111 protein-coding genes, 1 tRNA gene and 4 pseudogenes (1 of these 116 running past the window's edge) are annotated in these 112,811 nt (G+C 61.7%); 63 read left to right on the top strand and 53 right to left on the bottom strand.

All coding sequences use genetic code 11. The features are described 5' to 3' along the window. Positions 1–342 carry the 3' portion of a YbaK/EbsC family protein gene (locus tag NKJ88_RS19655; RefSeq protein ID WP_023823260.1) on the top strand. It extends 120 nt beyond the left edge of the window, so only the last 342 of its 462 coding nucleotides appear in the window; its start codon lies off the left edge, out of view; the stop codon is at positions 340–342. Between the two features lie 51 nt (positions 343–393). Here NKJ88_RS19655 and NKJ88_RS19650 read toward each other — a convergent pair. Beyond that, positions 394–470 (bottom strand) — tRNA-Pro (locus NKJ88_RS19650). Positions 471–613: 143 nt separating this feature from the next. Here NKJ88_RS19650 and NKJ88_RS19645 point away from each other — a divergent pair. Together NKJ88_RS19645 and NKJ88_RS19640 are read left to right on the top strand one after the other, a co-directional pair. Continuing rightward, complete coding sequence (locus NKJ88_RS19645) at positions 614–1,582, top strand: glycosyltransferase family 8 protein (RefSeq protein ID WP_023682335.1); 969 nt, start codon at positions 614–616, stop codon at positions 1,580–1,582. A 23-nt stretch (positions 1,583–1,605) separates the two neighbouring features. After that, positions 1,606–2,613 (top strand): glycosyltransferase family 8 protein, encoded by a 1,008-nt coding sequence (locus tag NKJ88_RS19640; protein WP_084629681.1) that lies wholly within the window; start codon positions 1,606–1,608, stop codon positions 2,611–2,613. Between the two features lie 108 nt (positions 2,614–2,721). Here NKJ88_RS19640 and NKJ88_RS19635 read toward each other — a convergent pair whose 3' ends face one another. The 5 genes from NKJ88_RS19635 to NKJ88_RS19615 form a co-directional block, all read right to left on the bottom strand. Continuing rightward, the gene (locus NKJ88_RS19635; RefSeq protein ID WP_245260854.1) at positions 2,722–3,411 is read right to left on the bottom strand and encodes an FkbM family methyltransferase; all 690 of its coding nucleotides are present in this window, start codon (positions 3,409–3,411) and stop codon (positions 2,722–2,724) included. Between the two features lie 218 nt (positions 3,412–3,629). Further along, complete coding sequence (locus tag NKJ88_RS19630) at positions 3,630–4,874, bottom strand: O-antigen ligase family protein (RefSeq protein ID WP_352445107.1); 1,245 nt, start codon at positions 4,872–4,874, stop codon at positions 3,630–3,632. After that, positions 4,871–6,406 (bottom strand): undecaprenyl-phosphate glucose phosphotransferase, encoded by a 1,536-nt coding sequence (locus NKJ88_RS19625; protein WP_023708658.1) that lies wholly within the window; start codon positions 6,404–6,406, stop codon positions 4,871–4,873. Before NKJ88_RS19625 ends, NKJ88_RS19630 begins: the two co-directional genes overlap by 4 nt. 86 nt (positions 6,407–6,492) lie before the next feature. Then, positions 6,493–7,623, bottom strand: a complete 1,131-nt coding sequence (locus NKJ88_RS19620; RefSeq protein WP_352445105.1) for a glycosyltransferase — start codon at positions 7,621–7,623, stop codon at positions 6,493–6,495. Between the two features lie 7 nt (positions 7,624–7,630). Next, complete coding sequence (locus NKJ88_RS19615) at positions 7,631–8,194, bottom strand: polysaccharide biosynthesis/export family protein (protein WP_023669390.1); 564 nt, start codon at positions 8,192–8,194, stop codon at positions 7,631–7,633. 264 nt (positions 8,195–8,458) lie between these two features. Between NKJ88_RS19615 and NKJ88_RS19610 the strand changes: the two genes are divergently transcribed. After that, on the top strand, positions 8,459–10,678 hold the full coding sequence (locus NKJ88_RS19610) for a GumC family protein (RefSeq protein WP_352445103.1): 2,220 nt from the start codon (positions 8,459–8,461) through the stop codon (positions 10,676–10,678). Between the two features lie 98 nt (positions 10,679–10,776). On the opposite strand, the gene NKJ88_RS19605 is transcribed toward NKJ88_RS19610, so the two are convergent. The 6 genes from NKJ88_RS19605 to NKJ88_RS19580 form a co-directional block, all read right to left on the bottom strand. Beyond that, the gene (locus NKJ88_RS19605) at positions 10,777–11,613 is read right to left on the bottom strand and encodes a GNAT family N-acetyltransferase (protein WP_023700527.1); all 837 of its coding nucleotides are present in this window, start codon (positions 11,611–11,613) and stop codon (positions 10,777–10,779) included. Positions 11,614–11,618: 5 nt separating this feature from the next. Next, complete coding sequence (locus NKJ88_RS19600) at positions 11,619–12,365, bottom strand: aspartate/glutamate racemase family protein (RefSeq protein WP_352445101.1); 747 nt, start codon at positions 12,363–12,365, stop codon at positions 11,619–11,621. 2 nt (positions 12,366–12,367) lie between these two features. Then, entirely contained in the window at positions 12,368–13,186 is an 819-nt protein-coding gene (locus NKJ88_RS19595; RefSeq protein WP_023682326.1) for an ABC transporter permease, read from the bottom strand. A 1-nt stretch (position 13,187) separates the two neighbouring features. Then, a complete protein-coding gene (locus NKJ88_RS19590) occupies positions 13,188–14,099 on the bottom strand; it encodes an ABC transporter permease (RefSeq protein ID WP_023700525.1) in 912 nt (303 codons plus the stop codon). 237 nt (positions 14,100–14,336) lie between these two features. Continuing rightward, entirely contained in the window at positions 14,337–15,626 is a 1,290-nt protein-coding gene (locus NKJ88_RS19585; RefSeq protein WP_352445098.1) for an ABC transporter substrate-binding protein, read from the bottom strand. A 34-nt stretch (positions 15,627–15,660) separates the two neighbouring features. Beyond that, positions 15,661–16,761 carry an ABC transporter ATP-binding protein gene (locus NKJ88_RS19580; RefSeq protein WP_023689478.1) on the bottom strand — a complete coding sequence of 367 codons (1,101 nt, stop codon included), beginning with the start codon at positions 16,759–16,761 and terminating at the stop codon, positions 15,661–15,663. Positions 16,762–17,024: 263 nt separating this feature from the next. Between NKJ88_RS19580 and NKJ88_RS19575 the strand changes: the two genes are divergently transcribed. Next, the gene (locus tag NKJ88_RS19575) at positions 17,025–17,735 is read left to right on the top strand and encodes a GntR family transcriptional regulator (protein WP_023669398.1); all 711 of its coding nucleotides are present in this window, start codon (positions 17,025–17,027) and stop codon (positions 17,733–17,735) included. A gap of 3 nt (positions 17,736–17,738) precedes the next feature. Here the strand turns inward: NKJ88_RS19575 and NKJ88_RS19570 are convergent, their stop codons facing one another. Next, positions 17,739–18,968, bottom strand: a complete 1,230-nt coding sequence (locus NKJ88_RS19570) for a GNAT family N-acetyltransferase (protein ID WP_023669399.1) — start codon at positions 18,966–18,968, stop codon at positions 17,739–17,741. 91 nt (positions 18,969–19,059) lie between these two features. On the opposite strand from NKJ88_RS19570, the gene NKJ88_RS19565 reads away from it, so the two are divergent. Beyond that, a complete protein-coding gene (locus NKJ88_RS19565; protein WP_352445096.1) occupies positions 19,060–20,118 on the top strand; it encodes a polysaccharide deacetylase family protein in 1,059 nt (352 codons plus the stop codon). Between the two features lie 15 nt (positions 20,119–20,133). Here NKJ88_RS19565 and NKJ88_RS19560 read toward each other — a convergent pair whose 3' ends face one another. Next, on the bottom strand, positions 20,134–20,349 hold the full coding sequence (locus tag NKJ88_RS19560) for a DUF2842 domain-containing protein (RefSeq protein ID WP_023669401.1): 216 nt from the start codon (positions 20,347–20,349) through the stop codon (positions 20,134–20,136). Between the two features lie 151 nt (positions 20,350–20,500). On the opposite strand from NKJ88_RS19560, the gene NKJ88_RS19555 reads away from it, so the two are divergent. Further along, entirely contained in the window at positions 20,501–21,625 is a 1,125-nt protein-coding gene (locus NKJ88_RS19555; RefSeq protein ID WP_023823249.1) for a COX15/CtaA family protein, read from the top strand. A gap of 53 nt (positions 21,626–21,678) precedes the next feature. Here the strand turns inward: NKJ88_RS19555 and NKJ88_RS19550 are convergent, their stop codons facing one another. The 3 genes from NKJ88_RS19550 to speB all read right to left on the bottom strand — a co-directional run bounded on the left by NKJ88_RS19550 (position 21,679) and on the right by speB (position 24,537). Further along, a complete protein-coding gene (locus NKJ88_RS19550) occupies positions 21,679–22,518 on the bottom strand; it encodes an aminoglycoside phosphotransferase family protein (protein WP_352445093.1) in 840 nt (279 codons plus the stop codon). Positions 22,519–22,579: 61 nt separating this feature from the next. After that, complete coding sequence (gene argC, locus NKJ88_RS19545) at positions 22,580–23,506, bottom strand: N-acetyl-gamma-glutamyl-phosphate reductase (RefSeq protein ID WP_023823247.1); 927 nt, start codon at positions 23,504–23,506, stop codon at positions 22,580–22,582. A gap of 29 nt (positions 23,507–23,535) precedes the next feature. Then, complete coding sequence (gene speB, locus NKJ88_RS19540; RefSeq protein WP_023669405.1) at positions 23,536–24,537, bottom strand: agmatinase; 1,002 nt, start codon at positions 24,535–24,537, stop codon at positions 23,536–23,538. Between the two features lie 98 nt (positions 24,538–24,635). Here speB and NKJ88_RS19535 point away from each other — a divergent pair. After that, positions 24,636–24,854 (top strand): annotated as a pseudogene (locus NKJ88_RS19535) (glycerophosphodiester phosphodiesterase family protein); the annotation flags it as partial. 200 nt (positions 24,855–25,054) lie between these two features. On the opposite strand, the gene NKJ88_RS19530 reads toward NKJ88_RS19535, so the two are convergent. Next, positions 25,055–25,927: an aldo/keto reductase family oxidoreductase gene (locus NKJ88_RS19530; protein WP_023823246.1), complete on the bottom strand. Its 873-nt coding sequence runs from the start codon at positions 25,925–25,927 to the stop codon at positions 25,055–25,057. 91 nt (positions 25,928–26,018) lie between these two features. Between NKJ88_RS19530 and NKJ88_RS19525 the strand changes: the two genes are divergently transcribed. Beyond that, positions 26,019–26,918, top strand: a complete 900-nt coding sequence (locus NKJ88_RS19525; protein WP_023693291.1) for a LysR family transcriptional regulator — start codon at positions 26,019–26,021, stop codon at positions 26,916–26,918. Between the two features lie 262 nt (positions 26,919–27,180). Here NKJ88_RS19525 and rpsI read toward each other — a convergent pair whose 3' ends face one another. The 3 genes from rpsI to NKJ88_RS19510 all read right to left on the bottom strand — a co-directional run bounded on the left by rpsI (position 27,181) and on the right by NKJ88_RS19510 (position 28,809). After that, positions 27,181–27,663 carry a 30S ribosomal protein S9 gene (rpsI, locus tag NKJ88_RS19520; RefSeq protein ID WP_023669408.1) on the bottom strand — a complete coding sequence of 161 codons (483 nt, stop codon included), beginning with the start codon at positions 27,661–27,663 and terminating at the stop codon, positions 27,181–27,183. Position 27,664: 1 nt separating this feature from the next. Continuing rightward, positions 27,665–28,129: a 50S ribosomal protein L13 gene (gene rplM / locus NKJ88_RS19515; RefSeq protein WP_023669409.1), complete on the bottom strand. Its 465-nt coding sequence runs from the start codon at positions 28,127–28,129 to the stop codon at positions 27,665–27,667. Between the two features lie 215 nt (positions 28,130–28,344). Next, entirely contained in the window at positions 28,345–28,809 is a 465-nt protein-coding gene (locus tag NKJ88_RS19510; RefSeq protein WP_023743589.1) for a PaaI family thioesterase, read from the bottom strand. Positions 28,810–28,955: 146 nt separating this feature from the next. Between NKJ88_RS19510 and NKJ88_RS19505 the strand changes: the two genes are divergently transcribed. From NKJ88_RS19505 to NKJ88_RS19480, 6 genes are all read left to right on the top strand, one after another. Further along, positions 28,956–29,777: an enoyl-CoA hydratase gene (locus NKJ88_RS19505; RefSeq protein WP_023669411.1), complete on the top strand. Its 822-nt coding sequence runs from the start codon at positions 28,956–28,958 to the stop codon at positions 29,775–29,777. A gap of 12 nt (positions 29,778–29,789) precedes the next feature. Next, complete coding sequence (locus NKJ88_RS19500; RefSeq protein ID WP_023682313.1) at positions 29,790–30,212, top strand: VOC family protein; 423 nt, start codon at positions 29,790–29,792, stop codon at positions 30,210–30,212. 8 nt (positions 30,213–30,220) lie between these two features. Further along, positions 30,221–30,997, top strand: a complete 777-nt coding sequence (locus tag NKJ88_RS19495) for an AAA family ATPase (RefSeq protein WP_023682312.1) — start codon at positions 30,221–30,223, stop codon at positions 30,995–30,997. Further along, positions 30,994–31,515 (top strand): CoA-binding protein, encoded by a 522-nt coding sequence (locus NKJ88_RS19490; protein WP_023669414.1) that lies wholly within the window; start codon positions 30,994–30,996, stop codon positions 31,513–31,515. The genes NKJ88_RS19495 and NKJ88_RS19490 overlap by 4 nt, the downstream gene beginning before the upstream one ends. Before the next feature lie 167 nt (positions 31,516–31,682). Continuing rightward, the gene (locus NKJ88_RS19485; RefSeq protein ID WP_023693295.1) at positions 31,683–32,963 is read left to right on the top strand and encodes an O-acetylhomoserine aminocarboxypropyltransferase; all 1,281 of its coding nucleotides are present in this window, start codon (positions 31,683–31,685) and stop codon (positions 32,961–32,963) included. Positions 32,964–33,171: 208 nt separating this feature from the next. Beyond that, on the top strand, positions 33,172–33,504 hold the full coding sequence (locus NKJ88_RS19480; RefSeq protein ID WP_373420123.1) for a cupin domain-containing protein: 333 nt from the start codon (positions 33,172–33,174) through the stop codon (positions 33,502–33,504). A gap of 20 nt (positions 33,505–33,524) precedes the next feature. On the opposite strand, the gene NKJ88_RS19475 is transcribed toward NKJ88_RS19480, so the two are convergent. From NKJ88_RS19475 to NKJ88_RS19460, 4 genes are all read right to left on the bottom strand, one after another. Then, complete coding sequence (locus NKJ88_RS19475; protein ID WP_280790547.1) at positions 33,525–34,052, bottom strand: type 2 periplasmic-binding domain-containing protein; 528 nt, start codon at positions 34,050–34,052, stop codon at positions 33,525–33,527. Beyond that, a complete protein-coding gene (locus NKJ88_RS19470) occupies positions 33,937–34,227 on the bottom strand; it encodes a transporter substrate-binding domain-containing protein (protein WP_280791137.1) in 291 nt (96 codons plus the stop codon). The genes NKJ88_RS19475 and NKJ88_RS19470 overlap by 116 nt, the downstream gene beginning before the upstream one ends. A 30-nt stretch (positions 34,228–34,257) precedes the next feature. Further along, positions 34,258–35,505: a cytochrome P450 gene (locus tag NKJ88_RS19465; protein WP_023693297.1), complete on the bottom strand. Its 1,248-nt coding sequence runs from the start codon at positions 35,503–35,505 to the stop codon at positions 34,258–34,260. A 107-nt stretch (positions 35,506–35,612) separates the two neighbouring features. Further along, positions 35,613–36,203, bottom strand: coding sequence for a hypothetical protein (locus tag NKJ88_RS19460; protein WP_023831022.1), 591 nt, complete (start codon positions 36,201–36,203; stop codon positions 35,613–35,615). Positions 36,204–36,512: 309 nt separating this feature from the next. Here NKJ88_RS19460 and clpP point away from each other — a divergent pair, with 309 nt between their 5' ends. From clpP to NKJ88_RS19440, 4 genes are all read left to right on the top strand, one after another. Then, positions 36,513–37,142: an ATP-dependent Clp endopeptidase proteolytic subunit ClpP gene (clpP, locus tag NKJ88_RS19455; RefSeq protein WP_023682306.1), complete on the top strand. Its 630-nt coding sequence runs from the start codon at positions 36,513–36,515 to the stop codon at positions 37,140–37,142. Between the two features lie 295 nt (positions 37,143–37,437). Further along, positions 37,438–38,712 carry an ATP-dependent Clp protease ATP-binding subunit ClpX gene (gene clpX / locus NKJ88_RS19450; protein WP_023682305.1) on the top strand — a complete coding sequence of 425 codons (1,275 nt, stop codon included), beginning with the start codon at positions 37,438–37,440 and terminating at the stop codon, positions 38,710–38,712. 273 nt (positions 38,713–38,985) lie between these two features. Further along, positions 38,986–41,397 (top strand): endopeptidase La, encoded by a 2,412-nt coding sequence (gene lon, locus NKJ88_RS19445; RefSeq protein ID WP_023682304.1) that lies wholly within the window; start codon positions 38,986–38,988, stop codon positions 41,395–41,397. 196 nt (positions 41,398–41,593) lie between these two features. Further along, the gene (locus NKJ88_RS19440; protein WP_023669423.1) at positions 41,594–41,866 is read left to right on the top strand and encodes an HU family DNA-binding protein; all 273 of its coding nucleotides are present in this window, start codon (positions 41,594–41,596) and stop codon (positions 41,864–41,866) included. 90 nt (positions 41,867–41,956) lie between these two features. Here the strand turns inward: NKJ88_RS19440 and NKJ88_RS19435 are convergent, their stop codons facing one another. Next, complete coding sequence (locus NKJ88_RS19435) at positions 41,957–42,979, bottom strand: aldo/keto reductase (protein WP_023682303.1); 1,023 nt, start codon at positions 42,977–42,979, stop codon at positions 41,957–41,959. Between the two features lie 184 nt (positions 42,980–43,163). Between NKJ88_RS19435 and NKJ88_RS19430 the strand changes: the two genes are divergently transcribed. Together NKJ88_RS19430 and NKJ88_RS19425 are read left to right on the top strand one after the other, a co-directional pair. Then, on the top strand, positions 43,164–43,730 hold the full coding sequence (locus NKJ88_RS19430; protein WP_023682302.1) for an SIS domain-containing protein: 567 nt from the start codon (positions 43,164–43,166) through the stop codon (positions 43,728–43,730). Positions 43,731–43,733: 3 nt separating this feature from the next. Beyond that, on the top strand, positions 43,734–44,477 hold the full coding sequence (locus NKJ88_RS19425; RefSeq protein WP_023730887.1) for a creatininase family protein: 744 nt from the start codon (positions 43,734–43,736) through the stop codon (positions 44,475–44,477). Positions 44,478–44,710: 233 nt separating this feature from the next. Here the strand turns inward: NKJ88_RS19425 and NKJ88_RS19420 are convergent, their stop codons facing one another. The 3 genes from NKJ88_RS19420 to NKJ88_RS19410 form a co-directional block, all read right to left on the bottom strand. Continuing rightward, the gene (locus NKJ88_RS19420) at positions 44,711–45,628 is read right to left on the bottom strand and encodes a carbohydrate ABC transporter permease (RefSeq protein WP_023669427.1); all 918 of its coding nucleotides are present in this window, start codon (positions 45,626–45,628) and stop codon (positions 44,711–44,713) included. A gap of 9 nt (positions 45,629–45,637) precedes the next feature. Continuing rightward, positions 45,638–46,753 (bottom strand): carbohydrate ABC transporter permease, encoded by a 1,116-nt coding sequence (locus NKJ88_RS19415; RefSeq protein WP_023711518.1) that lies wholly within the window; start codon positions 46,751–46,753, stop codon positions 45,638–45,640. A gap of 98 nt (positions 46,754–46,851) precedes the next feature. Then, entirely contained in the window at positions 46,852–48,516 is a 1,665-nt protein-coding gene (locus NKJ88_RS19410) for an ABC transporter substrate-binding protein (RefSeq protein ID WP_023669429.1), read from the bottom strand. A gap of 273 nt (positions 48,517–48,789) precedes the next feature. Between NKJ88_RS19410 and NKJ88_RS19405 the strand changes: the two genes are divergently transcribed. From NKJ88_RS19405 to NKJ88_RS19385, 5 genes are all read left to right on the top strand, one after another. Then, the gene (locus tag NKJ88_RS19405) at positions 48,790–49,845 is read left to right on the top strand and encodes an ABC transporter ATP-binding protein (protein ID WP_352445086.1); all 1,056 of its coding nucleotides are present in this window, start codon (positions 48,790–48,792) and stop codon (positions 49,843–49,845) included. Between the two features lie 41 nt (positions 49,846–49,886). After that, a complete protein-coding gene (locus tag NKJ88_RS19400; RefSeq protein ID WP_023693301.1) occupies positions 49,887–50,339 on the top strand; it encodes an RbsD/FucU family protein in 453 nt (150 codons plus the stop codon). Positions 50,340–50,343: 4 nt separating this feature from the next. Next, complete coding sequence (rbsK, locus tag NKJ88_RS19395; RefSeq protein ID WP_352445085.1) at positions 50,344–51,273, top strand: ribokinase; 930 nt, start codon at positions 50,344–50,346, stop codon at positions 51,271–51,273. Positions 51,274–51,545: 272 nt separating this feature from the next. Continuing rightward, the gene (locus NKJ88_RS19390; RefSeq protein ID WP_352445083.1) at positions 51,546–52,349 is read left to right on the top strand and encodes an alpha/beta fold hydrolase; all 804 of its coding nucleotides are present in this window, start codon (positions 51,546–51,548) and stop codon (positions 52,347–52,349) included. A gap of 1 nt (position 52,350) precedes the next feature. Next, a complete protein-coding gene (locus NKJ88_RS19385) occupies positions 52,351–53,115 on the top strand; it encodes an SGNH/GDSL hydrolase family protein (protein ID WP_245271371.1) in 765 nt (254 codons plus the stop codon). A 61-nt stretch (positions 53,116–53,176) separates the two neighbouring features. Here NKJ88_RS19385 and NKJ88_RS19380 read toward each other — a convergent pair whose 3' ends face one another. After that, entirely contained in the window at positions 53,177–54,190 is a 1,014-nt protein-coding gene (locus tag NKJ88_RS19380) for an NADP-dependent oxidoreductase (RefSeq protein WP_023700514.1), read from the bottom strand. 92 nt (positions 54,191–54,282) lie between these two features. Between NKJ88_RS19380 and NKJ88_RS19375 the strand changes: the two genes are divergently transcribed. The 5 genes from NKJ88_RS19375 (at position 54,283) to NKJ88_RS19355 (ending at position 59,291) form a co-directional block, all read left to right on the top strand. Beyond that, entirely contained in the window at positions 54,283–55,215 is a 933-nt protein-coding gene (locus NKJ88_RS19375) for a LysR family transcriptional regulator (protein ID WP_352445081.1), read from the top strand. Between the two features lie 282 nt (positions 55,216–55,497). After that, the gene (locus NKJ88_RS19370) at positions 55,498–55,815 is read left to right on the top strand and encodes an MAPEG family protein (RefSeq protein ID WP_198037306.1); all 318 of its coding nucleotides are present in this window, start codon (positions 55,498–55,500) and stop codon (positions 55,813–55,815) included. Between the two features lie 647 nt (positions 55,816–56,462). After that, positions 56,463–57,368 carry an SMP-30/gluconolactonase/LRE family protein gene (locus tag NKJ88_RS19365; RefSeq protein ID WP_352445079.1) on the top strand — a complete coding sequence of 302 codons (906 nt, stop codon included), beginning with the start codon at positions 56,463–56,465 and terminating at the stop codon, positions 57,366–57,368. Between the two features lie 68 nt (positions 57,369–57,436). Next, positions 57,437–58,609 carry an alpha-hydroxy acid oxidase gene (locus tag NKJ88_RS19360; protein WP_050588526.1) on the top strand — a complete coding sequence of 391 codons (1,173 nt, stop codon included), beginning with the start codon at positions 57,437–57,439 and terminating at the stop codon, positions 58,607–58,609. Beyond that, complete coding sequence (locus NKJ88_RS19355) at positions 58,602–59,291, top strand: RraA family protein (protein WP_023669439.1); 690 nt, start codon at positions 58,602–58,604, stop codon at positions 59,289–59,291. Before NKJ88_RS19360 ends, NKJ88_RS19355 begins: the two co-directional genes overlap by 8 nt. 13 nt (positions 59,292–59,304) lie before the next feature. Here the strand turns inward: NKJ88_RS19355 and NKJ88_RS19350 are convergent, their stop codons facing one another. The 7 genes from NKJ88_RS19350 to NKJ88_RS19320 form a co-directional block, all read right to left on the bottom strand. Then, positions 59,305–60,258: a response regulator gene (locus NKJ88_RS19350; protein ID WP_023669440.1), complete on the bottom strand. Its 954-nt coding sequence runs from the start codon at positions 60,256–60,258 to the stop codon at positions 59,305–59,307. 64 nt (positions 60,259–60,322) lie between these two features. Continuing rightward, positions 60,323–61,342 carry a chemotaxis response regulator protein-glutamate methylesterase gene (locus NKJ88_RS19345; protein WP_023669441.1) on the bottom strand — a complete coding sequence of 340 codons (1,020 nt, stop codon included), beginning with the start codon at positions 61,340–61,342 and terminating at the stop codon, positions 60,323–60,325. A 22-nt stretch (positions 61,343–61,364) separates the two neighbouring features. Further along, positions 61,365–63,638 carry a hybrid sensor histidine kinase/response regulator gene (locus NKJ88_RS19340; RefSeq protein ID WP_023669442.1) on the bottom strand — a complete coding sequence of 758 codons (2,274 nt, stop codon included), beginning with the start codon at positions 63,636–63,638 and terminating at the stop codon, positions 61,365–61,367. After that, positions 63,635–64,339, bottom strand: a complete 705-nt coding sequence (locus NKJ88_RS19335) for a chemotaxis protein CheW (RefSeq protein WP_081725531.1) — start codon at positions 64,337–64,339, stop codon at positions 63,635–63,637. The genes NKJ88_RS19340 and NKJ88_RS19335 overlap by 4 nt, the downstream gene beginning before the upstream one ends. Next, the gene (locus tag NKJ88_RS19330) at positions 64,339–65,580 is read right to left on the bottom strand and encodes a CheR family methyltransferase (protein WP_023669445.1); all 1,242 of its coding nucleotides are present in this window, start codon (positions 65,578–65,580) and stop codon (positions 64,339–64,341) included. The genes NKJ88_RS19335 and NKJ88_RS19330 overlap by 1 nt, the downstream gene beginning before the upstream one ends. Then, positions 65,577–66,044 (bottom strand): chemotaxis protein CheW, encoded by a 468-nt coding sequence (locus tag NKJ88_RS19325; protein ID WP_023669446.1) that lies wholly within the window; start codon positions 66,042–66,044, stop codon positions 65,577–65,579. The genes NKJ88_RS19330 and NKJ88_RS19325 overlap by 4 nt, the downstream gene beginning before the upstream one ends. Positions 66,045–66,067: 23 nt before the next feature. Then, complete coding sequence (locus NKJ88_RS19320) at positions 66,068–67,705, bottom strand: methyl-accepting chemotaxis protein (protein WP_352445075.1); 1,638 nt, start codon at positions 67,703–67,705, stop codon at positions 66,068–66,070. A 1,112-nt stretch (positions 67,706–68,817) separates the two neighbouring features. Between NKJ88_RS19320 and nanR the strand changes: the two genes are divergently transcribed. The 12 genes from nanR to ligD all read left to right on the top strand — a co-directional run bounded on the left by nanR (position 68,818) and on the right by ligD (position 81,648). Next, positions 68,818–69,525 (top strand): transcriptional regulator NanR, encoded by a 708-nt coding sequence (gene nanR / locus NKJ88_RS19315; protein ID WP_023682279.1) that lies wholly within the window; start codon positions 68,818–68,820, stop codon positions 69,523–69,525. Then, entirely contained in the window at positions 69,525–69,830 is a 306-nt protein-coding gene (locus NKJ88_RS19310) for a putative quinol monooxygenase (protein ID WP_023669450.1), read from the top strand. Before nanR ends, NKJ88_RS19310 begins: the two co-directional genes overlap by 1 nt. Positions 69,831–69,877: 47 nt before the next feature. Next, the gene (locus NKJ88_RS19305; RefSeq protein ID WP_023807875.1) at positions 69,878–70,654 is read left to right on the top strand and encodes an HpcH/HpaI aldolase family protein; all 777 of its coding nucleotides are present in this window, start codon (positions 69,878–69,880) and stop codon (positions 70,652–70,654) included. A 14-nt stretch (positions 70,655–70,668) separates the two neighbouring features. After that, positions 70,669–71,721 carry an NAD(P)-dependent oxidoreductase gene (locus NKJ88_RS19300; protein WP_023669453.1) on the top strand — a complete coding sequence of 351 codons (1,053 nt, stop codon included), beginning with the start codon at positions 70,669–70,671 and terminating at the stop codon, positions 71,719–71,721. Positions 71,722–71,842: 121 nt separating this feature from the next. Next, positions 71,843–73,498 carry an extracellular solute-binding protein gene (locus NKJ88_RS19295; RefSeq protein WP_023689443.1) on the top strand — a complete coding sequence of 552 codons (1,656 nt, stop codon included), beginning with the start codon at positions 71,843–71,845 and terminating at the stop codon, positions 73,496–73,498. A gap of 30 nt (positions 73,499–73,528) precedes the next feature. Further along, positions 73,529–74,524, top strand: a complete 996-nt coding sequence (locus tag NKJ88_RS19290; RefSeq protein ID WP_245264565.1) for a carbohydrate ABC transporter permease — start codon at positions 73,529–73,531, stop codon at positions 74,522–74,524. After that, positions 74,524–75,372 carry a carbohydrate ABC transporter permease gene (locus NKJ88_RS19285; RefSeq protein ID WP_031214852.1) on the top strand — a complete coding sequence of 283 codons (849 nt, stop codon included), beginning with the start codon at positions 74,524–74,526 and terminating at the stop codon, positions 75,370–75,372. Before NKJ88_RS19290 ends, NKJ88_RS19285 begins: the two co-directional genes overlap by 1 nt. A 12-nt stretch (positions 75,373–75,384) precedes the next feature. After that, the gene (locus tag NKJ88_RS19280; protein WP_023669457.1) at positions 75,385–76,479 is read left to right on the top strand and encodes an ABC transporter ATP-binding protein; all 1,095 of its coding nucleotides are present in this window, start codon (positions 75,385–75,387) and stop codon (positions 76,477–76,479) included. Beyond that, positions 76,476–78,449, top strand: coding sequence for a D-apionate lactonase family protein (locus tag NKJ88_RS19275; protein WP_023669458.1), 1,974 nt, complete (start codon positions 76,476–76,478; stop codon positions 78,447–78,449). Before NKJ88_RS19280 ends, NKJ88_RS19275 begins: the two co-directional genes overlap by 4 nt. A 423-nt stretch (positions 78,450–78,872) precedes the next feature. Then, positions 78,873–79,367, top strand: a complete 495-nt coding sequence (locus tag NKJ88_RS19270; RefSeq protein WP_023669459.1) for a YidB family protein — start codon at positions 78,873–78,875, stop codon at positions 79,365–79,367. Positions 79,368–79,422: 55 nt separating this feature from the next. After that, positions 79,423–79,782: a DUF4112 domain-containing protein gene (locus NKJ88_RS19265; RefSeq protein ID WP_023669460.1), complete on the top strand. Its 360-nt coding sequence runs from the start codon at positions 79,423–79,425 to the stop codon at positions 79,780–79,782. 96 nt (positions 79,783–79,878) lie between these two features. Then, positions 79,879–81,648: a DNA ligase D gene (gene ligD / locus NKJ88_RS19260; protein WP_352445071.1), complete on the top strand. Its 1,770-nt coding sequence runs from the start codon at positions 79,879–79,881 to the stop codon at positions 81,646–81,648. A gap of 80 nt (positions 81,649–81,728) precedes the next feature. On the opposite strand, the gene NKJ88_RS19255 is transcribed toward ligD, so the two are convergent. The 5 genes from NKJ88_RS19255 to NKJ88_RS19235 form a co-directional block, all read right to left on the bottom strand. Beyond that, positions 81,729–81,848: a DUF3606 domain-containing protein gene (locus tag NKJ88_RS19255; RefSeq protein ID WP_306413631.1), complete on the bottom strand. Its 120-nt coding sequence runs from the start codon at positions 81,846–81,848 to the stop codon at positions 81,729–81,731. Positions 81,849–82,428: 580 nt separating this feature from the next. After that, positions 82,429–83,466, bottom strand: coding sequence for a sensor histidine kinase (locus tag NKJ88_RS19250; protein WP_502904755.1), 1,038 nt, complete (start codon positions 83,464–83,466; stop codon positions 82,429–82,431). Continuing rightward, positions 83,466–84,953 (bottom strand): ATPase domain-containing protein, encoded by a 1,488-nt coding sequence (locus NKJ88_RS19245; protein ID WP_023669465.1) that lies wholly within the window; start codon positions 84,951–84,953, stop codon positions 83,466–83,468. The genes NKJ88_RS19250 and NKJ88_RS19245 overlap by 1 nt, the downstream gene beginning before the upstream one ends. A gap of 174 nt (positions 84,954–85,127) precedes the next feature. Beyond that, positions 85,128–85,331, bottom strand: a complete 204-nt coding sequence (locus NKJ88_RS19240; RefSeq protein WP_023669466.1) for a CsbD family protein — start codon at positions 85,329–85,331, stop codon at positions 85,128–85,130. Positions 85,332–85,604: 273 nt separating this feature from the next. Then, positions 85,605–86,192, bottom strand: a complete 588-nt coding sequence (locus NKJ88_RS19235; RefSeq protein ID WP_050588529.1) for a CGNR zinc finger domain-containing protein — start codon at positions 86,190–86,192, stop codon at positions 85,605–85,607. A 163-nt stretch (positions 86,193–86,355) separates the two neighbouring features. Here NKJ88_RS19235 and NKJ88_RS19230 point away from each other — a divergent pair, with 163 nt between their 5' ends. Beyond that, positions 86,356–87,363 carry a DMT family transporter gene (locus NKJ88_RS19230; RefSeq protein ID WP_352445067.1) on the top strand — a complete coding sequence of 336 codons (1,008 nt, stop codon included), beginning with the start codon at positions 86,356–86,358 and terminating at the stop codon, positions 87,361–87,363. A 238-nt stretch (positions 87,364–87,601) separates the two neighbouring features. Here the strand turns inward: NKJ88_RS19230 and NKJ88_RS19225 are convergent, their stop codons facing one another. From NKJ88_RS19225 to NKJ88_RS19215, 3 genes are all read right to left on the bottom strand, one after another. After that, a complete protein-coding gene (locus tag NKJ88_RS19225; RefSeq protein WP_023697403.1) occupies positions 87,602–87,862 on the bottom strand; it encodes a hypothetical protein in 261 nt (86 codons plus the stop codon). A 1,030-nt stretch (positions 87,863–88,892) separates the two neighbouring features. Next, positions 88,893–89,783: an adenylate/guanylate cyclase domain-containing protein gene (locus tag NKJ88_RS19220; protein WP_023697400.1), complete on the bottom strand. Its 891-nt coding sequence runs from the start codon at positions 89,781–89,783 to the stop codon at positions 88,893–88,895. A gap of 417 nt (positions 89,784–90,200) precedes the next feature. Next, entirely contained in the window at positions 90,201–91,229 is a 1,029-nt protein-coding gene (locus NKJ88_RS19215) for a LacI family DNA-binding transcriptional regulator (protein ID WP_023697399.1), read from the bottom strand. A gap of 355 nt (positions 91,230–91,584) precedes the next feature. On the opposite strand from NKJ88_RS19215, the gene NKJ88_RS19210 reads away from it, so the two are divergent. From NKJ88_RS19210 to NKJ88_RS19145, 14 genes and pseudogenes are all read left to right on the top strand, one after another. Beyond that, positions 91,585–93,198 carry an extracellular solute-binding protein gene (locus NKJ88_RS19210; protein WP_023682259.1) on the top strand — a complete coding sequence of 538 codons (1,614 nt, stop codon included), beginning with the start codon at positions 91,585–91,587 and terminating at the stop codon, positions 93,196–93,198. A gap of 81 nt (positions 93,199–93,279) precedes the next feature. After that, positions 93,280–94,140, top strand: a complete 861-nt coding sequence (locus NKJ88_RS19205; protein ID WP_352445063.1) for a carbohydrate ABC transporter permease — start codon at positions 93,280–93,282, stop codon at positions 94,138–94,140. Further along, entirely contained in the window at positions 94,137–95,093 is a 957-nt protein-coding gene (locus NKJ88_RS19200) for a carbohydrate ABC transporter permease (protein WP_023713725.1), read from the top strand. The genes NKJ88_RS19205 and NKJ88_RS19200 overlap by 4 nt, the downstream gene beginning before the upstream one ends. Next, positions 95,090–96,181, top strand: coding sequence for an ABC transporter ATP-binding protein (locus NKJ88_RS19195; RefSeq protein ID WP_023697396.1), 1,092 nt, complete (start codon positions 95,090–95,092; stop codon positions 96,179–96,181). Before NKJ88_RS19200 ends, NKJ88_RS19195 begins: the two co-directional genes overlap by 4 nt. 1 nt (position 96,182) lies before the next feature. Next, positions 96,183–97,244 carry an ABC transporter ATP-binding protein gene (locus NKJ88_RS19190; protein WP_023697395.1) on the top strand — a complete coding sequence of 354 codons (1,062 nt, stop codon included), beginning with the start codon at positions 96,183–96,185 and terminating at the stop codon, positions 97,242–97,244. Between the two features lie 35 nt (positions 97,245–97,279). Then, positions 97,280–98,377, top strand: a pseudogene (locus NKJ88_RS19185) (Gfo/Idh/MocA family protein). Between the two features lie 24 nt (positions 98,378–98,401). Beyond that, positions 98,402–99,316: a sugar phosphate isomerase/epimerase family protein gene (locus tag NKJ88_RS19180; RefSeq protein ID WP_352445061.1), complete on the top strand. Its 915-nt coding sequence runs from the start codon at positions 98,402–98,404 to the stop codon at positions 99,314–99,316. A gap of 55 nt (positions 99,317–99,371) precedes the next feature. Beyond that, positions 99,372–100,313, top strand: coding sequence for a sugar ABC transporter substrate-binding protein (locus NKJ88_RS19175; protein ID WP_023697393.1), 942 nt, complete (start codon positions 99,372–99,374; stop codon positions 100,311–100,313). A gap of 56 nt (positions 100,314–100,369) precedes the next feature. Continuing rightward, positions 100,370–101,374 (top strand): ABC transporter permease, encoded by a 1,005-nt coding sequence (locus tag NKJ88_RS19170; protein WP_050590338.1) that lies wholly within the window; start codon positions 100,370–100,372, stop codon positions 101,372–101,374. Then, complete coding sequence (locus NKJ88_RS19165) at positions 101,371–102,153, top strand: ATP-binding cassette domain-containing protein (protein ID WP_023693351.1); 783 nt, start codon at positions 101,371–101,373, stop codon at positions 102,151–102,153. Before NKJ88_RS19170 ends, NKJ88_RS19165 begins: the two co-directional genes overlap by 4 nt. 10 nt (positions 102,154–102,163) lie before the next feature. Further along, positions 102,164–103,339: an aldose 1-epimerase family protein gene (locus tag NKJ88_RS19160; protein ID WP_023823209.1), complete on the top strand. Its 1,176-nt coding sequence runs from the start codon at positions 102,164–102,166 to the stop codon at positions 103,337–103,339. 123 nt (positions 103,340–103,462) lie between these two features. Beyond that, positions 103,463–104,548, top strand: coding sequence for a fatty acid desaturase family protein (locus NKJ88_RS19155; protein ID WP_023713731.1), 1,086 nt, complete (start codon positions 103,463–103,465; stop codon positions 104,546–104,548). Between the two features lie 27 nt (positions 104,549–104,575). Beyond that, positions 104,576–104,867 (top strand): annotated as a pseudogene (locus NKJ88_RS19150) (Rieske 2Fe-2S domain-containing protein). Between the two features lie 572 nt (positions 104,868–105,439). Continuing rightward, positions 105,440–105,607: a hypothetical protein gene (locus NKJ88_RS19145; RefSeq protein WP_156935602.1), complete on the top strand. Its 168-nt coding sequence runs from the start codon at positions 105,440–105,442 to the stop codon at positions 105,605–105,607. Between the two features lie 253 nt (positions 105,608–105,860). Here the strand turns inward: NKJ88_RS19145 and NKJ88_RS19140 are convergent, their stop codons facing one another. From NKJ88_RS19140 to NKJ88_RS19105, 8 genes are all read right to left on the bottom strand, one after another. After that, positions 105,861–106,034, bottom strand: coding sequence for a DUF3606 domain-containing protein (locus NKJ88_RS19140; protein WP_023731698.1), 174 nt, complete (start codon positions 106,032–106,034; stop codon positions 105,861–105,863). Positions 106,035–106,351: 317 nt separating this feature from the next. After that, positions 106,352–106,558 (bottom strand): hypothetical protein, encoded by a 207-nt coding sequence (locus tag NKJ88_RS19135; RefSeq protein WP_023673164.1) that lies wholly within the window; start codon positions 106,556–106,558, stop codon positions 106,352–106,354. A gap of 203 nt (positions 106,559–106,761) precedes the next feature. Beyond that, complete coding sequence (locus tag NKJ88_RS19130) at positions 106,762–107,154, bottom strand: hypothetical protein (RefSeq protein WP_023713734.1); 393 nt, start codon at positions 107,152–107,154, stop codon at positions 106,762–106,764. Between the two features lie 87 nt (positions 107,155–107,241). Further along, positions 107,242–107,598 carry a hypothetical protein gene (locus NKJ88_RS19125; protein ID WP_023685250.1) on the bottom strand — a complete coding sequence of 119 codons (357 nt, stop codon included), beginning with the start codon at positions 107,596–107,598 and terminating at the stop codon, positions 107,242–107,244. Between the two features lie 195 nt (positions 107,599–107,793). After that, entirely contained in the window at positions 107,794–108,306 is a 513-nt protein-coding gene (locus NKJ88_RS19120; RefSeq protein WP_023713735.1) for a DUF4142 domain-containing protein, read from the bottom strand. A 479-nt stretch (positions 108,307–108,785) separates the two neighbouring features. Further along, a complete protein-coding gene (locus tag NKJ88_RS19115; protein ID WP_023713736.1) occupies positions 108,786–109,013 on the bottom strand; it encodes a KTSC domain-containing protein in 228 nt (75 codons plus the stop codon). Positions 109,014–109,050: 37 nt separating this feature from the next. Beyond that, on the bottom strand, positions 109,051–109,245 hold the full coding sequence (locus NKJ88_RS19110) for a hypothetical protein (protein ID WP_023713737.1): 195 nt from the start codon (positions 109,243–109,245) through the stop codon (positions 109,051–109,053). A 144-nt stretch (positions 109,246–109,389) separates the two neighbouring features. Next, complete coding sequence (locus tag NKJ88_RS19105) at positions 109,390–109,623, bottom strand: DUF3606 domain-containing protein (RefSeq protein WP_352445057.1); 234 nt, start codon at positions 109,621–109,623, stop codon at positions 109,390–109,392. 126 nt (positions 109,624–109,749) lie between these two features. Between NKJ88_RS19105 and NKJ88_RS19100 the strand changes: the two are divergent. From NKJ88_RS19100 to NKJ88_RS19080, 5 genes and pseudogenes are all read left to right on the top strand, one after another. Further along, a pseudogene (locus tag NKJ88_RS19100) lies at positions 109,750–110,627 on the top strand (ATP-dependent DNA ligase). A gap of 71 nt (positions 110,628–110,698) precedes the next feature. Beyond that, positions 110,699–110,848, top strand: coding sequence for a hypothetical protein (locus NKJ88_RS19095; protein ID WP_352445055.1), 150 nt, complete (start codon positions 110,699–110,701; stop codon positions 110,846–110,848). 23 nt (positions 110,849–110,871) lie between these two features. Further along, on the top strand, positions 110,872–111,093 hold the full coding sequence (locus NKJ88_RS19090) for a DUF768 domain-containing protein (protein ID WP_352445054.1): 222 nt from the start codon (positions 110,872–110,874) through the stop codon (positions 111,091–111,093). After that, positions 111,090–111,335: a DUF768 domain-containing protein gene (locus tag NKJ88_RS19085; RefSeq protein ID WP_352445053.1), complete on the top strand. Its 246-nt coding sequence runs from the start codon at positions 111,090–111,092 to the stop codon at positions 111,333–111,335. Before NKJ88_RS19090 ends, NKJ88_RS19085 begins: the two co-directional genes overlap by 4 nt. A gap of 194 nt (positions 111,336–111,529) precedes the next feature. After that, on the top strand, positions 111,530–112,192 hold the full coding sequence (locus NKJ88_RS19080) for an outer membrane protein (RefSeq protein ID WP_023673148.1): 663 nt from the start codon (positions 111,530–111,532) through the stop codon (positions 112,190–112,192). Positions 112,193–112,811: the final 619 nt, after the last annotated feature.

Genomic DNA, 112,811 nt, shown 5'->3' with positions numbered 1-112,811 from the left:
GCGCAGATCGCCAAGACCATCTGCCTGCGCGTCGGCGGTGAGACCATGCTGATCGTGGCCGGCGGCATGTCGAGGCTCGACAACCGCAAATTCAAGGACCGTTTCGGCGGCAAGCCGCGCATGCTTGACGCCGACGAGGTTGTCGCGATTACCAGCCATCCCGTCGGCGGCGTCTGCCCATTCGGCCTGCCGGCGCCGCTGCCGGTCTATTGCGACGTCTCGCTGCGCGCCTTCGATGAAGTCGTGCCCGCGGCCGGCGCCACCAACGCCGCTGTAAGGCTCAGCCCGCTGCGCATGGCACAGATTGTCGGCGCCGAATGGGTTGATGTGTGCCAAGGATGAATGTTGGTGATTTGAGAAGCAGGACCTTTGGGGGCAAGTCCTGTCTAAAAATGGTCGGAGTGGCCGGATTCGAACCGACGACCCCTTGACCCCCAGTCAAGTGCGCTACCGGGCTGCGCTACACTCCGGACCGCGCAAAGCCATATATTTTCAAGGGGTATGGTGCAAGCGCTAAAACGGCGCGCCGGGCCTGAAAGTCGCCAGCATTCGGCCTTGTCGCCGCAACGCCAAGGCGATATGGCTCGCGCAGTATCGATACGAAGGATTGCGCGTGGCAAATTCCTGTTTTTTTCTGGCGGCCGACGCCAATTATTTTCCGTATGCATGCTTGGCGGCGCGCAGAATTCTGGATGTTTCGGGAGACGCAACGCCAGGCTTCATCCTGCATGTCGGCGCACGTGATGCCGATATGCGTGTTGCTGAACGCCTGCTGAAGAACCGTCTTCGCATAATGGACGTTTCGGGGCTGTTTGCGGAGGCTGGCCATACTTTCCGGCCAAGCAATGTCGGCACTTTTGTTCGGCTTTTCGCCGACCAACTGCCTCAGTTCGCGGACTATGACCGCATCGCTCATGTCGATTGTGATGTTCTGTTCAATCGAGATATCGCCGACCTGGTGGGCCAGACACTTCATGCTCCGTTGTTGGCCGCTCACGACGATTACATGTATTTCCGCCCGGGCTATCGGAACAAACTGTCGATGCAGCCGGGGGCGCCTTATTTCAACGCCGGCATCATCGTCTTCAACATGCCGCCCGTGCGTCAACAGGGACTTTTGCACCGCGCCAGAGATGTTGCCGTTGCCGGGCAAATGAACGATCAGAACGCGCTGAACATCGTCTTCGAGGGCAAGTGGCAGACGATGCACCCGAACTGGAATTTGATGTCCAACGATACGAAGGAGTTTCGGTTCGCCCAAGCCTATGCGCGGCATTTCGCCGGCGGCAAGCCCTGGGGAAGCCAGGTCGACGTGGAGCCCGAGGCGCTTGCCGTCTGGCGCGATCTGGCAAGGGATACGCCGTGGCTTGAGCCCTTCCGGCAGCGTATTCCCTTCGAGCGGGGCGTCATGAGGCGGTTCGCCCGAAGGTTCGACGGTATCATGGGGATGTTGCCGAACAAGGACCGGTATCGGCGGCGCGCACGGTACGACGGCAGCAAGGTGCATAAGATATATGCCGAGCATGCTGACGCCGGGGCGATGGCTGTGCAGTTTCCGGAAGTACTCGGTGGTTTCGCCTGAGACCCGCAACGGAGCTCTCGCGAATGGGTCAGGCAACAGGTTGTAGCATGCCGCAAAAATCGTGTTTCTTTTTCGCCACCGACCAGAGGTATTTCCCGTATGCCAGCCTGGCGGCGCGCCGCGTGCTGAATGTGTCGGACCACCTCGACGGCTTTATTTTGCACACCGGTGTCATCTCCAACGAAGACCGAGCTATCGGAGAGCGTCTGCTCGGTGGGAAGATCCGCATCCTGGATGTCACGAAATTCATGGAAGCGACAAACTTCAACCGCGGAACGCACCCAACCCTTGCGACCTACATCAGGCTGTTTGCCGATCAATTGCCGGAGTTCGAACCATATGACCGCATCGCCTATTCCGACGCCGATGTGCTTTTCAACAGATCGATAGAAGACCTCTGCAACGTCCCGCTCAACGCTCCGCTGCTGGCCGCACACGATGAGCAGACCTATTTCGACGTAAAGTATCGACAGCATTTACCGATGCAGCCAGGCGCGCCGAAGTTCAATGCCGGCGTGCTGGTGTTCAACATGCCACTGGTCAGGCAGGAGGGGCTTCTGGAGCGTACCCGGCAGTTGGCCTCCGAGCAGGTTTACGGGATGGATCAAGGTGCATTGAACGTGGCTTTCGAGGGCAGGTGGCAGACGATGCACCCGTTCTGGAACGTGATGACCAACTACACCAGCCAGATTTCTTTCAGCCGCTGCTACGCCCGCCACTTCGCCTGGGGCAAGCCCTGGGACCGTCCGCCGATCGGTGTCGAGGTCGGCGCCATGGCGATCTATCGTGATCTGGCGAAAGGCACGCCCTGGGCCGGCCGTTTCAACAGCAACTGGCCGATCAAGAGAGGCATATTGAAAAACCTCGGCCGCAAGTTCGACGCCATCAGCGGGATTTTGCTGAACGACGAGAAGCGCAAGCGACGGGCGCGGTTCGACGCCGAAGAGGTCAGCGCCATCTTTGCCAGCCATGCGGACAATTCGATGTTGGCCGTGCAATACCCCGAACGGGTAGCTGGCATAGCCAGATAGAACTTGACGCTCCGCCGGACGCGGTTCCTCCCGCCAATCTTCCTCGATAAGTCTATTGCCTCGCTGGTTGATGCCCTCCGGCTAGCACGCTCAAGGCCGAGCCGATACTTAGCTCCAATCCAGATTGATGTTGCGGATGCCTTCCTGCGCGATCCGGCCCCGCAGCTTGCCGATCCGGTCGGCCAGGTCTGGCGAGAACCGTTCATGTGTCTCGACCAGGATTTGTCCAATCGAACGGTGAATGCTGGCGTCCAGCATGGCTTCGATGCATTCCGCTTCGGCCCCTTCTATGTCCATCTTGACGATGGCGATCGGCTCATGGAGACCTTGCAGGAACTGCACCAGGTCAACCACCTCAACTTCAAAGCTTTTCCCGTTCGTGTGTTCGTGTGTCTGGATCAGGGACGACGATTCGGTCCTGCGGAGATCGCTGACGTCCGGCCTCTGATGGAATGTGGCCGCTCGCGCTGATCCACCAACAGCCTTCGGAATGATCGTCACCCGGTCGTTGTTGCCAAACCTTTTCGTCAAAATCTGGCGAGCAACAGGGTCAGGCTCGAAAGCAATCACCCGCATCCCATAGGCTAGTACATGTCCCGTGACGTCGCCAATATTGGCGCCGAGATCGATGAACAGACTATCGGCGGGAAGCTTTTTCATAAGCTGATGGAAGTCGTATTCGGCCTGCCGCACACGCCGCGGGGGCCTGTGCCATCGGCGATACGCGTACCAGCGCAGCATGAATTCGAAATAGCTTTCCCTCAGCATAACCACGCCCGTCAGATTAGTGGCGCCCACCAACCCGGAATATTATCCAGCCCGGCAAGCACGCCAACTCAATTGGAATTTTGTCAGTCGCGTTTAGCGACGTTTTCCCACCATCACAACATAAATGCGCCGCCGGCAACCGTGCTCAATTCGACCAGGGGTTGGAGCAAGCAGATCAAAGCCTGCGAGGGCCTGCACAACCCCGGTATTGGCGTGCGCGGCTGTTCCTGTCCTTTAGGATTACTCGGCTACCTCGGTTGCGCCACCGCCCGCAACCCGCGCTGATGCCTGTATTCCAGCGCGATCGCGCCCCAGATTAGGCCGAGCAGCAGGTAGACATGGCGCCAGTGGTCGATATCGATGAATGTGCCGAGCCCGATATTGCCGATGAAAGCGACGTAGGCGCAGAGCAGATAGGGCTGCCACGGCCGGTCGCGCAAAAGAATGCGGAAGCCGGCGGCGATCGTCCACAGCGTCAGCGACAGGAACGAGACGAAGCCGAGCCAGCCATAATCCATCAGCGTCTTCAACCAGATGTCGTGCGTGTCTTCGCCGAAAATGGTGCCGAATACCAGCGGGCCGATGCCGAGCGGACGTTCGAGCGCCATCTCGAAGCCGATCGTGTAGCGGGCAAAGCGGCCAAGGCGCGCCGTGTCGTAGCTCTGTTCCAGCTGGGCGCGGCTGGAAAACATCTCGCCGACGCCGGGCAGCTGCAGGATGACGATCATGGCGACCACCAGCAGGGTGACGGCGGCAATGGTCATGATGATGACGCGCAGCCGGAACTTGCCGCTGTTGCTTTGCAGGAACAGGGCGCCGGTGAGCAGGATGGCCGAGACGGCGAACATGCCCCAGGCGCCGCGCGAGAACGAAAAGAAGATGCCGGCGGTGATGATCAGCAGCGGCACCGCCAGAAGCGGCATGCGCGCGATCGAGCCGGTCAACAGGAGATAGAGCAGATAGATGCCGGGCAGCACCAGGAATGGTCCGAACACGTTCGGATCCTGGAAGGCGCCCTGGGCGCGGTCGTATCTGGTGAAGATTTCAGCGCCCGGGAAAGCGTGGAAATAGCCGGCAATGCCGAGCAGCGAGGTCACCACCGCGGAGACGACATAGGCGATGAAGATCAGCCGGTAGAGGCCGGGCTGCACCGCCGTCACCGACGAGAAGAACACCGCGGTGAACGCGAGAAACAGCGAGACGGCGAGATAGAGCGGTGTGTTGGCGAGATCGGCCATCTGCGTCATGGCAATCATTCCGCCGATGTTCATCGTGATCAGCAGCACGAGCAGCGGCACGGCGGCGCGCGATATGCGCAGGCCAAACAGCACCCACACCCCGATCAGCCCGAGCATGAAAAGATCGTAGGGCGCCGGTTCGTCGATGACGAAGCCTGACAGGAAGACGCCGAGAAACACCGCGCCCGAGGATATCAGCGCGATCAGCTTGGCATTGACCGCAGCCTGCGGCACATCATGGGAAATCGCGCTCAATAGGCGTTTTCCGTGTTGAGCAGCCGCAGCGGCGTCATGAGCAGGATGCGCAGATCGAACAGCATCGACCAGTTCTCGATGTAGTAGAGGTCGTATTCCGTGCGCATGCGGATCTTCTCATTGGTGTCCATCTCGCCGCGCCAGCCATTGATCTGCGCCCAGCCGGTAACGCCGGGCTTGACCTTGTGGCGGGCGAAATAGCCGTCGACCACCTCATTGTAGAGAAGGTTGTGCGACTGCGCGGCAATCGCATGCGGGCGCGGACCGACCAGTGACAGCGTGCCGAACAGCGAGTTGAAGAACTGCGGCAGCTCGTCGATCGAGCTCTTGCGGATGAAGCGGCCGACGCGGGTGACGCGCGGATCGTTCTTGGTCACCGTCTGCTTGGCGGTCGGGTCGGAGCGGTCGGTATACATGGAGCGGAATTTGTAGACTTCGACGATCTCGTTGTTGAAGCCGTGCCGCTTCTGCTTGAACAGCACCGGACCCTTGCTGTCGAGCTTGATGGCGATGGCAGTCGCCAGCATCACCGGTGAAAACAGGATGATGCCGATCAGCGAGAAGACGATGTCGAAGGCGCGCTTGGCGACCGAATCCCAGTCGTTGATCGGCCTGTCGAAGATGTCGAGCATCGGCACCGAGCCGATGTAGGAATAGGCGCGCGGGCGAAACTGCAAAGCGTTCGAATGCGCCGAGAGCCGGATGTCGACCGGCAGCACCCAGAGCTTCTTCAGCAGTTGCAGCACGCGCGTTTCGGCAGTCAGCGGCAGCGACACGATCAGCATGTCGATGCGCGCGATGCGGGCGAATTCCATCAGCTCCGAAATGGTGCCGAGCTTGGGATAGCCGGCCACGATCGGCGGCGAGCGCTTGTCGCCGCGGTCATCGAAGATGCCGCAGATGCGGATGTCGTTGTCTGGCTGCTTCTCGACCGAGCGGATCAGCATCTCGGCCGCCTTGCCGCCGCCGACGATGACGGCGCGGCGTTCCATGCGGCCGTTGCGCGCCCAGCGCCGGATCAGCTTCGACATCACCAGCCTGAGGCCGAACAGCAGAAGCAGCCCGACGACAAACCAGGTGCCGAACAGCAGACGCGAATAATCCTCCGACATTTTCATGATGAAGGCCGTCAGCGCCATCAGCGCGAAGGTGCCGGCCCAGACCATCAGCACGCGACCGAGATTGGAGATCGGTCGCATCAAGGCGGAGATCTGGTAGCAATCGCTGACGTCGAGCAGCACCACGGCCACGAATGACGCCGCGGCAATGGTCAGCGGATATTGCCAGGCGAGATAGTTGAAGAAGCCGACAAAATGGAAGTAGAGCGCGAGCCCCGACAGGAACAGCAAGCCGAATTCGACGATGCGCAGTACGCCGCTGACCATGACCGGCGACATCGTATCGCGCCGGTATTGCGAGGCGACCTGGCGGGCAACACTGTTCATGCCGCCGGGCGTGGGGCTCTCGGCAGGACTGCCGAATTTGCGCACCGCATCGGCCGAAAAGCGGCGCGTGGGGTCGGTCTCGTTCATCGGGTTTCCCACAAGGTTCCGCCATGACGATAGCAGAAAGAGAGCTAAAAAAACCTTGAGAACAACTTGTGGTTTTGGACGGTCGTCTATCTGTTGAGCGCGGCGAAATAGGCCTTTTCGATTTCGGCGGCCATCACATCGGCGCCGAATCGCGCCCTGAGCCTGGCGGTGTCAGGCATGACGCGCCGGTATGCGTCGAGATCGCGCAGCGCTTCACCCATCTTGTCGCCGAGTTGGCGCGGATCGGGACGGATCAGGGCAGGGGATCCCTCCCCGAAGATTTCGGGAATGCCGCCGACGGCCGTGGCGATCATCGGCCGGCCGGCCGCCAGCGTCTCCAGCACGATATAGGGCATGGCTTCCGCGCGGGAGGGGACGACGACCAGATCGGCCAGCGAAAATGCCTCCCTGGCCGGCATCGGCGGCAAGAAGCGGACCTGTTTTCCGAGGCCCAGCCGTTTCACCTGCGCATGGTAGCGCGGCAGGTCGTCGCCATCGCCGACCATGACCGCGGTCAAGCGGCGCTCAAGCTGGGACCCGGCCAGCACCAGCGCGTCGATGAAAATGTCAGGCCCTTTGAGGTCGCGCATCATGCCGATGTAGAGCAGGTCGGCCGCGTCGGGCTGTGCGACCACCGGTTCGAACTCGGCGGCGCGCAGGCCGTTATAGACCAGCGTGTTCGGGATAGGCGGTTCGCCGACCTTCCTGCGATAGGTGCGCCGCTCATAGTCGGAGACGAACAGCAGGCAGTCGGTGAAGCGCGCCATGAAGCGCTCGAGCGCGAAGAACAGCTTCCCGGTCGTCGTCGTTTCATCATAGTGGAGGGAGCCGCCATGCGGCGAATAGAGGCGGGCTACGCGAGACCTAGATACCCGCAACAATGAGCCGAACAGACGGGCATAGGCGCCACCTTTGGCGCCGTGCCCGTGCAACACGTCCGGCCGCAATTCCTTGATGATTCGATAGGTACGCCAGGCCGAGGCGAAGTCGCCCGGCCCGACATGGCGCTGCATCGGCGTGCGATGGATGCCGAGCGCCAGGCTGTCCTTCATCTGGTCGAACAGGCGTTCCTCGTATTCGCCGCCGGTGGTCGAATCGCAGACGATGCCGACAACATGTCCGGCGGCGAGCTGGGCCTCCGTCAGGTCGCGCACATGCCGGAAGATCCCGCCGACGGGTGAGCGAAAGCAGTGGACGATCCTGAGCTGGTCCGCCACGTTGATGTCAGAACAGGCGTTCGCGAACGTAGACCGTGTCGCCCGGCAGCAGCGGATCGGAGGTAACCACCCGGCCTGTCATCACCTTGCCGTTGATGTCGCGGGTGATGTCGACGCTTTCCTGGTTGGCGCGCGGCGAGAAACCTCCGGCAATCGCGATGGCCTTCTGCACGGTGAGGCCCGGCACGTAGGAATACTGGCCGGCGGCGCCCACTTCGCCCATGACGAAGATCGGCCGGTAGCGATCGATCTCGACCGACACGTCGGGGTCGCGCAGATAGCCTTGGCGCAGTTTGTCGGCGAGCGCTTTTTCCAGCTGCTGGGCCGTGTGGCCGCGCGCCGGCACCGCGCCGACCAGCGGGAAGGACATGTAGCCGGACTGATCGACACTGTAGGTGTTGGTCAGACCGTCCTGTTCGAACACGGTGACGCGGACACGGTCGCCGGCGCCGAGCCGATAGGGCTGGTCGAGTACCTCGTGGAAGGCCGCCGGCGTCGGCCGGTAGCTGGAGCAGCCGGCGAGCATCGACACGGCCAGCAGAGCGCGAAACAGACCAGCAGCGCTTTTCATGATCGGACACACACCTTCGTCGCTATGGCCGCCAGGACACGGCGGCAAACCTTAAGGATCTGGGTTCGTTATCATCCTGTTAGGGTTAATGGCCGGTAAAGGGACGCGGCCGATTTGGCGGCAATCGACAAAAAGCCGTATAGTTTTGCTGGCTTTGTTTACCGGATGTCAGCAAACCCTAACAGCTGCTTACCGCGATCTTAACGGCTGAGTTACCATAGTTGTTTACGCTACCATCTAGCCTCATGTCCGGAGCAGGAATGCATGTCCGACCAGTCCGCGGCCGCAGATGTCGATGTCGACCTGAGACAGCTCTTCGCCAGCCTGGCGCGGAACTGGCTGCGCGTTCTTGTGATCACGCTTCTCGTCACTGGTCTCGCCTTCGCGTTCGCGTGGCTTGCCACGCCACATTATAAGGCCACGACGCAGCTGAAAATCCAGTTGAGCGAATCGGCCTATACGCGGCCTGCCGGCACCAATGAAGACGACAAACCTGTGCTCGATGCGGAAGGTGTAGCAACCGAGGTTCAGGTCATTTCCTCGTCCGACATTCTCAAGCAGGTGGCTGCCGACCTTAAGCTGGGCGACAAGCCCGAGTTCAACTATGCGCTCGGCATGTCGCCGGTCACCCGGCTCCTGGTCATTGCCGGGCTGAAGAGCGATCCGGAAGAAATTCCGCTCGAAGAGCGCGTGCTGACGAAGATGCGCGACAAGCTCAATGTTTATGGCGTGGAAAAGACCCGCGTCATCGCCGTCGAATTTTCCTCTGAAGATCCCCAGCTTGCCGCTGACATTCCGAACGCCATCGCCAAGGCCTACCTGGCCTATCAGGCGGACGCCAAGACCAAGTCGAACGCCGCCGCGACCGCCTTCCTCGGGCCGGAAATCGACGATCTGCAGAAGCAGGTCAGGGATGCAGAGGCCAAGGTCGCGGCCTTCCGTTCCGCCCAGTCGGACCTGTTGATGGGCGGCAACAATTCGGTGCTGGCGACACAGCAATTGTCCGAGCTATCGACCGAACTGTCGCGTGTGCGCGCCAGCCGCGCTTCGGCCGAGGCGACGGCCGAAAGGGTGCGCCAGGCTTTGCAGAATGGCGGTTCGCTGGACGCTGTACCCGAAGTGCTGTCTTCCGATCTGATCCAGCGGCTGCGTGAGCGTCAGATCGAGCTCAGAACCAACATCGCCGATCTTTCCACCACCTTGCTCGACAACCATCCCCGCCTGCGGGCGATGAGGTCGCAGCTTGCCGATCTCGACGGCCAGATCCGCAACGAAGCGCAAAAAATCATGCGCGGGTTGCTGACGCAGGCGCAGACCGCCCAGGCGCGCGAAAACCAGCTGATATCGGACGTCAACAAGCTGAAAGCGGCGTCGTCGCGGGCCGGCGAGGAGCAGGTCCAGCTGGATGCGCTGCAGCGCGAGGCGAACGTCCGGCGCCAGCAGCTTGAATCCTATATGGCGAGCTTCCGCGAAGTGTCCTCGCGCAAGAATTACCTGCCGGTCGATGCCAGCGTGTTTTCCGAGGCGCGCGTGCCGTCGGAACCCTATTTCCCCAAGCTCGTGCCGATCGTCGGCGCCGCCTTAGTCGGCTCGCTGCTGCTGATGTCGGTCATCACGCTGCTGCAGGAGCTGTTTTCCGGCCGCGCCATGCGTCCGGCCCCAGGGGCCCGCTTGGACCGCATCGAACAGGTTGCGATGCCGGCAATGTCGGCGCCGGTCGTCGACCCGGAAGCGGCCGCAGTCGTGGCCGAGGAGGTGGTCGATCAGCGGACGGCCATGGAGTCTGAACTGGCGCCCGAGCCGGAGCAGGAGCCGGCTCCTTCAGTGCTGGAAGGAGCAGCGGCTGCCGATCCAGAACCGCAATCCGAGCGGGTACGCTCCAGCCTTGGCGAGATCGATGTCGAGAAGGCGGCGGAAAAGCTGATCGCCAGCGGTGCTGCGCGCGCCATCTTCGTGTCGCCCGAAGGCGATGAGGCGGCTGCATCGGCAGTGCTGGTAGCGCGCGAAGTCTCCGACGCTGGCCTGCGTGTGCTGCTGCTCGATCTCACGGCGTCAGGTGCCGCCTCGCGGCCGATGCTGGACAGCGGACTTTTCCCCGGCATCACCAATCTGCTGGCTTCGGAAGCGCAGTTCAGCGACGTCATTCACGCTGACCTCTATTCCGACTGCCATGTCGTTCCCGTCGGCACCGCCGATCCGGTTCGCGCCATGCGCGCCGCCGACCGGCTGCCGATCATCATGCAGTCGCTGACCACTGCCTATGATCTGGTCATTGTCGAATGCGGACCGGCCGATGCGCAAGGCATCAGCCGACTGGTCGGCGACAGCACTGAGGTCTTCATGTCCATGCTGCAGGCGGACGATGAGGTGGCGCAGGCCGCCGTCGAGCTGATCGAAAGCGGCTATCCCGACCTCACTCTGGTGACGCCGATCGGCCACGAGACGCCGGGTAACCCCGTGCCGGGACGACGTAGCGCCGCCTGAGACATCAGACAATTCGACTTAGGCGGCGCTACTACGGATCGGCTCGTCCATCGCCCGCCGGCTCCCGAAAAACCAAGCCTGTCAGTCGGCGCCGGGATCTACCCCAACTCCAGGGTCGTCACGCCAAATATTCGTCGCGAGTCGACCTTCGGAGGCGGGCCCTTGTACATGCGCGTGGTGGTGAAGGTCGGCCTGAAACCAATTGCTGAAAGCGCCGTGGTGAAATCGAAATTTTCGGCAGGAACGTCGATATGCAGGTCGCCACCTTCGCATGCGGCAGCCAGACTGCCCATGAGCTGCATCGCCGTCTCGGTGTCGTCGGCAAACAGCGGGCCGATCTTGTAACCCGAACGGCAGGGACGAGCCACGGCGTAGCCTATGGTGCCGAGTGAACTGATCGCGGCGAACCCGCAATGCGGCGGCTGCGCCCAGCGGTGCAGGAAGGCTCGTCGAGGCGCGGGGAAACAGCGGGCGTCATAGGCGATGATGTCGGGCACGAGTTGCGTGGTTATCATGCGCACCCCTTCGCTTCGGACGGGCGGGGTCGCGATACGGCCGCTGAAGCGGATGGTTTCGTACGCCGAGCTGAATCCCGTGCGGCGATAATTCGCCAGCTGCGCGGCGACCCCGTCGAGGCCGACCGTTCGGCCGGCCAGCCTGGCCATGCCCGCATTCCAGACTGCTTTGCCATGGCCTTTGCCGCGCATGTCTGGTCGGCAGATGTAGAGACCGATGAAACCGAAGTTGCCGCCATAGGCGACAGCCGAGATGGCGGCGGTCATCTCGTTGTCGACAAAAGCGCCGATGAACCCTTCAGGATCGGTTGGCCGGAACGCGGCGGCATCATCAAGGCCAGGGTTCCAGCCTTCAGCCGCCGCCCAGTCGATGAGAACGGTCAGTTCCGGCGGAGACAATGCGCGGACGGTAGGCTTCATAGCGTTCACTCCGCGGCGACCACCCCCGGCGAGAAGGATTTCAGCACGCCGCGATAGGGCTTGGCCAGCGGACTGGCATAGGAGCCGCGCTTCGAGGTCGACAGGCCCAATGCGATCAGCGCCTCGGCCTGTTTGAGGGCGGCGCCGACGCCGTCGATGACGGGCAGGTCGAACTCTTGCTGCAACCGGTGTGCCAGGTCGGCCATGCCGGCGCAGCCGAGCACGATGGCCTCGGCGCGGTCTTCCGCTATGGCGCGGGCGATCTCGGCGCGCAGTTTCTCGACAGCGCCGGAAGCAGCGTCTTCAAGCGAGAGTACGGGAATGTCGGCGGCGCGCACGCGGGCACGCCCGGCCATGCCATAGCGCTGCACCAGCCCCTCGACAGGGACACGCGAGCGTTCGGTGGTCGTCACCACTGTGAATCGCTGGGCAATGTAGGAGGCGACACCGAGTGCGGCCTCGCAGATGCCGATGACCGGAATGGAGGCCATGGCGCGTGCCGCATCCAGGCCGGTATCGTCGAAGCAGGCGATGATGGCGGCCTGAGCCCCGGCACGTTCGCCGGCGGCGATCTCCATCAAAAGGCCGGGCACGGCCAATGCCTCGTCATAATAGCCCTCGATCGAGGCCGGGCCCATCGAGGAGGTGACCGCGATCACCTCGGTCCCGGCGCCGGCAACGGCGCGCGCCGCCGCCGCGATCGTCTCGGTCATGCTCGCCGTCGTGTTGGGGTTCACCACCAGTATCTGCACGATCAAACCCTGGCCCGCTTGCGGCCGACATAGAGGATGGCGCCCAGTGTGGCCAGGATCACCAGGAAGGAGAACACGGTGGTCACCGTGCCCAGCGCATAGAGCACCGGCGTCGTGACATTGGTGGTCATGCCGTAGATCTCGAGCGGCAGCGTGTTGAAGGTGCCCGACGTCATCAGCGTGCGGGCGAACTCGTCATAGGACAGCGTGAAGCCGAACAGGCCGACGCCGATCAGGCTCGGCGCGATCATCGGCAGCACGACATGGGCGAAGGTCTGCCAGGAGTTGGCGCCCAGGTCACGCGCTGCTTCCTCATAGGCGGGCGAGAAGCGGTTGAAGACGGCGAACATGATGAGCACGCCGAAGGGCAAGGTCCAGGTCAGGTGCGCGCCGAAGGCCGATGTGTACCAGGCCGGGCGGAAGCCGACCTGCTGGAAGACGACGCCGATGCCGAGCGAAATGATGATCGAGGGTACGACGAGGCTGGCGACCGCCAGGTAGAACAAAGCGGTGGCGCCACGAAATTTTTGCCGGAAAGCGAGCCCTGCCAGCAGCGACACGACGACGGTGACGATCATCACCATAAGGCCGAGCACGAGCGAGCGCTTGAAGCTGCCGCCGAAATCGCCGACCGCCTGGCGCTCGAACAGATTGGCGAACCAGTGCAGCGACATGCCATTGAGCGGGAAGGTGAGGCCGCCGGTCTCGCCTTGGAAAGAAAGGATCAGGATCGCCGACAGCGGGCCATAGAGGAACAGCACGAACAGAGTGAAGAAGACCGCAAGCACATAGAATTCGAGGGTGCGTTTTTCGTGGCTCACCTCAAAGCTCCTTGCGGATGTCGACGATGCGCAGGATGCCCGCGACCATCAACAGTACCAACACCAGCAACACTACGGCATTGGCGGCGGCTGCGGGATACTGCAGCAGCGACATCTGGTTCTTCATCATCAGTGCGACCGACGCGCTCTGGCCGCCCGACATCACCTGCACAGTGGAGAAATCGGCCATCACCAGCGTGACGACGAAGATGGTGCCGATCGCCATGCCGGGCTTGGCCAGCGGGATGACGACGTTCCACAAGACCTGCCAGCCGGACGCGCCGGCATCGCGCGCGGCCTCGACCAGCGAGCGGTCGATGCGCATCAACGTGTTGAAGATCGGCGTTACCATGAACAGCGTGTAGAGATGCACCATGGCCAGCACCACGGCGAATTCCGAATAGAGCAGCCATTCGATGGGTTTTGGCACCAGCCCCAATTGCACCAGCGTCGAGTTGATCAACCCGTTGCGGCCAAGCACCGGGATCCACGAGATCATGCGGATGATGTTGGAGGTCAGGAACGGCACCGTGCAGACAAGGAACAGCACCATCTGCATGGCGGTGGTGCGGATATGGAAGGCGAGGAAATAGGCGACCCAGAAGCCGATGAACAAGGTCAGAGCCCAGACGATGGCAGCGAATTTGATGGTGTTGAGATAGGTCTTCCAGGTGACCCATGATCCCAGCACGTCGGAATAGTTCGTCGTCAGGAAATCCGGATACATGGCGGCGAAGTCATAATCCCAGAAGGAGACGACGACGATCATGATGATTGGCAAGAGCAGGAACGCACCGAGGATGAGCGCCAGCGGCGCCGATTGGAGGTAGGGCGTGACGGCACTGATGGAGAAGCGGCGGTGTCTGGCGGGCTTGGCTGCTGCGATGGCGGGGCTTTCGAGCGCGACTGTCATTGGGAAAATCCTCCGTGTGATCGCGATGACTTGCGATCCTTCGCGCCCCCCTCTGTCCTGCCGGACATCTCCCCCACGAGGGGGGAGATCGAACTCTCATAACGGCCTTCGCCAAACTCCAACGTTGCTAACGAAGAGCCGGCCATGACGCTGCCAATCTCCCCCCAAGTGGGGGAGATGTCCGGCAGGACAGAGGGGGGCGCGAAGGATCGCAACATCACAGTGAACGCGTCCGCTCTACGCCGCGATGAACTCGTTCCAGCGCTTCACTATGTAGCGGTCCTCGTCCATGACCGAGTTCCAGCAGGCGACTTTGCCCATACGCTCTTCGAACGAGCCGCCGTCGCGCACGGCGCCGGCCTTTTCCATGACGGTGCCGTCCGGCGCCTTGATCTCGCCCTTGGCCGGCTTGCCTTCGATCCAGTAGCCCCATTCGTCCTCGGACATGAACTTCTTGGCCGAGACCATATTGGCGGAATAGTAGCCCTGGCGGTTGAGATAGCCGCCGACCCAGCCCGACGTATACCAGTTGATGTATTCGTAGGCCGCGTCGAGCTCGGCGCCTTTCAGATGGGCGGCAAGTCCAAGGCCGCCGCCCCATGAACGATAGCCTTCCTTGAGCGGCTGGAAGCGGCAGGCGATGCCCTTGGAGCGGACGGCGGCGACGGCCGGCGACCACATCGACTGGATGACCACCTCGCCCGATGCCATCAGGTTGACGCTCTCGTCGAACGACTTCCAGAAGGCGCGGAACTGGCCGGCCTGCTTGGCCTTGATGAGGAAGTCGATCGTCTTGTCGATCTCTTCCTTGGTCATGTTGCCCTTGTCAGCATATTCGATGCTGCCTGTGGCCTCCATGATCATGGCCGCATCCATGATGCCGATGGACGGGATGTTGAGGATCGCGGTCTTGCCCTTGAAGGCCGGGTCCATGATGTCGGCCCAGGTGGTGATGTCGCGGCCGACGAGGTCGGGCCGGATGCCTAGCGTATCGGCGTTGTAGATCGTCGGCACCATGGTGAACCACTTGGTCGGCGCCTTGGCGAAGGTCTTTGAGTCCTGCGCTTCGACATAGCCGACCGTGTGCGGCGCGGTGCCCTGGGCAATGATGCTGTCGGGCGTCAGCTTGCCGGTTTTGAACAACGGCACCAGCTCGTCGTAGTATTTCAGCTTACTGACATCCATCGGCTGCAGCACGCCGCTCGGGAACACCTTCTTGCAGATCCAGTATTCGATGTCGGCGATGTCATAGCTGTCGGGCTGGGTCACGGCGCGCTGGGCGGCCGCGTCCGAATCGGTCGCCGTCATTTCCAGCGTGATGCCGAGGTCGGCCTTGCACTTGTCGGCGATCGCGTTCAGGTTCGACACGCCGGTGCCGAACTGGCGCAGCGTGATGTTGGACTGCGCCCAGATGGTCGGGAAGCCTGTAATGGCGCCCGAGCCTGCGGCGAGGCCGACGGCGGCCGCACCTGTCTTGAGCAACGAACGTCGCGAAATTCCGGTCTTTGTTTCTACTGTTTTTGTCATTCCTATTCCCCTGTTTTGTTTTGCTTCGTTGAATTCATGAATGAAGGCGGCCGAGGACGATGGCGTCCTCGGAATCCCAGGCGAGCGGTACGGCGTCGCCAAGGGCGACGGGTTTGGCGAAGAAGTCGGAATCGTCGATGATAACGGTGAAATCGTCGATGCCGCCGCCGGTGACCGACAGCTTCACCGTGGCGCCGCGATATTCGATGTTGGAGACGATGCCGGTGAAGCCGAGGCCGGGAGAGGGTGCTTCGCCGATGCGCACATGGTCGGTGCGGATGGCGATGTCGATCGGCGTGCCCACCTCCTGGCCCGCCTCCCGGCCTTGCCCGCGGGCGGCGAGCGAGGCGCCACCATTGACGTCGAAGACGACCATGCCGTCGCGCGCGCCGGTAACCCGGCCGGAGATGACATTGTGGTCACCCATGAAGCGCGCGACGAAGGCGGTGGCCGGCCTTTCGAACACATCTCGCGGCGGCGCCGCCTGTTCGATGCGGCCGTCATTCATCACCACGATCAGGTCCGCCAAGGCCATGGCCTCTTCCTGGCTGTGGGTGACGTGGACGAAAGTGATGCCAAGCGAGGTCTGCAATTTCTTCAGCTCGGCGCGCATGCGTATCTTCAGGAACGGGTCGAGTGCCGACAGCGGCTCGTCGAGCAGCAGCGCCTCGGGATCGGTGATCAGAGCGCGGGCGAGTGCAACACGCTGCTGCTGGCCGCCGGAAAGCTGCGCCGGCCGGCGCGTCGCATAGGCCTCCATCTGCATCAGCTTGAGCATGTCGAGCGCCTTGGCACGGCGCTGCTCCTTGTCGACGCCCTTCATCTTCAGGCTGAAGGCGACATTGTCGACAAGGTCGAGATGCGGAAACAGCGCATAGGACTGGAACATCATCGCCGTGCCACGCTTTGCCGGCGGCAGGTCGGTGACGACAATGTTGCCGAGGCGGACATCGCCCGACGAAATGCTTTCGTGGCCGGCGATCATGCGCAGCGTCGAGGTCTTGCCGCAGCCGGAGGGGCCAAGCAAGCAGCAATAGGTGCCTGCCGGTATTTTCAGGCTGATGGCCTCGACGGCAGTCGTCGTTCCGTACACTTTCGAAACGGACACGATGTCGATCTCGGCGGCTTTGGACATTCAGGCTTCCCCGTTTGGTCGCATTACCCAATGCATTATGCGTGCCAATCGGCGGCAACCGGTCCAAGCGTTTGAATCGACAGAAAAATCGGGGTTCTTGCCCACTGCCTAGCCGGTAGGCTATCTTGTGCATTGCACAAATTATGGGCGATTGTGCGCGATCTGCACAAGAATCGTATGCAATCTTTTTTGGCTTCGTGTCCACTTGCCTCTCGTGCGCAGGCGACGAGTTGCGCTAGAAGAGGCTGGGAACCATCATCGCCATGAACATTGCCGATCAGATCCATTCCGCCGACAGCGCCAACCAGGATCGCGCCCAGGCGATTCGCGACAATCTGCGGGACGCCATCGTCGACCGTCGGCTGACGCCCGGCACCAAGCTGTCGGAAGGCGAGGTCGGCACGCTGTTCGACGTCTCGCGCACCGTCGCGCGCGCGGCGCTGCAGATGCTGTCCTTCGAGGGGCTGGTGCGTACCGAGCGCAACCGTGGCGCCTTCGTCGCCAACCCTTCGCCCGAGGAAGCGCGCCAGGTGTTCGCATCGCGCCGGCTGATCGAGCCGGGCATAGCCATTGCCGCCTGTGGGCGGGTCACAGCCACCGATATCGCTGCGTTCCGCGCGCAGCTCGACGAGGAAGGCCGCTTCATCGCCGAGCGCGGCCCAACCGCGCGGCGCTCCGAAATCAAGGCGTCGGGCGATTTCCATCTGCTGCTCGCCTCCGTCGCCGGCAATGCCATCCTGCAGCGCTTCATGGAGGAGCTGGTGGCGCGTTCGTCGCTGGTGATCGCCCTTTACGGACGATCCGGCGTGTCGGCCTGCGGGCACAGTGAGCACACGGAAATGGTCGGCGCGCTGGAGAGCGGCGATTGCGGGTTGGTGAGCCGGCTGATGCTGCACCATATCGACCACATCGAGGCGGATCTCGACCTGCGGGTCAGGGCCGGCCCGGCGCTCCGCGAAGCGCTGAATTTCTGAACGCTAGTTTTCGTCGTCCGTGGGAGCGGGCGCTGCCTGTCCGGCGGCCTTGCGGCGCAGCATCTTGGTCAGTTTCCAGACCGTCGGGTTGTTCTTGATGAAGGCTTTCGCCCGTGCGCCCTGCCGCAGCGCCGACGCCAGGGCGCGTCCCTTCAGCGTCAGGGGCGCCAGCACCTCGAAATGCTGGGTCTCGATATCGCACCAGAGCCGCTTGTAGGGCTCGTCGCCGACCGAGAAATCATAGACATCGAAGCCTGTTTGGCAGGCTTCCTCGATGATGTCGAAGAAAAGGAAATCGCCGGGGCTGGTGTGGCCGAGATCGTCCTCGGCGATGGCGCCGAATTCGCAGATCAGGCGTTTGCCCGAGCGGCTCGAGCCGGTGATTGCACGCAGCTTGCCGGCCACTTCGAGCCCATGCAGCACAAAGGCCGGTTTCTCCTCGGCCAGCGCGCCGGCGAAGAGGGCACGGAAGAAAGCCCGCACCTCCGGCTCGCCGAAGACATTGGCGATGCCCATCTTGGCGAAGCGGAACTCCTTCATCTCGAAGAAAGCGTCGAGCAGCCGGTTCACGTCTTCGGGTGTCTGCGCCTCGATGCGGCGATGAACGCCGACCGCCTCGAATTTTCGTGTCTGCGAACGGTGCTTCTTGCGCTTGCGCTTGCCGCCCACACGCGACAGCAGCGCATCGAAACCACCGTCGAGATTGACGGCGAGCGACAGGTTTGGGCTCGGAAAGTTGGAGAACGCCACCAGCGGATTGGCAACGCCATCGAGGTCGGGCAGAAGCCTTTCCAAGGCAACGAGATCGATGTCGGGACGCGCCTTGCCGATCGCCGTCACCAGCCTGCGGATCCCCCCAGCATCTGCCTTTGCCAGCCATGCCGGATCGGCGGCGGCGAAATTGCCGTTGGCATGGCGCCCGCCCATGAAGCGGGCGACGCGGAATGGACCAGTTCGCGTGATTTCCAGTGCCAGTGCAAAGACCGGCCTGTCCTCGATTGTCAGCGTGGCAATGACGGCATCGGGATTAGCCTGCGCCGTCCAGGCACGAACCCAGTCCGCGCTTTGCGCCGGCGCAAACAGCGCCGAACGGCAGAATTCGCCGTAAGAGGCGAGCGCGGCAGCATCTGCGATCGACACCGACAGACTGGTCTGGTCGGCAGCCGGCGTGCGCGCAGACGCCTTGCTTGCGGCGAGCCGATTGCCGTCAAATGACGCGGTGGCGTCAACCATACCTCAATCCTTAAGGCGTATTCGTCGCGATCAGGAGTTCGCGTCGGCGCGTTCCGTGCTTGGATCGAGCCTAGGCGCAAAAGGTGAATGAATGATCGACGGTGGTGAGGCAGTTCGGAAACTGGCGCTTAATATCGCCCGCTTTACCGGCCTTGCACCGCTGGCCAAGCCGTTTGTCGGCGGCATTGGCGCCATCCTCATGTTGCATCGGGTCACCGCCACGCCGGAGAAGCCGGACGGCGTTAACCGCCACCTCAACATCGCCCCGCGATTCCTCGACGCTCTCGTCGCCGACATGAAGTCGAGGGGCTATGCCTTCGTCACCCTCGACGAGGCGATCGAGCGCATCAAGGCCGGCGGCAAGGACGGCCAGTTCGCCACCATCACCGCCGACGACGCCTATCGCGACAACATGACCGAAGCGCTGCCAGTGCTCGAAAAGCACGACGCGCCGATCACCATCTATGTCGCGCCGGGTCTGATCGACGGCAGCGCCGATTTATGGTGGGACGTGGTCGAGGATATCGTCAACGCGCGGGAGCGTTTGACGCTGGCGACGCCGAAGGGGCCGGTGACCATAGACTGCTCGACCCACGGCAAGAAACTCCACGCCAATGCGCGTCTGCATGCCTATCTGACGCTCGAGGTGCGCGAGGAGGATCAGCGCGCCGTGCTGCGCGATCTGGCGCACTCGAACGGCATCGACCTCGATGGTTTGCGCCCAAGCACGCTGATGACCTGGGACGACATCCGCGCCGTGGCCGGGCACAGGCTGGTGACGATCGGCGCGCATACGGTCAACCACCGCAATCTGAAGCGGCTCGACGAAGGCGATGCGCGCCATGAGATCGTCGACGTCAGGCGCCAACTGCAGGCGCAGCTCGGCGAAGACCCCCGTCATCTCGCTTACCCCTATGGTTACGCCAGCGCTGTCGGCTGCCGCGAAGTGGGCTTTGCCCGCGACGCCGGCTACGCCTCGGCGGTGACCACGCGCCACGGCGTGCTGCACGCCGAGCATGCCGGCTTCCTGCACGCGCTGCCGCGCATTTCGATCAACGGCCGCTACCAGAGCGTCGCCCATATCCGCACCATGTTGTCGGGCGTGACGACCCCGCTGGCCAATGCCGGCAAAATGGTCGTCACCATCTAACCTGGGTCGGGCGCTTCAGCCTTTCGGCGGCGGCTCCAGGATCAGCCATTTGATGATGCCCATCGCAGGCAGCACCCAGAACAGGCCGCTGAACAGGAAGAACAGGAAATGCACCAGCGGGCTGGATTGCGACAGCTGCGCGACCGCTATGATCGACGCGACCAGCGCATAGATGATGACCAGCGCCACCAGTAGGAAGGTTCCGATCAGCTTTTTCAGGCGGATGGGCATGAGCGTTCTCGTTGATCGCCTCCGCTTAGGCCCAACCCGGGGCGCGTGCAACCCGTGACTTGCGGCGCGACGGCGTGCCGCGCCGTCCGGTCTTGTCAGCCGGGTTGCGATGGTTCACCAATCCGCCACGTCAACCTGCCGGGACCAACCCATGGCCGCAATATCAGCCGCCGCGCCTTACATTGACCGCGATCGCGACTTGAAGAATCGGGCGCTGGTGCGCGGCTGGCTCTATGTCGTGCTTCTGGTGCTGTTTGCGCTGGTGCTGGTCGGCGGCGCCACCAGGCTCACCAATTCCGGCCTGTCGATCACCGAGTGGAAGCCGATCCACGGCGTGATACCGCCGCTCAACGACGCCGAGTGGCAGGAGGAATTCCAGCTCTATCAGAAGATTCCGCAATATGCCGAGCTCAACAAGGGCATGAGCCTCGATGCCTTCAAGTCGATCTTCTGGTGGGAGTGGGCGCACCGTATCCTGGCGCGCAGTGTCGGCCTGGTCTTCGGCCTGCCGTTGCTGGTCTTGTGGGCGACGCGCCGCATCGAGCGCGGCCTTGGGCCAAAGCTGGTCGGTATTCTGCTGCTTGGTGGCCTGCAAGGCGCCATCGGCTGGTGGATGGTGGCCTCCGGCCTGGTCGACCGCGTCTCCGTCAGCCAGTACCGGCTGGCCACGCATTTGACGCTTGCCGCCCTGATCTTCACTGCCACCATGGTGGTCGCGCGCGGGCTGGCGCCGCATTCGGAGCCTGCCGCCGACCGGCCGACACAAAGGCTGGCCGGCTTCATCGTGCTGCTGGTGCTGGTCCAGATCTATCTCGGCGGCCTGGTCGCAGGGCTCGACGCCGGCCTGAGCTACAACACCTGGCCGCTGATGGACGGCAAGGTGATCCCGTCAGATTTGCTTCTGCTCGAGCCGGCCTGGCGCAACTTGTTCGAGAACCCGAAGACGGTGCAGTTCGTCCACCGACTGGGCGCCTACACGGTCTTTGCCGTCGGGCTCTGGCACATGATCGCGACACGCCGGCGTTTACCAGGCACGACACACGCACGCCGCGCGACGCTGCTGTTTCTGCTGGTGCTGGTCCAGGCCTCGATCGGCATCGGCACGCTGCTGATGCAGGTGCCGCTGCACATGGCGCTGACCCATCAGGCCTTCGCGCTTGTCCTGCTGGGATTTGCCGCCGCCCACTGGCGCGGCAACAAGGGCGCCTATCCACTGCCAACGCGGCCGCCCATGAACGCAGGTACATCGTCTACGGTGTCTTGGCCGTCGCAATAATCTATTTCGCGAACGAACTGCCTCGCTACGTCTAACGCGCGAGGCTGCGCCGGTCAGAAGCTGAGCCGCACCTTTCGGATCACTCCCGCAACCGACAGCTCGCGGTTCTCGTCGACCGCATTCTCGTCCTCATGATGCCATGCGGCCGACAGCCAGCCATAGGCGATGGCATGGTCGAGAATGGCAGCCGGCGTCTGGCCGAGTGTCCTGGCGAAGATCTCGGCCATATGCGCGATGCGCTCGGGATCGAGGCAGAGGTCGTCGCGCCCCAGTGGGTTGTAGAACAGATTGGCGGCGTCGAAGCCGGGATCGCCGAGCACGCCCTTCGGGTCGATCGCCAGCCAGCCGCGCGCACCGTGCAAAATGTTGTCGTGATGCAGGTCGCCATGCAGCGGCTTGACCGCATGCGGGGCATCGAGCAGGCGGTCCGCGATTTCGGCGGCCTCGATATAGAGGCTGTGCTCTCCGGCGTCGCGATCGGCTCCGGCCTTTTTGAACAGGCTGGCAAACCGTGTCCGCAGCGGCTGCAGGTCCGGCGGGTCAGGGTGTCTTGTGGGCGAGAACAGTCTCCCCATCAACTCGGCCGCGATTGCGGTCGCGGGGTTGTCGCCTTCTTTGGCCAGAACGTCGGAAAGCAGGGTGTCGCCGGCATATTCGAGCAGCATGCGGTGGCCGTCCCGGCCAAGCAGCCGCACCGCGCCTTCGCCGCGCCGCCATGCGAGATAGTGCTCGCCGCGCAACTCGTCCTCGACATCGTCGAATGGTTTGAGCGCCTTGACGATGGCCGGCGAGCCGTCCTCACGCCGCACCTTCCAGATGCGGCTCGAAAACGTCTCCGCAATGAGCTCGGGCGCGCTGATCTTCCAGCGCTTTGGAAATGCAGGCGCGTCCATTCAGAGCGTGATGCCGAAAAGTGTTAAGCGGTTTTCGGGCAACATGCTCTCTCCAACTGAATTAAAGGCCGAGCATCAGATCCATGTTCTGAACGGCAGCACCCGAGGCGCCCTTTCCGAGATTGTCATAGACCGCAATCAGCAGCGCCTGCGCCCTGTCGTCATTGGCAAAGACATAGACCTTCATCCGATTGGTGCCGTTATAGACCTCGGGATTGATCTCGGGCAGGCGCTCCACGTGCTCGTAAGGCGCTACCTCGATCACGCTGCCCTTGATGGCGGCGAAATGGTCGGCGATCGCGGCATGCAGTTCAGCACCCGTCGGCACATGGTCAAGCCCGCCGAGCTGCAGCGGCACCACCGTGATCATGCCTTGGGCGAAATTGCCGACCGCCGGCTGCATGATCGGATCGTGCGACAGCTTCGCATAGGTGCGCAGCTCCGGCACATGCTTGTGCTGCAGGGTCAGCCCATAGACCTGGAATTCAGAGGCATCCTCGCCCTTGGCGACATAGTCCTCGATCATCGGCCGGCCGCCCCCCGAATAGCCCGAAATGCCATTGACGGTGATCGGGAAATCCGCCGGCAGCAGGCCGGCGGCGACCAGCGGCCGCAGTGTCGCGATCGGTCCTTGCGGCCAGCAGCCGGGATTGGCGACGCGTTTCGCATTGGCGATGATCCTGGCCTGATCCTTGTCCAGCTCGGCAAAACCGTATTCCCAGCCCTCGGCGACGCGATGCGCCGTGGAGGCGTCGATCACCTTGGTGGTGTCGTTGGCAATCAGCGACACGCTTTCCTTGGCAGCCGCATCCGGCAGGCACAGGATGGCGACATCGGCTGCATTGAGGAACTCGGCGCGCGCCGCCGTTTCCTTGCGGCGCTCGGCCGGGATCGAGATGATCTCGAGGTCGCCGCGCTCGGCCAGCAGCGCCCGGATCTGCAGGCCGGTGGTGCCGTGTTCGCCATCGATGAAGATTTTCGGTTTCATGTGCCCGTCAATTCCCTGCTAATTCAGGCCTATATGCCCTGGCCATGGTTTGCCGCGCCATGGTTGCCGCTGTTCAGCTCTTCCGCCCGCGCTTTTCGCTCGGCCACCAGGCCGAGATAGTGCATGGCCACCATCGAGCCGGCGATCGCCGTTATATCGGCGTGATCATAGGCCGGCGCAACCTCGACGACGTCGGCGCCGACAATATCGACCTGGCCGAGCTGGCGCAGCGTCGACAGGATTTTCGCCGAGGACGGTCCGCCGGCAACCGGCGTGCCGGTGCCGGGCGCAAAGGCCGGGTCGAGGCAGTCGATGTCGAAGGTGAGATAGGTCTTCCTGCCGCCGGTGCGGTCGACGATCGCATAGGCGATGTCGGAAGCCCGCATCTCCTCGATCTCGTGACCGTAAAGGATCTTGATGCCGAACGTATCGGGGGCATGCGTGCGGATGCCGATCTGGATCGAGCGGTCGGGGTCGATGATGCCTTCATTGACGGCGCGGCCGACGAACGAACCATGGTCGATGCGCTTGCCATCGTCAGGCCAGGTGTCCTGGTGCGCATCGAACTGCACCAGCGCCAGCGGCCCGTGGATGGCGGCATGTGCCTTGAGCAGCGGCCAGGTGACGAAATGATCGCCGCCGAGCGACAACAGGAAGGCACCCGATTTCAGGATCTTCGCCGCCTCGCGCTCGATCGTGCCTGGTGTCTTCTGGTGATTGCCCGAATCGAGCAGGCAATCGCCATAGTCGATGACGGCGAGATGCTCGAACAGGTCGCGCGAGAACGGATATTGCGGGTCGTTGTCGAGGATCGCCGAGGCGCGGCGGATCGCCTGCGGCCCAAAGCGCGCGCCCGGCCGGTTGGTGACGGCGGCATCGAACGGAATGCCCCACACGACGGCGTCCGCGCCCTTTGCATCCTTGGTGTATTTGCGCCGCATGAACGACAGCGCGCCGGCATAGGTCGGCTCGAAGGAAGGCCCCGTCTTGGAGCGGGCGGTGAAGGCGTTATCGATGGTCTGGTTCGCCATTACGGGTCCTTCTTTGTTCATCGGGCTGCCACAACTACAGAACCGGCACGCAAGATGCCAGTCACAGCTTGGCGAAGGACTTGTATCGCCAAGGTGCAAGGCCCGGCGGCATCCTCTCCGGCGGCCGCGGCGATGAACTGGCGGTGCAGGCCGGCATGCCGGCCGAGACCACGGTTTCTGGGCCGAACGCGGCGCCACCATCATCCAGACCGACGAACCGAAGGCTGCCATTGGCTGGCTGGGGGCCAACGGGTTTAGGGTGCCTTATGTGGATGAGGGAAGCCGGCCGAGCCGCGAATACGGCGAGTATCAATTAGAAATCGTACGTCGGCGCCATCACCCCACCCGGCGCTGCGCGCCGACCTCCCCATCGAGGGGAGGTAGGGCGTTGGCGCTTTAGATTCCGACAGTCGTAGCGATTGCGAGGCATGCAAGGCTGCCGCGACCTCCTACCTCCCCTCGGTGGGGAGGTCGCGCCGAAGGCGCGGGTGGGGTGACAGCGCCGCCCGCAAAATCTTCACGCCGCTTTCGCCACCCCATTCAATTCCCTCAGCACATCAGCCGACAGCTCCAGTTCCGCCGCCGCCAGGTTCTCTCTCAAATGCCCGACCGACGACGTCCCCGGGATCAGCAGGATGTTCGGCGAGCGGCGCAGCAGCCAGGCGAGCGCAACCTGCAAGGGTGTGGCGCCGAGCCGCGTGGCCACATCCGACAAGGTCGACGACTGCAGCGGGCTGAAGCCGCCGAGCGGGAAGAACGGCGTGTAGGCGATGCCGGCGCGCGCCAGTTCATCGATCAACCCGTCGTCGTCGCGATGCGCCAGATTGTACTGGTTCTGCACGCAGACGATCTCGGCGATCCCACGGCCTTCCTCGACCTGCGCTGGGGTGACGTTGCTCAGGCCGATATGGCGCACCAGGCCCTTGCGCTGCAGTTCGGCAAGCGCGGTCAACTGCGCCTCGATCGAGCCCTCGGCCGGACCCATCACCCCGAACATGATGCGCAGATTGACGACATCCAGCACCTCAAGGCCGAGATTCCTGAGATTGTCGTGCACGGCCTGCTCTAGTTCCTTGGCGGAATAGGCAGGCAGCCAGGAGCCGTTGCTGCCGCGCCGCGCCCCGATCTTGGTGACGATGACGAGGTCTTGCGGATAGGGCGCCAGCGCTTCGCGGATCAGCTGGTTGGTTACATGCGGGCCATAGTAGTCGCTGGTGTCGATGTGGTTGACCCCGGAGGCCACCGCTTCGCGCAGCACTGCAATGGCCGCGTCATGATCCTTCGGCGGACCGAAAACGTGCGGGCCGGCAAGTTGCATGGCGCCGTAGCCGAGCCGTTCCACGGTGTGGCTGCCGAGGGTGAATGTGCCGGATTTTTGGATGGTGGACATGGTCGGTCTCCTTTGAGGAGGCGAAGATAGACGCTGCTCAACCTCGGGATAATAAGGTACAATCCGTACAGCTTGTGCGGAATGGCGAACAATGATGGACCTTGGCGATCTGAACGCTTTCGTGACGGTGGCGCGTGCCGGCGGTTTTCGCGAAGGGGCTCGCGCCGGCGGCGGCAGCGCGTCGGGCCTGAGCGAAGCGGTGCGCCGCCTGGAGACGCAACTTGGCGTCAGGCTGTTCAACCGCACCACACGCAGCGTTGTTCCAACCGACGCAGGCCTCAGCCTCTTGGGAAGGCTTGGCCCGGCGCTGTCGGAGGTGGAGGCGGCCCTCGACGTGGTCAATGGCTTTCGCGACAGGCCGGCCGGTTCGCTGCGCCTCAACGTCCCGGTCAGCGCCGCGCGGCTGATATTGCCCGACATCGTTCCGGGCTTCCTCGCCGCCTATCCCGGCATTCGGCTGGAGGTCATCGCCGATGAGAACTTCGTCGACGTGTTGGCGGCCGGCTGCGACGCCGGCATCCGCTATGACGAGCGACTGGAGCAGGACATGATCGCGGTGCCGATCGGACCGCGCGTCCAGCGCTTCGCCACTGGCGCCAGCCCCGCCTATCTCGAGCGCCATGGGCGGCCGCAGCACCCGAGCGACCTGCTTGGCCATGCTTGTCTGCGCGGTCGTTTTGCCAGCGGTGCGATGCTGCCGTGGGAATTCGAGCGCGACGGCGAGGTGGTGCGGGTCGACACGACGGGGCCGTTGATCGTGCGGATCGGCGGGGCGAGCGATCTTGCCGTCCATGCGGCCATTGCCGGCAGCGGCATCGTCGCTCTCTTCGAGGGCTGGCTTCGCCCCCACTTCGAAAGCGGCGCCCTGGAGCCCGTGCTCGAACCGTGGTGGCAGAGCTTTCCCGGGCCATTTCTGTACTATCCCGGACGGCGTCTGGTTCCGGCGCCGCTACGGGCGTTTATCGATTATATTAAGGCCGGCAAGTTCTGAGACTTGAACCGAGGCCGGCGCCATCACCCCACCCGGCGCTTCGCGCCGACCTCCCCATCGAGGGGAGGTAGGGTGCCGCGTTTTTATGGTCGAACTGGTTTGCTAGCCGCTGGACCATCGTGGATTGTCCGGGTGGCAAAACTGCCGCGACCTCCTACCTCCCCTCGATGGGGAGGTCGAAGCGCCGGGTGGGGTGACTGCCGAGACCCAAAAGAAAAGGCCGCCCGGAGGCGGCCTTTCGATGTCTGGAACGTCGCAGCGCTTAGCGCTTCGAGAACTGGAAGGAACGACGGGCCTTCGCCTTGCCGTACTTCTTGCGCTCGACGACGCGGCTGTCGCGGGTCAGGAAGCCGCCCTTCTTGAGCACGGCGCGCAGTGCCGGCTCATAGTAGGTCAGCGCCTTGGAGATGCCGTGACGAACGGCACCGGCTTGGCCGGAGAGGCCGCCGCCGATGACGGTGGCGACGATGTCGTACTGGCCGGCGCGGTTGGAAGCGATGATCGGCTGGTTGAGGATCATCTGCAGGACCGGACGCGCGAAATAGGTCGCGAATTCCTTGTCGTTGACGACGATCTTGCCGGAACCCGGCTTCACCCAGACGCGCGCAATTGCGTTCTTGCGCTTGCCGGTGGCATAGGCGCGGCCCGACTTGTCGAGCTTCTGGACATGCACGGGTGCTGCCGGCTGGGTGTTGGTGTTGCCGGTGGCGGCGCCCAATTCTGCGAGCGAGGAAAGCTCAGCCATCTTATGCAACCTTCTTGTTCTTGGCGTTCAGCGCGCCGACGTCGAGGGTGACGGGCTGCTGGGCGACATGCGGATGTTCCGTGCCTGCATAGACGCGGAGGTTCTTCATCTGGCGACGGCCGAGCGGCCCGCGCGGGATCATGCGTTCGACGGCCTTCTCGACGACACGCTCGGGGAAACGGCCCTCGAGCAGCTGGCGCGCGGTGCGCTCCTTGATGCCGCCGGGGTGACCGGTGTGCCAGTAATAGACCTTGTCGGTGAACTTCTTGCCGGTGAACACCACCTTGTCGGCATTGATGACGATGACGTTATCGCCGTCGTCGACATGCGGGGTGAAGGTGGGCTTGTGCTTGCCGCGAAGATGATTGGCGATGACAGTGGCGAGACGGCCGACGACGAGACCCTCGGCGTCGATCAGCACCCACTTCTTCACCACATCCGCAGGCTTCTGCGAAAAGGTTGCCATGGATTTCTGCTTTCGATTTGGACCTTCCGAAGAAGGCGTTTCTTGTTGCTTAGATTGGCGACAAGACACTTGCCCGCCGCCAATAACAAAACGGCGGCCTTTGCGGGCCGCTGCTTCGTGACGGCTTATAGGCGAGGGGAGTGGGCACGTCAAGGCGCGGGAAAAGCACGTCTGCTCGTAAAGTGCAATAAAAACAAAGGTTTGACTAAAAGGTATTATTTTACCACATCGGCGGCGAGCTTCGGCGGGATCGAATAGGTGCCGGTCGCATGCGCAACCGTGTGTTCCTTCGGTCCGGCGACGATGTCGATATCGAACACCATCAGGCTCTTGCCCAGCTTCAGGATGCGGCAATGGCCGTCGATCGGGCCGGCCTCGGCCTTGCGGACGAAATTGATGTTGAGGTTGACCGTAACCGAAAGCGCATCCGGCCCGGCATGGCTGAGCACGCAGACATAGCCGCCAATGTCGGCCAGCGTGAACAGCGAGGGCCCGGACACCGTGCCGCCGGGACGCAAATGCCGTTCGCTGGCGTTGAGCCGCACCGTGCAGCCGCCCGGAAACACATCGAGCGCCTCATACGACGTGAACTCGTCGTTGAGCTGCGGGTAGACGCTGGCCATCAGCGCATTGACTTCAGCCGCCGTCAGCACCGGCTTGAGATTGTCCTGGGCGGGCATGTCGGTCTCTCGTTCTATGCCGGGCCTGTATGAACGCAATGATGCGCTTCTGGCAACACCTCTGGCGCAAGCGATGGGTGTTGATGAAACTCGATCCGATATTAGATAGTCTGGCGGCGCCCGGCGGAATCGCGGAGACCCTTGTCATGGCCGAAATCCTTTCGATCAAACCTGTTGCCATAGACGGGCCGGTCATCGCCGGGCTGGACAAGGGCGTGCTGCGCCTGACGCTCGCCAATCCGCCCGCCAATGCCTTGTCGCTTTCCGTCATGGCGGCATTGAGCGCCGAGCTCGACCGTGCCAAGGCCAACAAATCGGTCCGCGTCATCGTCTTGGCGGCCGCCGGGAAAGTCTTCTGCGCCGGTCACGATCTCAAGGAAATGACCGCGCGCCGCGCCGACGCCGACAAGGGCAAGGGGTTTTTCGAGCAGACATTTTCGGCTTGCGCGGCGTTGATGCAGCAGATCGTGCGCCATCCGCTCCCGATCATCGCCGAAGTCGATGGCCTCGCCACTGCTGCGGGGCTGCAACTGGTTGGCAGTTGCGACCTCGCCATTGCCTCGCATGAAGCGACCTTCTGCACGCCGGGCGTCAATATCGGCCTGTTTTGTTCGACGCCGATGGTGGCGCTGTCACGCAACGTGTCTCACAAGCACGCCATGGAAATGCTGCTCACCGGCGAGACCATCGATGCCGCAACCGCCAAGGAATTCGGCCTGGTTAACCGCGTCGTGCCGCGCGAATACCTGAATCAGATCGTCACCAAATACGCGCAAACCATTGCCTCCAAATCATCTCTGGTGGTCAAGACCGGCAAGGAAGCCTTTTACGCGCAGGCCGAGATGGGGTTGGCGGACGCGTATGCCTATACCGGCCGCGTCATGGTCGAGAACATGCTGGCCCGCGACGCCGAGGAAGGCATCGGCGCCTTTATAGGCAAGCGTAAACCGGAATGGACGGACGAATAGGCTTTTCGATCCATGGAACCGCGCATCTCCATCATCACCATCGCCACCGACGATCTCGAGCGCGCCGTGCGCTTTTACGAGGGCATGGGCTTGAAGCGCCACGCCGGCATCACCGATGGCGTCGCCTTCTTCCAGATGGGCGGCGCCATTCTCGGCCTGTTCCCGCGGCCAAGCGCCGAGGAGGATTCAGGCATTGCCTTCGCCGCAGCACCGTCGGCGGTCTACCTCGCCTACAACACCCGCTCCGATGCCGAGGTTGACGAGGTCTTGGCCGCAGCCGAGAAGGCCGGCGGCACAATCGTCAAGCCGGCCGGCCGTGCCTTCTGGGGCGGCTGGTACGGCTATTTCGCCGATGCCGACGGCCATGTCTGGGAAGTGGCGCACAATCCGGCCTTCCCGATCGCGGATGACGGCACCATCTCGCTGCCGGATTGAGCGTCCGCATGGGCTATCGCAAGCAACTGACCCGGCTTAAGGCGCCTTATCTCAAACGCATCCTGATTGACCCCGAGCGCGTGGAAGATTGGGAAAAATATCCCTGGAACCTGCCGCTGTTCCGCGGCCGCGAATTCGAGCTCGAATTCACCACGCCGATCACCATCATTGTCGGCGAAAACGGCACCGGCAAATCGACGCTGCTGGAAGCGATCGGCGCGGTGGCCGGTTACGACGAAGCCGGCGGCGGCAAGGGCTACATGCCCGTCGACCACTCCGGCGCCATCGACGAGAGTGGTGCAGCGCTTGCCGACACGTTGCGCGGCCACTGGCTGCCGAAGGTCACAGCGGGTTGGTTCTTCCGCGCCGAATCTTTTTACACGGTTGCCCGCTATCTCGATCAGGCGGCGCTGGAATCTGGCGGGGCGCCGCCGGATTTCCTGTCCTGGTCGCATGGTGAAGGGTTCATCCGCTTCTTCGAGGAGCGCTGCCGCCGGCAAGGTATCTACATCCTCGACGAGCCCGAAAGCGCGCTGTCGCCATCGCGGCAGATCGAGCTGCTGAAGATGCTGCGGCGCATGGACCGGTCCGGCACGGCTCAAGTGATCATGGCGACGCACTCGCCGCTGCTGATGGCCTGTCCGGGCGCGCGGCTGTTCCGCATCAGCCGCTTCGGCCTCGACCCCACAGATTTCACCGATACCGATCATTTTCGCATGATGCGCGACTTCTGCACGGACCCGCAGTCCTTTATGGAGGAAGCACTGAGGGAGACCGACGAGTGAATCACGATAGCTACGACAATGCCTACATCGGCGGCATCCTCAATTCTGTGAAGACCATCGCCATGGTCGGCGCGTCGGCCAACGATGTCAGGCCGAGCTTTTTCGTGCTGAAATACCTGCTGGCCAAGGGCTTTTCGGTGTTTCCGATCAATCCGGGGCAGGCCGGCAAGGAAATCCTCGGCCGCATGACCTATGCCAGCCTTGCCGATCTGCCTGAACCGGTCGACATGGTCGACATCTTTCGCGCCTCCGCAGCGGTGCCCGGCATTGTCGATGAGGTGCTGAAGCTCGACCCCTTGCCGAAAGTCGTCTGGATGCAGCTTGGCGTGCGCGATGACGAGGCGGCCGCGCGTGCCGAGGCGGCCGGTATCAAGGTGGTGATGAACCGCTGCCCGAAGATCGAATATGGCAAGCTGTCGGGCGAGATCGGCTGGACCGGCGTCAACTCCGGTGTGCTTTCGTCGAAGAAGCCGCTGATGCGGTCGGGATTCCAGAGTTTCGGTGTGCGCCAGAAGTAAGGCAGTGAATGGTGAATGGTGAATAGAAGGATTTTCCTGGAAGCCGGGTAAAGCCGCATATGAGCGGCTTGCAATCAAGGTGGGACTGGCCGACTTTGCGACCACCATTCATCGCTCACCATTGACCATTTCATCATTCACACGTTTACCGCTCAGGGAGGTTTTCGATGACCCGCACGCCCGGTTTCAACACGCTCGCCGTCCATGCCGGCGCCAAGCCCGACCCGGCGACGGGCGCACGCGCCACGCCGATCTACCAGACGACCTCCTTTGTGTTCGACGATGCCGACCATGCCGCCTCGCTGTTCGGGCTGAAGGCCTTCGGCAACATCTACACCCGCATCATGAACCCGACCCAGGCGGTGCTGGAAGAGCGGATCGCGGCGCTCGAAGGCGGCACGGCTGCACTTGCCGTTGCTTCCGGCCATGCCGCACAGGTGATCGTGTTCCACAATCTCATGCGGCCTGGCGATAATTTCGTCGCCGCCACAAGGCTTTACGGTGGTTCGATCAATCAGTTCGGCCATGCCTTCAAGAATTTCGGCTGGGAGGTGCGTTGGGCCGACACCAACGACGTCTCCACCTTCGAAAGCCAGATAGACGACAAGACCAAGGCGATCTTCATCGAGAGCCTGGCCAATCCCGGCGGCACCTTCGTCGACATAGAGAAAATCGGCGACATCGCCCGCAAGCACGGCTTGCCGCTCATCGTCGACAACACGCTGGCCTCGCCCTATCTGGTGCGGCCGATCGAGCATGGCGCCGACATCGTCGTCCATTCGCTGACCAAGTTCATCGGCGGCCACGGCAATTCGATCGGCGGCGCCATCGTCGATGGCGGCACGTTCGACTGGTCGAAATCCGGCAAATATCCGATGCTGTCGGAGCCGCGCCCCGAATATGGCGGCCTTGTCCTGCACGAAACCTTCGGCAATTTCGCTTTCGCCATCGCCGCGCGCGTGCTTGGCCTGCGTGACATCGGCCCGGCGATTTCGCCGTTCAATGCCTTCCTGATCCTGACCGGGCTGGAGACCTTGCCACTCAGGATGCAGCGCCATTGCGACAATGCGATCACCGTAGCCGGCTGGCTGTCCAACCACCCCAAGGTCGCCTGGGTCAACTATCCCGGCCTGCCCAGCGACAAGAACAACGCGCTGCAGAAGAAATACTCGCCGCAAGGCGCCGGTGCTGTCTTCACCTTCGGCCTGAAGGGCGGCTACGACGCAGGCATCAAGTTCGTCGAGGCGCTCGAACTGTTCTCGCACCTCGCCAATGTCGGCGATACCAAGTCGCTGGTCATCCATCCGGCCTCGACCACGCATCGCCAGCTTTCCGACGAGCAGAAGGTCAAGGCGGGTGCCGGACCGGACACGGTCCGGCTTTCCGTCGGCATCGAGGATGTCAACGACATCGTCGCCGATCTGGAACAGGCTTTGACCAAGGTTTGATAGTGAGTAGTGAGTAGTGAGTAGTGAGTAGTAGTCGGTATTCACTAGTTAGCAGTGATTAGTGATCAGCCACCCGCTCGAGGGAGCGCTTTCCGCTCACTACTCACTACTCACTAGTCACTACTCACTAGTCACTACTCACTGCACTACTCACTGCACTACTCACTACTCACTAATCTGTTGGAGGCAAGCCCTGTCCGCGCATTACTTGGCAATATCGACCGACAGCGTCGACGCCGAACATGGCGCCCCGGCGCCGGATCGTCTGATTGCGGGCGATCCGAAGTTCCGCACCTGGAATGTCGAGGAGCGCGATGGCCGCCTCTATGCCGGCATCTGGGAAGCGACGCCGGGCAAATGGCGCATCGAATATGACGAATGGGAGTTCTGCCACATCTTGTCCGGCGTCTCGGTGGTTGCCGAGGATGGCGGCGAGGCGCGCACGGTCCGGGCCGGCGACAGCTTCGTGCTCAGGCCAGGCTTCAGGGGCAGCTGGGAAGTGCTTGAAACGACCCGCAAGGAGTATGTGGTCAAGCTCTGATCTCGCGGCGCGCTTGGACTTCACAAAAGCCGATCGATGTCAGTGTCGGAAAAGCCGTATCCGCTCATCATCTCCCTGTGCCAGGGACTGCCAAGCAAATCACTGAGGCATAAGTCGACGCGCTGGAGCAGGGTGGCACTGCCTTTGGCGAGAGCGAAAGCGCCGGGCGCTGGCTGTTTTTCGACTGCCGGGACGTCGACGACGTCGAGAGGCGCGTCGGGTCGCCGGCTCAGATAGCCGCGATGCGCGAGCGCTACACTCGCATAGGCATGCACCACGCCGGCCGCGACGGCGTTAGCTGCTTCGGCCTGGGTGGCAAATATCCTTAGCCGTTCGGGCTGAATAGCGTTTTGCAGGGCCGTCCGGTGCTGGATCTGGCCCGATATGACGCCGATCAGCGCCGTCCGATCATTGGCGACGGACCGATAGCCATCAAAGGCGCGGGGATTGTCTTTCGCGACCAGCAATCCATCCGCCAGCATCCAGATCGGCCTTGTGAAGTCGACCAGCTTCCGGCGGTCTTCGGAAATGAACAGGCCGGTGGTCATGTCCCACCCCTTCGGCAAGCCCAGGCAGCAGCTCGGCAAACTCGGTCTCGATGGGCAAAAGTTCCAGCCCGAGCGTCAGGCAGACCCTCTTGGCCAGTTGGGCATCGCTGCCGCCCAGACGTCCCGATCCGTCGATAAAGCAGAAGGGTGGTTCCTGTAGAAAGGCGAATCTCATTTTCTCGGGCATGCGTCGGCTCCGCCGTCCTCACAAGCTCACAGTGAGCTTTTCCAGACCATGGAAATGATAGGTGTCGCGGAAGCGCGGCTGCTCCGCAAGATGGAGTTGCGGCTGCCGCTCGAACAGGGTTTTCAGCGACACCTGCAACTCCAGCCGCGCCAGCGGCGCACCGATGCAGAAATGGATACCGGCGCCGAACGAGACATTCTTCTGGTCTAGTCGGCCGGGCCGGAAGGCGCCAGGTTCGGCAAAGGCAAGCGGATCATGATTGGCCATGCCGAGCAGCAGGCCGACCGTCTCGCCCGGTTGTACGACAACCCCCGATGTCACCTCGACCTCCTGATAGGCGTAGCGGGTGAACATGTGCAGCGGCGCGTCGAAGCGCAGGCACTCCTCGACCGTTGCAGCGGTTGCTTCCGGCGAGGTGAAGAAACGGCCGGGGTCGCCGCCTTGCGCCAGCAACGTGCGCACGGCGTTGCCGGTTTGATGGACGGTCGCCTCGTGGCCTGCATTGAGCAACAGGATGGCAGACGAGACCAACTCGTCTTCCGACAGCTTCTGGCCATCCTCTTGTGCCGCGATCAGCAGCGATAGCAGGTCGTCGCCAGGCTTCTTCCGCCGCTCGGTGACATAGCCGCGCAAAAAGTCGGAAAAATCGTGCGCGGCGCGATTGGCCGCTTCCTCGGTCTCGCGCGTCCGGCCATGCATGTACATGGCCACCATCCGGTGCGACCAGTCGAGCAGTTGCGGCCCCATTTCGACCGGCACACCGAGCATTTCGGCAATGATGGTGATCGGCAAAGGTGCGGCGAAGCTGGGCAATAGATCGACCTGGCGCGGTTCGAAACGGTCGATCAGCTCATTGGCCAGCGCCTCCACGCGCGGCCGCAGCCGCTCGACCTGGCGCGAGACGAAGGCGCGGTTGACCAGGGTTCTGAGCCTGGTGTGCACCGGCGGCTCCAGCTCCAGCATCGAATTGCTCTCGATGCCGTCGAAAGCGGCCAAATGCGAGCGATCCTCGCCGATGCCGCGGCTGTCGGGAATGCCGGCCGGGTTCTGGCGACCGAAGCGGCGGTCGCGCAACAGCCGGTTGACGTCGTCGAAGCCGCCAAAGCACCAAAAGCCGAATTCCTCCCAGAAGAAGGCATTCGATGCGCCATGCAGGACGGCATAGGCGTCGTAGGGGTTCTGGAAAAACGCCGGTTCGTGCGGATCGAGCCGCAGGCGGCGCGTGGCTGGATCAAAGGCGAGGTAGGGCGGCATGGATGTGGTCATGCCAGACCATTACCGCGGCTTGCCGGCTTGGTGCCAGACCGGATGTTGGCACCCGACGGCCCTATGGATTGAGCCAACCGAGGCGGACCTCGGCGAAGTACCGAAGTCTAATCCTCGCAATGCCTGGCAATATGCACGCGGCGCCAGCTGGTCGAGCCTTCCTGCACCACCACCCGGCGCGCCATCCTCTGGTATGACGGCGCTATCTGGGTGACGTGCCGCCGCTCGGGCCGCACCAGCACTTCATGGGCGACGCTCTCATATTCGGCCGGCAGCACAAGCCGGCGGGTGCGCTCCGGTTCAACCACCACCGTTTCGGCCACACGCGCGTAGCGGGCCTTGCGCCACACCTTGCACAGCACCTTGCGGCCGTGGATGACGCGCCATTCCCAGGCATAGCCGCCATCGTCGACCTGGACCGTGCGGTAAACGGTGCGGGTTCTCGCCGGTACGATGTCATAGGTGACTCGGGGCGGCGCGATCTGCTCGACGCGCTCCATGGTGCCATAGATCGGCGGATCATAGTCGACCAACTGCCCGCCGGGACTGACCATGACGTCTTCATAGACGGTGTCATAGAGCGCCGGCCTGTGCACCGGCTCATAGCATTCGGCGGCCCGGCCGCCGGCAACCGCATCGGACACCATGCCGAGACCGGCAAGGCCGGAGATGGCGAGGCAAGCAGTTTTCCTGATCATGGCACTCCCCTGTTTGAACCCGAAACGTGAGGTTCAATGTTGAATTGTAGGGGAAGGTTCTCCGGGGGAAAGCGGTTTCGCCGCATTTCGTTAAGCGACGCGGTTAAGGAATTGCTACACCGCAAAAACGCCGCTGGCCGCGTTCGGACTTTCCCTTGCGCGGAAACCTTGATTCGACTTAACCAGATGGCTAGGAGGAGGCGGCCTTGCGCTAGGGTGAGCCGGCATCCTATTTACATTCTAACCGTCAAGAACCGATTCTGCCCGATGTTCCGGCGCCGGAATCCCCATCTCCAAAAAGGGTAGTCCATGAAGAACCCCGTCGAAACCTACATGAACCTCGTTCCGATGGTGGTCGAGCAGACCAATCGCGGCGAGCGGGCCTACGACATTTTCTCGCGCCTGCTGAAAGAGCGCATCATTTTCATCACCGGCCCGGTCGAAGACGGTATGGCGACGCTGGTTTGTGCACAGCTTTTGTTCCTCGAGGCCGAGAACCCGAAGAAAGAGATCAATCTCTACATCAACTCGCCGGGCGGCGTGGTGACCTCGGGCATGGCGATCTACGACACCATGCAGTTCATCAAGCCGGCGGTGTCGACGCTGTGCATCGGCCAGGCGGCGTCGATGGGCTCGCTGCTTCTGACCGCCGGCCACAAGGACATGCGTTTTGCCACGCCGAACGCCCGTATCATGGTTCACCAGCCTTCCGGCGGTTTCCAGGGCCAGGCCTCCGACATCGAGCGGCACGCGCAGGACATCATCAAGCTGAAGCGCCGCCTCAACGAGGTCTACGTCAAACACACCGGTAAGAGCTACGAAGACATTGAAAAGACGCTTGACCGCGACCATTTCATGACAGCCGACGAAGCCAAGGATTTCGGCCTCATCGACAAGGTCATTTCGTCGCGCGAGCCGGTCGAAGGCGCTGCGGCATAAGCGCTGCATGGCAGTTGCGTGGCTGGATAACGCGCTTTTGCTGGGATTTGCGGCATTTCGGCCACAATTGGCTGTTCCCTCGGTGGATGGGATTGCCTACGTTAAGGCTATGTTGATTTTCGACGGCTTAGCTTTGTGCAGGGTTGGCGCGAATCATTGCGACGTTTTCTGATTTGTGTTTCGTACGGAATGCGTTGCGGGAGCCGGGACACTGGCGGCGGCGAATTCCCGCGATAGATAGAATATGCGCCCTTTCAGCCAGACCATCGGCGGGCGGCCATGAAAGGACAGGAAAATGAGCAAAGTCGGCAACAACAGCGGTGATTCGAAGAACACGCTTTATTGCTCGTTTTGCGGCAAAAGCCAGCACGAGGTGCGCAAGCTGATCGCCGGCCCAACGGTGTTCATCTGCGACGAGTGCGTAGAGCTGTGCATGGACATCATCCGCGAGGAGAACAAGACCTCGATGGTGAAGTCGCGCGAGGGCGTGCCGACCCCGCAGGAGATCCTGAAGGTTCTCGACGACTATGTCATCGGCCAGCCCTACGCCAAGCGCGTGCTGTCGGTGGCTGTCCACAACCACTACAAGCGCCTGGCGCATGCCGGCAAGAACAACGACGTCGAATTGGCGAAGTCCAACATCCTGCTGATCGGCCCGACCGGCTGCGGCAAGACGCTGCTTGCCCAGACGCTGGCCCGCATCATCGACGTGCCCTTCACCATGGCCGACGCGACGACGCTGACCGAAGCCGGTTACGTCGGCGAGGACGTCGAAAACATCATCCTGAAGCTGCTGCAGTCGGCCGACTACAATGTCGAGCGCGCCCAGCGCGGCATCGTCTACATCGATGAAATCGACAAGATTTCGCGCAAGTCCGACAACCCATCGATCACCCGCGACGTGTCGGGCGAGGGTGTGCAGCAGGCGCTTCTGAAGATCATGGAAGGCACCGTTGCCTCCGTGCCGCCGCAGGGCGGCCGCAAGCATCCGCAGCAGGAGTTCCTGCAGGTCGACACCGCCAACATCCTGTTCATCTGCGGCGGCGCCTTCGCCGGGCTGGACAAGATCATCTCGGATCGCGGCAGGAAGACTTCCATCGGCTTCGGCGCCATCGTCGCTTCGCCCGAGGATCGCCGCACCGGTGACGTGTTCCGCCTGGTCGAGCCCGAGGATCTCTTGAAGTTCGGCCTCATCCCCGAGTTTGTCGGCCGTCTGCCGGTCCTGGCGACGCTGGAAGACCTCGACGAGCCGGCTCTGATCCAGATCCTGACCGAGCCGAAAAACGCGCTGGTCAAGCAGTATCAGCGGCTGTTCGAGATGGAAAGTGTCGACCTGACCTTCCATGAGAATGCGCTGTCGGCGATCGCCAAGCGCGCCATCGAGCGCAAGACCGGCGCCCGTGGCCTCCGCTCGATCATGGAAGCGATCCTGCTCGACACCATGTTCGAACTGCCCGCCCTGGAAGGCGTGCGCGAAGTGGTGATTTCGGAAGAAGTGGTGACCGGCAGCGCCCGGCCGCTCTACATCTATTCCGAGCAGAAGGAAAAGAAGGGCAACGTCAGCGCCTGATCTGGCATCTGGCCTAACCTTTTTATGGAACGGCGCCCGCGGGGCGCCGTTTTGCTGTGGTGAGGTACCGATCCTTGTGACGGAGTGGATGAACGAACGTGTCGACCCTTGATCTTTGCCCCTCGTGCATCCAACTAACATCGGAAGGCCGTGGTGCCGAATTCTGTGCTGTAAAACTCCCGTCACAAACGGTGGTAGGCGGAACGATCCTCGGTCGTTAATATGAGATTCGCGGTTGGCTCGATTAGCGGCCGCGACATGAAAGGTTGGACAATGGCCAAAATATCCAAGGCTCCCAGCGACGGCGTCTTCGCAGTCCTCCCACTGCGCGACATCGTGGTGTTCCCGCACATGATCGTTCCGCTCTTTGTCGGGCGTGAAAAGTCGATCAAGGCGCTGGAAGAGGTTATGGGTCAGGAAAAGCAGATCCTGCTTGCCACCCAGATGAATGCCGCCGATGACGATCCCGAGCCCGATGCGATCTTCGACATCGGCACGCTCGCCAATGTGCTGCAATTGCTGAAGCTGCCCGACGGCACCGTCAAGGTGCTGGTCGAAGGCGCGTCGCGTGCCAAGATCGTCTCGTTCACCGACCGTCCGGACTTCCACGAAGCTACCGCCACGGCGCTGGTCGAGCCGGAGGAGGAAGAGGTCGAGGTCGAGGCGCTCGCCCGTTCGGTCGTCACCGACTTCGAAAACTACGTCAAGCTGAACAAGAAGATCTCGCCTGAAGTGGTGGGCGCCGCCAGCCAGATCGACGACTATTCCAAGCTCGCCGATACGGTTGCCTCGCACCTCGCCATCAAGATCCCCGAGAAGCAGGAGATGCTGGCCACGCTGTCCGTCAAGGAACGGCTGGAAAAGGCGATGGGCTTCATGGAAGCCGAAATCTCCGTCCTGCAGGTGGAGAAGCGCATCCGCTCGCGCGTCAAGCGCCAGATGGAGAAGACGCAGCGCGAATATTACCTCAACGAGCAGATGAAGGCGATCCAGAAGGAGCTCGGCGAAGGCGAGGACGGCCGCGACGAGGCCGCCGAGATCGAGGCGCGCATCAAGAAGACCAAGCTCTCCAAGGAGGCCCGCGAAAAGGCGGAAGCCGAGTTGAAGAAGCTGCGGACGATGTCGCCGATGTCGGCGGAATCGACCGTCGTGCGCAATTATCTCGACTGGATCCTGTCGATCCCGTGGGGCAAGAACTCCAAGGTCAAGCAGGACCTGGCGTTTGCGCAGAACGTGCTCGACACCGATCATTTCGGCCTCGATAAGGTCAAGGACCGCATCGTCGAGTATCTCGCCGTGCAAAGCCGCCAGAAGAAGCTGAAGGGGCCGATCCTGTGCCTCGTCGGCCCTCCCGGCGTCGGCAAGACCTCACTCGGCAAGTCGATCGCCAAGGCGACCGGCCGCGAGTTCATCCGCATGGCGCTTGGCGGCGTGCGTGACGAGGCCGAGATCCGTGGCCACCGCCGCACCTATATCGGCTCGATGCCCGGCAAGGTCATCCAGTCGATGAAGAAGGCCAAGAAGTCCAACCCGCTCTTCCTGCTCGACGAGATCGACAAGATGGGCCAGGACTTCCGCGGCGATCCGTCATCGGCTTTGCTCGAGGTGCTCGATCCCGAGCAGAACTCGACGTTCATGGACCATTACCTCGAGGTCGAATACGACCTGTCGAGCGTGATGTTCGTAACGACGGCGAACACACTGAACATCCCTGCGCCCCTGATGGACCGCATGGAGATCATCCGTATCGCCGGCTACACCGAGGACGAGAAGATCGAGATCGCCAAGCGTCACCTGATGCCCAAGGTGATCCGCGATCATGCCCTGCAGCCGAAGGAATTCTCCGTCGGCGAGGACGCGATCCGCGGCATCATCCAGACCTACACCCGTGAAGCGGGCGTCAGAAGCCTGGAGCGCGAGCTGATGAAGCTCGGGCGCAAGGCGGTGACCGAGATCCTGAAGACGAAGAAGAAGACGGTGAGCATCACGGCGGCGAACCTCGCCGATTACCTCGGTGTTCCGCGCTTCCGCTTCGGCCAGGTCGAGGCTGACGATCAGGTCGGTGTCGTCACCGGTCTTGCCTGGACGGAAGTCGGCGGCGAGCTGCTGACGGTCGAAGGCGTCATGATGCCCGGCAAGGGCCGCATGACGGTGACCGGCAATCTGCGCGACGTGATGAAGGAATCGATCTCGGCGGCGGCCTCTTATGTCCGCTCGCGGGCCATCGATTTCGGCATCGAGCCGCCGCTGTTCGACAAGCGTGACATCCACGTCCACTTGCCCGAAGGCGCCACGCCGAAGGACGGTCCGTCTGCAGGTGCTGCCATGGCGACAGCCATCGTGTCGGTCATGACGGGGATTCCGGTCCGGGCCGATGTGGCGATGACTGGCGAGATAACGCTTCGCGGCCGCATCTTGCCGATCGGCGGCCTCAAGGAGAAGCTGCTCGCCGCATTGCGCGGCGGCATCAAGAAGGTGCTGATCCCGGAAGACAACGCCAAGGATCTGGCGGAGATACCGGACAATGTGAAGAACGGTATGGAGATCATTCCGGTCTCACGTGTCGGCGAGGTTCTGAGGCACGCGCTGGTGCGCATGCCGGAGCCAATCGAGTGGGTCGAGCCGGTCAATCCGCCGGCTTCCACCGATACCGTTGACGATGCTGGAAAGTCGCTTGCACATTAGAAACTACTAAAGTTGCAGTGCACAAAGAGAGAGCCGGGCCTTGAGCCCGGCTTTTTCATGTGAAAAACCCACCATTTCCGGGCTTTTTTCAACTTTTTTCCGGCTTTTTGACTTGGGTTTGCGAGCGCTTCTTTCTAAAGTCCCTCTCCTGCCGGATGAGTCGAAAGTTCCGGTTTTCTCATGGAAGGGAATTTTTATGAACAAGAACGAACTGGTTTCCGCTGTCGCTGAATCCGCGAGCATTTCGAAGGGTGACGCACAGTCGGCGGTTGAGGCGGTGTTCTCCGTCATCACTGGCGAACTGAAGAAGGGCGGCGATGTACGGCTCGTCGGCTTCGGAAATTTCACCGTCTCCAAGCGTGCGGCATCGACTGGCCGCAACCCGCAGACTGGCGCGGAAGTGAAGATTCCGGCGCGTACCGTGCCGAAGTTCTCGGCCGGCAAAGGCCTCAAGGACGCGGTCAACTAAAAATTTTTCAGAGAATGTTGAAAAGCCGGGTTCGCCCGGCTTTTCTTTTGCCTCGATGGCGGCAGGCCGTCAGCCCGCTGAGGCGAGCCTTCAGCCCACCGGCGCATCCGCGCGCATCAGGCCTTCCTGCTTGAGGTCCGCCCACAGCGCCGCAGGCAGCTTGGCATCGAGCAGGGCGCGGTTGCTTTCGACTTCACTCGGCCGCTGGCCGCCGGGGATGACCGACACCACGGAAGGGTGCAGCAGCGGAAACTGCAGCGCCGCCTCGATCAGCCTGACGCCATGGCGCTGGCAGACGGCCTCGATGCGCCCGACGCGATCCATGATGTCCCTTGGCGCCTCGGAGTAATTGTAATAGGCGCCTGGCTTCGGCCCGGTCGCCAGGATGCCGGAATTGTAAGGACCGCCGAGAACGATGCCGATGCCGCGTTGCTCACAGAGCGGCAGGAAGGTGGCAAGCGCTTCCTGTTCCAGCAGCGTGTAGCGCCCGGCCAGCAGGAACAGGTCGAAGTCGCCACGCTCCGCCAGCGTCTGGCAAACCTCCCATTCGTTGATGCCGCCGCCGAAGGCCTTGATCACGCCCTGGTCGCGCAGTGCAACCAGTCCGTTGTAGCCCGAGGCCATGAATTCCTCGATGCGCTGGTCTGACGCCTCCTTGCTGCCATGGGTGAAGATGTCGAGGTCATGGACGAAAAGGATGTCGATGCGGTCGACGCCAAGCCGTTCCAGCGACGCCTCGAACGAGCGCATGACGCCGTCATAGCTGTAGTCGTAGACCTCCTTACGCGTCGGTGTGTCGAAGAACTTGCCGATGCCGGTTCGTTCCTCCGGCGGGCAGGCGCGCAACAGGCGACCGACCTTGCTCGACAGCACATAGTCGTCGCGCTTCCTGCCGCGCAGGAAGGCATTGAGCCGTGTTTCGGCAAGGCCCAGGCCATAGAGCGGCGCGGTGTCGTAGTAACGGCAGCCGGTCGCCCACGCCGCCTCCAGCGTCGCGTTGGCATCCTCGTCGGGGACGGCGCGGTAAAGGTTGCCGAGCGGCGCGCTGCCGAAGCCAAGCTCGGTAAAGTCGAGGCCGCCATTGCCGATGCGGTCGAAATGCCGTGTCTTCATGTCGTGCTGATTTCCTGGATTGATTGTCTGACATGACACTATCACGCCGCTGGCTCAGCAAAAGCCGCCATGGCCGTTGGACAGGCATTTTCGCGGTGATAGCATGAACAAAAACAAGCCTTTTTCCGAAAGCGCGCAACCCGAAATCACCGGCCACAAACCCAGCCGGACAGATGGGACTCTCATGACGAATGCCGGCTCGGATATGTTTTCGACCGCCCTGCAAGAGCTGGGCGCCGTACTGGCGCGCGTCGACGAAGCCGGCATCTACACCGCCTGCGAAACCCTGGCCCGCGCGCAAAAGATCGTCGTCTATGGCTGCGGCCGCGAGGCCTTGCAGCTCAAGGGTTTCGCCATGCGCCTCTATCACCTTGGCCTTGAGGTGTCGGTGGTCGGCGACATGAACACGCCACCGCTTGGCCCAGCCGATGTCTTCCTGGTCAGTTCCGGCCCGGGCGAGACGACGACGGTGCTTACCTTGATGCAAGTCGCCCGCCAGGCCGGCGCCACCGTGCTTTTGCTCACCGCCGAGGCAGGCAGTAGTGCGGTCGCGCTTGCCGACTTCACCTTGCTGATCCCGGCGCAGACCATGGCGCGTGACCAGGGGCCACAAAAGACATCGCTGCTGCCGATGGGCTCGGTCTTCGAAGGGGCGCTGTTCCTGCTGTTCGAGGTGATGGTGCTGAAGCTCAAGGCGCTGACCGGCCAGTCGTCCGAGGCCATGCGCACCCGCCACACCAACATGGAATAGATCATGCGCTACGAACTGATGTTGCCGCACCAGATCCGCAAGGCGATCGCCGAGAACTGGCCGGTCGCTCTCCCGCTCGGCGTGCTCGAATATCACGGCGAGCACATGGCTGTCGGCATGGACACGCTGGCCGTCGTCAAGACGCTGGAGCTCTACGAGAAGGAGGCCGACATCGTCATCCTGCCGGCTTTCTACTACGGTGCGGCGAGCTATGTGGTGGCAGCACCTGAAGGCAACGGCTCGGTGCAGGTCGGCGGCAACCAGCTGGCGCCGTTCGCCGAAGAATTGTTCTACAGCCTGCTGCGCATCGGCTTTCGCAACATCAACGCCATCATCCACCACCAGACCGAGAACTTTGCCGCCGGCATGCCGACCGATCTCGCCTTCAAGGCCGCCGGCCGCCAGGCGATCTTCCGCTTCCTCGAGAAGCAGCGCGGCGAGGGCTGGTGGGGCTCAGACGAAATGGCCGATTATTATGCCGGGCACGCCGCCGGCGAGAATTTCTTCAACTGGGTGCAGGTGCACCCGCTCATGTCGGCTGCCATGAACGGGAAATATCCGTTCGATCACGCCGGCATCGGCGAGACGTCGCTGATGCTGGCGCTGTGTCCGGAAGCGGTCGATGCCGGGCGTTTTGGCGAGAATACCGCGTGGTATACGGCGAGTGCGCCGGAGGCCTCGGCGGAGCTGGGGCGAAAGGGTGTGGCGATGATCATGGATCACCTGAGGGCGATATTGGGGCGCTAGCAGACAAAGTCGCTCTGTAGCGATCCTTCACACCCCCCCTCTGTCCTGCCGGACATCTCCCCCGCAAGGGGGGAGATCAGATGTCATTTCCGCTTTCGTCATCACCTACGTCGCAAGAAAAGCGATGCAGCCAAAGCTGCCGATCTCCCTCCTTGCGGGGGAGATGGCCGGCAGGCCAGAGGGGGGTGCTGTCCCGCCGAGGTCAACAGTAGAGGGGCACGCCGCCTCTCGCCCTACTTCACCGCGCCCGCCGTCATGCCCATGATCAGATACCGCTCCAGCGCAATCCCGATGACCGCCAGCGGTGCGATCGCGGCGGTGGCAAGCGCCGCCATCGACCACCAGTTGATGCCTTGCGAGCCGGTCTGGCTCGCCACCATCACCGGAATGGTCTTGGCGTCGGTCGACGTCAGGAGTGCCGCAAAGAAGTACTCGTTCCAGCACAGCACCATCGCCAGGATGAAGGCGGCGACCATGCCCGGCAGCGCAATCGGCATGACGATACGGAAAAAAGCGCCCCAGATCGAGAGGCCGTCGACCAGCGCTGCCTCCTCGAGCTCGACCGGGATCGAGTTGAACTGGTCGCGCATGATCCAGATGACGATCGGCAGCACCATCAGCGTGTAGAGCAGGATCAGGCCGATGCGTGTGTCGAGCAGACCGACTTCGCGGTAGAGCACCAGGAAGGGCAGGGCGAGCACCACCGGCGGTAGGATCAGCTGCGACAGGAAGAAGAAGGAGATGTCCTCGTTCTTGAACCAGGCGAACTGATAGCGGTAGCGGGTCAGCCCATAGGCGGCGAGGCTGCCAATGACGATGGCGAGGCTCGACGCACCGACCGAGGTGATGACCGAATTCATGAAGCGCTTGAAAAACTCCTCCCGCACCGTCGAGGTCTGGAAGATCGAATCCGGCGACAGGCCGAGCGAGCGCCAGCCCTTCCAGTCCGGTTGGAAGTCGACGAACGGAATGAGGTGTCCTTGCGTGACATCGACCGCGGTCTTGAACGAGGTGGTGATGGTCCAGTAGATCGGGAAAAGGCAGATGAAGGCCCAGAACGCCAGCGCGCCATAGATGAAGATGCGATTGGCCAGAAAACCCAGCGGTGAGCGGATTTCCGAGGCAGCATAGTCGGTGGTCTGGACGCTCATTGTGCCTCGTCAGTTCACGTTGCGCACGAAGCGATTGGCGAATTTCAACAGCCAGGTCACGAACACGACGATGATGACAAGATAGGCCATCGCCAGCATGGTGCCGTAGCCGACATTCGAACGGTCGCGGTATTCGCGGTAGATGAAGCTCGACACCGAATCCGTGGCGCCGCCGGGGCCGCCGGAGGTGACGGTAATGATGATGTCGGCAAGCTTCAGCTTAAAGATGATGCGCAGGATCACCGCCGTGACCGACACCGGCAGCATCAGCGGGAAGGTGACCTGCCAGAAAGTCTGCCAGGGCGTGGCGCCATCGACGCGCGCCGCTTCCAGCACGTCGCGCGACATCGCCTGCAGGCCGGCAAGCAGCATGATCATCATGAACGGGATGAAGGTCCAGGCGTCGAGCACCATGATCGAGATGCGGGCGGTGATCGGGTTGGAGAAGAAGGCGGGGTTTTCCCAGCCGACATGGCGCGCCAGCGTCGCCGCCGGCCCGAAACGGTACTCCATCAGCGATTTGCCGATCATCCACGACACCGCGACCGGCGACAGCATCAGCGGCATCAGGAAGACGACTCGGAAGAATTTGCGCGCCCGGATCTGCGCGTTGAGCAGCAGCGCCAGGCCGAAGGCAATCACATACTCAACCAGCACGGCGAGCACATAAAGCACCATGTTGAACAGCGCGTTGCGGTAGTAGGGATCGGCCAGCATCTGCCAGAAATTGTCGAGCCCGTTGAACTTGCGGCCGGAAAAGGACGACAGGTTCCAGTCGGTCAGCGCGATATAGAAGCCGAACAGCGTCGGGAAGATCACCATGGCGATGGTGAACAGCAGCGCCGGCAGCAGGAACAGCGCGCGCTGGCCGTCCTCGCCGCGCGTCAGCACCTGGCCGATGCCGAGCGCCACCCCCCACAGAACATAGGCATAGACGATGGGACGCCAGGTCTCGAAGCCGAGCGTGGTGATCTCGTTCTTGTAGAGGATCTCAAACGCGATCACCGCCAGCAGGCCAAGCGTGGCGGCCGCCATCAGGGCAAAACCCGCCCGCTTGCGGGCCGGCGAGATCAGATCGGCTGGGCCGGCGTTGGCCGGCCATGCATTGGTGGTCTGGTCAGCCACGCGTCCCCGTCCGTTTAAAAAATCAAGCCTGCGACCGGCCCGAGCCGGTCAGGTCCGGCGGCTTGCACCGCCGGACGTGTTGTCACGATAGGATCAGCCTACACGCCGAGCGAGGCCTTGTAGAGCTTGATCTGGTTTTCGCGGCCGATCTGGTCGGTCAGCTTCTCCCAGGCCGCGGCAATGGCGTCGGCGCCTTCCTGCGCCTTCATCTTGCCGGCGAATGTGTTGGCCAGAATGTCCTCGGCAGCCGAATAGTACTGGAAGATGCCGGGGATGCGCGGCTCGATCGCCGCGTTCGGATGGTTGTAGCTGTCGGCTTCCGACTTCAGATACGAGGTGATGAACGCCTCGTCGTAGCCTGCCGCCACCCATTCGGGAATGTCGAAATGCGAGTTGCGGTAGGGCTGGAAGCCGGACGGATACATCGCCGTCCAGATTGACAGGTCCTTGCCGCCGAGATGAGCGGCGGCCGACCATGCCGCTTTTTTCTTCTTTTCGTCCGTATCGACGCGGGCCATGACGTAGACGCCCCAGCCGAGATAGGCGCAGTTCGGCGCATAGTTCGGGCCGCTGGCGAGTTTGTCCCAGGCGCCGGTCTTGGCATTGTAGACGTCGTCGGACCCCGGCAGGATCGAGAAGCCGGTGACGTCGCCGATGACCGAGCTATCGTTGGTCTTGACGTTGGAGCCGACGTCGCCCCACCAGGTGACCATCGAACCGGTGCCGGCCAGGAACTGCTGGAAGGCTGTCGTGTTCGGGTCGGCGTTGATCTGGTCGGCGGGCTCCGACGGCAGCGCGTCGATGACGTCCTGGATGGCGCGCACCCAGGCCGGATTGTTGATGCGCGGCTTCATCGTGTCGGCATCGAACAGCCAGGCCTTGTCGTCGGGATGCTTGGCATAGGCGGTGGCGCGGCTGCCGAGGAAGTAGAAGCCGAAACCGCCCCAGGCCTTGGGCGCATCGAGATAGCCGAAGACGTCCTGGTCCTTGAACTTCTTGCCCTTGAGGAATTTTGTGACGGCCTGGACTTCCTGCCAGGTCTTCGGCACACCCCATTCGGTGGCCGCGCCGCCGTCCTTCCACGCCTTGGCGAGGTCGGCATCGGCAAAAACGTCGGTGCGGTAATTGAAGTTGTGCGCATCGCCATCGACGGTGATCCGGTACTGCTTGCCGTCCCAGGTGCCGACCGGCGGCTGCAGATAGGCCACGACATCCTTCATGTCGATCTGCTCTTTGACCCAGTCGGGCATCTCGGACGTCAGGCCCTTGCCGCAGACATCGCCTTCGAAGGGCGCGCCCATCTCGATGATGTCGAAGTCGACGGTGCCGGTGGCGATCGACTGCTGCAGGCGGGCATTGTAGTCGGCCTGCGCCAGGTCGATCCAGCTGATCTTGGCGCCGGTATAGGCCTCCCACGGCTTCAGGAAGCCGCGGAACAGCACATTGTGCAGGTTCTGGTTGTTGAGGCCCATGAAGGTGAGCTCGACGCCGGCGAATTCGCCTTCCTTGACGTTGGCCTTGGTGGCTTCCAGGCAGAGTTCGCCGACCTTCTGGAAATCGGCATCCGTCGGCTGACCCTTGCCGACGCCGGGGATCTGCAGAATTTTGGAGCGTAGCTCGCTGGCGGCTTCAGCCGGGCGGGTGAAAGCGCCGAGCCCAGCACCCGATGCGGCGGCGATCGCGGCCATCGAGGCCGCGCCTTTGAGTATGTCACGCCGGGTGGCACCCGCGCGGACGAGTTTTTCGTACAGACCGACTCTCATCTATTCCTCCCAGAACAACAGTCGTGAATTAAAATGCCAATCCCTCCGACGCCGAAACGTCGGCGGTTCTCCTTTATCATACGGGGACGTGGGACCCCACCCTGCGTCGCCTGGAGCTCCGATTTTCGGATAAAAATCCGACTGCCGGATTGGCAACAGCCAATATTTGCGTAATCGATTACCTTGTCAACACGAATGGCTTTTTATCGATAACATACCGACTTGCCCTTGCCGTTGGCAATGGCTAGCTTCACCGCGAGAAAAGGGGGGACGATGGCTCAAGTCGCGATCAGCAATGTGGCCAAGGCGTTCGGAACCGTCAAGGTCCTGCACGAGGTCAGCGTCGATATCGCCGATGGCCAGTTCGTGGTGCTGGTCGGCCCGTCGGGCTGCGGCAAGTCCACGCTGCTCAGGATGGTGGCCGGGCTGGAGACCGTGTCCGGCGGCACGATCGCCATTGGCGAGCGCATCGTCAACAATCTGCCGCCGGCCAAGCGCGACATCGCCATGGTGTTCCAGAACTACGCGCTCTATCCGCACAAGACGGTGGAGCAGAACATGGCGTTTGCGCTGAAGCTGCGCAAGACCGATCCGGCCGTGGTCGCCGAGCGGGTCAAGCGCGCCGCCGACATTCTCGACCTCAATCCGTACCTGAAACGCTATCCGCGCCAGCTCTCCGGCGGCCAGCGCCAGCGCGTCGCCATGGGCCGCGCCATCGTGCGCAATCCGCAAGTCTTCCTGTTCGACGAGCCGCTCTCCAATCTCGACGCCAAGCTGCGCGTGCAAATGCGCACCGAGATCAAGGAACTGCACCAGCGGCTGAAGACCACCACCATCTACGTCACCCACGACCAGATCGAGGCCATGACCATGGCCGACAAGATCGTCGTCATGCGCGATGGCCGTATCGAGCAGGTCGGCGCGCCATTGGAATTGTTCGACCGGCCGGCCAATCTGTTTGTCGCCGGCTTCATCGGCTCGCCGTCGATGAACCTGCTCAAAGGCGTGGTGCGCAAGGGCGACAAGGTCGACATAGCAGGCACGCTGTTCCCGGTCGCGGCCGGCAGCGCCGCCAAGGAGGGCCAGGCCGTGGTCTATGGCGTGCGGCCCGAGCATCTCGAAATCCATCCCGACGGCGTGCCGGCAAAGATCTCGGTGGTCGAACCCACGGGTTCCGAAACGCTGGTCTTCGTGCGCTTCGGCGACAGCGGCGAGATGGTGGCGCTGTTTCGCGAGCGCCACGACTTCAAGCCCGGCGACACGCTCAATCTCAAGCCGCGCCTCGACCAGGTCCATCTCTTCGACGCCGAGACCGGCAACCGGCTCTGATTTCCAATCGACTTTGACCAAACTGTTTGACGAGGACTGCCATGCTCAAAGGGATCAACCCATTGCTCAATGCCGATGTGCTCCAAGCGCTCAGGGCAATGGGACACGGCGACGATCTGATCATCGCCGACACCAATTTCCCCGCCGATTCGGTGGCAAAGCAGACCGTGCTCGGCAAGCTGCTGCGCATCGATGCGCCGGCGGCCGATGTCGCCAAGGCGGTGCTGTCGCTCTATCCGCTCGACACTTTCGTCGACGACGCGGCCGCGCGCATGGAGATTGTCGGCAAGCCGGACGAGATTCCGCCGGTGCAAAAAGAGGTGCAAAAGGAGATCGACAAGGCCGAGGGCAAGGCCTGGCCGATGATCTCGGTCGAGCGCTATGCCTTCTACGAGCGCGCCAAGAAAGCCTATTGCGTCATCCAGACCGGGGAGCGCCGCTTCTATGGCTGCTTCGCCTTTCGCAAGGGCGTCGTGCCGCCGGACGCCGAGTAGGGCCATGGCGTCGGGCAAGCCTGTCGTCATTCTGGGCGTTTTCGTCGCCGACACCGCTTACCGGGCCGATCGACAGCCGCGCATGGGCGAGACCATTCTTGGTAATTCCTTCAAGCTGGGACCTGGCGGCAAGGGCTCGAACCAGGCAGTGGCGGCAGGCAAGCTCGGCGCCGACATCACTTTCCTGACCCGGATTGGCGTCGATGCTTTCGCCGACATGGCCAAGGCGACCTGGGCAGAGGCGGGCGTGAAATCCGCCGTCATCGACACGCCGCAAAGCTATACCGGCGCGGCCTACATCTTCATCGAGGAGACGACCGGCAACAACGCCATCATCGTCAGCCCGGGTGCGGCGATGCTGATCTCGTCTGAAGACATCGAGGCCAATGCCGGCCTGATCCGTGGAGCCGGCGTCTTCGTCACCCAGCTCGAACAGCCGATCGACGCGGCACTGCGCGCACTCGAGATCGCGCGCGGGGCAGGGGTGACCACCATCCTCAATCCGGCGCCCGCTGCCAAGTTGCCGGACCGCATCTACACGCTGTGCGACTATGTGACCCCCAACGAAACCGAGGCCGAGGAACTGACCGGCATCAAAGTTTCTTCGATCGACGACGCCCGCCGCGCCGCCGACAGCCTGCTCAAAAAAGGTGTCGGCTCGGTCATCATCACGCTCGGCGAAAAAGGCGCGCTGCTGCACACGGCCGGTCGGTCCAACCATGTTCCGGTGGTCAATGCCGGCGCAGTGGTCGAAACCACCGGCGCGGGCGATGCCTTCAATGGCGGCCTGGCCGCCGCACTCGCCAAAGGCGTGGAGCCGCTGCAAGCCGTCCGCTTCGCCTGCGCCGTCGCCGGCATTTCGGTGACGCGGCCGGGTACGGCGCCATCCATGCCGACGCTGCATGAGGTCGAGGCGCTGCTGGCCAAGGGGTGACGTCGTTGCGGGAGAGATCGAATTCAGATCCGACCGGATCTGAATTTCCACATGCAAGACCATGATTCTAGACGATTATGTCACATTTCTCCTGAGGAGAAATGGCGCGAGTGACGGGGCTCGAACCCGCGACCTCCGGCGTGACAGGCCGGCGAAAACGCCTGATTAATCAACGACTGATTCAATTCCTTACGCTCTCGAATTTGCGGGAAAAAGCGCGAAATTGAAACTTGCCTATCAGAACTCCTCGTCAACTCCGCGAGGTATTCACTTTGATCGACGCCTCCGCTGCTGCCAGCCTAGCGGTTGGACCGGGACAGACTGCTCCCGGCGACTTCTGGATCGGCTGGAGACGGCAGATCGATGCGCTCGCTTCCGCCGGATTCCGGGTCATCGTTCCCGACCAGAGGGGCTACAACACCAGTGACAAGCCGAAAGCCATCCGTGAATACACGCTCCCCAAGCTCGTCGGCGATGTCGTTGCCATCGCCGACGCGCTCGGCATCGGAAGGTTTCACCTCGTCGGTCATGACTGGGGCGGTATCGTCGCCTGGGCCGCAGGCGCAAAGCTGCCGCACCGCCTGGAAAGGCTCGTCATCCTGAACGCGCCCCATCCCGAGGTGCTGCTTGCCCATTCCTTGCGATCTCCGACCCAGTTCCTGCGGAGCAGCTATGCGGCCTTCTTCCAGTTCCCCTTGCTGCCGGAGGCTTTTCTGGGGGCGGGGCGCTCGGCTCTGCTGGCACGGGCGCTCATCAAATCCAGCCGAACAGATGCCTTCACGGCGGAGGAAATCGCAGAGTATCGGCAGGCCTGGGAACGGCCGGGGGCGCTGACCGGCATGCTCAACTGGTATCGGGCGCTGCGCTTCCGCCCAAGCCTGAAGGAGCGGATCACGACGCCGACCCTTGTGCTGTGGGGGATGCAGGACCAAGCTCTGGAATATGGCCTGGCCGAGCGCAGTCTGGCCCTTTGCAACGATCGGGGCCTGCAGACGTTCGAGAAGGCGACGCATTGGGCACAGCGCGAAGAGGCCAGCGCGGTGAATGCCGCGCTTCTGGCGTTCCTGGACGGCTGAGATGCCGTTCCGTTCTGTAGGTGGCCTGATTCGCCGTGATCTCCTGACCGTGCTCGCTGCCGCGGTCACAACCCACCACCTTACCTCCTCTGCTGATGCAGCATTGGCAGAGGCCTCAACGGAGCATCCGATGCCACACGTCGTCCTTCTCGGGGATTCGATCTTTGACAACGCTGCCTATGTCGCGCACGGGCCCGACGTAGTGCGGCAGCTGCGGGAGCGGTTGCCGGAGGGGTGGCGTGCAACGCTAAACGCCGTCGACGGCGCCGTCACAAGCGGCGTCGAGCGGCAGCTTGAACGGCTCCCCCAGGATGCTAGCCATCTTGTCGTCAGCGTCGGTGGCAATGATGCTCTTCGTCATGCAGGGATTCTGGAGCAGGGGGCCTGTTCGGTGGCCGAGGTTCTGGACAGGATCAGCGATATCCGGGAGGAATTCGAGCACGACTACTGTACGATGCTCGAGGGGGCGCTGGGCCAAAACCTACCCACCGCTGTCTGCACGATCTACGAGGCGCGCTTTCCCGACCAACAGCGTCGTAGACTTGCCGCAACTGCCCTGACGGTCCTCAACGACGTCATCACCCGGGCGGCGTTCTCGCGCGGTTTGCCGCTCGTCGACCTGCGCTTGGTATCGAATGAGGACGCGGACTTCGCCAATCCTATCGAACCGTCAGTGCAAGGCGGCGCGAAGATCGCGGCAGCCATCGCGGCACTTGTAGTCGAGCACGATTCAGCCGGACGTCGGTCGGTGGTCTTCGTCGGCTAAACGGCGTAATCCCGCCCGATCGTCTGCACTCCCGATGGTCGGTCGGACTGAAAGCAACAATTCAGACGGCCAGCACGATCTTGCCTTGAATACTGCCGTCGGCGGCGCGCTCATGTGCGCGCGATGCCTCGGCCAGCGGGAATGTGCTGTCGATGACGACACGCACAAGGCCGTCGTCGAGCAGGCGGGCGGCTTTTGCCAACTGCGCGCCATTGGATCGAACCTGTGTGGATGAGACCGTGATCCCCAGCCTCTCTGTCTCTTCGTGACCAGCGAAGCCCAGTGGGTTGACCAGGAACAGCGCGCCGCCCGGCTTCAGAACATGGAAGAAGCGCTCCATGTCCGCGCCGCCCACCGCGTCGAGGACAAGGTCGACGTCTCGGACGACATCTTCCGCCGCGGTTGTCTTGTAGTCGATGAATTGATCCACGCCGAGATCGCGCATCAGCGCCTCGTTCTTGGCCGATGTCACCGCGATGACGCGCGCGCCCCGCCATTTCGCCAACTGGACGGCCAGATGCCCGACACCGCCTCCGGCACCATTGATGAGCACCGTCTTGCCGTCGAGGGGCACCGGCTCATGCGGTAAGGGCTGGAACGGATTCGGCTCGTCGTGGCCGAGTTCGATCAAGAACTGCCATGCCGTCAGAAGCGACATCGGCGCACCAGCCGCATGAATATGGTCGATGCCGGCTGGTTTCAACGCAACATGCGATGCCGGCACACTGACATAATGCGCGTAGGCATTGCTACCCGTCATCAAGTTATCGGGGAAGCGAACCATTGCGTAGACCTCGTCCCCGATGCTGAACTCAGCGACGTCAGCGCCAACCGCTTCAATGACGCCCGACACGTCCGTGCCGAGAATCAGTGGGAAGGACGCGTTGGGTCGCCATTCTGGCGGCAATGCGCGATAGCCATCCCGCAGATACCAGTCGGGCGGATTAAGCCCGGCCGCCTGGACTCGGACAAGCACCTCGCCGGGCTTCACACCCGGCCTAGGCGCGTCTTCGTACACCAGCATCTCGGGACCACCGAATGCGTGCAGACGGACTGCCTTCATCTTATCGCTCATTGGTGAAATCTCCGCTCATCCATGTCATTGGAGCGAATCTAGCGGCATGACCGCCGGTTGATAATCGGTGCCGATGGCGGTTAAGTAATGCCATGGCGGAACATATCACTTTGGATCGGCTCACTGGCATCATCGCCTTCGCGCGTGCGGGATCGCTCGGCAGCTACACGGCAGCGGCGCGCGCGCTGTCGATTTCCCCGTCGGCGGTCAGCAAGAGCGTCCAGCGGCTCGAGCGGCATTTAGGAGTGTCGCTGTTTACCCGTACAACGCGCTCGCTCACCTTCACGCCCGAAGGGCGCGACCTGCATGAGCGCGCGCTGCGTCTGCTACGCGAGGCGGAGGAAATCGAGCAGGCGGCAATGACCGCGCGCTCCGAACCATCGGGCACGTTGCGCGTGGCCGCGTCGCTGCCGATCGGACTCCACCTGATTGCTCCGGCTTTACCGGCTTTCCGTCGGCTCCATCCGAACCTGATCGTCGATCTCAGGCTGGGTGACCAGTTGGTGGACATGATCGAGGAAGGGATCGATGTCGCCATACGCATCGGTGATCTGGCTGACACCCGGCTACTATCACGCAAGCTCGCACCCCATCGGCTTTGCTGCTTCGCCTCGCCAGCCTATCTCGAGGAACGCGGCACACCGACCCATCCCGATCACCTGGAAGGGCACGACACCGTCAACCTTCGATATCAGAGCACAGGCCAGGCCTTTCGCTGGCCCTTCCGGATTGGCGACCGTGAAATCGAGATCGTGCCCAATTCCGGTGTGGTCGCCGATGCCAGCGATGCCGTGCTCATCATGCTGGCAGCCGGCGGTGGGATAGGCATAGGCGCCTCCTTCATGGCGGCTCCCTATGTGAAGTGCGGCGAACTGGTCCCAGTGCTGTCCACGTTCGCGGTCGAGCGAAACAATGTCACCGTGCTCTGGCCGGCAAGCCGACGCGCCAACCCCGCCGTGCGCGCCTTTCTGACCATGCTCGACGCCGCTTTCACTCTGCGAATGGCAGCTTCAAGCATCGACTGATCTGGCGCGGAAGGGTCGCTAAAGGGCGAAAGCGGTCAATCACTGCTGATTGGCTGAACGGCAGCTATTCCGGGCACAACGTCCAAAAGCTGCTATTCCGTTTCGGCCCCACTACAGGCCGCCCCTCCTCGTCGAATAGCATTAGACTAGTTGATCGGCTACAACGACCTAGAGTGCTAGCAACGGGGAGGGCACATGTCGGCGAGTGCTTACGCATTGACTGGCTTCATCTCGTGGGCGCTGGCCCTGCTGATCGTGATGTAAGTTATCCGGAGCTACCTGGTGATCTCTGGGCAAGTCCCGGCAAACGGCTTTACGCCAGATAACGGAGCCCTCTCCCCGTTTATGCGGAGGTTAGCCCGTGCCCACGCCAACTGCATTGAAGGGCTTCCAATCTTCGGAGGTCTGCTCGGAGTCGCGATCATCATTTCAAAGACAGATGTCACGGATCCCTTGGCCTCCACGATGTTAGGCGCACGTATAGTGCAGTCGGTGATCCACCTCGTCTCAACCAGCCAACTCGCGGTCAGTCTCAGGTTCACCGCGTTCGTTGTGCAAATGGTGATTGGTGCGTATTGGTGCTGGTTGCTGTTGATCTGAAGAGTGGCGGAGCCCCGACGCAAAAGTGGGCCACCTCGATTCCGGGAGCCTTGGCAAACCCACTCCGGATCGTGACCCGAAAGACTGTCCCTTTTGACAGGCGAGCGAACCGCAAACTGGTAGTGGCAAAACCGCCGTTGAGGCATGATATTGCTGTTGGATTTTGGGGCTACTCCCCAGCTTCGGAGAAGGATCGGCGTTCAGAGAGCAATTTGCACGCCTGGGCGCTGCGGCGCTCCCCAGCTTTTGGCCACACGCACGCCCTGCAAACGCTCGGCTCAAGAGCGCCTGGCAGCGGAGCAGAGAACTGTTGGACTTTGTGAGTGTTAGAGGGAGAGGAACTGAGATTCAACCTTCTCCACCTGCACTTGGTCCTTGCACGCTGGCCTCAGCAGCACCTAATCCTGCCACGCAACCTGGAGGAGCAAGCCAGTGCTACCGAGCTATGTAGACACCGATCGGCTCGCGCTGTAGCCATAGGCCTCCGCCCGTCGGGGTTCACCGGCGTCGGGGTGGGGGGCCGGCCTAGGGGGGGCCCAGCAACGCGCACGTCAGCCTAGCTATCTTTCGAGTCGCCGGGTCCGGAGACCGCCAGGCTGGATTATACCCGACAAATCTTGATAGGCTGCCGTTCTGGGGGTCGCACGATGAACGAGGTTGAAAAGCTGGCCGTCGAGGTTGTCGCGACCGGCCTTGGCTGGCCCGAGGGCCCGACGGTGCTGCCCGATGGCCGAATTGTCATCGTCGAAAGCTATCGCAGCCAGCTGACGGCCATAGATCGCGACGGAAGTGCTCGCCAGTTCGCGTATGTTGCCGGAGCGCCCAACGCCTGCGTTCTCGGATCGGATGACCTGCTCTATGTCTGCCAGAACGGCGGCACGACCGGACCTTGGCGGGCCGCGGACATGACGACGCCATCGATCCAGCGGGTTGCCGAAGGCGGAAAGCCGGAAATCCTGCTGAGCGAAGTCGCGGGCATTCGGCTCAATGGGCCAAACGATCTTGTATTTGCTGCTGACGGCCGGCTCATCTTCAGCGATCCCGGCACATACAACCCGGGGAATCCGGACCCAAGCTACATCTTTGCCGTCAACCCCGACGGCAGTGCGTACCTTGCTCTCGGCTTCGACAAGCCGACCTTCCCCAATGGTGTGGCGATCGAAGCCGACGGCTCGATCATTTGGGGGGAGTCCTATACGGGGCGCGTCAAGCGGCAGCGTCCGGATGGTTCCGTCGAAGACCTGGGCCGCTTGCCTGGGCCCAATCCGATCCCGGACGGGCTGAAGGTCGGAGCCGATGGCCGCCTTTATGTCACGGATATTGCCGCCAACGGCATTCACGTTCTGAAGCCCAACGGCACAGAGGAAGGTTTCTTCGTCTGCGGCAAGGCAACGACCAACTGCGTCTTCTCGGGCGAGATGCTTTGGGTGACAAATGCCGGCGTGCTGGCGACCGGCAGCGATCCCTCCTTTGAGGGAACACTCTCCTGCGTGCGTGTTCCGGGAGGTGGTGGACCGACGCATCATGGTCGCATCGGCGGAAAGCAACCGTGAGTAGCTCCTCGTCCGCCTCAAACACAGGCGATGACCGCGGTGCCGGCGGTGCGGCATCGTCTGCTTCGATGGCGGCGTTGAAGTGCCTGTACAGCGTGGCCACGGTCCGCGCCGCCGCGCGGCGGACTTTGCCACGCCCGGTGTTCGACTTCGCCGATGGCGGTGCCGAGGATGAGCGAACGCTGCGCCGGAACGAGCAAGCTTTTAACGAGGTTGCCATTCTGCCGCGACCACTCAACGGTGCAACGACGCGAGACCTTTCCCTTGACCTCTTCGGCGCGAAACTTGCCATCCCGCTGGGCATCGCGCCAACCGGCCTGGCTGGGCTGTTCTGGCCCGACGGCGAGCGCGCAGCCGCCCGAGCCGCAGCGGCCGCAGGGACATTCTACTGCGCCAGCCACGGATCCGTCTGCACGCTGGAGGACATAGCAGCCACCGGAAGTAGCCCACGGTGGATGCAGGTGTTCGTCTACACCGATCGTGGCTTCACCCGAGAAATGGTGCATCGGGCGCGTGCCTCAAGCTACGACGCGCTGGTGCTCACCATCGACAACCAGATGCTTGGCAACCGTGAACGCGACATCCGCAACGGTTTTGCCATCCCGCCGCGCTTCGGTGTGGCCGGAACCCTCGCGACCGCCACCAAGGCGGCGTGGCTTCTTCGTATGCGCACCCGACTCCCGAAACTGACCTTCGGCAACTACGCGCGCCCCGGGGATACGGCGACGGTCGGTGCATTGGCGGGCCGGATGGCCGCAATGCTCGATCCCGGACTCTCCTGGGCCGATGTCGACTGGCTGCGCACTGTCTGGTCCGGACCGTTGTTGCTGAAAGGCGTCCTGCATCCCAGCGAAGCCGCCGAGGCTGTAGCCCGAGGAATCGACGGCATCATCGTATCCAATCATGGGGGACGTCAGCTTGACGGCGCCGCCGCATCCCTGGACGCGTTGACGGCAGTTGTCGCGGCTGTCGCCGGCCGCGTACCAGTGCTTATCGACGGCGGCATCAGGCGAGGCTCTGACGTCGTCAAGGCCCTGGCGCTCGGTGCCTCGTGCTGTCTGATCGGGCGGCCGCAGTTGTGGGGGCTCGCGGTCGCCGGCGAGGAGGGGGTACGCCACGTGCTCGAACTCTACCGCAAGGAAATCGACCGCGTCATGGGACTGATGGGCGCGCGGAGCCTGCGCGACCTCGGGCCGGACTGTATTTCGTTCGTTCAGGGAATGGGGCCGCTACATGATTGAAGACCCACCACTGCTCACCATCAAGCGCCGTTTCGAACGGCCCGCAGCAGAAATCATCAGTGCTTTTGCGGGCGTGCCGGTTAGCCAGGTCGTAGACGCGATGGGGGGACGCGGCGCCTTACATTATGCGATCAAGCCACTGTCGCCAGCTACTGCGACGATGGTCGGCGTCGCCGTGACCTGTCACTGCGGTCCCGCCGACAACCTCGCCCTTTTTGGAGCACTGGATGCCGCAGCAAGTGGCGATGTCATCGTCGCGGCCACCGACAGCTTTGCCGGTACGGCGGTAACTGGCGATCTCGTGCTCGGCATGGCGCGCAACAAGGGGGTCGCCGGCTTCATCACTGACGGCCTCGTGCGCGACGTTGTCGGGATCGAGGCGGTCGGGTTGCCGGTTTACTGTGCCGGGATCATTGCGAACTCGCCTGCGCGCAATGGTCCAGGCACGGTCGGATTCCCGGTGGTGGTGGGAGGAGTGACTATCTCGCCGGGAGACATACTGGTCGGCGACCGCGACGGTCTCGCCGTGGTGCCTCGCCTGGAGGCTGAGACGGTGCTGGCCCGGCTCTCCGCCATCAGGGCGGCTGAGAAAACTCTTGATGGCCTGGTGCGGCAAGGTCTCGAGATGCCCGACTTCGCCGAGGTCGTCCTCAAATCGAACAGGGCGCGCTTCGTTGACTGAGATGTGAGCTTCTCTAGCTGCGGGACATATGAAGCGCAACACGATTTCGTCCTTCCGATTTGGCACGAAACAGAGCCAAATCGGCGGCATTGACGAAATCGTTTGGCGTCTCGTTCTCGGTGGGCACCGCTGTTGCGACGCCGACGCTGATGGTCACGCGATCCGGGCCGTGGGGTATGTTCAACTCTCGCACGCTCTGGACGAGCCGCTCGGCGATCGCACTGGATTGTTCCAGTATAGTGTCGACCAGCACGATGACGAACTCTTCGCCTCCGTACCGCGCAGCGAGATCCGTGGAACGGCCGGAACCGCTCTGGATTACGCGGGCGATTTGCTTGAGCACATCGTCGCCGGCCATATGGCCATAGGTATCGTTGTATCGTTTGAAGTTGTCGGCATCGATCATCAACAGCGACAGTGGGGACTGTGCGCGAAAAGCGCGTTTCCATTCAGCCGCCAGATATTCGTCAAAATAGCGCCTGTTACCGAGACCCGTCAGGCCATCGATCCGCGTCAGACGTTCAAGCTCTAGATTTGCACTGATCAGCTGTCGCTGGCTTTCCCTCAGCGCTCGGTGTGCCGAGTCTCGCTGGACGTGATCCAGATAGGCCCGCGTGTGATATCGAATGCGTGCAATCAACTCGATACGATCCGGCAGTTTGACGAGATAGTCGTTCGCGCCCGCAGCGAAGGCTTCGCCCTTGGTGGCTGGATCTTCCTTGCTCGACAGCACAATGACTGGAACCGCGCGTGTCGACGCATGCTTCCTGTATTCTCGCACCAGATGTAGCCCATCCACCCCGGGCATGACGAGATCCTGCAGGATGACGGTTGGCTTTACCTCATCCGCGACCGTCATCGCTCTCAACGGGTCGGTGCAGAAGTGTAAGGAAATATCGGGCTCGTTGGCTAGGGCGCGCCTGACCGCCTCGCAAACCATGATCTGATCATCGATGAGCAGAACCATGGATGAATAGTTATCTGCGAGTGGCGGGACCAACTCTGGTTCTTGCGTCATCGGAAGGGGCCTTTCACGTGGAGCGCTCGCAGGCTTCGATTATACGTGAGCCGATCGCACCCAAAGGAAGAATATCAACAGCCGCGCCGATGTCGGCGGCGGCCTTCGGCATGCCATAGACGGCACTGGTTGCTCTATCCTGCGCGATTGTGAGATGTCCCTTGTCACGGAGCTGTCTCAGCCCGCGCGCACCATCCCTGCCCATGCCTGTGAGCAGAACACCAATCACCGAGCCAGGCCACCATTGCGCCGCACTTTCGAAGAACACATCTACCGACGGCCGATAGACATTGTCCTTGGGGCTGGGCGTATAGCCAAGTTGCTGAGCTGACTTGAAAACCAGATGATCCGCAGAACTGGCAACGAGAACGGTGCCCGCTTGAGGACTGTCCCTTTCCCCCGCCGGACGGATCGGGAGACGCGTATGCTGCCCTAGCCAATCAACAAGGCCTGGAACGAACTGAGCATCGAGATGCTGGACGAGCACAATCGCGCCGCGAAAATCAACGGGAAACGCGCTCAGGACTGCGGCAACGGCAGCCGGCCCGCCCGCAGAGGCGCCGATTGCTATCACGTGTCGAGTTGACGGCTCAGCCGCACGTGACATCCGCCTTTTTGCCTGGGTAGGCGCATCACCGATCAACTTGCCTATCGTTCGTATCTTGTTCGTCAAAAGCCGGGCGGATTGCGAGGACGCGTTGCCTTCGATGCCCACCGACGGAATATCGACTGCGTCAAGCGCGCCATGACCCATTGCTTCGTAGACGCCGGCGAGGTTGGCTTCGATACTGGCGGTCACCAGCAAGATTGAGCACGGGGTTTCCGCCATGATTCTGCGCGTCGCTTCCACGCCGTCCATCTCTGGCATCGCTAGATCCATGAGTATCAGATCCGGCAGATCACGTCTGCAGACCTCGACCGCCTCACGCCCATTGGTCGCGATCCACGCGACCTGATGTTCGCCGGTCGACAGGACCAGTCGACGCAGAAGTTCAACCGCCATCGGCATGTCGTTGACTACGCCGATTCTCATTCGCTGGCGTCCAATCTCGATCTCATTCAGCCGCCTCGCCAATCATGTCCACGACGGCATGGATCAGCGCCTCGTCCTGAAAACTACTCTTGGTCAGATAATAGTCCGCACCTGCGTCGAGCCCGCGCGCGCGATCTTCTTCCCGATCCTTGTATGAAACGATCATAATGGGTGTGTTCTTGAGATCAGCGTCCTTTCTGATCAAACTCACCAGCTCGATGCCATCCATGCGAGGCATGTCGATGTCGGTGACGACGAGATCGAAAGGACCAGACCGGACGGCATTCCACCCGTCCATGCCGTCTACCGCCACTTCGACCTCATAACCGTAATTGCCGAGCATCTTGCGCTGGAGTTCGCGAACCGTCAGTGAATCGTCAATCACGAGCACGCGCTTGCGCCTGCTCGCTTCGGGACCGCCCGCGGCGCGCCGAAGAGCTCGAAATCCGCTGGACGATGCAAGCTTTTCCACCGATCGGATCAGATCGTCGACGTCGAAGATCAGAACAGGCGAACCGTCTTCCATCAGGGCCGCTGCGCTGATGTCCTTGATCTTGGCAAACCGTGGATCGAGAGGTCTGATCACTAACTCGCGTTCCCCGAGAAAACGGTCAACGATCAGGCCGTACGCATCGCCCCGACCCGCATCCACGACGACGACGGATAGTTCGTTCGGTTCCGATCCGGGCTCACCTCGATCGAGCACCTCGCGAGCGGTGACCAGCCCGATCTGTCGATCGTTCAATCGAAAATGCGGCCGGCCCTGCAGGACGTTGATCTCCGTCCGCTGCAGTTTCAAAGTCTTGGAAATGGCAGCGAGTGGAAAAGCATAGGGCTCTCCATCGACATCGACGAGCAGCGTGCGGAGGACCGACAGTGTCAGCGGCAATTGCAGTTGAAATCGGGTTCCGTGGCCAAATTCTGAGGAGACGCTTGCGACTCCCCGGACTTCCTTCGTCATGGCTTGCACTGCATCGAGCCCCACACCGCGACCTGAGACGTCGGTAAGGCCCGCTTTCATGGAAAAGCCTGGCAGAAACAGAAATGCGAGCAATTCGCTTTCGCTGAGTGTTTCAGCACTTTCCCTGGTTGCAAGTTGCCGGGCGACGACGGTCTCGCGCAGCTTCGAGAGCTCTATCCCCCTGCCGTCGTCCACCACGGCTATCTGCAGCAGCCCGGCATTGTGCCTCGCTTCGAGCCTGATGAGCCCCTCTTCGGGTTTGCCCATCGCGAGGCGCTCCTCAGGCGGTTCAAGCCCATGGTCTACAGCGTTGCGCAGAAGGTGCCCCAAAGGGGCGTCGAGCTGCTCGAGGATATCGCGGTCGATGCCGGTCGAGCCGCCTACGATCTCCAGTCGCACCCGCTTGCCAAGGGTACGACCGAGGTCGCGGATCATTCTCGCATAGTGTCGCACGCCGTCCTCAAAAGGCCGCATCCGGCTCGCCAACGTTTCGTCATACAATCTGTTGGCAAGATCGGTCGCTTTCCGATCCACTGAATCCAACTCATCGAAACGCTGCGCCAGGAACGCTTGGCTCAACCGAAGCTTTCGCTGCGCTTCAGCCAGCGCCTCCACCACCGCCGCATCGTTTGAAACCGGCGGCAGCACTGCATGAAGATTGTCGAACGCACTTGCGAGGTCCGATTGAAGTCGCTTCAGCCGTAGCAGCCCGTCAGCGAATGGCCTGAGCCGCCGAGCTTCCATCAGCGACTCGCCAGCCAGCCCGAGCAATCGGTTCAGGCTGTCTGCCGTCACCCGAACCATTCTATCAGAGCCGATGCTGCCGTGGGCTTGCGGTACCGCCCCAACGAGGAGGTTCGCTGAAGAGGTCGTCGCCAGTTGCTCCTGGGCGTGATCTGGAGTTGCGAAATCAGCTGCAGAATCTTGGGGCCCGGGCTTTGCCTGGGGGAGGGACAACCCCTCGAACTTCGCGAGAAAGGTTTCGACTTCTGAGTTGGCGCTCTCGCTCGATGATCCCGATGCGATCAATTTCAAAAGGTCAGAACCTTGCAGAAGCGCATCTATATGCTCCCGTCGCACCCTCAGATGCCCGCGTTGCGCTGCGACCAGGCAGTCTTCCATCGCATTTGCAACTTTGACTGCGGGCATCAGGTCGATGATGCGGGCAGCTCCTTTCAGAGAATGCGCGGCACGCATGCATGCTTCCAGGGCGTCGGCGGCGATAGGATCGCGTTCGAGTGCCAGAAGTCCAGAGGTTAGAGCCCGTGACTGCGTCTCCAGTTCGGCCTGGAAGAGGCTGAGCATCGAAACCTGGCTGAAGTCTTCATCTGTCATGCGATGCTCCGATCCAGCATCGTGAGCAGTTGTCGTGGATCGAGACAGCCAACGGCTCGTCCTTGCCATGGCAGCACGGCAACCGTAGCGGCCGACAGTGCCTTGCCAATCATGGCCGGAACAGCGAGAGTGTCGCGTTCCTGGTACCGATGTAAGCCGTGGATCTCATCAACCATAAAAGCAACCCGCTTGTCGCGCTCGCCTACCACGACAAGGCGGCGAAATACCTTGGTTCGTGTGCCTTGTTCCCCTTCCTTGCGCTCGTCTATCCCGAGCAATTCGGCCAGGGAAAGGCAAATGAGCAATTCACCACGGACATTCGCAATGCCGAGCAGTGCACTGTTCCTGCGATGTGGAAGTGAATGAACGCGACGAGATTCAGCCACTTCATGAAAAATACCGACTGGAAGTGCCAGCCATTCCTCCCCCAAACGGAAGAGAACGGCCGTCTGCAGCGCGTCGTTGTCTGCCGAATCGATCCCTGCACGACCAGCGTTGTCAGGCCATTCGTCGCGAGATGCCGAGGGAGCTGCACGGTCGAGGAGGCGTCGTGCGATCTTCTTGTAGGTCGGGCAATTCCGGCAGTGGAGATGCTGCTCTAGTAGCGGACATGACTTGTCACCCCGTACGCCTATTTGCCGCCAGCAGTCGTTGATTTCGATCTGCTCCACCGGCTGAGCGATCCTTGTCGAAGCCGCCATCAACTGCCGCTCCTTTTCTGGACCCGACCCAGCCGGCCGGCCAGCGCCTCGGCGCCGTTATGGTCGCCTTGCTTGCTAAGCAGCAAGGCCAGATGGACAAGAGCTTCTCGATGATTTGGCGCGAGATAGAGCGCCTTGCGATAACTTTGCGCGGCTTCGGGTGCAGAACCATCCGCATCCTGGACGAGGCCCAGCAGGTAGAAGATTTCTGCGGAAGGACCGAACTCCTTGAGATGCGCCAGGGCGACCTCCTGTGCCTCCTTTACGCGTCCTGCATTGGCGATCCGTTCAACCGCGATGAGGCTTTCCGAGGCGTGTGCAAGCGGCTTGGCCGGAGCCTGCCCGCGGCCTTCATTGCCAATTGTCGGTCGGAACGGACGAAGAGGCTCGCTCTTGTTGACCTTAGGGCTTGGCGTCCGCACCGGGACGGCGGCCGAAACTTTCGGCGCCGTGGTCTTGACGGGCTCCGATTTCAGAAAGGCGAAGGCCAATGGCCATTCAGCGGAAATAAAGCCATGCACCCTTGGAAGAGCTGCTTCCGCCGGACCGACCAGAAGAAGTCCGTCTTTGGCCAGCAGGTCCTTCAGGCAGATCAATGCGCGATCCTGCAGCTCTCGATTGAAATAGATCAGCAAATTGCGGCAAAGCAGGATGTCATAGACCTCTTGCCCGAAAGGCGCGTGAGAACCGAACAGGTTTCCTACCATGAACCGAACCTGTTTCAGCACCCCAGCAACAGGCCGCAACCCGCCCTCGGTCGCTTCGAAATAGCGATCCTTGAATTCGAGATGGCTGCCGCGAAACGAATTGCGGCCATAGATGGCGCGTTCAGCCGTCGCGATATTGCGGCTGCTGACGTCCACGCCATCGATCTTGAACTCACGCGCCTCAAAGCCGGCATCGAACATGGCCATGGCGACCGAGTAAGCCTCTTCGCCGGTTGAACATGGCAGGCTCAGGATTCTTATCGGCTGAGCAGGCTTGTGCGCGCGCGCATGCCGCGCCAGCATCGTGAACGCTTCTCGGTCGCGAAAGAACCAGGTCTCTGGGATCACCACCGCATTGATCAGCTCCTGCAGCTCCTGCGAGGAACCGGCCAAGTGTTCCCTATAGGCCTGAGGGTTGGTTATCCGGCATGCTTCCATCCGTTCTCTGACCGCCTGACGAACCACTGTCGGACCAACGCTGGCACTGTCTAGTCCAATGGTTTCCGTCAGGAGCTTTTCTATTGCTCCGGTCATTGATCACCTATTGCCGCCTGGCGGAGCAAAGCGGTACGAATCTCTTCCGAAAGCAGCGCTTCCACTTTGACCCACTGAATGATCTCCGAACCATCGGAAGCCACCGGCCCAAGATAGGGCGGGGTTCCTGGTTCCAGTCCGAACGGCGCGAAATCGGCCGGGTCTCGCTCGATCGTATCCGTCACCCGTTCCGCGATCAGCCCCAGCAGGCGTCGCTCGCCATCATCCGCCGGATAGCGCGTCACAACGATCCGGGTGCTCAACAGGCGCTCCGATGGTCGGCCAAGCGCAAGAAGGGTGACATCGATCAGGGGGATGGGTATTCCGTTATAGCTGACCAAACCCACCACACCAGTTGGCGCACCCGGAAGAACTTTCACGTCGATATAGGGCAGCACCTCTTCAATTTTGTGGACATCGATCAAGTAGCGATCCGGACCCATGCTGAAGGCGAGGAATAGCATTGTCACCTCCTACTGCCGGCTCGCTATGCTCGTAGCTTGAACCTCGATATGCTACTTCGCATGCCGCCTGAGACTTGATTGAGCTCGTCGATCGCGAGCGTCGATTGGTGAAGGGACTCGACTGTTTGCTGAGCTGCCTCGCTTAGCTGGGTTAGCGTGTCGCTGATCTGCCCCGCGCCGGTCGCCTGTGCTTGCATGCCTTCATTGGCGACTTCGAAACGTGGCACCAGCCCCTGAACCTGCTGAATGATCTCGAAGAGTTGCCCGCCGACCTGCTGGATGTCCTGCATACCCCGACGGACCTGCTCGGAAAACTTGTCCATGCCCATCACCCCGGCCGCGACTGCCGACTGGATGTCCTTGACCATTTGCTCGATATCGTAGGTGGAGACAGCTGTCTGGTCCGCGAGCCTTCGGATTTCCGTCGCCACCACTGCAAAACCCCGGCCATATTGGCCTGCCTTCTCCGCCTCGATGGAAGCGTTGAGCGACAACAGGTTCGTCTGATCGGCCACTTTGGTGATGGTCGTCACCACCTGATTGATGCTGCCGGCTTTCTCGCTCAGGATCGCCAGTTTGGAATTGATCGCGCCAGCCGCTTCCATGACCTGCTGCATGGTTTCTTCCATACGGGTCAGCCCCGCTTGCCCCCCGCCAGCCACGGCAGCGGTTTGTTCGGCAACTGTGGAGACCTCGTTCATCGTGCGGACCAGTTCGTTTGATGTGGCGGAGATTTCCTTGGCTGTCGCTCGGATTTCTGTTGTGGTCGCTGCGATTTCAGTCGCAGTTGCCTGCTGTTGCTTGGAGGTGGCGGCGATCTCAGTTATCGACGTGCCGACCTGTATGCTGGACCTTTGAACCTGACCAATGAGGGTTGTGAGATCGTCCGCCATTGCGTTGAAGCCGTCGGCAAGCACGCTGAATTCGTCTCGGCGCCTCAGATCGAGCCGTTCGCTGAAGTCGCCTTGCCGCATCAATTGAACCGAGTCGACCAAACGGGTGAGCGGACCTGTAATGGCGCGAAACAGCTGGTAACCCAAAAGAAGGGCTAGCCCGAGGGCTATCAACAAGCCAACGCTCAAACCGACTTCGGCCGTTCTGACGATCGAGCTGATCCGCTGCGTCGCGCTGTTTGCCTCGCCTCTGTGATCCTCAACCATGGCCTGCAGAGCGGACTGCAATTTTACAAAGATCGGCTCTACTTCGTTCTTGATAGCTGGGCTTTCATTGGGAGTTTCACCTTTCGACAAGGCAGCCCGGCTTGTTTCCAGCACAGCAGTTTCAGCCAGACGGAATTGGTTGGCGAGTTGTTTGACGGCTGCATAATTCTGCTTGTCGATATCGGAGACGATCGTTGCCTCATAGTCGTCCATCGACCGCTGCACCTGGTTGCGATTGGTCGTGATCGCGTTTTCAACCGTGCTTCTGTCTGACGGGTTGTCCTGAAGGGCATATTCCTGAAGCAGACTATGGGCCGCCATCTGGCCCGTCATGATCTCGGTACTGTGATAAAGGTCCGGAAGGATGCCCTTCTCGACCTCAGTCGCCTCCTCCCCCGCCTGAAGAAACCAGGCGTACGCGATGAGGGCTATCACGGACATGACCACCAGAACGGCTGCGAAACTGACGAGGATGCGGTGGCGTATTGTCAGACTCTTCATGGAACCGGTTCACCAATGGGGGGCATCGTGGGCTGCGCGACAAGCGCTCGTTCCGACATATTCGAAAAGGTGCGTCGAAAAGCGGTAGTCTGATGCTGAATGGTTTCTTTTCCGTTCCATAGCTAATGATGGCGAGGCGGCTCGCCAATCGGCGCCGCCAGAAGCGGTGGTCAAAGGACGTCCTGCCGTCCACGCACATCAGCCCGAGATCGGCTGGATGGCGCGCCGCGTCAGGAGGAGCGTGGATGAGCTGCTTGAGGCCACGAATTGAATGACTGCTTAGGCCAGGTCGAGGCAAGAAAGCCGACGTCCTGCTTGCTGCCCCTAAGCTGCCAGGCGGGAACGCGCCTCATATCAGCCGTCCAGCATGATCGTCGCTACTGAAAGCGGAATCGCCGAAACCAGATGTCGCAAACTGGCCAACGCGTAGATTGGCGTCGAGTGCGGGTTCGGCATTTGCAGGTGACGATAACTAAATGGCAAGCGCCCCCGCCTGAGGCCCTCAGGACTAAAAGATCTTGAGAAAACCAGTTTCAAATGCGCATCCTCAAGCGGCGGCCGCCCACCGCACGAGGATGGGCACAACGTGACGAGCGCTCTGGAGCCTAGAGAGAACTGACCCGACACCACCTTCCTTTGCGGCATTGCGGCGGCGCAAAAAGATTACGAGATGGAGCAGGCGTATTGCCAAATGGGTCCACCAGCGAGAGTTCGCGTTTTCCGCCTCGGCTGTGAACCCCACTTCCATTCGCTGGTCTTGCTCAGGTCGAGGTCTACTTTGCCATCGAGGGCTCATGTTGCGGCTCATAAGCAGGCGGTTGGGTAGGTCTCGGCCAGCACACGGCCCGGTGGCACTCACTGCGGTCCACACCGCAGTTGAAACTGACCACCCGACCCAGGGTTCGAAGACGGTCCCCGATCGGAACACCGAGCAGAGTGTGCTCGCGCTCCTCAAGTCACCGATATCCTTGGTGAAGACGTTGAAGGCGTGTGCAAAGGACGCCTCGACATCGGCGGAGTGATTAAACGGCTCGGCTACCGGATGCTTAGACATCGTTGACAAGGGTGCTATGGGATCATAACGTACCTGACTGGTATAACAGGTATGCCACATGATCGGAGTTCTGATCAAGCAGCGGAAGCTTTCGGACGAGGTGGCAGCGCACCTCGAACGGATGATCCGAGAGGGAGAGTTGGCCGAAGCCGACCGTCTCCCATCTGAACGGGAACTCATGCGGCAGTTCGGGGTAGGGCGGCCTTCCATCCGTGAGGCGCTGCTGCATCTGAGCAAAATGGGCCTTGTCGAGGTAAAATCGGGGGAGCGTGCCCGCGTCACTCGACCCACTCCTCAATTCGTGATTGACGCCCTTTCAGGGCCGGCTCGGCACATGATTTCGGCGCCGGGAGGCGTTCACGACTTCCAGAGCGCGCGCTTGTTTTTCGAGGTCGGTCTTGCCCGCAACGCCGCTGTGCATGCTACCCCGGAAGACATTGACAGCCTCAAGGAGGCGCTCGAACTCAACCGGCAGTCGATCGGCGATCTGGCGCGCTTCGAGCGCACGGACGTAGACTTCCATTACGTGCTGGCGGTAATCACCCGCAATCGGATCTTTACAGCTATTCACGCGGCCTTGGCTGAATGGTTGCTCGAACAGCGTCGCACCACATTGGCCAAGGGTGAAGACCGCAAGGCTTACCAGGCTCATCGCGAAATCTTCGAGGCCGTCGCCGCGCGCGATCCAGACGCGTCAGAGACGGCCATGCGCAGCCATCTCGAATATGTGGCCAAGCGGTATCTGCAACTTGCGAGGCCCAAGTGATGACCGGATTTGTCGTCTGGGTCGATTTCCGCCTGAGGCCTGGTGCCCGGGACAGATTCCGAGAACTTGTCGACGCCAATGCGACCGCCTCGATGCGCACCGAGGCCGGCTGTCGCCGCTTTGACGTGACGGAGGCGCGCGGCGAACTGGATCGGGTCCTGCTCTATGAGATTTACGATAGCGAGGCCGCATTCGAGGATCACTGCCGCACCGCTCATTTCGACGAATTCAATACGCAGAGCGCGCCGCTCGTCGTGACCAAGTTGGTGACGACCTGCGACCTCGTTCTTGAAGCCACGCATTGAAGCGAACATAGGCGGATTGGCCCATTGGGGCGAACGGGAGGAAGTGCATGTCGGAGCCAAGTCTCAGGGCGTTAGCTTCTCACAGGCGGGTCAAGCTCGGTACGCTCGTCGCCGAGTTCGCCACGCCGGGAATCGGTCACATCCTGAAGTCCGCTGGCTGCGATTTCGTCTTTTTCGACATGGAGCATTCGGGATTTAGCTTGGAAACGCTGAAGAGTGCGATCCGTTATTTCGAGGCGGCCGATCTGCCGGTCATGGTGCGTGTGCCGTCGCAGGACTACCATTTCCTCGCCCGCGCCATGGACATGGGCGCCGAAGGCCTGATCGCGCCGATGGTGAGCAGCGTCGAACAGGCGCAGCACATCATCAACTCCATGAAATACCACCCTGCCGGCGCCCGCGGCGTGGCGCTGCAGATCGCTCATGACCGTTACCGTCCGGGCTCGGTCGCTGACAAATTCGATGCCGCCAACAAGCGCTCGACGTTCATCTGCCTGATCGAGACCGCCGACGGCGTCAAGAACATTGACGGCATCGCGGGACTGGACGGGGTCGATTGTCTGTGGGTCGGACATTTCGATCTGTCCGTCTCGCTCGGCATTCCTGGCGACTTCGCCCACCCCACTTTCACTGCTGCAATGGCCAAAATCGTTGCCGCCGCCAAGAAGCACAACAAATCGCTTGGACGCTTGGTGCCCAACGTCGCCCAGGGACACGAGTTCTACGCACAGGGCTTCGATTTCATTTGTTATTCAGGCGACGTTTGGGTCCTGCACGACGCGATCGCCGACGCGGTTTCCAAGATCCGGGCCGGGTGCCAATAGGAGCGGAGGAGACGATGGACAGCGTGAAATTCAGGGTGGCGCTTTCCGGTGATTTCCGCAGGCCGGACGGCTCGCCGACCTACCCAGATTTCGATCTGGAGCCGCTGCGCAATGCGACAGCTGTCGAGATGGTGTTCCTGGAGTCAAACAGTCCGCTTCGCGCCGACCAACTTGAGGATTTCGATGCGCTGATCCTCCTCGCCCATCGTTTCGATGCCACGAGTGTCCCCAGGAGCGGCCGCCTGGCCGTCGTTGCCCGCTTCGGGGTCGGCTACGACACTGTCGACGTTGAGGCATGCACCGCAGCCGGTATTGCCTTGGTCATCACGCCCGATGGCGTGCGACGGCCCGTCGCCGTATCCGTCGTCACCTTCATGCTGGCGCTGACCGGCAAGCTGCTGACAAAGGACGCGCTCACCCGCAAAGGGTCTGTTGGTTTTGAGAAGCGCTCCGAACATATGGGGGTCGGCCTCGTCGGGCGTACGCTTGGGTCGCTGGGCATCGGCAACATCGGTGCCGAGGTCTTCCGCTTGGCGAAGCCCTTTGACATGCAATTCATTGCCCATGACCCGTTTGCCGACAAGGGGGTCGCTGCCGACCTGGGCGTCGAGCTGGTAGGGCTGGAGGATCTGTTTCGCCGCGCCGACGTGCTGTCGGTGAGTTGCCCCCTGTCACCCCAGACCCACCACATCGTCAATGCCGAGCGGATCGCCCTGATGAAGCCGACAGCTTACCTGATCAACACCGCGCGCGGCCCGATCGTCGACCAGAAAGCGCTGACGCAAGCACTGCAGGAGCGCCGCATCGCCGGCGCCGGTCTCGACGTGCTGGAACAAGAGCCTCCCGACGCAGACGATGCGATCCTCAAACTCGACAATGTCATCCTGGCGCCGCACGCGCTTTGCTGGACCGACCAGTGCTTTGCCGGCAACGGTGCGGCGGACGTCAAAGCGGTAATGGAGGTGCAGCGCGGTCGCGAGCCGCGCGGCGTGGTCAATCGCGAGGTGCTTTCGAGCGAGCTGTGGAAGACCAGGCTGTCTGGGCTCGCCGCCCGCTTTGGAACCTAGGAGTGACACTGATTTTCGGCGCGCCGCCGCGGCCTGTTTGCGGCGACCTTACGGGAGGAAATGCTTGACCGCTGCGCCGGCGGACGAGTGAAGCAAAAGGAAAATGGGAGGACCAAGCACTATGAACGATCGTGAAAAACGTGACTTTCAGGCAGGTCTCGAAGCAGAGGTCGACGCCTTCATGCGCGGCGAAACCACCCGCCGAACTTTCATCACCCGCTTCGGTCAGATGACCGGCATGTTGGCCGTGTCCGGCCCGCTGCTGGGGATGATGACCGATTGGGCGCTGGCGCAGCAAACATTGGAATTGGCGGACGGCACGTCGCCGCTCGGCCAGGCGCAGGCCGCAGCCCTGAAAGCATCGAAGGAAGGGCCTGCGGACGGTTCCGCCTTTCGCGCGGCGGAGGCGGCCAAGGCGCATTCGGGCGTCACCCTCAACATGACCTACGAGGCTGGCCTGCAGGCACTCGACCCGCGCAATTTCAGCGGGCCGATGTGGGAGCAGCTTACCGGGATGAAGTCGAATGTCGTCGAGCTGTCGAACCCGGACCAGTACTCCAAGGCGGTCGCCGAGCACATCGCCGGCTCGGGTGCCTATGACGTCCTCGACATCTCGCCGGCCTGGACGCCGTCGCTTGCCGATGGCGGCGTCATCGCCCCGCTAGACGACTACATCGCCAAATACATGAACCCGGCAGACCTCGAGGACTATCATCCCCTGTACAAGGCGCTGCCGACCTACAAGGGCAAGATCTGGGGGTTCTTCGACGACGGCGACATGTTCGCTCTCTACTACCGCAAGGACATTTTCGAGGATCCGAAAATGATGGAGGCTTACCAGGCGAAGTTCAACACCAAGCTTGGACCGCCCAAGACATGGGAAGAATATGCCCAGATCGCCCAGTTCATCACCGACCAGATGGCGCCAAAGGTCTATGGCGCGGGACATTTCCGCAAGGCGGGCAGCCCCGGCAATCAGTTCGACTTTCTGCAGCAGTACCGGGCCAACGGCGGAAAACTCTTCGGCGACGACATGAAGGCAGGTTTGGTTTCGGATGCCGGCGTCAAGACGCTGACAAACATGCTCGCCGCAAACAAGGCCTCGATCCCCGGCAACAACGAGCTCGACGCCGTCTCCTTGTGGGCGGCTTTCCTGACCGGCAAAGTCGCGATGATCTATTCCTGGCCTCCTAGCGGCCGTATGGCGGCGAACTATTCGCAGTCGGCCACGGCAATCAACTTCATTCCGCAGTCCCAAATCGCCGGCAAGGTCGGCTATGCCGTGGTTCCGGGAAATCCGGAACATGCCACCGGCTACAACAAGGCACTGTCGGCCGACTCGCCCAACCCTGAGGCGGCGTATCTGTTCATGCAGTGGGTATGCTCGCCACCCGTCTCGCTGGCACGTTGCATGCTGCCCTACGCGCTACGCGACCCGTACCGCATCTCGCACTTCAAGTCCGAGCTCTACGGCGCGCTCTTCCCGAGTGCCAAGGAGTACCTTGCCAACCTCAACAACTCGGCAAACGTCGGTCTGCTCGACCCGATCATGCCAGGCGCGCAGGACTACTTCTTGAGCATCGATCGCATGTGCACGGCGGTGTGGGCTGGTGCGGATCCGAAGGCGTCGCTTGAAACGGCGGCCGCCGAGTGGAACGAGACGACCGACCGACTGGGTGTGGATTCGCAGAAGGGCTTCTACACCGAGTTCTTGAAACTGCCTGGCGCCACCGCCGACAACACGGTGGAAAAACTTGGCATGGCGGTCACCCTCTGAAGGGAGGCGGACTCTCTGGAGCAATTGGTGTTGCGGGCGCTTGGCTCGCAACACCTCCCCGCTAAGCGGCGATTGGATACGCCTATGCAGCCCACAGCCACGATCCGCCATTTGAAGGCCGCCGGCGCACCGCCCCGGCTGTCTGCCTTTGCCCAATGGGCTGACCGTCATTTCAAGTGGCTGCTGGTCGCCCCCGCTGTGCTGCTGATATTGGCACTGTCGATCTATCCGCTTCTGTTCTCGCTGGTGGTATCCTTCATCAACTACGACTTCCAGGTGCCGGGCCACGCCTTTGTCGGATTGAAGAACTTCGAGCGGGTCGTGTTCGATCCCGTAGCACGTTGGTCGCTGTTGCTGACAGCATCGCTGTCGGGCATCAGCGTCGCTATAGAGTTCGTTCTCGGCCTCCTGGTGGCGCTGACAATGGTGCGCAGCTTTCCGGGCCGCGGTGTGATCATGTCGATCCTGATCGTGCCGCTGTTCATCAGCCCGGTCATCGTTGGCCAAGCCTGGACGCTGCTCTTACAGCGGCCTTTTGGACCGACCAACTATGTCCTGACGCAACTATTGGGGCAGGAGGTTACGATCGGCTGGATGACGGAGCGCCCGTGGCTCTACGTCTCGCTGATCATCGCCGATGTCTGGCAGTGGACGCCGTTCATGTTCGTCATCCTGCTCGCCGGGCTGACCGCAATCCCACCCAATCTCTATGAGGCGGCAGAACTCGACGGCGTCAACGCCTGGCAGGTTTTTTGGGCGATCACGCTCCCGCATCTCGGGTCGATGATGCTGCTGGCGCTGACCTTCCGTCTGCTCGACGCAATCCGTATGTTCGATACCATTTTCATCATGACAGGGGGTGGCCCAGGAACACAAACCTACACGGCCTCCTATTATCTTTATACCATAGGCTTCACGCAGTTTCATCTGTCGCAGGCAACAGCAGGAAGTTGGCTGTTCCTGATCTTTACGGCGCTCATCGTGACGTTGCTGGTGCGTCGGCTCTTGAAGGTGGAACCGGTCTGATGGCCGCCGTCGCGCCCGCCCGCCGCAGGAAACGCCGGTCGTTGCCGATCGGCCGAATTCTGCTGCTGGGGTTCTTCCTGGTGTTCGTGCTCTGGCCGCTCTACTGGATGTTCAACACCTCCATCAAGCCCAGCGACGACTACCTCACCGTACCGCCTGTCTGGTTCCCCGCCGCTCCGACGCTTGTCCACTACAAAGCTGCGCTGTTCGCCTATCGTGGTCTCGACGGGCTCATCAACAGCCTGATTATTTCGCTTTCGGCCACGGCGCTTTCGGCGCTGCTCGGCACGCTGATGGCCTATAGCCTGGCGCGCTACGACACCGGCGGCAAGCATCTGTCTTTCTGGGTGCTGTCGCAGCGCTTTTTGCCGCCGATCGGGATCGTGCTGCCGGTGTTCCTGATCTATCGCCAGGTCGGGCTCTACGACACTCATGTCGGCCTGATCATCGCCTATACGGTCTTCACGCTGCCGGTCTCGGTGTGGATGATGTTCGCCTATTTCCGCGGCATGCCGAAGTCGATGGAGGAGGCGGCCCTCGTCGATGGCTGCACGAGATGGGAGGCGTTCTGGCGCGTTGCCGTGCCGCTCGCAGCACCGGGCATCGTCGCGGCGGCTGTCTTCGCCTTCATTGCATGCTGGACGGAGTTCTTCTTCGCTCTGATCTTGACCAGCCGAACTGCCTTTACACTGCCAACGGTCTTCCGCGCCTTCATCGGCTTCCAGGGCGCGCAATATGGCGAAGCCGCGGCCCTTGCCATCGTCTCCCTTGTGCCATCGATCGCCCTTGGGGTCCTTGCTCAACGTCATCTGGTGCGCGGGCTGACGCTCGGCGCCGTTCGCGGTTAGGAAAGCTCCCGCATGGCCGAAGTCAAAATTACCGGCTTGCACAAGCGCTACGGCGCGTTCCATGCCGTGCGCGGCATCGACCTGGACATTCGCGACGGCCAGTTCACCGTTCTGGTTGGACCGTCCGGCTGCGGCAAGTCCACGCTGCTCCGGACCATCGCCGGCCTGGAGGAGATATCGGAAGGCACGATCGAGATCGGCGGCGAGGTGGTCAATGATTTCCGGCCGCGCGATCGCGACGTGGCAATGGTGTTTCAAGATTATGCGCTCTATCCGCATATGAGCGTGGCCAAGAACATTGGCTTCGGCCTCAAGGCTCGCAAGATGCCGAAGCCAGAGGTCGAGGTGCGCGTGGCCGAGGCGGCACGCATGCTTGGCATCACTCCCTTGCTGGGGCGTTTTCCGCGCCAATTATCCGGCGGCCAGCGCCAGCGCGTCGCCATCGGCCGCGCCATAGTCCGCAACCCGCGCATCTTTTTGTTCGACGAGCCGCTGTCCAACCTCGACGCACAGCTTCGCGACGAAATGCGCGGCGAAATCAAACGCCTTCACCAGGACATTGCGACAACGATGATCTACGTCACCCATGACCAGATCGAAGCGATGACGTTGGCTGACCGCATCGTGCTGATGCGCGACGGGTTGATAGAGCAGCAGGGCGCGCCACTCGAGTTGTTCGAGCACCCGGCCTCAACGTTCGTCGCTGGGTTCCTGGGTTCGCCGCGGATGAGCTTCCTGCCAGGTACCCTTGCCTTGGACGCAGGCGCCGCTGCCATCCGGCTCGCGGATGCACTGCTGCCTTTAGCGCGCGGCAGGGGGCTGAAGGGCGTCGCGGACGGACAGCAGGTGCTGCTCGGGTTGAGGCCAGAACACCTCACTCGTGCGCACACTGCAACGCCGGAGCAGGGCACGTTTCGCTATGAGGCAACGATCGACCTGCTGCAGCCGACCGGCTCGCGCAGTTACGCGACATTCCGACTGGCCGGCGCGCCGGTGATGGCTGAGCTGCAGGCGCACGATGTCAGCCGTCCGGGCGAGAAGCTTGCGATCGACATCAACATGAACCGGGCCTCGATCTTCGACGCCACGACGGAGCGCGCAATTTGACCTCGGCAGCTTCCCTGGCAGTCCGCTTGTGTGGCACCGAAGAGCTCGAGGCACCGCTGCGCACGCTGCGCGCCGGATCCTTGTCGGTCGCGTTCGACAATGGGGCGTTGCGTTACATCCACGTTGGGACGATCGAGGTCTTGCGCGGAATCTCGTTTCTTGTACGGGACGAAAACTGGGGAACATGTACCACCGTTCTCGATGATCTGCGGATCGACGAGAGGCCGGATGCGTTCGCCATTGAATACCGTGCAACATGTGCTGCAACATCCGGCCGCCTGATTTACCGGGCGCGCGTCTCAGGCCGTGGCGATGGTGCGCTGTCGTTTGTGGCGGAGGCAGAGCCCGAGACCGACCTTTTGACGAATCGGACCGGCTTCGTCGTCCTTCATCCGATCGAGGGCTTAGCCGGCAAGCCGATAAAGGTGCTGCATGAGGATGGTCACGACGAGCTATCGTTCTTGCCGGACCACATCGATCCAAAATGTCCGTTCACCGACATCCGGGCGTTGTCGCACGAGATCGCGCCTGGGATCTGGGCGACATGCACCATGGAGGGTGATGCCTTTGAGATGGAGGACCAACGCAATTGGTCTGACGCCTCGTATAAAACATATGTCCGCCCTCTGCGTCGCCCGTGGCCTTACAGACTGCCCAGGGGCCAGAAATTCACGCAGGCCGTCCGGCTTCACGTGTCAGGAACGCTCCCTGCCGGGACGTCTGAAAATCGCAATCCACTCATCAACCTGACGATCGGCGGACCGGTCGGCCGAGTGCCCCGCACTGGCGTCGGCGTCGCCGCCGACGAGGCAAAGCACGCGCTCGAAACCCCCGAGCTCCTACGACGAATGGCTCCCCAGTGGATGGTCTGCCAGGTCGATCTCCGGATCGCACACGGCCAGGACGAACTAGAAAGCTACGCCGCGCTCGCACGGCTGACCGGCGCTGGAGTGGTCCTCGAGATTATCACCAAGGGCACGCGCGATCCATTCGGCGAATTGGCGCCGGTCGCGGATGCTGTCCACTCACTCGGCCTCAAACTAGAAGCTGTCTCCGTCTTTCCGGCGCAGGACATGACATCCGTACAGCCGGGAGCACCGTGGCCGACTATGCCCAGCTTCCACGAAAGCTACTCCGCCGCTCGCCGGGCTTTCCCGGGCATCGCGCTGGGCGGCGGCATGGCCGCTTACTTCACCGAACTCAACCGCAAGCGTCCGCCAGCCGAAGCGCTCGACTACGTGACCTTCACCACCTGTCCCAGCGTGCACGCCGCAGATGATGTCTCGGTGATGGAGACACTTCAGGCAATCCCCCATCTAATCCGCTCCGCGCATGCTTTCATGGGGGAACGCTTGCCACTGCGTATCGGTCCCATCCAGCTCGGCTGCCGTGAGAACCCATACGGAAAATCCACTACGCCGAATGAAGCGAACGCTCGCGTCTGTCTATCGCGCATTGATCCTCGTCAGCGCGGGCTGTTCAATGCGGCTTGGACTGTCGGATATTTCGCGGCCTGCGCTCGCGAAGGAATCGATGCCGTCGCGTTCGGTGACTTCGCCGGCCCCTTTGGCCAAATCCATAGGAAGGCTGATTTCGTGCAGCCATGGTATGACCAGCAGGATGGCCCAACGGTCTATCCCGCTTTCCATGTCTTGGCTGGTCTCTCAAAGCTCGGCGGAGCCACCTTGCTGTCCGTAGGAACTTCCGGCTGTGACGGCGTCGTGACGATCGCGGCTGAAAAAGATCGCCGCGTGACCCTGTGGGTCGCTAACCTTACCGCCAAGACGCAATCTGTGAGGCTTTCGGATTCGCCGAGCAGCGCCCGCATTGCTCTTCTCGGCGCCGAGCAGTTCGAGCGGGCGGCAACCGATCCCGACTTCATGGAAAGTTCCGCAAGACCGCTGGATGATCAAAGCATCTCGCTTGGCGCCTACGCCGTCGCGCGAGTCGACCTCGATCGATCGTCTTAGGCCTAGCCGATGTTCGCTGTTTGGCCAAACCCCCGTCAAAGATGAGGGTGGTAGTTCCATACTCTAAGGCAGCGCGCGGGATCCATCTCGCTTATACGTTCTACTATCGCGACGCCGACCAGGCTCGCCAGGTTCCGCCTGCCGAGACGCCAAGTTTTGAGGCCGCTCGCGCCGAAGCGATCCGTTGCGTAATCGGGCGATGACGATATGACCGGATGGTTAGTGTGCATGCGCGATCAGGCAGGCAACGAGCTTTGCACGATCAGCGTCTGCGAGGCCGAAGCCGCACCGCAAACGGAAACAAGCCGGTTAGGCAGCACCGCTCACGTCTGTGTCGATACGCCAGCCCTTATTCAATTAGATCGTCGCCGGTCGGAACTTTTGTGATGTTGAGCCCTTGTCCATTGAACAGTGGAGGTACCAATGGCTAACCTGGGAAAATTGGCGATCGCGATGCTCGGCGTCTTGGCATACCAAAATCGCGACAAGATCGGCGACATGATCCGTGGAGCGGGTGATCGCAACCCAAATGATCCGCAAGGCGGGATTCTGGATCAGCTTTCAAAAGGCGTTTCGGGGACCGCGCTTGGCGATATTCTCGACCGGTTCAGAGGGGCAGGCGCCGGATCGAAGGTCGATTCGTGGGTAGGCACCGGGCCGAACGAGCCGATCCAGCCAAGCGAGGTGGAAGCAGCCATAGACGAAGAAACCCTGACTTCCCTCTCGATGCAGACCGGCCTTTCGCGCGAGGAACTCATAAGCCGGATCACGCGAGATTTGCCTGAGGCCGTCAGCAAGATGACGCCTACTGGTGAATTGCCCGTTGAGGCGCCGAAAAGCTCCGGTGAGACGACCTTGCTCGACGACGTGCCATCGCACAGGACGCAAGCGAATTCAGGCGGTCAAAGCGATATCTAAGGTGACGGCTATCCATCAGGGAGAGATACTAAATCGTACTGGCGCGCGAGTTGGCATGATCGGGCAGGGCGGTCACGGTGGTCATACAGCAAACGTACTTGCCGAGTTGGATCTATTGGCCGCGCTACTCGATTCCCGCTGGCGCATTCCAGGCACATCAATTCGTTTTGGACTGGATGCGCTCGTAGGTCTGGTTCCCGTACTCGGAGATGCGGCGACGGGCATTATCTCGGCCTACATCGTCTTGCGAGCTCGAAACGTCGGTGCCGGAAATGGGTTGGTCGCCCGCATGCTAGGCAACGTGCTGCTGGATACGCTCGTAGGAAGTGTCCCAATTCTCGGCTCGATCTTCGACGTCTATTTTAAGGCGAACAATCGCAACATCAGACTGCTGCGCCGTCACATCAACAAGTGAGGCGGATAAGCAATCGTCGCGATGCAATTCTTCTAAAAGGCTCGGAACCGACAGGGGCGCTGGGGCTTGAGTCGCGATTCCTGGAGTCGCGAGCATATGACCAGTGCCATTGACCGGCTTTCGTTCATCGAGTTCCAATCGCCCACACTGGTCGAGAAAGCTCCCGAAGGCGGAGATTGGCTTCACGAGATCAAATATGACGGCTACAGGACGCAGCTGGTCGTTGAAGGCGGAAAGGCGCGAGCATTCACACGTCGCGGCCACGATTGGTCCCACCGTTACAAGAGGATTGTTCAGGCCGCGGCAAGCCTGCCGGTCAAATCCGCTATCATCGATAGTGAAGCTGTCGTCCTGGGCGACACCGGCCTGCCGGACTATCAAGCCCTGGAACGTGAGCTGGGCAACCCAAGTTCGCTGCGGATGACTCTCTACGCTTTCGACCTCCTGTACCTCCATGGCCGTGATCTACGGGAACAACCGTTAGTGAAGCGCAAGGCTGCGCTGAAGAAGCTGCTGACCGAAACCGAGCCAACCCTGACTTATGCCGAGCATCTGGAGGTGAACGGCAATGATATGTTCGACCATGCCTGCCGGATGGGCATAGAGGGAATCGTATCCAAGCGAGCGGATGCTCACTACCGCTCGGGCGTCCAGACCAGTTGGGTCAAGGTCAAATGTGTCAAGAGCGACACTTTTCCAATCGTGGCTTTCGTCGAGAAACTTGGCGCGCAGCCGCGCCGCATCGCATCGTTGTACATCGGCAGGCGAGAGGGCGACCGGCTGCTTTATGCCGGGAAGGCCCAGACCGGCTATACGCTGGACGCAGCCCGGCGCGTTAGGGAGCGGCTTGATCCGCTTGTAACCGCCAAGTCACCGCTGTCGGAGCCGATCAAGAAGCCCAAGGCGACATGGGTCGAACCAGACGTTCTTGCCGAGGTGCAATTCAGTGGCGTGTCGGACCGGGGCATCTTGCGTGAGGCGGTCTTCAAGGGACTCCGCGAGGACCTTCAGGCAATCCCGCCCAAGCCTCCGTCGCCCTCCAAGCGGAGGTCGGAAGGCCAACACGGCGTCCCGCGCGAGAACATTCTCCAGCTGCTACCCGATGCGGTTGCACCTTCCAAGGAAGAGCTGGCAGACTATTGGCGGCGGGTCGCTGATCAAGCTCTAGTTGATCTGGTTCGGCGACCGCTGAAGCTGGTCCGCCACGTCTCCGGCGCAACCTTCTATCACAAGGGACCGCTACCTCGGATACCGGCGTCCGTACATCAGCTCCGGGTTCAAAAGCGCGAAGGCGGCGAAGGCATTCGGGTATGGATAGATGACATGGATGGTCTGCTTGGCTTGGTCGAGATGGATGCCGTTGAGCTTCATCCGTGGAACGCGACGATTGATGACATCGAACATGCGGACCGGCTCGTCCTCGACCTCGATCCCGGAGAAGGCGTTCCATGGGACGATGTGATCGAGGCCACGCTGGCGCTACGGGGCATCTTGGAAGCGGCAGGCTTGGAGAGCTGGCCAAAGGTCACTGGCGGCAAAGGCATCCACTTGATGGCCCCGCTCGTTGCGAAGATGACCCATGACAGCGCCCGGAAACTGGCCAAGTCGCTCGCCCACCGTCTGGTTGATACCGATCCTGACCGATACCTGTTGTCAGCTGACCCCGCAGCCCGAGGAGGCCGGATCTTTCTCGACTATCTCCGCAACGGACAGGGCAATACCGCAATAGGCGCTTTTTCCCCGCGAGCGCGGCCCGGCTTCCCAATTGCCCACCCGGTCACATGGAAGCAAGTCGAGGCGGGCATCCGGCCAGACGTTTTCACGCTCGCGCAGCCTTTCAGACCCGCTCGTCGAAAAGCCGCGTGATGCGTCGCGACCATCAGCCGGTATCAGCGAGTTCCTTGCCTCGCGTCCGAGCCTCTTCCGGTCGTTGCCGTGTTCTCTGATTAGCTCGCGCGTTCTGGCGTGATACGATGCTGTTTGGCGAAATAGCCAACCTCATAATCTTCATCGACTGATACACGGTTGCGATCTCGAAAATCACGCTTGCTCTTATCGTCTGCCATCATCTTTCCTCCTGATCAGAGAAACAACGACCGACGTTGTATGTTCCCGGCGCCTCACTTCGGCCGCCAGAGGCGCGGGCTGTCCGACCGTACTGGGGCCGCAGCCATTGCGAAGGTGATCTGGCGAAAGTTGGTTGGCCAAAGGCAAGGGTGATTTCGTTTGCTGTTCGGGATAGCTGACCGTCGATCGAGCCTGTCTGCGGGCCTCTTGGTTTTTTACGACGCCAGTCGGAACCCAGACGGGTCGCAGATGATTCAGATGCGCATCCGGGCTATCAACGAGGATCGTGAGCAAAATGGCGGGGGGTGACCACGAAGGCGACAAAACTGCGCTCCGGGAGCCCAAGGTTTCGTCTAGGACGCATGACCCGGGTCACAGCGCCGCGGCACGAGTTCGACTTCATCACCAAGGTCGGCCGCATAGACCACGCCGGAGCTCTCGCAATGTTGCAGAGGCATATGGGAGATATAGAGGCGGTCTTTTTCGGAACTGATGTTTTGGCTAAAGCGCTAGACCAGCCTGCCGAGTGACGCTCAGTTAATCCCTATCGCGGCGCCCAGCCAGCCTTTCCGTTGCCGCTCAGTAAGCCGGCACAAGGCGCGTGTTTCGCAACGGCAAGGCCATGGTGAACTGCAAGCCGTCACGATGGTAGTTCAATTCGATCTTGGCGTTGCATTGCACGGTCACGACTTTTTCCAGAAGTGTCGTGCCAAACCCCCGGCGACTGGGCTGCTCGACTTTCGGCCCATCTCGTTCCCGCCAGTCAAGATTGACGATCTGTGTATCGCCGGACCCGCCTAACGACCAGCGGACATCAAGGCGGCCTCCCGTTTGCGAAAGCGCGCCAAACTTCGACGAATTGGAGGCCAGTTCGTGGAAAGCCATCCCGACAGGGACCGCAATGTCGGCGACTAGCGCTACGTTCGGGCCTTTCAGAACGATACGCGGCCTGTCGCGCGTCTCATAGTGGTCAAGCTCGCTTTCGAGCAGCTTGTGCAGGGAGGCAGTCTGCCAATAATCGTCGGTAAGCATCGAATGGGTCTGGGCCAGGGAAACGAGCCTGGCTGAAAAATCGCGTACGAAATCATCGACGTTGCCGCTCGACTTGGCCGTCGCGCCCATCATGGCGCGAACGTTGGCCAGCGTGTTCTTGACGCGGTGATGCAGCTCGCGGATGAGCAATTTCTGCCGATCGGCGACCTCCCGCTTCTGTTCGATGTAGGACTGGACCTCACGCTGGCGGGCGCGGGCACGCAAGGCGGAGCGCACCGAGTTGGCGAGGCTCGAAGCCAGAAATGGCCGTTCAAGCACGATCAGATAGCGGTCCAGAAATGCCATCCGCGTGTCGACTTCGTTCCCCCGCATCGTCAGAAGCACGATCGGAAAATCCGACCATGCGGGTTGGGCTTCAAGCCAGGCCGCAAACTGCGTTCGATCGGAACTGAGCAGGGTCTCCTCGGCCACGACAAGGCACTGAGCCTCGTCGAGAAGCGGCACTGCCTCTTCCAAGCTGCCGCACACACGCGAGGCAATCTGGTTTGTAGCCAGGATGGAGGCCGCGATCCTCGCGTCACGGCCAAGCGGCGCCAGCACGAGAACGGCGGGGCTGGACGACATCACAGCGCCTTATCCCTCAGAAGGTCTGTCGGCTTGCCTTCAAATTCCGGAGATCCCATCAGGATGCCGCGGAATTGTTCCAGTGGCTCACCTACGGCCACGCCGTTACCGCCGATTTTAAACTCACGAATCGTCTCTTCGTGGGGGCCGACACGTTTCTTGACAACGGAAATCGCGCGTCTCAACTGACCTGCGTTCTCGAAGAAGCGCAGAAGCATGATGGAATCGCAGAGATAGGTCATGTCGACCGGCGCTGCCGTTTGCCCAAACAGCCCGTGATTGGCCAACAGCAGGATCGTCGCCACTGCCTTCTGATTGAGATAGGTGAGGATCTCGTGCATCTGAAGCACCAGATGTTGTTCTTCGGACATGGCATTGAGATAGCCAGTTAGGCTGTCGATCACGACGATCCGCACATTGGATTCTTCGACGGCCGCTTGGATGCGCGAAGACAATTCGCCTGGTGAAAGCTCAGCCGGATTGACAGATTCAAGCATCAGCGTGCCGTCCTCGGCAAACGGCTCCAGGTCCATGCCGAGCCCGGCGGCGCGCGCCAAGAAGATGCGCTTTGTCTCGTCAAACAACAGCACCAGCACACGCTCGCCACGCTCGAGTGCGGCATAGCAATAGGTGCAGGCAATGGTAGACTTGCCAACGCCAGACGGCCCCATCAGCATCGTGCTGGTACCACGGGCCAGCCCGCCGCCAAGCAGGGTGTCGATCCGGTTGTTGCTCATGGCCGGCGTATCATGCTCGGCCACCTCATGCTCGGCTGCAACGAGCCGCGGATAGGCGATAACGCCGCCTGGGCGAATGACGAAATCGTGAAAGCCGCCCCGGATCTGCACGCCGCGCATTTTGATCACGCGTAGCCGCCGACGCTCTCCACCATAGACGGGCGACAGCTGCTCCATCCGAATGACGCCGTGACTGATCGAATGCAAATTGAGGTCATCCTGCTCAGCGGTCAGGTCGTCGAGCATAAGCACCGTCACATTGTTGAGCATGAAGAAGCTCTTCAATGCCAACACCTGGCGCCGATACCGCAGTGACCCTTGCGATAAAAGTCGAATTTCAGAGAGCGAATCGAACACCACGCGATCGGGTCTGACGCGTCCGATCTCGGCCATGGCAGACTGCACGGTTTCGCCGAGTTCCAATTCCGAGGAATGGATCAATGTCTGTAGCTGCGCAGGATCGAAACTGAGCTCCGGCGGCACAAGTTCAAGAATTTGCACCCCCTTCAGATCCCAGCCGTGACGGCCAGCAACCGAGAGCAGTTCGCGCTTGCTTTCTGACAAAGTGATGTAAAGGCATGTCTCGCCATTCTTGGCGCCCTCGATCAAAAACTGGAGGCCAAGAGTGGTTTTTCCAGAACCTGGTTTCCCTTCGATGAGATGGGAGCGGTTCCTGGCGTAGCCGCCACGAAGAATGTAGTCGAGGCCGCTAACTCCAGTTGTGATCGCCGAGGCGTCGTCTCTGTCCAACTAATCCCCCAATGTAATTTCGAGAACCAGATAACGACGGGCACCTTTCGCGGTTCCACGTCTCTCGGTGAGCGCCCTTGTCGTGAGACTCACGAAAAGGCGACAAGAAACGCGGCAAAAAAGGGCGCCGTACCTCTCGGAGCCCTTTTTCAAGTTCAGTTTGGAACCGGCGACCTACCAGCCTTGCCGGCCATACCAGTCATCGATGTCGCGCCGAGCGCGGTCCTTCTCAATGCCGTAGCGCTCCTGAATCTTGCCTTCCAACTGATCGCGGTTACCGGCAATACGGTCCAGATCATCGTCTGTGAGTTTGCCCCACTGTTCCTTGACCTTGCCCTTTACCTGCTTCCAATTGCCTTCGACACGGTTCCAGTCCATGGCACCTATCCTTGTTTGTTTCGGACTGAGAAAAACGCCGTAACGCTACCGGAGTTCCCGTCAAGTTTGAGCAGATCGACCGATCGAAGCGTGGCGAGGTAGGCGGCCCCGAAGCAACCCGCTCTGGAACGCGATGATGGCTTGCCGCGCCGGCTGTGTTCTCCACACTCTTGGCCACAGTCGCTCGCGAGACCAGCTTCGTTGGACAAACAGCGACAGGGATAGCGTGAAGCCAACTATGCTGCGTTGGTCATCCAAGCCTGGCGTCAGATACTAATTCTTGCTGTCGGGAGCCATGTTCCCTGCGGCTTTTGCCCTGAAGCGCCTTACCCGGCTGCGTGTGCCGCAGCTCTCATCCGAGCACCACCGTCTGCGCCCGCCACGCGAGGTGTCGATGAAAAGCCAACCGCAGTTCGGCCCGGTGCACTCGCGCACGCGGCGGCGGTCATTCCTGGACACCAAAAACTCGGCTGTCTCAAAGGCCACGCGGTGGCCGATCGTGTTCAGACTGGCTGCGTCGGTCCACTGCCAAGCGAGGCGGTCGCCGGACGGGAAAAGCGAGCGCTTCGGCAGGGCTAGGGCGACTGCATCGCGCACGATTTGCAAGGCATCGTCCGGCACCCGGGCGCCTGCCGCCTCGGCCTGGAGAGCCGCGTAAACGGCCTCGCGCAAAATCTTGGCCTTTTCCAATGCCGCCTCCGCAAGGAGCGGGCGGGCGGGAGCCTGCGCGAGCAGTGCTCGCGCCTCATCGACGTCGATCAAATCGGCACGTCCAGCCCAGACGACCAGGTCGGCATAGGTCTGCAAGAGGTCTGGCCCCCACACATCGCGTCGCGCGTCGACCGTGTTGACGAAGTCCAAGCAGGGGTGACCTCCAACCATGCGCATGTCGACGATAGTCTTCGCACCATCCATCCCGGAAACATCGGTTGGCGGAACCGTATTGGCAAGAGGCCGTTGTAACGAAATAAACGTCTTTTGGCCGTTACGACGAACCAACAACGCCCAGCGAAGGCTGCTTCCGATGAACCGCAACACAGCGACATTTCTGGTTTTATGTGTGATCTGGGGCACCACGTGGATCGGTATCAAGGCAGGGATCGCCACCGTGCCGCCTCTGATGTTCGCAGGCACGCGTTTTACAGTAGCCGGCTTGCTGATCCTCAGCGCGACGCGCCTAAGGGGCGCTGCTCTACCACGGGTGGCGAAAAGGAACTGGCCGCGCCTTTTCGTTGTTACGTTGTTCATGATTCCGCTTTGCTATGGCCTACTCTTTTGGGGCATGCTCTATGTCGATACGGGCACCGCGGCTGTTCTTGAGCTTTCGCTGACCCCTGTCACGCTGCTTGGATTTGCGTTGCTTCTGGGGGACGAACGCTATGACGGCCGCAGGCTTTTTGCGATTTTGCTCGGTGCGGCCGGTCTGTGCATCCTGTTCGGGCCCGAGGCCTATGCTAGTTGGACACACGCAGACCAGCAGGGCAGGGGGCTCCGGCTGCTGGCGATGACAGCGGTGGCGTCGGCAGCTGTAATCTATGCATGGGGTTCGGTGCTCGCGCGGCCGCTTCTTGAGGTATATTCATCGGACTTCATCGCCGGCTTCACCACCCTTTTCGGGGGCGCATTCCTAATTCTCATCTCACTCGTTGTGGAGCCAGGCGCGGCCGCGGCTCTAAAAGGCGATTGGGGCTGGCCGGCCTGGGTCGGGTGGCTGTTCCTCGTGCTGTTTGGTTCGTTCATAGGCTACACACTTTTTATCCGGCTCCTGCACGAAATCGGCGCCTCGCGCGCCGGAGCATTTGCCTTCGTCTCACCCGTGATTGCCGTCGTGCTTGGCATGATCACCTACGGCGAGGAGGTTAGCCTGATCGACATCATCGGCATGGCTATCATGCTCTTCGCAGCGTTTCTTGCGCTACGCGAGCGCAAACAGGAAACATCATCCGCTTCCCCGCCGTTGATTCCACGCTCCGCGCGGGCCGTGGCAGAACATGAAAGACGGCGCGCGCATCCAGCCGCCAATCAGCCTTGAGATGGAAAAGCACAAGGTTCTCGTCTATGCGAAAGAGCGCTCTCCCGGCAGCGTATCCCACCTACCACCGGCGGCGAGGAAAGCTCCAGCTCATATGACAACACTAGTCGGCGAGGGCTTTTGCCGAGTTGCTGTCAAGATTGCAGGCGGGATTTGATGGAAAAATCGCGAGGCTGCAATCAGCGACCTATTCGTTCCGATGGCAATGCAGGCTATCCGCCAACACGTCGACAGACTGTCAGCCGCATCGCTTCAGTTCGGCCACCTGAACCCCGAGACGGAATGCCTGACCATCGGCATAAGAACGTGCATAGCTTTCGGCTTCGAACGGAAACGTCAGGGTGCTGCCGTAGGCGGTGACGCGGACCGTCCACTTCTTGTCGCGAACGAGTTCGACCGAATTGTCGGGCGACGTCATGATTTCCTCCGGCACCAGCAAGGCGGAGGCACGGATAGCGTCGCGAAGGTTGTTTGAATGCAAACAATCCGACACGCTCATGTCGCTTGTTCTATACGCCTCGACTTTCTCTCAATTGGCGTAGCGCCACGGCTGCAATGTTGGTGGCGCTAAGTCCCCTAGCTGCCAAGACCGTTCCCATCGCGTGGGTCCCCTTGCGGCCTCACGCAGCGACCTTTCTGAACTCAATCGCCGAGATCGTCAGCCCGCAGTGTCATCGAGAGAATAGCCGGCAAGCCGCACGGTGCGAATGGCAACTCTGCGACGACTGCTTCAACAACTTTCGCGACTGGCTCATGTGAACGTCGACCACCTGGGCGCTCACACTGGCTTTCTGCGACCGGCCAGCTGCGATGAATTCATCACGGCTGATCACCTTTCAGGATCCTCGAGCATGTGGCGCACCAACTTGAACTCGATCGGCCCAAGAGGAATCTCCCCCCGGTGCTGTAAACACGGTGGTATCGAGCTCCATCTCGACGTCGCGATATGTCAGTGGTCTGCGATTCTGCGCCAATTTCGTGACGGTAGCCCAATCGCGAGCCTTCGCAGGTGGTCGAGGAGCTATTGCGGCGCAAATGGTCTGATGAAGCGTTCATCGACCCCGGGCTGCAACAGCCTGTGCTGACCTTCAGCGCCTGGGGATATCAAGGCGACACAGGGCGGGGAATTGGTCCGGGCATCCCGCTACAGCCGGCCGCTCCCGTCGCCAGCTCATTGTCTGGCCGACAGTCCAGCACAATTCCCACGCACCGGCCTTTTCGCGGCAAGACCTAGCGCGTCATCGATCGAGCGGGCCAGCTTGCTGCCGAAACCATCCACCTGCAGAATGTAGCCTCGGAGCAGGTAGAACTCCGCATCCTGCGAGGAGATGCACCGGCCGCGGCTCCGTCGAACTCAGCGAGGGAAACGGAAGTCAGCTCTTCGCAGTTCAACTTCGAGAGCAGACGTTCCTGGATTGGCCTTGGCACATTTGTGAACGGTCGATTCCAATGGCTGTCAAAGAGTACGGCGCGACATTGAGGCGCCAGCGAACCAGCTCGAAACCGGTCGAGCTAGTATCCGGGCCGGGTCAATCCGAGACAATTTCGTAGTGAAGAAGCTGGGCTTCGTCGAGGGCCGACTTCACTCCAGGCGAGATGACGCCGGAGCCGAAGAGGATAATATCTTCACGGCGTACGAATACTTCATGGCCGAGTCCCATGGACACAAATGTGCCCGAAGAGCTTCGTTCGAGAAGCCGAGCTCTGCCATTCAATATGGTGAAGGCGGCGTGGCGCCTCGATACCCAGGGCCGCTCGACGATGATATCGCATTCCGCCGATCTGCCGATTGTCACGGATTCGCCGTTTCGACAGGATCGCAGCTGATCTCTGTAGCGGATGACCAGATGAATCTGCCGCGGCAGGACCGAGCGTCTATCTGTAGTGGCGCCATGGCTGGTGATCTGCGTACCGGGGGCCCCATCGTCGCTCCACAGGGTATAGACATCGAAGAACTCTTGCTTCCCCTTCAAGGCCATTTTGTCGAGGAGCCGCAGGCCCTTGCGGCTTCTCGGGGAAAGGGCTTCGCAGAAGCTCTGGCTGATCAGCACCTCTCCGGGGTTCGCCGTGGTGGACAACCTTGCGGTGACATTGACAACGTCACCGAATATCGCGCCCCGCGCGCGAATGACCGCCCCGAAATGCAATCCGATACGGGCGCTCAACGGCCCTTTAGTCAGTTGATGGGTAATTTGGCAGACGGCCCTCAGCGCCATTTCCGGGCTCTCGAAGAGGCTGAGTATGTCATCGCCTTTCGAGTAAATGAAATCACCACGGTGCTTGGCGACAATCTCGCGCATCGTGTCCAGGCAATCCGAGACCTGCTGTAGAGCGGCATCGTCTCCGATCCGCTCATAGAGCGGCGTGCTGCCCACGACATCAGCTAAGAGGACTGCGGTAAGAAGCGTCTCCTGATCCATCGATCTCGTGTCCGACCCGAAAACTCAGCGTGCGTGTATAGCACACGAGGTCGCCTGCAACATATCTGCTCGAGCGCCTTGGATCGGTGCGATGCTTCAGGTGATCGTGGCGGGTTGGACGGGCGTATGCCATTCGTCGGCTTCGTGCCGACATCCAGAACCCTCTTCGCCCCAATCGTTCGCGACCTCGGTGCTATGAGTGGACTTGGTCTTTTTAGGTTCGGAAAGGCTGAACGAGTTGCAACGGGCGACGCCCTTCTCATGCACCATCAACCACGACCCGATCTCGTCCCTCCGACTTCGCGCGGAATAGTGCCAGATCGGCGGCTTTGACGAGATCATTCGGGCTCTCGTTCGTATTTGGGACCGGTGGCGACGCCAACGCTGTGCTTTGCGATAAGATCACGGATCCATTGATCAGATTTCAGGTATATTCTCTTTGAAGATCACCTGAAGTCGTGGTTGATGCGGTTCATAGTTCAGGTGCCTGACAGAGTGGCTTAAAATGTTGAGCGCTTCCCGCGCCTCGACGCGCGGATTTTGATCTATGACCGCATCGAGCGTCCCATCCAACAAAAGTTCCTTGGTGCCGTCTGTCACCTCGTGGCCGAGAAAGAGAATGTCTTTCGCGCGTCCACGCTCCTTGAGCGCCCGAGCGATGCCGGTGTTGCCGGCGCCGACATTGTAGATCGCGGCAAGATCGGGGTGCCGGTCCAGAAGCGCTGATGCTTCCGAATAAGCCTTCTCTCGGTCATCCAGCATTTCGCGCATCTCGACGATCTCGAGATTGGGCGACTCCTCGGTCAAGATGTGCCGGAATCCCATCTCGCGTTCCTCATGGCCGCGATAGGACAGCGAGCCGGCGAACAGCGCCACCTTGCTTGGGCGTTCCGATCCCATGAAACGGTTGAGAAGATACCCGGCCAACCGCCCGGCGGCGCGGTTGTCTATGCCGATATAGGCCACCCTCGGCACATGCAGGATGTCGGATGCGATGGTCACCACCTTGACGTCATTGGCCGACAGCGAGCGGATCGCCTCGCGCACCGTCGGATGATCGAGCGCGATCACGCCGACGCCTTGTGTCTGTCCACGCAATTCTTGCAGCAGGCGGGCGAGCCGGTCGGGGTTGAAGCCCTCTATGGTGGCGATGTGGACGTCGAGATCGGGGCGCGCCAAGGCCTGCGCCTCGATGTGTCGATGCAGCATCTTGATGAAGGAATTGGTGCCGGCCGGCAGAGCGAAGTCCAGACGGATGACCTCTCCAGGTGAGGGCCTGGGCGGCGCTCCGTTCGGGCCCTCGGCGATGTAGCCGAGGCGCTGCGCCATTTCGAGCACGATCTCACGCGTGCGCGCCCGCACACCTGGCCTGTTGTTCAGCACGCGGTCGACGGTGGCGGCGGAAACGCCGGCTTCCCGGGCTATGTCAGTCAAGGTGGAACGCACCGTCTTCATCTCCTCAATGCATCAGATCGCACAATGCCGCTAGCCCGTCCGACGGCCACAGCTGCCAGCCATCAGCGATTCTGATGGGAAATGATGTATCGAGCCTTAGCCGATGCGCAAGGAGGTTGGGCTAAATCGCGTCGCCCGGCGTGATAGTCGCGTGCCAGAAAGGCAGATTTCCCATCAAATCGAGGCATTGAGCCCGTGTGTCGACCTTTGCATGACGTATTTTCTCCGCGGTTGCGGTGTTACGATGTATTTTGAGTATTTATGATGTTGACAGCCTTCCGGTGCTGCCGTCAATATCCCTCAATGGGCTCGTGGAGGAAACATCGGCCCTGAGGGAGGAATTCCAATGTCTGATTTGATCCGCATATCGCGACGCGGCTTGTTGGCGTCCGGAGGAAAGGCCGCGGCGTTCGTGGCTGCGGCCGGTATCGCACCGCAATTCATCCGTCCCGGCCGTGCCGTTGCGGCCGACGCGCTGGCGCCAGGCATGGTCGGCGGCCCCACCGGTTTCGAGGGCGCAGAGCGCTATCAATATGGCGCCGACACGCCGGAAGGCCGTGCCGTTGAGGCGGCCAAGGCCTTGAAGGGAGCTGGCAAGGCACCGGCCAAGATCGTGCTTGGCCTGTCGGATGGCTCGATTGGCCAACTCACACAGCCTTTCCCTGCGGGTGCGCCGTCGATCAAGGAGCTGTGGGAAAAGGAGACCGGCATCCAGATCGAGATCGTCGGCCTGCCGAACGGCCAGGAATTCACCAAGACGATGCAGGACATCTCCACCAAGGGTGGGGCCTATGACATCTACTCGACGGAATGGAACCGCCTCGGCGACCTTGCCGAGACCGGCGGCATCGCCAAGCTCGACGACTTCGTCGCCCAGTACAAGCCCGAATGGGACGATCCCAAGACCGGCTATGTCGACGGCGCCAAGGGCGTGTCGCTGCTCAACAAATATCGCGGGTCCAACTATGGCGTGTCGCTGGACGGCGACTTCCAGACCTGGGTCTACCGCACCGACCTGTTCGGCGACGCTGCCGAGCAGAAGGCGTTCAAGGACAAATTCGGCTACGATCTGGCGCCGCCGAAGACCTGGAAGCAGCACAGTGACATCGCGGGCTTCTTCCAGCGGCCCGACAAGGGCCTGTTCGGCTCCACCGACCTGCGCAACCAGGGCTGGGGCTACACCAACTGGTATCAGCGCTATGTCTCGATGGCATCGCCCAACCAGTTCCTGTTCGGCGACGACGGCAAGCCGCTGATCAATTCCGAGCACGGCATTGCCGCCACCAACGAATATGTCGGCTCGCTGGTTCATCACTCGCCGGACGCGATCTCCTGGGGCTGGCCGGAGCAGTATGGAAATTTCGCCAAGGGCGGCGCGGCGATGACCTGCGCCTTCTCGAACCTGCCGAAATTCCTCGACAATGCCGGCAACAAGGATTCTGCCGTCACCGGCAAGATCGGCTCGATGCTGCCGCCCGGCCGCGAAGTCGACGGCAAGCTGATCAGCCGTTCCGTGCTGTGGTTCTCGCTGACCGGCATGGTCTCGTCGCAGTCGAAAAACCAGGAGGTCGCCTACCTTTTGCTGCAGTGGCTGGGCTCCGCCCGCATCTATGCCTGGATGAGCGCCAATCCGGGCGGCTATCTCGATCCGTTCCGGCTCTCGGATTTCTCCGATCCGCTGGTGCGCCAGACCTACCACGCCTACCACATCGACGTGGTGCGCGAGACGGTCGCCCGCACGGTGCCGACGATCAACTATCCCGGCGCCACCGCCTTCCACAACGCATTGGACGAAAATCTGATGGCGTCGCTGACCAAGGCCAAGACAGCGGAACAGGCGATGGCCGACACGGAAGCGGAGTGGAAGAAGATCGCCCGCCGCATCGGCGAGGACAAATTGCTCGAAGCCATCAGGACGAACAAGGAGGCCTGGCCGACGGTTCTCGACCCGATCAGCTGATCCGTCTCCCTGGATCAGCGCTGGAGGGGAGGAGCATCTGTTCCTCCCCGCCGCAGTCAACGCCACCAGCAAAGCAGCCAGATGAAGCGTTCCGTCCCCTTCGAGATATTCCGCTACGCCGCGATCTTCGCGGCGATGGCGGTGACGCTGGTACCGATCCTGTGGATGGTGTCGATGGCCCTCAAGCCGATCGCCGAATGGTCGGCGACCGGCGCCGACCTGACATGGTGGCCGAAGAACCCGACGCTCGGCAATTTCCAGTTCGTCTTCGGCGAGTCCAACAACGATCTGATCGTGGCGCTCGACCGCACCGCGCTGAAGCCGATCCTGTCGTCGCTGCTGTCTTCGGTGTTCGGCACGGCGATCGCAATGTCGGCGGGCACGGCTGCGGCCTACGGGCTGTCGCGTTTCGGCTCCGGCCAGAACCTGCCGCTGGCGCTGATCCAGCTCAGGCTGTTTCCGCCAATGGCGGTGATGATCCCGGTCATGATCATGTGGGCCTTCCTGAACTTCACCGACAGCTGGTTTGGCCTGGCCCTGATCTACGGCATCGTCACCCTGCCGTTCGCTTTCTGGCTCATGAAGACCTTCTTCGACGACATGCCGCGCGAGATCGAGGAAGCGGCGCTTGTCGAAGGTTGTTCGCGGCTGCGCGTCTTCACGCGCATCACGCTGCCGATGATGCGCGCACCGCTGGCCAGCGCCGCCCTCTTCGTCTTCATCCTCAACTGGTCGGACTATCTGATCGCGCTGCTGCTGACGACGCGTGAATGGGTGACGATCCCGGTCTACATGGCCTCGCTGTCCTCCTCGATGACCGGGCAGCTCTATGGCGCCAAGGCCGCGCTCGGTCTTGTCGCCGCGGTGCCGCCGGTCATCATGGGCATCGCTATCCAGCGCCATCTGGTGCGCGGACTGACCTTCGGCGCGCTCAAGCAATGAGCGCGGTGACCGTGACTGTCTCAAAGGACGCAAAGGCCGCGCTTGGCAAGCCCGTGCTGCGGGACGAGGGAACGCGGCTGGGATTCCGGCTGACGCTGCCGGCGCAGATCCTGGTGCTCTTCATCTCCGTCTTCCCGCTGCTGATGCAGCTCTACATCAGCGTCACCGACTGGTCGCCGCTCTCCGGCCTCGGCTGGTGGAACGCATGGGAGATGTGGAACAGCTTCGCCAACTACACCGACCTTGCCGCCGATGCGCGCTTCTGGAGCGCGCTGAGGCGCACGGCCATCGTCATGGTCGTGTGCGTGCCCGTCGAATTCCTGCTTGGCCTGGCATTGGCGACGCTGTTCGCGGACGATTTTCCGGGCAAGCGGATCTTCTATTCGATCCTGCTGATGCCGATGATGGTGGTTCCGGCGGTGGCCGGCTACATGTTCTTCATGCTGTTCCAGTCGGGCGGGCCGCTGAACGACATCCTGTCGGCACTCAGCGGTTCCCGCGTCACCATCGCCTGGCTGTCTGACCCCACACTGGCGCTGATCGCGGTGATCATCGCCGATATCTGGCAGTGGACGCCGCTGATGTTCCTGATCCTGCTTGCCGGCCTGGTCGGCGTGCCGCAGGACCAGATCAAGGCGGCGACCCTGCTCGGCGCCAACCCGTGGCAGCGCTTCGTCACCATCGTGCTGCCGAAGATGAAGACGATCATCATCATCGCGCTGGCGATCCGCGTCATCGAGAACTTCAAGATCTTCGACACGCTCTACATCATGACCGGCGGCGGCCCCGGCGTCGCCACGGAGACGATCTCCGTCTACATCTACAAGGTCTCGACGCAGGACCTGATCTGGGGCTATGTGGCGGCGATCGCGCTGGCCATCCTGGTCGTGCTTTCGATCGTTGCCGTATTCGCCATGAAGCGCATGGCGCGGGCAAGGCTGGTGCCGGCATGAGCGCGATCCAGCTGCGCAACCTGGTCAAGACCTTTGGCGAGTTCACGGCGCTGAAGACCATGGACCTCGACATCGCCGATGGCGAGTTCATGGCGCTCCTCGGGCCTTCGGGCTGCGGCAAGTCGACGACGATGAACATGATCGCCGGCATGGAGGAGCCGACCAGCGGCAAGATCCTGTTCGGCGAGCGCGACATGGCCGGCGTGCCGATGGGCCGGCGCGGCGTCGGCTTCGTTTTCCAGAACTATGCCATCTTCACCCACATGACGGTGCGCCAGAACCTTGCCTATGGGCCGCGGATGCGCGGTGCGGCGAAAGCTGAGATCGACCGCCGCGTCGGCGCCACCGCCGAGCTGCTGCAGTTGACGCCGCTGCTCGACCGCAAGGCCGACCGTCTCTCGGTCAACATCCTGCAGCGGGTGGCAATCGGACGCTCGGCGATCATGGAGCCGGCCATCTTCCTGCTCGACGAGCCGCTGTCCAATGTCGACGCCGCCTTCCGGGCGGTAATGCGGACCGAGCTCAAGCAGCTGCAGCGCCAGTTCAGGCAGACGATGGTCTACGTCACCCATGACCAGCTCGAGGCCATGACCATGGCCGACCGCATTGCCGTCATGGATCACGGCGTGCTGCAGCAGGTGGGAACGCCGCTGGAAGTCTACAACAATCCAGCCAATGTCTTCGTCGCCCGCTTCATCGGCGCTCCGGGCATGAACCTGCTGAAGGGAAGGCCGGCGGAGAGCGACCGGGGCCTGGTGGTCGATCTCGGGCCACTGGGGGTCACGCCGACGCTGCCGGATGCGCTGGCCGCCACCTTGCGCGGATCGCGCTCTGAGGTGCTTTACGGCTTCCGGCCCGAACAGGTGTCGCTGGTGCAGAGCGGGCAGGGCCTCGCCATGCCGGTGAGCTTCGTCGAGCGGATCGGCGCGAGGACCATCGTCCATCTCGGCGATGGCGAGACCGCCGTGAAGGCGGTGTTCGACAATGCTGTCGGACTGTCGATCGGCGAGCTTGCCGTCGTCGCCCCCGTGGCATCGTCCGTGTGTGTCTTCGATGCCCGCAGCGGCATTGCGATGAAGGCAGGTTGACATGGCCGATATCGTCTTTCGCAATGTCAGCAAGCGTTACGGCACGACGCTCGCCGTCGACGACGCCTCGTTCACCGTCAATGACAACGAATTCTTCTGCTTCTTCGGGCCGCCGCTGTCGGGCAAATCGACAATCCTGCGCCTGGTGCTCGGGCTGGAGACGCCTGACGCCGGAGAGATCCTGATCGGCGGCAAACCGGTCAACACCGTCTCGCCGGCCGAGCGCAATGTCGCCATGGTGTTCCAGAACCTGGCGCTGTTCCCCCATATGAGCGCGCGCGAAAATGTGCGTTTCCCGCTGGTCGAGCGCAAGGTCGCCGAGGCCCAGATCGAAACGCGTGTCGCCGATGTGGCCGCCAAGCTCCACATCGGCCATATTCTGCACAAGCCGCCGGCGCAGCTTTCCGGTGGCGAGCGGCAACGCGTGGCCATAGCCCGCGCCCTGGTGCGCGACCCGAACGCCTATCTGATGGACGACCCGATCTCTGCGCTCGATGCGCGGCTGCGCGAGGGAACGCGCGTCGAGCTCAAGCGCATCCAGCGCGAACTCGGCAAGACGCTGATCTACGTCACCCATGACCAGGAAGAGGCGATGTCGATCGCCGACCGCATCGCGATTCTGGAGAATGGCAGGATCCGACAGATCGGCGCCCCGTCCGAGATCTACGACCGCCCGGCGAACACCTATGTGGCGCGACTGCTTGGTTCGCCGATGATGAACATCCTCAAATCCGTTCGCGGCGAAGATGGCCTCGAGGCCGCCGAAGGCACGGTCAGCATCGACGATCGCGCTGCTCCGGCCGACGCGATCGAAATCGGGCTCAGGCCGGAGGACATCAAGGTCCGGCCCTGGGTCGAAGGGGGCGCTGGCCGCCCGGCGCGCGTATTCGAGGTCGAGCCCCTTGGCGGCTACACGGTGGTAACGCTCGCCGCCGGAGAGGCGCGGCTGAAGGCGCTGCTGCGCGGCCAGCCCGACATCAGGCCGGATGCGGTGGTAGCGATATCCTGCGAGCCGGCCCGGGTGCATTATTTCGGGCAGGACGGAGGCGCGTTGGCGAGATGATCGCGGCTGCGAAAACAGAATTTCGGGAGGAAGACATGGCGAGCGAAGGCTTCGAGCCGGACGTGAAGGTCCGCACGAAAGAATACCGTATCGGCTGCATCGGCGCTGGCATGATCATGGCCGAGTGCCATCTGGCAGCCTATCGCGAAGCGGAGTTCAACGTGGTGGCGATCGCCTCGCGCACCCGTTCCAATGCGCAGAAGGTCGCCGCGCGTTGGGACATCCCGACCGTCCACGACACGCCGGAACAGCTGATCGAGGATTCTGAGGTCGAGATCGTCGACCTTGCCTTTCCACCCGATCTGCAGCCGGCGCTGATCCGCCATGCGCTGAAGCAGCCTCACATCAAGGCGATCCTGGCGCAGAAGCCACTGGCGCTGTCGGTCGATGAAGCCGTGAAGCTGCGCGACGAGGCAGCCAAGTCAGGCAAGATCCTCTCGGTCAACCAGAACATGCGCTACGACCAGTCGATGCGCGTGCTGAAGCAGATCATCGACGGCGGCGCGCTGGGCGACATCGTCTTCGCGCAGATCGACATGCACGCCATCCCGCACTGGCAGGGGTTCCTCGAGGATTAGCACCGGCTGTCGCTCGCCAATATGAGCGTGCACCATCTGGACGTGCTGCGCTTCCTGTTCGGCGATCCCTCGGAAATCACCACCCTGACACGCAAGGACCCGCGCACGACATTCGAGCATAGCGACGGCATCACCGTCTCGACGCTGCGCTTTCCCTCCGGCGTGCTCGCCGTGTCGCTGGAGGATGTCTGGTCCGGACCGCGCCAGGAGGGCTATGAGGACGACCAGCACATCAACTGGCGCGTCGACGGCACCAAGGGTGTCGCCAAGGGCGCGATCGGCTGGCCGAAAGGCGTGGCCTCAACACTGACCTTCGCGTCGACCGAGACGACCGGCGGCGAATGGGTCAGCCCGAGCTGGGACACGATGTGGTTCCCGCACGCCTTCATCGGCGTCATGGAGCAATTGCAGCACGCGGTGAAGACCGGTGCGCCGCCGGCATTATCGGTGGCCGACAACGTCAAGACGATGGCGCTGGTCGAGGCCGGCTATCGCTCGATCGACGAGGGCCGCACCATCAAGCTTTCCGAAATCTCGATAAAATCAGCCAACTGAATCGCTTAGGGAGGAATTCACATCATGATGCAGGCAGGTATTTTCACGGGCTATTTCCCGTACGGCCTCGAAGAGACGGCGAAGAAGATCCGCGGGCTCGGTTTCAACACGGTGCAGCTCGACCTGCATTTCAGGGATGTCGATCTGTCGGCCGGGCAGATCACTGAGGACAAGGCCAAGCAGGTGCGCGACGTCTTCCGCGACAACAACCTGCCGATCTGCTGCGTGTCGGGCTACACCAACATCATTCATCCCGACAGATCCGAGCGCGATAAGCGCGTCGGGTATCTCAAGGAAATCATCCGCAATGCGCGCAGCTTCGGCTCGCCCTACGTGATCTCCGAGACCGGCACCTACAACACCGAATCCGACTGGGTGCATCATCCCAAAAACAAGACCGAGGAAGGCTTCGAGGAATGCCGCAAGGTGATCGCCGAGCTTACCCAGACCGCCTACGACCACGGCGCGGTCTTCCTCCTCGAGACTTACGTTAACAACGTCGTGGGCTCGGTCGAGGAGACGGTCAAAATGTTCGCGCAGGTCGACCATCCCGGCCTCGGCCTGTTGATGGATCCGACCAACTATTTCGAGACCCACAATATCGACAAAATGGACCAGATCCTCAACCAGGTGTTCGACACGCTGACCGACAAGATCAAGATCGCGCATGCCAAGGACGTCAAGCGTTCGGGCAGCGACAAGTCGGAAAAGCATGCCGACATCGGCGACGAGGATGCGATGGAGAGCCACACGTTCCGCGGCGTCGGCGAGATCGAGCTGCCGGCGCCCGGGCTGGGATTGCTGAATTACGATCTCTATCTGCAGCGGCTGGCGGAAAAGCACCCAAACATCCCGGTCATCATCGAGCATCTCTCTGAAGACGACGTGCCGCGCGCGAAGAAATTCCTCGATGGGAAGTTCCGCGCCAACGGCCTGTGAGCGCCGGTTGCGCCGCCGGCGCATGGCGGCGCAACTCCAACCAAGGGAGGAATGAATGTTGAAATTCGCATTGAAAGTGGCTGCCGCGGCAACGCTGGTAGCCGGGGTCTCCTTGAGCCTGCCGGCATTCGCCCAGGCCGGCCAGAAGACCTTCTATCTGCTGTCGCATGGTGGCCCTTCGGACGCGTTCTGGATCGACTGGAATGCCGGCGCGACCAAGGCCTGCGACCAGCTCAAGGTGACCTGCAAGATCTCGTTCAGCGGCGGCGACATGGCGGCGCAGAAGGAGGCTTTCAACTCGGCGCTCGCCGCCAAGCCGGACGGCATCGCTACCACCTCTGCTCAGCCCGGCCTGTGGACGGAGGAGGTGAAGGCCGCCAAGGCCGCCGGCATACCGATCGTGTTCTTCAACACCGACGATCCGGCGACCGGGCGTCAGGCCTATGTCGGGGCCGACCTCAGGGAGGCGGGCGTCATCTGGGCCAAGTATCTCGTCGACCACAAGATGGTGAAGCAGGGCGACAAGGTGTTCCTGCCGGTCGAAGTGCCGGGCGCCAGCTACCAGCAGCTCGAGACCGAGGGCATCGCCAGCGTCTTCGATCCGCTCGGCATCAAGTACGACGTGGTCGATTGCGGCACCGACCCGGCCGGCATCATCGCCAAGATGACCGACTACATGGTCGCCAACAATCCGCCGGCAATCATTGCACTCGGCGATTCCGTGGCAGCAAGCATCAAACGCGTCTTCGACGGGGCCGGTGTGTCGGCCGGCAAGGTCCCGGTCGTCGGCTGGGGCAACTCAAAGGAGACGGCCGAGGCGGTCAAGTCCGGCTTCGTCAATGCTGCGGCCTGGCAGTACCCGTCGGCGCAGGGCTTCATGCCGGTGGCGCTGCTCGGGCTTGCGGCCTCTGGCGAGCCGATCGGCTACGACATTCACACATTCAGCCTCTACGACGCCTCGAGCGTCGAGCCGATCCTGAAACTCTACAACAAGTGACGACAATCGGCGCCCGCCCCGAAATGGCGGGCGCCGGACGCATGGTCCTGACAGATATGGCAATCATAGCAGACGACGACACGCAGCGAGCGAAGGGCAGGTCTGCGCTGCTGCGTTCACCGCAATTCTCCTCGCTCATCATCCTCATCGTGCTGCTCGTGGTGTTCGCCATCGCCGACGGCAACTTCCTGTCGCCGCTCAACATATCCAACATGATGGCGTTCCTGCCCGAGCTCGGCATCATCGCTCTCGGCATGACGCTGCTGCTGACGGCGGGCGAGTTCGATCTGTCGGTCGGCGCCGTGTTCGGCCTTGCGCCCGTCGTGGTGATGCTGCTGGTGCAGAATGGCGGTATCGACATCGGCGTCGCCCTCCTGGCCGGGCTTGTGCTGTGCATCGCGATCGGCGCCATCAACGGGCTGATCGTCACCAAGATCGGCATTTCCTCGTTCCTGGTCACGCTGTCGATGCTGCTCGTCGTGCGCGGCGCGGCGCTCTACATCACGCAGGGATTCCCCCTGAAGTCGTGGGACCAGCCCGGCTTCTTCGTCACGCTGCTTGCCGGCAGCTTCAATGTAGGCTCGTTCCGGTTCTACACCTCGCTCTGGTGGTTCATCGGCCTGTCGCTGCTGGCGATTTACATCCTGCGCTACGCGAAGCTCGGCAACTGGATCAGCGCCATCGGCAGCAACCGCAACGCAGCGGTGGCGCGCGGCGTGCCGGCCGACGCGGTCAAGATCTGGCTGTTCATCCTGACCTCGGTGGTGGCCGGGCTGGCCGGCATGATCAGCGCGTTCCGGATTTCGGCCGCCTCGCCGGTGGCCGGCACCGGCTACGAACTCGAAGTGATCGCCATGGTGGTGGTCGGCGGCACGGCGCTCACTGGCGGGCGCGGCACCATCCTCGGCACCATCGTCGGCGCGCTGATGCTGCGCGCCATCCGCAACGGCATCGTGCTGATCGGCGTGCCGGGCTTGGCATACAACATCTTCGTCGGCGTCATCATCCTCGCCATGCTCATCCTGCACGCTTTGCTGCAGAAGAACGCCGCAAGGAGCTGACGATGGAAGTGCTGCGTCTGCAAGACCTGCAAAAGTCCTTCGGCAACGTGCGTGCGCTGAAGAACGCCTCGTTCACCCTCAACGAAGGCGAGGTGGTTGCCCTGCTCGGCGACAATGGCGCCGGGAAATCGACGCTGATCAAAGCGATCTCCGGCGTCTTCCCGGCCGACCACGGCGACATCTTCGTGCGCGGCGAGAAGGCATCGATCCGCTCGACGCGCGACGCGATGGACCTCGGCATCGAGACCATCCATCAGGACACATCGCTCGCGCCGGACCTCAGCATCGCGCGCAATCTTTTCCTGGGCCGGGAGCCGGTCAATTTCGGTTGGCTCGGCGTGTTCGCGCCGCTCGATCTCGCCAAGCTTCGCAACGCCGCCTCGGCGCTGCTGAAGCGGGTCGGCATTTCGAAAAAGCTCGATGCAGATGCGCTGGTGAGCACCCTCTCGGGCGGTGAGCGGCAATCGATCGCGATCTCGCGCGCCATGCAGTTCGCCGCCAAGGTGATCATACTCGACGAGCCGACCAACAATCTTGGCGTCGAGGAAACCCACGGCGTGCTGCGCTTCGTCAAGGAGGTGCGCGACGCCGGCCACTCGGTGCTGCTCATCACCCACAACATCCACCACGTGTTCCAGGTCGCCGACCGCATCATCGTCATGCGCCGCGGCGAAATCGTCGCGGAACAGACGGTCGCCGACACCGACCTGTTGACGGTGGAAAGCATCATCACCGGCGCCGACATGTCGGCCTTGCTCAAGGAGGCGAGGGCAAAGTGAAGGACGTCGCATGGTAGAGCTTTACGGCAAGACGCTGTCGCGAAGGCAGGTGGCCGAGCGGTCCGGCATGCTGTCGCAGTTTGCCGGCGTGCGGCTGATGACGCTCGGCGACGGCGTGGAGCGCGGCATCCGGATGCTCGAGTTCCGCACCGGCTCCGGCCTGCGCTTCACGGCGCTGGTCGACCGGGCGCTCGATATCGCCGATTGCGACTTCCGGGGCCAGGCGATCGGCTGGCATTCGCCGAGCGGCTTTCGCCACCCCGGACTGCACGAGCATGAAGGGGAGGACGGTTTCGCCTTTGGCCGGTCGTTCTCGGGGCTGCTCGTCACCTGCGGCCTCGACCATATACTGGGCCGGGAAGACGTGCCGGCCGAAAGCTACAATTATCCGGGGCGCAAGCGGGTATTGCACTCGCTGCATGGCCGCATCGGCACCGTGCCGGCGCGGCTGACCGGCTACGGCGAGGCCTGGGACGGCGACCGCTGCGTGCTGTGGGCGGAAGGCATTGTCCAGCAGGCAACCGTGTTCGGCGAGGATCTCCATTTGCTGCGCCGCATCGAGGCCGATGTCGGCGGCACCGAGATCCGGCTGTCGGACCGCGTCGTCAATCATGGTTTCAGCCGCACGCCGCACATGTATTTCTATCACGTCAACGTCAGCCATCCCTTGCTCGACGAGGGTTCGCGCTACCTGGCGCCGATCCGGGATGTCGTCTGGGCGGCGCACGCCGGCGATCGTTACGAGGCGCAGAAGGTCGGCTACCGAACCGTGCCGGCGCCGCAGCTGGGATTCAGCGAGCAGGTCTGGGAGCACGAGCTTGGCGCCGATGCGGCGGGCGAGGTGCCGGTGGCCGTCGTCAATGACCAACTGGGGCTCGGCTTCGAGGTCGTTACCCGCAAGGATCAGCTGCCCTGCACCTATCAGTGGCAGAACTTCCAGGCCGGCCTATATGCGTTGGGAATCGAACCCTCGACGCATCATGTTCTGGGCAATCTCGCCGCGCGCGAACGGGGCGAGATGATCTGGCTGGACCATGGCGAAAGCCGCTCCTATGACGCCGTGTTCCGGGTGCTCGACGGTGCCGGTCAGATCGCCCAAGCGGAAGCGAGGATAGGGTCGATCGCCCGGCAGCCGCAACAGGATTACCCTGCGCCGTCGGGCGCTTTTGCGAGACTGCAGGCGTGACCGGCTTGAAACGCACGATCGGTTGCCGCGGCGGGCGGGAAGTGCGCCGTAATACGGAAGCAGGCGCGGCCCGGCCGACCCCAGGCGGCCCTTGCGGAGCGCAGGCGGGAAACGGAGAAGACGATGACGGCAAGCAGGAAGCGCGACTACAGCCTGGTCGGTGAAAGCACCAAGCGCGCCATCGAGACCGGATTGGCTTCGGCCGAATGGTATCACACCGATGTCCCGCGCAGGGCGATCAAGGAGTTGATGCAACGCTCCGACGGGCCGGCGATCCGCGACACGATCATCTGGGTCGCGGCGATCCTGGTGTCGGCCGCCGGCATCGTATGGTTCTGGGGCACTTGGTGGGTGGTGCCGTTCCTGTTCGTCTATGGCGTGCTTTACGGCTCGTCGAGCGACTCGCGCTGGCACGAATGCGGCCACGGCACCGCGTTCCGGACGCGCTGGATGAACGATGTCGTCTACCAGATCTCAAGCTTCATGCTGATGCGCAACCCCGTGCAATGGCGCTGGAGCCATGCCCGCCATCACACCGATACCATCATCGTCGGCCGCGATGCCGAAATCGCCGTCATGCGTCCCCCAGATCTGCTAAGGGCGGCGCTCGCCTTCACCGGTATTCTCGATTTCCGCTATTCGCTGCCGGCGCTGGTGCGCCAGGCGTTCGGCAAGCTGAATGAAGAGAAGAGCTATATCCCCGAGATGGAGCAGCACAAGGCGGTGATCGCTGCGCGCTGGCATGTCGCCATCTATGCGGCGACAGTCGGGCTGGCGTTGTTCACGTGGTCGCTGCTGCCGCTGGTGCTGATCGGCCTGCCGCGCCTCTATGGCAGCTGGCACATGGTGCTGACAGGGTTGCTGCAGCATATCGGCCTGGCCGACAATGTCGTCGATCACCGGCTGAACACGCGCACCGTCTACATGAACCCGGTCAGCCGCTTCATCTACTGGAACATGAATTATCACGTCGAACACCATATGTTCCCGATGGTGCCCTATCATGCGCTGCCAAGACTGCACGAGCTGATCAAGCACGACTTGCCGGTGCCGAACCCGTCGATGTGGCATGCCTATCGCGAGGTCTGGCCGGTGCTGCTTCGACAGCTGAAATACGAGGATTTTTATCTCAAGCGGAAATTGCCACCGACAGCCAGACCCTATCGCGGCGAATTTCACCAGGTGGATATGTCGGCGGCCGCTGAATAGCGATAGCGAATTTTGCCGGAGCCGGAGATGGCTGACTGGATTGAAGCGTGCGCGGTGGACGACATCTCGAAAGAGGATGTCATCTGCTTCGATCCTCGCGGTTTGCCGCTCGCCCGATGACGAGTTCTTCGCCACCGACGGATATTGGACCCATGAGAAGGCGCATCTAGCCGAAGGGCTGGTGATCGACGACGTCATCGAATGCCTTGAAGCACATTGGCCGCTCTGCGACCGGCCAGGCCAGGGCGCGCCGGTCTGCGTCAAGCTCGCGATCTATCCGATAAGAATCGAGGCCGGCAAGGTGATGATCCAGATCTGACGCGTGGTAACCGGTCCAGCACCGCGTTTAGCAAACTCAGAGTGACGTTTTCCTGAGCCGAAAGAGACAGACCGTCGCCGACGGGCGCGCCATGGAGGGTAAGCGCCAGCTGACCATGCTGCGCGTGCTGGTCATGGACGTGGCCGAGGGCCGCCGACCGGGCTGAGGTCGATCGTCTCGATGTCGCCGGAGTTGTGCTGAACCCTAGATCGCGATGCGGCCCCCAGCCTGTTCACCGTGCCGGCCTAGAATTTCTTCGAGATCGGCACCGCCGACTGTTTTCTTAGTTGGGCTTTCCGGCTCCACAAGACGGGCACCGACGCCGTCATTGCAGCGCCGGCTATGCCACGGTCACCGTGCCCAGACATATGTGCTTGGCCCTTTGACCCTGATCGACGAGGTCCTGATTCACTGCTGCTTCTGCTGATCAGCTTTGAGGTGCTGATTGTGCGGTTTGATCTGGCAGCGTTGATACTGGGCGCTACCGCGATCGAAGCGGAAGGACAGCGCCTACCGCAGCGGCAAAACGACCGCCTGAACAAGATCAGTGTGAGGGAAGGAGATGGAATTTATTGGTGCGCAGCGAGCGCGGCAAAGCTGCGCAGGTGATCGTGGCTGGAAAGCGTCGCTACAAAGGCGGTGCGTTGTCAGTTTGGAAGCCGACACGCGTCCGGCAGACGACGGTGATCTCGCTGGCTGACTGCGGCGCGGGATTATTATTGAACGACGGCAGGAAGTAGGCTCGGTGCCACGCCGTGCGTCCAGGACTCGGGTTGGAGTGGATTATGGTTCGGGGTGACGATAGCCGATCTGCGCAGCCTCGAACCTCCAGCGCTTGCCGCATGTTGGGCAGGGGTACAATTGTCACTTTCACGCTCGACCTGCTCCGCGTGTGCGTCAGGATGATGCTACACTCAAATTCTCACCACGGCTCAAGGTTCTCCTCGGCAGCGAGGCTTCATGCCGTAAGCGAGCCGCCCCGGGAAACTGATTTCAATTCCTTCGCAGCCGCAACGAGGCGCGGTCATTCCCGACGGCTTTGATGAGCTCCATCACCTGCTCAGGCGTGATGCCGTTCTGCTGGGCAAAATGGAAGAGTTCGTTGCGTTCGTTGGACGAGACCCGGTTCCTGTCGCGAAAATCACGCTCGGTTTTGTTGTCCGTCATCATCTTCTCCTTTCAACCTCAATTCGCCGGCCCGAACCGCCCGCTGGAGCAAACCCGAGGCCGCCGAACGCGGAGGCCGATCGAGCCTCGCTAGGGCTGCTGCGAGTAGACGAAAGCTCCAACTGGCGAAAGCTGGGGGAGCTTGTCCAATGCCGGGGTGGGCTCGGTGCACGCCGTGGCATCGCTTCGGCGACTTTAACCACCCGCCCAGAACACGGATGGGAGCAGCCTCGGAAAGATCCGCCCACCAGGCAATGAAGCTACGCGAACACCGAGTTCCTCGTCCTGTAGCATCAGCAGACGCTCTCGTGGATGTCTTACCCGGCATTCTCGCCGGAATGATCGAAGTGGATGGCGAGGCCAAAGGCGAGCGCTCGCTCGGCGATCATATTGACAAGATGGCTTTCGCCGATCGACAGCGCCGGAACGGCCTCTTTCAACGCCTCGAGAGCATGCCGTATCGACAAAAGACCCCGCCGCTTGCGGCTGCTCACATATTGATCGATCAGGGATTCCAGTGGCATCTGCCTGCCTCCGCTTCGGACAGGATCTCGTAGCGTGGCTGCGGAGCAACAGCATTCACATTGGTTAAGAGATGGCGGCGAACGCCATCATGCATGCCGCCAAAAACAGACGGCGGTGGGGCTGGCTGATTTACCCCGGGTTGGAGCGCTACCCTGGGGTAAGCATGGCACGACCGTCGCGCCGGGTTCGGACATTTTCGGTGCTACTGCTCCGGTACCGCGGAGGTTTGTGGATGGTTGCGTGCCGCCTCGGCGATTTCCGGAATGAATTTCGTCGCGGTGCAGCTTCGGTTTACATTGGCGCGGGCGGTAAATACCTCTTGCCCGCAGACTTGCGAAGCGAGCGCGATCGGCACGTGCACCGCCAGTGGCAACTCGGTCTCAGCCACTCCCAGATGTCTTGCAACCTGTTGCTTCACCTCCGGCCGGCCGAGCGAGACGTCAACGCCGACATCATCCTTGGCGGTCGGCGACGATCCTTGCGCCGGCAGTCGACCCTGCTTGGCTGTTTGCGACGAGTCGCCGGATTGCTGCGCGGGCTGACTTGTCTGCGCAGATGCCTCGACGCCAAAAGTCAGCGAGGCCGCCAGTCCCAAAAAAGCCCGGAGCCCCAAAGACGCAACCCGAAGTCCGAATGTGCTCATTGTCATGTTCCTCACCGTGCGGGGTTCAACCTGGCGCGCTCAGAGTTCGGTGTTGCTTCGGCCTCTTTCGAAGACAGGGATGTCTTCCTCCTCCTCATCATTGTCACCGGTTGGTATGTCCTCGGCGTAGCTGCGGGTCAGTTCCTCGGTTTCGCTTAAGCCGTCGATCGTCTCATTGGCGCCTGCCCCTTCATCATGACGACCGGTAATTTCGCTGCGGGGCCTTGCGCCGATCGGCTGGTCGACATCGTCGGCTCCCCCGAAACCTGGCTCCGCGCCGTGCCTGTCTTCGTGGCCCACGGGGCTGTCCAACACGGCGGCATCCTCCGGGCGAATGGGTTCATCATTGGCGAAGTCACTTCGTCTCGAATGCGAGGTCTCGTTTTGCTTTGGCATGTCAGGTCTCCTGTTCGTTTGGCAAATTCGACGACGCTGGTGCTTGCACGCCGGACTACCTGAGCGACGCACCCTTTAGAGTTCCTGCATCGACGACCGCTTGAAGGTTGCAGCGTCCCTGGGGGCGGAGGCAGTGCCAGAGGGTTGGCACAGACTCCACAGGCCGCGAAGAACCAACGTCGTGGCCAGATCCACTCAGCCCTGAGAACCGCTCTTGCTCAGTTGCTGGGCATGTTTGAAATGCTGCCGGATGACCGGCGCGGTCTTTTTCGCATGGGCCGCCAGATGTTTTTCCTGACCGTTTTCCGCATAGGAGGTCATCAGCGTCAGGGCTTCCTGGTGCGCTGCAACCTGGGCGTCGACGTAGGCGTTATCGAACGCCCCGCTGCTGTCGTTGCTCAATGCTTCCAATTGGGCAGCATGCTTGCTTGTCATCTCCGGTGCCACTGCGACGTCGTCCTTCTTTGCCGCCGCAATGAGCCGCTTGGAAGAATTCGTGTGGTCCTTGATCATCATGCGAGCGAATTCCTTCACTCGTGATGTCTTCGATTTCCGCAGCGCCAACTCACTCGACTGGATCTCGAACATGTCTGAACTCGCAGCTGCTTTGACAAATTCCTGCGGGGACGTCGTCGCGGTCTGAGCCATTGCCCCCGGGCTGATGAGACCGATGGCGATCGCAGCCAAAAGCACTTTGACGAAATGCATGTTGTGCTCCTGCAATATTGCTTAACTGGCCCAACACGGCCGAGCTGCCGTTGTTCCCCTTTTTGTGACAATAAATACCGGGCGGCAGGCGTAGACCCCGAATGGCTCCTGCTCAGCGCTTTGATCATAGATCCGGCCGTATTGCAGGACCGGTGACTGCGCGGAGCTCAGCGCGGTTCTCCGATAAGGCACTATGATCGAAGAGCAGCCGACCGACTTCGTAAGCCCAGTGGATGCGCAGGAGTGCGCTGTTTGCCGACCCGTCGCCGTGGGTCACGCGTCGTGGCAGACCTGTCCGACAGGTCCATGAAAACTTCTGCAAGCTGCGATGATGATGGGCAAATAGGCCCAGCACCTAGCTTAGTATAATACGCGCCCGCTGGCCCGGCCGGCCGGCTTTTCGTTTGCCCTCGGAACCTGGTCAATTCGCACAGTTGCTCCCCTGCGATGGCGCGGGCCGCCTCGAATCGGAAATTCTGTCAATCGCCCGACGCGGCTGCTGCCCTCCCTGCCACGAGCCGGAATGCATAACGATTGCGGATGTGGCTGTTAAAATAGACGCCCTTGGCAAAGGCAGCTTTGAACGCGGCAACGGCCTCAGCAGGTACGTCCAAAAACTCGTAATGCTTCCCGCTCGCTACAAACCAAACCGAGAGAACCCTGGTGTTCGGGTCATAGTCGAACTTGCGTATCGAAGTCGACGGCATGGTATGCCATCCAAACTCAGCCGGGTTGGATCGCCAGCTACAGGCTGAAACTGTATTCGAAGACGTGCCCGCGCTTCTCGTCGGCAACCCTGATCCAAATGGGTTCGCTGGTGCGCAGGGTGACGTCGCGCTCCGTCGCTTCCCGCGCCGCCCTGATCGGCGTTGTCGCGTGCACGATGTGGGTAGCCGTCACGGTATCGCCATCCATTTCCTCAACGTGGTATTTCGGCACTTGTGTTCCTAAGCGTCTAGTTCGAGAGGCTGATCGTGATCCGGATCGGCATGATAAGCGACCTGGCGAAAGTCGCGCATATCGATCTGTTGGCCGCAAACAGGGCAAGGCATGAAATGATCGAGCTCGCTCGCGGGCGGGCCTTCATGTCGGTGCCCAATTATTGGTCTGCCGAGATCCGATAGCCTGGTCATTATTTCCGCAGAGCCTTCGCTTCTCGCTCCAGCGTTTCGCGTTGGTTGCCGTGCTTCGCGATAATTCCTTGACCTGCTGCGGGGTGATCCCGGCCTTGGCTGCGAAATACTCGACTTCATAATCCTCATCGGCCGAGACACGGTCCCGATCGCGAAAATCCCGCTTGCTCTTGTCGTCGGCCATATCGATTCCTCCTTCGCTCATCCCGCAACGCTGAGTTGACGTGTTTGTTGCACCCAAGAGGCTGATTTCCGGTTTCGGAACTATTTTAGCTTAATCTTATTGAATCGCCGGAGGGCGGATCAGTGCATGCGTTTGAAGTTCATCGAGCCGTTGATGCCGACCCTTGTGGAGAAGCCTCCCGAGGGTGAAGGCTGGACTCACGAGGTCAAGTTCGACGGCTACCGATCGCAGATGATCATCGATGAAGACGGCACACGCATTTATACGCGCAACGGCCACGACTGGACCGCGAAATATCGCGACCTGGTGGGGGAGGCAAAGAGTCTTGGTGCCGAAAGCGCGATTGTCGACGGTGAGATCATCGTCTTGAACGAAGCTGGCCTTTCGGACTTCGGCGATCTGCGCAAAGCGATCACCCGCCGACAGCAAGACCTCTATTTCGTCGTCTTCGATCTATTGCACCTCAATGGGCACGATCTGCGCGACATGGCGCTTGAGGAGCGGCGCGAGATCCTGGCCAGCATGATCAAGCCCGGGCGGCGTATTCAGTTCAGCGAGCCTCTGCCCGGCGAAGCCAAGGCGATCCTCCACTTGCTCGACCAAGCCGGACTTGAAGGCATGGTGTCGAAGCGGAAGGACAGCAAATACCGCAGCGGTCCGTCGGCCAACTGGCTGAAGGCCAAGTGCTATGCGATCGACGAGTTCGATCTGCTCGGCGTCGAGCGTGAAGCGGGCAAGCCGGCTTTCGCTCTCATGGCCGAGCGGGGCACAGGGCGCTATGTCGGCAGCGCGTTCGTCACCTTGAACCGGGAAATGCGCGAGAGGCTATGGAAACGCGTCCAAGAGCACCCAGGCACGGCGCCCAAGGGCGTCATGAAGCGGCTGCGACGCAATGGGTCAAGCCGGGGCTGATCGGCCGCGTAAAGCACCTGCGCGGCGAGGATGACCTGCGCCACGCCTCACTGCAGGACTTCCGAGAGGATGACACAGATGGCCGTGGCTAGGAAAGATCAGGAGCGCGCCACCTACGCCTGGATGTACGCCCAAGCGAGCAAGGATGGCAAGGAGACGTGCGGTGCCAGCCTACTGGGGAGAGCATGCCGACGCGTGGCTGCAGGGCTTTGACGGTGAGCCGGTGGCCGCCTTCGGCAAGACCAAGACTGTCAACGACGAAATGGAAGCCGAGGTCGACGAAGCTGCCGCCGAGCGCCCTGCTGGAACCTAAGCGCTGGATCGAGCTTAGGCTTCATGAGCACACGCGGCGTCAACTTTCTCGATTGCTGGATCGGCAACAATTTCCCCGAAACGGCTAAAACCGACGCCGTTTCGGTAAGTGAGTACATACACAAATTGTATGCCGACGCTAAAGCCTTGACGATCGAGCGCGAAGAGATCGACGAAGAGGTTGATAGCCTATATCGGACGCTGGTCGATGCCGTCGTGCACTTTGCCCCAGGTGTTTCCGAATGAGCAAGCCGGCCGTCCTATTTTTGAACCAATGGATAAAAAAACACGATCTATCCGACGCCGGTGCGCCGAAAGAGCGAGCGGAGATCGAGCAGCTCGCAAAGCGCCTAATCGCCGACGCGGAGGCTGAGGGGATTGCGGAAAGCGAGCTGACCGAGGCGTTCGACGACAAGGAGGTCGACAGCCTTTATCGTACCCTCCTCGATGTTAATTCTGGGATACCGGAATGGGTGTTCCCGGCCTGAAGGTTCCGGACAGTTTGGGTGGCCGAGCAGTTGCCCACTGTGGCGAGGGGCGATCCGATCGCCACCAGCGAGTTGGCATAAGGTTCTCATGTAAGTGCGGGCGGCCGATTTGAATTCGGCCAACTGTGGCAGAAAAACAACTGCATCAATCGGCGCGCTCTGCTACCAAAAAGGTTAGTTACAGGAGATCACCTATGAAGAAGCTGCTTCTTGGTCTGTCGTTGTCTCTGCTGGCTTCGTCGGCGTATGCTGCCGATGCCATCGTTGCAGAAGCCGCGCCGGTCTTTAGCTGGACGGGTGGGTATGTCGGCCTACAGGCAGGCTATGCTTGGGGGAATGGCAACATAGACGAAATCGGTGGGCCGGGCTTTGTCGACACAGATCCCGACGGGTTCCTTGGTGGCGTCTACGCCGGTTACAACTATCAGATGTCCAATAACATTGTGATTGGCGCGGAGCTGGACGTCGTATATGCGAATGTTGATGGCAGCGGCCAAGTCTTCAGCGCTCCTGGTATCCCGATCCCGGGCGGCATCGCCACCGAAGAACTCAACTGGAGTGCGGCGGCAAGACTGCGCCTAGGATATGCCGTTGATCGCTTTCTTCCTTATATTGCGGGTGGCGTTGCGTTTGGCGATGTCGACATAAGTAATAATGGAGGCGGACCTTCGTTCGGAGATACATTCACAGGATGGACGATAGGCGTGGGCTTGGATTATGCCATGACCGACAATCTGCTGCTGCGAGGCGAGTATCGCTATACCGACTTCGGTACAGAATCCTTTGGTGGTCTGGTCAATGCCGACGTTGATCTGAAGACCAACGAGGTTCGCTTCGGCATCGCCTACAAGTTCTAATCCCCTGATGTCATAATAGCCTGTCGCTCACCGCGACGGGCTTTTTTGTGCAAGAACCGTTTGCGGCGATCCCCTCAACGGAGTTCGCTACCATGGTCAAGACGAAAACCCCTCACGACACGTTTCGCAGGAACAGCTCGCCCGCTTCAAGATCGAGGCGGAACGGCTGCACAAGGCAATCGTCGGCCCGATTGTCGCCGATCTGCGACAATCACCAGGCCGTGCAGGATCCGCATGAAGTGCTGCTCAAGAACGTGAACAATAACCGACAGGGATGCGCTATCCGATGACCTCTTACAGGTCCGGCGTCGCTGCCTAGTGCTGGATAGGTGGAGTCCCGGCAGCGCCCATCAGTTGACTGTACCCGGCGAGGTCAGCCGCAAGGATCGCCGAGAGCTTGCGCTCGACCCGACCGATTTCCATCCAGTCCCTCTGCAAGGCGTCAGGATCATATTTGCCCAGGTCAAGCGATCCAAGTCCGCTCTTCCGGTTTTCTTTGGGATCGCGTCAACCATGTCGGGCGCACCCGTTCGTACGGAGCAACTGGCGCTCCGCACGAGGGACAGGGCAACTCACTGGTGACTGGGTGCGTGCCTGACGAAGCTCTTCGTTTCGGCTG

Origin of the sequence: Mesorhizobium sp. M0016, assembly GCF_040324035.1 — a bacterium.
Lineage (GTDB): Bacteria > Pseudomonadota > Alphaproteobacteria > Rhizobiales > Rhizobiaceae > Mesorhizobium.
This window is presented reverse-complemented; position numbering and strand designations above follow the sequence as displayed.

Coding starts and splice junctions, on each gene's coding strand:
- NKJ88_RS19525 (WP_023693291.1), top strand. CDS start 26,019: ATGATGGACCTTGGCGATCTGAACGCTTTCGTGACGGTGGCGCGTGCC.
- NKJ88_RS19230 (WP_352445067.1), top strand. CDS start 86,356: ATGAACCGCAACACAGCGACATTTCTGGTTTTATGTGTGATCTGGGGC.
- NKJ88_RS19590 (WP_023700525.1), bottom strand. CDS start 14,099: ATGACAGTCGCGCTCGAAAGCCCCGCCATCGCAGCAGCCAAGCCCGCC.
- NKJ88_RS19575 (WP_023669398.1), top strand. CDS start 17,025: ATGAACATTGCCGATCAGATCCATTCCGCCGACAGCGCCAACCAGGAT.
- NKJ88_RS19200 (WP_023713725.1), top strand. CDS start 94,137: ATGAGCGCGGTGACCGTGACTGTCTCAAAGGACGCAAAGGCCGCGCTT.
- nanR (WP_023682279.1), top strand. CDS start 68,818: ATGATCGGAGTTCTGATCAAGCAGCGGAAGCTTTCGGACGAGGTGGCA.
- NKJ88_RS19255 (WP_306413631.1), bottom strand. CDS start 81,848: ATGGCAGACGATAAGAGCAAGCGTGATTTTCGAGATCGCAACCGTGTA.
- argC (WP_023823247.1), bottom strand. CDS start 23,506: ATGAAACCGAAAATCTTCATCGATGGCGAACACGGCACCACCGGCCTG.
- NKJ88_RS19305 (WP_023807875.1), top strand. CDS start 69,878: ATGTCGGAGCCAAGTCTCAGGGCGTTAGCTTCTCACAGGCGGGTCAAG.
- NKJ88_RS19640 (WP_084629681.1), top strand. CDS start 1,606: ATGGGTCAGGCAACAGGTTGTAGCATGCCGCAAAAATCGTGTTTCTTT.
- NKJ88_RS19105 (WP_352445057.1), bottom strand. CDS start 109,623: ATGGCCGACGACAAGAGCAAGCGGGATTTTCGCGATCGGGACCGTGTC.
- NKJ88_RS19325 (WP_023669446.1), bottom strand. CDS start 66,044: ATGCTATTCCTCGCCTTCAGCATGGGTCCGGATCGCTACTTGATCGAT.
- NKJ88_RS19605 (WP_023700527.1), bottom strand. CDS start 11,613: ATGAAGCCTACCGTCCGCGCATTGTCTCCGCCGGAACTGACCGTTCTC.
- NKJ88_RS19615 (WP_023669390.1), bottom strand. CDS start 8,194: ATGAAAAGCGCTGCTGGTCTGTTTCGCGCTCTGCTGGCCGTGTCGATG.
- speB (WP_023669405.1), bottom strand. CDS start 24,537: ATGGCGAACCAGACCATCGATAACGCCTTCACCGCCCGCTCCAAGACG.
- lon (WP_023682304.1), top strand. CDS start 38,986: ATGGCCAAAATATCCAAGGCTCCCAGCGACGGCGTCTTCGCAGTCCTC.
- NKJ88_RS19355 (WP_023669439.1), top strand. CDS start 58,602: ATGATTGAAGACCCACCACTGCTCACCATCAAGCGCCGTTTCGAACGG.
- NKJ88_RS19550 (WP_352445093.1), bottom strand. CDS start 22,518: ATGGACGCGCCTGCATTTCCAAAGCGCTGGAAGATCAGCGCGCCCGAG.
- NKJ88_RS19560 (WP_023669401.1), bottom strand. CDS start 20,349: ATGCCCATCCGCCTGAAAAAGCTGATCGGAACCTTCCTACTGGTGGCG.
- NKJ88_RS19485 (WP_023693295.1), top strand. CDS start 31,683: ATGACCCGCACGCCCGGTTTCAACACGCTCGCCGTCCATGCCGGCGCC.
- NKJ88_RS19470 (WP_280791137.1), bottom strand. CDS start 34,227: ATGAGATTCGCCTTTCTACAGGAACCACCCTTCTGCTTTATCGACGGA.
- NKJ88_RS19610 (WP_352445103.1), top strand. CDS start 8,459: ATGTCCGACCAGTCCGCGGCCGCAGATGTCGATGTCGACCTGAGACAG.
- rplM (WP_023669409.1), bottom strand. CDS start 28,129: ATGGCAACCTTTTCGCAGAAGCCTGCGGATGTGGTGAAGAAGTGGGTG.
- NKJ88_RS19135 (WP_023673164.1), bottom strand. CDS start 106,558: ATGCCACTGGAATCCCTGATCGATCAATATGTGAGCAGCCGCAAGCGG.
- NKJ88_RS19080 (WP_023673148.1), top strand. CDS start 111,530: ATGAAGAAGCTGCTTCTTGGTCTGTCGTTGTCTCTGCTGGCTTCGTCG.
- NKJ88_RS19350 (WP_023669440.1), bottom strand. CDS start 60,258: ATGGTTCTGCTCATCGATGATCAGATCATGGTTTGCGAGGCGGTCAGG.
- NKJ88_RS19280 (WP_023669457.1), top strand. CDS start 75,385: ATGGCCGAAGTCAAAATTACCGGCTTGCACAAGCGCTACGGCGCGTTC.
- NKJ88_RS19375 (WP_352445081.1), top strand. CDS start 54,283: ATGGCGGAACATATCACTTTGGATCGGCTCACTGGCATCATCGCCTTC.
- NKJ88_RS19435 (WP_023682303.1), bottom strand. CDS start 42,979: ATGAAGACACGGCATTTCGACCGCATCGGCAATGGCGGCCTCGACTTT.
- NKJ88_RS19335 (WP_081725531.1), bottom strand. CDS start 64,339: ATGGCGGCTTCGACAAGGATCGCTCAGCCGGTGGAGCAGATCGAAATC.
- NKJ88_RS19265 (WP_023669460.1), top strand. CDS start 79,423: ATGATCGGGCAGGGCGGTCACGGTGGTCATACAGCAAACGTACTTGCC.
- NKJ88_RS19170 (WP_050590338.1), top strand. CDS start 100,370: ATGGCAATCATAGCAGACGACGACACGCAGCGAGCGAAGGGCAGGTCT.
- NKJ88_RS19405 (WP_352445086.1), top strand. CDS start 48,790: ATGGCTCAAGTCGCGATCAGCAATGTGGCCAAGGCGTTCGGAACCGTC.
- NKJ88_RS19360 (WP_050588526.1), top strand. CDS start 57,437: ATGGCGGCGTTGAAGTGCCTGTACAGCGTGGCCACGGTCCGCGCCGCC.
- NKJ88_RS19365 (WP_352445079.1), top strand. CDS start 56,463: ATGAACGAGGTTGAAAAGCTGGCCGTCGAGGTTGTCGCGACCGGCCTT.
- NKJ88_RS19320 (WP_352445075.1), bottom strand. CDS start 67,705: ATGAAGAGTCTGACAATACGCCACCGCATCCTCGTCAGTTTCGCAGCC.
- NKJ88_RS19465 (WP_023693297.1), bottom strand. CDS start 35,505: ATGACCACATCCATGCCGCCCTACCTCGCCTTTGATCCAGCCACGCGC.
- NKJ88_RS19625 (WP_023708658.1), bottom strand. CDS start 6,406: ATGAACGAGACCGACCCCACGCGCCGCTTTTCGGCCGATGCGGTGCGC.
- NKJ88_RS19570 (WP_023669399.1), bottom strand. CDS start 18,968: ATGGTTGACGCCACCGCGTCATTTGACGGCAATCGGCTCGCCGCAAGC.
- NKJ88_RS19425 (WP_023730887.1), top strand. CDS start 43,734: ATGCGCTACGAACTGATGTTGCCGCACCAGATCCGCAAGGCGATCGCC.
- NKJ88_RS19125 (WP_023685250.1), bottom strand. CDS start 107,598: ATGCCAAAGCAAAACGAGACCTCGCATTCGAGACGAAGTGACTTCGCC.
- NKJ88_RS19270 (WP_023669459.1), top strand. CDS start 78,873: ATGGCTAACCTGGGAAAATTGGCGATCGCGATGCTCGGCGTCTTGGCA.
- NKJ88_RS19340 (WP_023669442.1), bottom strand. CDS start 63,638: ATGACAGATGAAGACTTCAGCCAGGTTTCGATGCTCAGCCTCTTCCAG.
- NKJ88_RS19580 (WP_023689478.1), bottom strand. CDS start 16,761: ATGTCCAAAGCCGCCGAGATCGACATCGTGTCCGTTTCGAAAGTGTAC.
- rpsI (WP_023669408.1), bottom strand. CDS start 27,663: ATGGCTGAGCTTTCCTCGCTCGCAGAATTGGGCGCCGCCACCGGCAAC.
- NKJ88_RS19380 (WP_023700514.1), bottom strand. CDS start 54,190: ATGAGCGATAAGATGAAGGCAGTCCGTCTGCACGCATTCGGTGGTCCC.
- NKJ88_RS19460 (WP_023831022.1), bottom strand. CDS start 36,203: ATGATCAGGAAAACTGCTTGCCTCGCCATCTCCGGCCTTGCCGGTCTC.
- NKJ88_RS19160 (WP_023823209.1), top strand. CDS start 102,164: ATGGTAGAGCTTTACGGCAAGACGCTGTCGCGAAGGCAGGTGGCCGAG.
- NKJ88_RS19285 (WP_031214852.1), top strand. CDS start 74,524: ATGGCCGCCGTCGCGCCCGCCCGCCGCAGGAAACGCCGGTCGTTGCCG.
- NKJ88_RS19220 (WP_023697400.1), bottom strand. CDS start 89,783: ATGGATCAGGAGACGCTTCTTACCGCAGTCCTCTTAGCTGATGTCGTG.
- NKJ88_RS19565 (WP_352445096.1), top strand. CDS start 19,060: ATGATCGACGGTGGTGAGGCAGTTCGGAAACTGGCGCTTAATATCGCC.
- ligD (WP_352445071.1), top strand. CDS start 79,879: ATGACCAGTGCCATTGACCGGCTTTCGTTCATCGAGTTCCAATCGCCC.
- NKJ88_RS19530 (WP_023823246.1), bottom strand. CDS start 25,927: ATGTCCACCATCCAAAAATCCGGCACATTCACCCTCGGCAGCCACACC.
- NKJ88_RS19175 (WP_023697393.1), top strand. CDS start 99,372: ATGTTGAAATTCGCATTGAAAGTGGCTGCCGCGGCAACGCTGGTAGCC.
- NKJ88_RS19190 (WP_023697395.1), top strand. CDS start 96,183: ATGGCCGATATCGTCTTTCGCAATGTCAGCAAGCGTTACGGCACGACG.
- NKJ88_RS19295 (WP_023689443.1), top strand. CDS start 71,843: ATGAACGATCGTGAAAAACGTGACTTTCAGGCAGGTCTCGAAGCAGAG.
- NKJ88_RS19310 (WP_023669450.1), top strand. CDS start 69,525: ATGACCGGATTTGTCGTCTGGGTCGATTTCCGCCTGAGGCCTGGTGCC.
- rbsK (WP_352445085.1), top strand. CDS start 50,344: ATGGCGTCGGGCAAGCCTGTCGTCATTCTGGGCGTTTTCGTCGCCGAC.
- NKJ88_RS19500 (WP_023682313.1), top strand. CDS start 29,790: ATGGAACCGCGCATCTCCATCATCACCATCGCCACCGACGATCTCGAG.
- clpP (WP_023682306.1), top strand. CDS start 36,513: ATGAAGAACCCCGTCGAAACCTACATGAACCTCGTTCCGATGGTGGTC.
- NKJ88_RS19345 (WP_023669441.1), bottom strand. CDS start 61,342: ATGAGAATCGGCGTAGTCAACGACATGCCGATGGCGGTTGAACTTCTG.
- NKJ88_RS19180 (WP_352445061.1), top strand. CDS start 98,402: ATGATGCAGGCAGGTATTTTCACGGGCTATTTCCCGTACGGCCTCGAA.
- NKJ88_RS19155 (WP_023713731.1), top strand. CDS start 103,463: ATGACGGCAAGCAGGAAGCGCGACTACAGCCTGGTCGGTGAAAGCACC.
- NKJ88_RS19510 (WP_023743589.1), bottom strand. CDS start 28,809: ATGCCCGCCCAGGACAATCTCAAGCCGGTGCTGACGGCGGCTGAAGTC.
- NKJ88_RS19120 (WP_023713735.1), bottom strand. CDS start 108,306: ATGCATTTCGTCAAAGTGCTTTTGGCTGCGATCGCCATCGGTCTCATC.
- NKJ88_RS19115 (WP_023713736.1), bottom strand. CDS start 109,013: ATGCCGTCGACTTCGATACGCAAGTTCGACTATGACCCGAACACCAGG.
- NKJ88_RS19420 (WP_023669427.1), bottom strand. CDS start 45,628: ATGAGCGTCCAGACCACCGACTATGCTGCCTCGGAAATCCGCTCACCG.
- NKJ88_RS19555 (WP_023823249.1), top strand. CDS start 20,501: ATGGCCGCAATATCAGCCGCCGCGCCTTACATTGACCGCGATCGCGAC.
- NKJ88_RS19440 (WP_023669423.1), top strand. CDS start 41,594: ATGAACAAGAACGAACTGGTTTCCGCTGTCGCTGAATCCGCGAGCATT.
- NKJ88_RS19240 (WP_023669466.1), bottom strand. CDS start 85,331: ATGGACTGGAACCGTGTCGAAGGCAATTGGAAGCAGGTAAAGGGCAAG.
- NKJ88_RS19475 (WP_280790547.1), bottom strand. CDS start 34,052: ATGACCACCGGCCTGTTCATTTCCGAAGACCGCCGGAAGCTGGTCGAC.
- NKJ88_RS19585 (WP_352445098.1), bottom strand. CDS start 15,626: ATGACAAAAACAGTAGAAACAAAGACCGGAATTTCGCGACGTTCGTTG.
- NKJ88_RS19090 (WP_352445054.1), top strand. CDS start 110,872: ATGAGCACACGCGGCGTCAACTTTCTCGATTGCTGGATCGGCAACAAT.
- NKJ88_RS19505 (WP_023669411.1), top strand. CDS start 28,956: ATGGCCGAAATCCTTTCGATCAAACCTGTTGCCATAGACGGGCCGGTC.
- NKJ88_RS19250 (WP_502904755.1), bottom strand. CDS start 83,466: ATGTCGTCCAGCCCCGCCGTTCTCGTGCTGGCGCCGCTTGGCCGTGAC.
- NKJ88_RS19400 (WP_023693301.1), top strand. CDS start 49,887: ATGCTCAAAGGGATCAACCCATTGCTCAATGCCGATGTGCTCCAAGCG.
- NKJ88_RS19410 (WP_023669429.1), bottom strand. CDS start 48,516: ATGAGAGTCGGTCTGTACGAAAAACTCGTCCGCGCGGGTGCCACCCGG.
- NKJ88_RS19225 (WP_023697403.1), bottom strand. CDS start 87,862: ATGAGCGTGTCGGATTGTTTGCATTCAAACAACCTTCGCGACGCTATC.
- NKJ88_RS19205 (WP_352445063.1), top strand. CDS start 93,280: ATGAAGCGTTCCGTCCCCTTCGAGATATTCCGCTACGCCGCGATCTTC.
- NKJ88_RS19300 (WP_023669453.1), top strand. CDS start 70,669: ATGGACAGCGTGAAATTCAGGGTGGCGCTTTCCGGTGATTTCCGCAGG.
- NKJ88_RS19085 (WP_352445053.1), top strand. CDS start 111,090: ATGAGCAAGCCGGCCGTCCTATTTTTGAACCAATGGATAAAAAAACAC.
- NKJ88_RS19140 (WP_023731698.1), bottom strand. CDS start 106,034: ATGACGGACAACAAAACCGAGCGTGATTTTCGCGACAGGAACCGGGTC.
- clpX (WP_023682305.1), top strand. CDS start 37,438: ATGAGCAAAGTCGGCAACAACAGCGGTGATTCGAAGAACACGCTTTAT.
- NKJ88_RS19330 (WP_023669445.1), bottom strand. CDS start 65,580: ATGACCGGAGCAATAGAAAAGCTCCTGACGGAAACCATTGGACTAGAC.
- NKJ88_RS19195 (WP_023697396.1), top strand. CDS start 95,090: ATGAGCGCGATCCAGCTGCGCAACCTGGTCAAGACCTTTGGCGAGTTC.
- NKJ88_RS19210 (WP_023682259.1), top strand. CDS start 91,585: ATGTCTGATTTGATCCGCATATCGCGACGCGGCTTGTTGGCGTCCGGA.
- NKJ88_RS19430 (WP_023682302.1), top strand. CDS start 43,164: ATGACGAATGCCGGCTCGGATATGTTTTCGACCGCCCTGCAAGAGCTG.
- NKJ88_RS19495 (WP_023682312.1), top strand. CDS start 30,221: ATGGGCTATCGCAAGCAACTGACCCGGCTTAAGGCGCCTTATCTCAAA.
- NKJ88_RS19385 (WP_245271371.1), top strand. CDS start 52,351: ATGCCGTTCCGTTCTGTAGGTGGCCTGATTCGCCGTGATCTCCTGACC.